This is a genomic window from Litchfieldella rifensis (genome assembly GCF_042646605.1).
GTDB classification, from domain to species: Bacteria; Pseudomonadota; Gammaproteobacteria; order Pseudomonadales; family Halomonadaceae; genus Litchfieldella; species Litchfieldella rifensis.
The window spans coordinates 112,311-227,653 of sequence record NZ_JBHRUG010000017.1 but is presented as its reverse complement, the minus strand read 5'-3'; the positions used below and the strand labels follow the sequence as shown (position 1 = coordinate 227,653).

General features: G+C 61.8%; 93 protein-coding genes and 6 tRNA genes (2 of these 99 cut by a window edge). 46 read left to right on the top strand and 53 right to left on the bottom strand.

Features of this window, described 5'->3' with window-relative positions; genetic code table 11:
• Positions 1–21, bottom strand: the 5' portion of a protein-coding gene (gene pmbA / locus ACFOEV_RS08120) for a metalloprotease PmbA (RefSeq protein WP_386772682.1). The gene continues 1,320 nt to the left of window position 1, outside the view; 21 of the gene's 1,341 nt are visible here — the first part of the coding sequence; the start codon lies at positions 19–21; the stop codon falls past the left edge of the window.
• A 96-nt stretch (positions 22–117) separates the two neighbouring features.
• Here pmbA and yjgA point away from each other — a divergent pair, with 96 nt between their 5' ends.
• Positions 118–639, top strand: a complete 522-nt coding sequence (gene yjgA, locus ACFOEV_RS08115) for a ribosome biogenesis factor YjgA (protein ID WP_386772680.1) — start codon at positions 118–120, stop codon at positions 637–639.
• A 119-nt stretch (positions 640–758) separates the two neighbouring features.
• Here yjgA and tldD read toward each other — a convergent pair whose 3' ends face one another.
• The 7 genes from tldD to ACFOEV_RS08080 all read right to left on the bottom strand — a co-directional run bounded on the left by tldD (position 759) and on the right by ACFOEV_RS08080 (position 10,708).
• Entirely contained in the window at positions 759–2,228 is a 1,470-nt protein-coding gene (gene tldD / locus ACFOEV_RS08110) for a metalloprotease TldD (RefSeq protein WP_386772677.1), read from the bottom strand.
• Entirely contained in the window at positions 2,225–6,124 is a 3,900-nt protein-coding gene (locus ACFOEV_RS08105; RefSeq protein WP_386772675.1) for a YhdP family phospholipid transporter, read from the bottom strand. Before ACFOEV_RS08105 ends, tldD begins: the two co-directional genes overlap by 4 nt.
• A 4-nt stretch (positions 6,125–6,128) precedes the next feature.
• Positions 6,129–7,592, bottom strand: a complete 1,464-nt coding sequence (gene rng / locus ACFOEV_RS08100; protein WP_386772673.1) for a ribonuclease G — start codon at positions 7,590–7,592, stop codon at positions 6,129–6,131.
• A 32-nt stretch (positions 7,593–7,624) separates the two neighbouring features.
• The gene (locus ACFOEV_RS08095) at positions 7,625–8,206 is read right to left on the bottom strand and encodes a Maf family protein (protein WP_386772671.1); all 582 of its coding nucleotides are present in this window, start codon (positions 8,204–8,206) and stop codon (positions 7,625–7,627) included.
• A gap of 34 nt (positions 8,207–8,240) precedes the next feature.
• On the bottom strand, positions 8,241–8,735 hold the full coding sequence (gene mreD / locus ACFOEV_RS08090) for a rod shape-determining protein MreD (protein ID WP_386772669.1): 495 nt from the start codon (positions 8,733–8,735) through the stop codon (positions 8,241–8,243).
• The gene (gene mreC / locus ACFOEV_RS08085) at positions 8,735–9,595 is read right to left on the bottom strand and encodes a rod shape-determining protein MreC (RefSeq protein ID WP_386772667.1); all 861 of its coding nucleotides are present in this window, start codon (positions 9,593–9,595) and stop codon (positions 8,735–8,737) included. Before mreC ends, mreD begins: the two co-directional genes overlap by 1 nt.
• 75 nt (positions 9,596–9,670) lie before the next feature.
• On the bottom strand, positions 9,671–10,708 hold the full coding sequence (locus ACFOEV_RS08080) for a rod shape-determining protein (protein ID WP_386772665.1): 1,038 nt from the start codon (positions 10,706–10,708) through the stop codon (positions 9,671–9,673).
• Between the two features lie 190 nt (positions 10,709–10,898).
• Between ACFOEV_RS08080 and gatC the strand changes: the two genes are divergently transcribed.
• From gatC to ACFOEV_RS08060, 4 genes are all read left to right on the top strand, one after another.
• Positions 10,899–11,186 (top strand): Asp-tRNA(Asn)/Glu-tRNA(Gln) amidotransferase subunit GatC, encoded by a 288-nt coding sequence (gatC, locus tag ACFOEV_RS08075; protein ID WP_386772663.1) that lies wholly within the window; start codon positions 10,899–10,901, stop codon positions 11,184–11,186.
• A gap of 86 nt (positions 11,187–11,272) precedes the next feature.
• The gene (gene gatA / locus ACFOEV_RS08070) at positions 11,273–12,748 is read left to right on the top strand and encodes an Asp-tRNA(Asn)/Glu-tRNA(Gln) amidotransferase subunit GatA (protein WP_386772661.1); all 1,476 of its coding nucleotides are present in this window, start codon (positions 11,273–11,275) and stop codon (positions 12,746–12,748) included.
• Positions 12,748–14,199 carry an Asp-tRNA(Asn)/Glu-tRNA(Gln) amidotransferase subunit GatB gene (gatB, locus tag ACFOEV_RS08065; protein WP_386773066.1) on the top strand — a complete coding sequence of 484 codons (1,452 nt, stop codon included), beginning with the start codon at positions 12,748–12,750 and terminating at the stop codon, positions 14,197–14,199. Before gatA ends, gatB begins: the two co-directional genes overlap by 1 nt.
• A gap of 69 nt (positions 14,200–14,268) precedes the next feature.
• Positions 14,269–14,820, top strand: a complete 552-nt coding sequence (locus ACFOEV_RS08060) for a cupin domain-containing protein (protein ID WP_386772659.1) — start codon at positions 14,269–14,271, stop codon at positions 14,818–14,820.
• 72 nt (positions 14,821–14,892) lie between these two features.
• Here ACFOEV_RS08060 and ACFOEV_RS08055 read toward each other — a convergent pair whose 3' ends face one another.
• From ACFOEV_RS08055 to ACFOEV_RS08045, 3 genes are read right to left on the bottom strand one after another with little or no spacing between them, the layout of a single operon-like run.
• Complete coding sequence (locus ACFOEV_RS08055) at positions 14,893–16,404, bottom strand: aldehyde dehydrogenase (protein ID WP_386772657.1); 1,512 nt, start codon at positions 16,402–16,404, stop codon at positions 14,893–14,895.
• Complete coding sequence (locus tag ACFOEV_RS08050) at positions 16,401–17,780, bottom strand: aspartate aminotransferase family protein (protein WP_386772655.1); 1,380 nt, start codon at positions 17,778–17,780, stop codon at positions 16,401–16,403. The genes ACFOEV_RS08055 and ACFOEV_RS08050 overlap by 4 nt, the downstream gene beginning before the upstream one ends.
• A 29-nt stretch (positions 17,781–17,809) precedes the next feature.
• On the bottom strand, positions 17,810–18,592 hold the full coding sequence (locus ACFOEV_RS08045) for a gamma-glutamyl-gamma-aminobutyrate hydrolase family protein (protein WP_386772653.1): 783 nt from the start codon (positions 18,590–18,592) through the stop codon (positions 17,810–17,812).
• Between the two features lie 258 nt (positions 18,593–18,850).
• Between ACFOEV_RS08045 and ACFOEV_RS08040 the strand changes: the two genes are divergently transcribed.
• The 3 genes from ACFOEV_RS08040 (at position 18,851) to ACFOEV_RS08030 (ending at position 24,636) form a co-directional block, all read left to right on the top strand.
• Positions 18,851–20,227 (top strand): glutamine synthetase family protein, encoded by a 1,377-nt coding sequence (locus ACFOEV_RS08040; protein WP_386772651.1) that lies wholly within the window; start codon positions 18,851–18,853, stop codon positions 20,225–20,227.
• 171 nt (positions 20,228–20,398) lie between these two features.
• Positions 20,399–21,883, top strand: a complete 1,485-nt coding sequence (locus tag ACFOEV_RS08035; protein ID WP_386772650.1) for a Na+/H+ antiporter NhaC family protein — start codon at positions 20,399–20,401, stop codon at positions 21,881–21,883.
• Between the two features lie 185 nt (positions 21,884–22,068).
• Positions 22,069–24,636 (top strand): GcvT family protein, encoded by a 2,568-nt coding sequence (locus ACFOEV_RS08030; protein ID WP_386772648.1) that lies wholly within the window; start codon positions 22,069–22,071, stop codon positions 24,634–24,636.
• 42 nt (positions 24,637–24,678) lie between these two features.
• Here the strand turns inward: ACFOEV_RS08030 and ACFOEV_RS08025 are convergent, their stop codons facing one another.
• The 13 genes from ACFOEV_RS08025 to hemA form a co-directional block, all read right to left on the bottom strand.
• Positions 24,679–25,245, bottom strand: coding sequence for a glycine zipper 2TM domain-containing protein (locus ACFOEV_RS08025; protein WP_386772646.1), 567 nt, complete (start codon positions 25,243–25,245; stop codon positions 24,679–24,681).
• Between the two features lie 270 nt (positions 25,246–25,515).
• Positions 25,516–26,808 (bottom strand): NAD(P)/FAD-dependent oxidoreductase, encoded by a 1,293-nt coding sequence (locus tag ACFOEV_RS08020; protein ID WP_386772644.1) that lies wholly within the window; start codon positions 26,806–26,808, stop codon positions 25,516–25,518.
• A 153-nt stretch (positions 26,809–26,961) separates the two neighbouring features.
• Positions 26,962–28,329, bottom strand: coding sequence for a glutamine synthetase family protein (locus ACFOEV_RS08015; RefSeq protein WP_386772642.1), 1,368 nt, complete (start codon positions 28,327–28,329; stop codon positions 26,962–26,964).
• Between the two features lie 85 nt (positions 28,330–28,414).
• Positions 28,415–29,479 (bottom strand): ABC transporter substrate-binding protein, encoded by a 1,065-nt coding sequence (locus tag ACFOEV_RS08010; protein ID WP_386772640.1) that lies wholly within the window; start codon positions 29,477–29,479, stop codon positions 28,415–28,417.
• 42 nt (positions 29,480–29,521) lie between these two features.
• Positions 29,522–30,319, bottom strand: a complete 798-nt coding sequence (locus ACFOEV_RS08005; RefSeq protein WP_386772638.1) for an ABC transporter permease — start codon at positions 30,317–30,319, stop codon at positions 29,522–29,524.
• Complete coding sequence (locus tag ACFOEV_RS08000; RefSeq protein ID WP_386772636.1) at positions 30,316–31,239, bottom strand: ABC transporter permease; 924 nt, start codon at positions 31,237–31,239, stop codon at positions 30,316–30,318. The genes ACFOEV_RS08005 and ACFOEV_RS08000 overlap by 4 nt, the downstream gene beginning before the upstream one ends.
• 10 nt (positions 31,240–31,249) lie before the next feature.
• Positions 31,250–32,380, bottom strand: coding sequence for an ABC transporter ATP-binding protein (locus ACFOEV_RS07995; protein ID WP_386772634.1), 1,131 nt, complete (start codon positions 32,378–32,380; stop codon positions 31,250–31,252).
• 45 nt (positions 32,381–32,425) lie between these two features.
• Positions 32,426–33,718, bottom strand: coding sequence for an NAD(P)/FAD-dependent oxidoreductase (locus ACFOEV_RS07990; RefSeq protein WP_386772632.1), 1,293 nt, complete (start codon positions 33,716–33,718; stop codon positions 32,426–32,428).
• Positions 33,719–34,250: 532 nt separating this feature from the next.
• Positions 34,251–35,006, bottom strand: coding sequence for a HesA/MoeB/ThiF family protein (locus ACFOEV_RS07985; protein ID WP_386773064.1), 756 nt, complete (start codon positions 35,004–35,006; stop codon positions 34,251–34,253).
• A gap of 21 nt (positions 35,007–35,027) precedes the next feature.
• Positions 35,028–35,528: an Lrp/AsnC ligand binding domain-containing protein gene (locus ACFOEV_RS07980; protein ID WP_386772630.1), complete on the bottom strand. Its 501-nt coding sequence runs from the start codon at positions 35,526–35,528 to the stop codon at positions 35,028–35,030.
• Between the two features lie 198 nt (positions 35,529–35,726).
• A complete protein-coding gene (prmC, locus tag ACFOEV_RS07975; RefSeq protein ID WP_386772628.1) occupies positions 35,727–36,569 on the bottom strand; it encodes a peptide chain release factor N(5)-glutamine methyltransferase in 843 nt (280 codons plus the stop codon).
• Positions 36,569–37,654 carry a peptide chain release factor 1 gene (prfA, locus tag ACFOEV_RS07970; RefSeq protein WP_386772626.1) on the bottom strand — a complete coding sequence of 362 codons (1,086 nt, stop codon included), beginning with the start codon at positions 37,652–37,654 and terminating at the stop codon, positions 36,569–36,571. Before prfA ends, prmC begins: the two co-directional genes overlap by 1 nt.
• A gap of 27 nt (positions 37,655–37,681) precedes the next feature.
• On the bottom strand, positions 37,682–38,953 hold the full coding sequence (gene hemA, locus ACFOEV_RS07965) for a glutamyl-tRNA reductase (RefSeq protein ID WP_386772624.1): 1,272 nt from the start codon (positions 38,951–38,953) through the stop codon (positions 37,682–37,684).
• 167 nt (positions 38,954–39,120) lie between these two features.
• Here hemA and ACFOEV_RS07960 point away from each other — a divergent pair, with 167 nt between their 5' ends.
• The 9 genes from ACFOEV_RS07960 (at position 39,121) to ACFOEV_RS07920 (ending at position 46,381) form a co-directional block, all read left to right on the top strand.
• The gene (locus ACFOEV_RS07960) at positions 39,121–40,854 is read left to right on the top strand and encodes a tetratricopeptide repeat protein (protein WP_386772622.1); all 1,734 of its coding nucleotides are present in this window, start codon (positions 39,121–39,123) and stop codon (positions 40,852–40,854) included.
• A gap of 27 nt (positions 40,855–40,881) precedes the next feature.
• Positions 40,882–41,481, top strand: a complete 600-nt coding sequence (gene lolB / locus ACFOEV_RS07955) for a lipoprotein insertase outer membrane protein LolB (RefSeq protein WP_386772620.1) — start codon at positions 40,882–40,884, stop codon at positions 41,479–41,481.
• 1 nt (position 41,482) lies between these two features.
• On the top strand, positions 41,483–42,370 hold the full coding sequence (ispE, locus tag ACFOEV_RS07950) for a 4-(cytidine 5'-diphospho)-2-C-methyl-D-erythritol kinase (RefSeq protein ID WP_386772618.1): 888 nt from the start codon (positions 41,483–41,485) through the stop codon (positions 42,368–42,370).
• Between the two features lie 53 nt (positions 42,371–42,423).
• Positions 42,424–42,498 (top strand) — tRNA-Gln (locus tag ACFOEV_RS07945).
• Between the two features lie 67 nt (positions 42,499–42,565).
• Positions 42,566–43,507, top strand: coding sequence for a ribose-phosphate pyrophosphokinase (locus ACFOEV_RS07940; protein ID WP_386772616.1), 942 nt, complete (start codon positions 42,566–42,568; stop codon positions 43,505–43,507).
• A gap of 112 nt (positions 43,508–43,619) precedes the next feature.
• Complete coding sequence (locus ACFOEV_RS07935; RefSeq protein ID WP_386772614.1) at positions 43,620–44,330, top strand: 50S ribosomal protein L25/general stress protein Ctc; 711 nt, start codon at positions 43,620–43,622, stop codon at positions 44,328–44,330.
• A gap of 38 nt (positions 44,331–44,368) precedes the next feature.
• Positions 44,369–44,959 carry an aminoacyl-tRNA hydrolase gene (pth, locus tag ACFOEV_RS07930; protein ID WP_386772612.1) on the top strand — a complete coding sequence of 197 codons (591 nt, stop codon included), beginning with the start codon at positions 44,369–44,371 and terminating at the stop codon, positions 44,957–44,959.
• Between the two features lie 187 nt (positions 44,960–45,146).
• Positions 45,147–46,238 carry a redox-regulated ATPase YchF gene (ychF, locus tag ACFOEV_RS07925; RefSeq protein ID WP_386772610.1) on the top strand — a complete coding sequence of 364 codons (1,092 nt, stop codon included), beginning with the start codon at positions 45,147–45,149 and terminating at the stop codon, positions 46,236–46,238.
• A 66-nt stretch (positions 46,239–46,304) separates the two neighbouring features.
• Positions 46,305–46,381, top strand: a tRNA-Met gene (locus ACFOEV_RS07920).
• Between the two features lie 146 nt (positions 46,382–46,527).
• Here ACFOEV_RS07920 and ACFOEV_RS07915 read toward each other — a convergent pair.
• Positions 46,528–47,826, bottom strand: coding sequence for a M18 family aminopeptidase (locus ACFOEV_RS07915; RefSeq protein ID WP_386772608.1), 1,299 nt, complete (start codon positions 47,824–47,826; stop codon positions 46,528–46,530).
• Between the two features lie 128 nt (positions 47,827–47,954).
• On the opposite strand from ACFOEV_RS07915, the gene ACFOEV_RS07910 reads away from it, so the two are divergent.
• The 14 genes from ACFOEV_RS07910 to ACFOEV_RS07845 all read left to right on the top strand — a co-directional run bounded on the left by ACFOEV_RS07910 (position 47,955) and on the right by ACFOEV_RS07845 (position 64,413).
• On the top strand, positions 47,955–50,009 hold the full coding sequence (locus tag ACFOEV_RS07910) for a carboxy terminal-processing peptidase (RefSeq protein ID WP_386772606.1): 2,055 nt from the start codon (positions 47,955–47,957) through the stop codon (positions 50,007–50,009).
• Positions 50,010–50,255: 246 nt separating this feature from the next.
• Entirely contained in the window at positions 50,256–51,974 is a 1,719-nt protein-coding gene (gene ligB, locus ACFOEV_RS07905) for an NAD-dependent DNA ligase LigB (protein ID WP_386772604.1), read from the top strand.
• 234 nt (positions 51,975–52,208) lie between these two features.
• Entirely contained in the window at positions 52,209–52,859 is a 651-nt protein-coding gene (locus ACFOEV_RS07900; RefSeq protein WP_386772601.1) for a cytochrome c3 family protein, read from the top strand.
• Complete coding sequence (locus ACFOEV_RS07895) at positions 52,847–55,963, top strand: TAT-variant-translocated molybdopterin oxidoreductase (RefSeq protein WP_386772599.1); 3,117 nt, start codon at positions 52,847–52,849, stop codon at positions 55,961–55,963. The genes ACFOEV_RS07900 and ACFOEV_RS07895 overlap by 13 nt, the downstream gene beginning before the upstream one ends.
• Complete coding sequence (gene nrfD / locus ACFOEV_RS07890; protein ID WP_386772596.1) at positions 55,960–57,354, top strand: NrfD/PsrC family molybdoenzyme membrane anchor subunit; 1,395 nt, start codon at positions 55,960–55,962, stop codon at positions 57,352–57,354. The genes ACFOEV_RS07895 and nrfD overlap by 4 nt, the downstream gene beginning before the upstream one ends.
• Positions 57,347–57,901, top strand: coding sequence for a DUF3341 domain-containing protein (locus ACFOEV_RS07885; protein ID WP_386772594.1), 555 nt, complete (start codon positions 57,347–57,349; stop codon positions 57,899–57,901). The genes nrfD and ACFOEV_RS07885 overlap by 8 nt, the downstream gene beginning before the upstream one ends.
• Complete coding sequence (locus ACFOEV_RS07880) at positions 57,898–58,482, top strand: c-type cytochrome (RefSeq protein ID WP_386772593.1); 585 nt, start codon at positions 57,898–57,900, stop codon at positions 58,480–58,482. The genes ACFOEV_RS07885 and ACFOEV_RS07880 overlap by 4 nt, the downstream gene beginning before the upstream one ends.
• Positions 58,479–59,594: a hypothetical protein gene (locus ACFOEV_RS07875; protein WP_386772591.1), complete on the top strand. Its 1,116-nt coding sequence runs from the start codon at positions 58,479–58,481 to the stop codon at positions 59,592–59,594. The genes ACFOEV_RS07880 and ACFOEV_RS07875 overlap by 4 nt, the downstream gene beginning before the upstream one ends.
• On the top strand, positions 59,581–60,057 hold the full coding sequence (locus ACFOEV_RS07870) for a hypothetical protein (RefSeq protein WP_386772589.1): 477 nt from the start codon (positions 59,581–59,583) through the stop codon (positions 60,055–60,057). The genes ACFOEV_RS07875 and ACFOEV_RS07870 overlap by 14 nt, the downstream gene beginning before the upstream one ends.
• Positions 60,054–60,866 (top strand): SCO family protein, encoded by an 813-nt coding sequence (locus ACFOEV_RS07865; protein WP_386772587.1) that lies wholly within the window; start codon positions 60,054–60,056, stop codon positions 60,864–60,866. The genes ACFOEV_RS07870 and ACFOEV_RS07865 overlap by 4 nt, the downstream gene beginning before the upstream one ends.
• Positions 60,863–61,876, top strand: a complete 1,014-nt coding sequence (gene coxB / locus ACFOEV_RS07860; RefSeq protein WP_386772585.1) for a cytochrome c oxidase subunit II — start codon at positions 60,863–60,865, stop codon at positions 61,874–61,876. The genes ACFOEV_RS07865 and coxB overlap by 4 nt, the downstream gene beginning before the upstream one ends.
• Entirely contained in the window at positions 61,873–63,516 is a 1,644-nt protein-coding gene (ctaD, locus tag ACFOEV_RS07855; RefSeq protein ID WP_386772583.1) for a cytochrome c oxidase subunit I, read from the top strand. The genes coxB and ctaD overlap by 4 nt, the downstream gene beginning before the upstream one ends.
• Entirely contained in the window at positions 63,479–64,153 is a 675-nt protein-coding gene (locus ACFOEV_RS07850; RefSeq protein ID WP_386772581.1) for a cytochrome c oxidase subunit 3, read from the top strand. Before ctaD ends, ACFOEV_RS07850 begins: the two co-directional genes overlap by 38 nt.
• On the top strand, positions 64,150–64,413 hold the full coding sequence (locus ACFOEV_RS07845) for a hypothetical protein (RefSeq protein ID WP_386772579.1): 264 nt from the start codon (positions 64,150–64,152) through the stop codon (positions 64,411–64,413). The genes ACFOEV_RS07850 and ACFOEV_RS07845 overlap by 4 nt, the downstream gene beginning before the upstream one ends.
• Before the next feature lie 10 nt (positions 64,414–64,423).
• On the opposite strand, the gene ACFOEV_RS07840 is transcribed toward ACFOEV_RS07845, so the two are convergent.
• The 10 genes from ACFOEV_RS07840 to ACFOEV_RS07795 all read right to left on the bottom strand — a co-directional run bounded on the left by ACFOEV_RS07840 (position 64,424) and on the right by ACFOEV_RS07795 (position 78,383).
• Positions 64,424–67,636, bottom strand: a complete 3,213-nt coding sequence (locus ACFOEV_RS07840) for an EAL domain-containing protein (RefSeq protein ID WP_386772578.1) — start codon at positions 67,634–67,636, stop codon at positions 64,424–64,426.
• A 96-nt stretch (positions 67,637–67,732) separates the two neighbouring features.
• Entirely contained in the window at positions 67,733–69,985 is a 2,253-nt protein-coding gene (locus tag ACFOEV_RS07835; protein WP_386772577.1) for an ATPase, T2SS/T4P/T4SS family, read from the bottom strand.
• Between the two features lie 12 nt (positions 69,986–69,997).
• Positions 69,998–71,125: a sensor histidine kinase gene (locus ACFOEV_RS07830; RefSeq protein WP_386772576.1), complete on the bottom strand. Its 1,128-nt coding sequence runs from the start codon at positions 71,123–71,125 to the stop codon at positions 69,998–70,000.
• Positions 71,118–71,786, bottom strand: coding sequence for a GTP-binding protein (locus tag ACFOEV_RS07825; protein ID WP_386772575.1), 669 nt, complete (start codon positions 71,784–71,786; stop codon positions 71,118–71,120). Before ACFOEV_RS07825 ends, ACFOEV_RS07830 begins: the two co-directional genes overlap by 8 nt.
• Positions 71,787–71,915: 129 nt before the next feature.
• Entirely contained in the window at positions 71,916–73,253 is a 1,338-nt protein-coding gene (locus tag ACFOEV_RS07820) for an HD domain-containing phosphohydrolase (protein ID WP_386772574.1), read from the bottom strand.
• Positions 73,250–74,542 carry an ATP-binding protein gene (locus ACFOEV_RS07815; protein WP_386772573.1) on the bottom strand — a complete coding sequence of 431 codons (1,293 nt, stop codon included), beginning with the start codon at positions 74,540–74,542 and terminating at the stop codon, positions 73,250–73,252. Before ACFOEV_RS07815 ends, ACFOEV_RS07820 begins: the two co-directional genes overlap by 4 nt.
• A 187-nt stretch (positions 74,543–74,729) precedes the next feature.
• On the bottom strand, positions 74,730–75,434 hold the full coding sequence (gene rpe, locus ACFOEV_RS07810; RefSeq protein ID WP_386772572.1) for a ribulose-phosphate 3-epimerase: 705 nt from the start codon (positions 75,432–75,434) through the stop codon (positions 74,730–74,732).
• Positions 75,435–75,463: 29 nt separating this feature from the next.
• Positions 75,464–76,408: a CbbX protein gene (gene cbbX, locus ACFOEV_RS07805; RefSeq protein ID WP_386772571.1), complete on the bottom strand. Its 945-nt coding sequence runs from the start codon at positions 76,406–76,408 to the stop codon at positions 75,464–75,466.
• A 54-nt stretch (positions 76,409–76,462) separates the two neighbouring features.
• The gene (locus ACFOEV_RS07800; RefSeq protein ID WP_386772570.1) at positions 76,463–76,879 is read right to left on the bottom strand and encodes a ribulose bisphosphate carboxylase small subunit; all 417 of its coding nucleotides are present in this window, start codon (positions 76,877–76,879) and stop codon (positions 76,463–76,465) included.
• A gap of 52 nt (positions 76,880–76,931) precedes the next feature.
• A complete protein-coding gene (locus ACFOEV_RS07795) occupies positions 76,932–78,383 on the bottom strand; it encodes a form I ribulose bisphosphate carboxylase large subunit (protein WP_386772569.1) in 1,452 nt (483 codons plus the stop codon).
• Positions 78,384–78,585: 202 nt separating this feature from the next.
• On the opposite strand from ACFOEV_RS07795, the gene ACFOEV_RS07790 reads away from it, so the two are divergent.
• The gene (locus ACFOEV_RS07790) at positions 78,586–79,497 is read left to right on the top strand and encodes a LysR family transcriptional regulator (protein ID WP_386772568.1); all 912 of its coding nucleotides are present in this window, start codon (positions 78,586–78,588) and stop codon (positions 79,495–79,497) included.
• A gap of 105 nt (positions 79,498–79,602) precedes the next feature.
• Here ACFOEV_RS07790 and ACFOEV_RS07785 read toward each other — a convergent pair whose 3' ends face one another.
• From ACFOEV_RS07785 to ACFOEV_RS07760, 6 genes are all read right to left on the bottom strand, one after another.
• Complete coding sequence (locus ACFOEV_RS07785; protein WP_386772567.1) at positions 79,603–80,514, bottom strand: phosphoribulokinase; 912 nt, start codon at positions 80,512–80,514, stop codon at positions 79,603–79,605.
• A 69-nt stretch (positions 80,515–80,583) separates the two neighbouring features.
• The gene (locus ACFOEV_RS07780; protein ID WP_386772566.1) at positions 80,584–81,621 is read right to left on the bottom strand and encodes a class I fructose-bisphosphate aldolase; all 1,038 of its coding nucleotides are present in this window, start codon (positions 81,619–81,621) and stop codon (positions 80,584–80,586) included.
• An 82-nt stretch (positions 81,622–81,703) separates the two neighbouring features.
• Positions 81,704–83,764, bottom strand: a complete 2,061-nt coding sequence (gene tkt / locus ACFOEV_RS07775) for a transketolase (protein WP_386772565.1) — start codon at positions 83,762–83,764, stop codon at positions 81,704–81,706.
• Complete coding sequence (glpX, locus tag ACFOEV_RS07770; protein WP_386772564.1) at positions 83,761–84,750, bottom strand: class II fructose-bisphosphatase; 990 nt, start codon at positions 84,748–84,750, stop codon at positions 83,761–83,763. Before glpX ends, tkt begins: the two co-directional genes overlap by 4 nt.
• A gap of 214 nt (positions 84,751–84,964) precedes the next feature.
• Positions 84,965–85,651, bottom strand: a complete 687-nt coding sequence (locus tag ACFOEV_RS07765; protein ID WP_386772563.1) for an RES family NAD+ phosphorylase — start codon at positions 85,649–85,651, stop codon at positions 84,965–84,967.
• 2 nt (positions 85,652–85,653) lie between these two features.
• Positions 85,654–86,055: an antitoxin Xre-like helix-turn-helix domain-containing protein gene (locus ACFOEV_RS07760; protein WP_386772562.1), complete on the bottom strand. Its 402-nt coding sequence runs from the start codon at positions 86,053–86,055 to the stop codon at positions 85,654–85,656.
• Between the two features lie 287 nt (positions 86,056–86,342).
• Here ACFOEV_RS07760 and ACFOEV_RS07755 point away from each other — a divergent pair, with 287 nt between their 5' ends.
• The 3 genes from ACFOEV_RS07755 to ACFOEV_RS07745 all read left to right on the top strand — a co-directional run bounded on the left by ACFOEV_RS07755 (position 86,343) and on the right by ACFOEV_RS07745 (position 88,236).
• Positions 86,343–86,558, top strand: coding sequence for a hypothetical protein (locus ACFOEV_RS07755; protein WP_386772561.1), 216 nt, complete (start codon positions 86,343–86,345; stop codon positions 86,556–86,558).
• Between the two features lie 470 nt (positions 86,559–87,028).
• Positions 87,029–87,406 (top strand): DnaJ family domain-containing protein, encoded by a 378-nt coding sequence (locus ACFOEV_RS07750; protein WP_386772560.1) that lies wholly within the window; start codon positions 87,029–87,031, stop codon positions 87,404–87,406.
• 389 nt (positions 87,407–87,795) lie between these two features.
• Complete coding sequence (locus ACFOEV_RS07745; RefSeq protein ID WP_386772559.1) at positions 87,796–88,236, top strand: YybH family protein; 441 nt, start codon at positions 87,796–87,798, stop codon at positions 88,234–88,236.
• A 126-nt stretch (positions 88,237–88,362) separates the two neighbouring features.
• Here the strand turns inward: ACFOEV_RS07745 and ACFOEV_RS07740 are convergent, their stop codons facing one another.
• The 3 genes from ACFOEV_RS07740 to dmeF all read right to left on the bottom strand — a co-directional run bounded on the left by ACFOEV_RS07740 (position 88,363) and on the right by dmeF (position 93,039).
• Positions 88,363–89,595 carry a DUF4236 domain-containing protein gene (locus tag ACFOEV_RS07740; protein ID WP_386772558.1) on the bottom strand — a complete coding sequence of 411 codons (1,233 nt, stop codon included), beginning with the start codon at positions 89,593–89,595 and terminating at the stop codon, positions 88,363–88,365.
• 295 nt (positions 89,596–89,890) lie between these two features.
• A complete protein-coding gene (locus tag ACFOEV_RS07735; protein WP_386773062.1) occupies positions 89,891–91,555 on the bottom strand; it encodes a S10 family peptidase in 1,665 nt (554 codons plus the stop codon).
• Positions 91,556–92,097: 542 nt separating this feature from the next.
• Positions 92,098–93,039 carry a CDF family Co(II)/Ni(II) efflux transporter DmeF gene (gene dmeF, locus ACFOEV_RS07730; RefSeq protein WP_386772557.1) on the bottom strand — a complete coding sequence of 314 codons (942 nt, stop codon included), beginning with the start codon at positions 93,037–93,039 and terminating at the stop codon, positions 92,098–92,100.
• 310 nt (positions 93,040–93,349) lie between these two features.
• Between dmeF and ACFOEV_RS07725 the strand changes: the two genes are divergently transcribed.
• From ACFOEV_RS07725 to ACFOEV_RS07705, 5 genes are all read left to right on the top strand, one after another.
• The gene (locus tag ACFOEV_RS07725) at positions 93,350–94,726 is read left to right on the top strand and encodes a dihydrolipoyl dehydrogenase family protein (protein ID WP_386772556.1); all 1,377 of its coding nucleotides are present in this window, start codon (positions 93,350–93,352) and stop codon (positions 94,724–94,726) included.
• A 162-nt stretch (positions 94,727–94,888) separates the two neighbouring features.
• Positions 94,889–95,023: a hypothetical protein gene (locus ACFOEV_RS07720; RefSeq protein ID WP_386772555.1), complete on the top strand. Its 135-nt coding sequence runs from the start codon at positions 94,889–94,891 to the stop codon at positions 95,021–95,023.
• A complete protein-coding gene (locus ACFOEV_RS07715; protein WP_386772554.1) occupies positions 95,014–95,787 on the top strand; it encodes a hypothetical protein in 774 nt (257 codons plus the stop codon). The genes ACFOEV_RS07720 and ACFOEV_RS07715 overlap by 10 nt, the downstream gene beginning before the upstream one ends.
• On the top strand, positions 95,784–97,739 hold the full coding sequence (locus ACFOEV_RS07710) for an MFS transporter (RefSeq protein WP_386772553.1): 1,956 nt from the start codon (positions 95,784–95,786) through the stop codon (positions 97,737–97,739). The genes ACFOEV_RS07715 and ACFOEV_RS07710 overlap by 4 nt, the downstream gene beginning before the upstream one ends.
• Entirely contained in the window at positions 97,736–98,731 is a 996-nt protein-coding gene (locus tag ACFOEV_RS07705; protein ID WP_386772552.1) for an ABC transporter substrate-binding protein, read from the top strand. Before ACFOEV_RS07710 ends, ACFOEV_RS07705 begins: the two co-directional genes overlap by 4 nt.
• Before the next feature lie 195 nt (positions 98,732–98,926).
• Here the strand turns inward: ACFOEV_RS07705 and ACFOEV_RS07700 are convergent.
• From ACFOEV_RS07700 to choX, 5 genes are all read right to left on the bottom strand, one after another.
• Positions 98,927–99,002 (bottom strand) — tRNA-Asn (locus tag ACFOEV_RS07700).
• A 34-nt stretch (positions 99,003–99,036) separates the two neighbouring features.
• A tRNA-Asn gene (locus ACFOEV_RS07695) sits at positions 99,037–99,112 on the bottom strand.
• A gap of 41 nt (positions 99,113–99,153) precedes the next feature.
• Positions 99,154–99,229: transfer RNA gene (locus ACFOEV_RS07690), tRNA-Asn, on the bottom strand.
• Positions 99,230–99,396: 167 nt separating this feature from the next.
• Positions 99,397–99,473, bottom strand: a tRNA-Met gene (locus ACFOEV_RS07685).
• A gap of 98 nt (positions 99,474–99,571) precedes the next feature.
• Positions 99,572–100,531: a choline ABC transporter substrate-binding protein gene (gene choX, locus ACFOEV_RS07680; protein ID WP_386772551.1), complete on the bottom strand. Its 960-nt coding sequence runs from the start codon at positions 100,529–100,531 to the stop codon at positions 99,572–99,574.
• A 249-nt stretch (positions 100,532–100,780) separates the two neighbouring features.
• Between choX and betI the strand changes: the two genes are divergently transcribed.
• From betI to ACFOEV_RS07655, 5 genes are all read left to right on the top strand, one after another.
• Positions 100,781–101,404, top strand: a complete 624-nt coding sequence (gene betI / locus ACFOEV_RS07675; RefSeq protein WP_386772550.1) for a transcriptional regulator BetI — start codon at positions 100,781–100,783, stop codon at positions 101,402–101,404.
• Between the two features lie 50 nt (positions 101,405–101,454).
• Positions 101,455–102,924 (top strand): betaine-aldehyde dehydrogenase, encoded by a 1,470-nt coding sequence (gene betB, locus ACFOEV_RS07670; RefSeq protein WP_386772549.1) that lies wholly within the window; start codon positions 101,455–101,457, stop codon positions 102,922–102,924.
• 12 nt (positions 102,925–102,936) lie between these two features.
• Positions 102,937–104,643 carry a choline dehydrogenase gene (gene betA, locus ACFOEV_RS07665; RefSeq protein ID WP_386772548.1) on the top strand — a complete coding sequence of 569 codons (1,707 nt, stop codon included), beginning with the start codon at positions 102,937–102,939 and terminating at the stop codon, positions 104,641–104,643.
• A 161-nt stretch (positions 104,644–104,804) separates the two neighbouring features.
• Positions 104,805–105,704, top strand: a complete 900-nt coding sequence (locus ACFOEV_RS07660; RefSeq protein ID WP_386772547.1) for a DMT family transporter — start codon at positions 104,805–104,807, stop codon at positions 105,702–105,704.
• A 130-nt stretch (positions 105,705–105,834) separates the two neighbouring features.
• Complete coding sequence (locus ACFOEV_RS07655) at positions 105,835–108,282, top strand: acyl-CoA dehydrogenase (RefSeq protein ID WP_386772546.1); 2,448 nt, start codon at positions 105,835–105,837, stop codon at positions 108,280–108,282.
• A 196-nt stretch (positions 108,283–108,478) separates the two neighbouring features.
• On the opposite strand, the gene ACFOEV_RS07650 is transcribed toward ACFOEV_RS07655, so the two are convergent.
• The 4 genes from ACFOEV_RS07650 to ACFOEV_RS07635 form a co-directional block, all read right to left on the bottom strand.
• The gene (locus tag ACFOEV_RS07650) at positions 108,479–110,389 is read right to left on the bottom strand and encodes an SLC13 family permease (RefSeq protein ID WP_386772545.1); all 1,911 of its coding nucleotides are present in this window, start codon (positions 110,387–110,389) and stop codon (positions 108,479–108,481) included.
• A 131-nt stretch (positions 110,390–110,520) separates the two neighbouring features.
• The gene (locus tag ACFOEV_RS07645) at positions 110,521–111,330 is read right to left on the bottom strand and encodes an enoyl-CoA hydratase-related protein (RefSeq protein ID WP_386772544.1); all 810 of its coding nucleotides are present in this window, start codon (positions 111,328–111,330) and stop codon (positions 110,521–110,523) included.
• Complete coding sequence (locus ACFOEV_RS07640; protein WP_386772543.1) at positions 111,327–113,513, bottom strand: acetate--CoA ligase family protein; 2,187 nt, start codon at positions 113,511–113,513, stop codon at positions 111,327–111,329. The genes ACFOEV_RS07645 and ACFOEV_RS07640 overlap by 4 nt, the downstream gene beginning before the upstream one ends.
• Before the next feature lie 3 nt (positions 113,514–113,516).
• Positions 113,517–114,311: an enoyl-CoA hydratase/isomerase family protein gene (locus tag ACFOEV_RS07635; RefSeq protein WP_386772542.1), complete on the bottom strand. Its 795-nt coding sequence runs from the start codon at positions 114,309–114,311 to the stop codon at positions 113,517–113,519.
• 243 nt (positions 114,312–114,554) lie between these two features.
• Between ACFOEV_RS07635 and ACFOEV_RS07630 the strand changes: the two genes are divergently transcribed.
• A protein-coding gene (locus ACFOEV_RS07630; protein ID WP_386772541.1) for a MurR/RpiR family transcriptional regulator crosses the window boundary here: on the top strand, positions 114,555–115,343 show its 5' portion. 114 nt of this gene lie beyond the right edge of the window; the window shows 789 of its 903 coding nt (coding positions 1–789); its start codon is at positions 114,555–114,557; its stop codon lies off the right edge, out of view.

Below are 115,343 nucleotides of genomic sequence, written 5' to 3'. Positions count from 1 at the left end.
GGCATCGAACGCCTGTGTCATGGTTGTCTCCTTGCCAGGATAATCTGTCTGTTGTCTGATCGAGGCCGGGCAGGCTGGTATACTCGCCTCACATTCCCCAGCTCATATGGTAATGGCATGTCTTTCGACACCCCCGCCGACGATACATCCGCCTCGCACGAAGACCGGCCGAGCAAGTCCCAGCGCAAGCGAGAAATGCAAGCCCTGCAGGACCTGGGCGAAAAGATCATCGCCCTCTCGGAGGCCGAACGCGCCAGGCTACCACTATCCGACGACATGCGCTTCGCCGTCGAGGAGACTGGCCGCATCCGCTCTCACGAAGGTCGCCGGCGGCATATGCAGTACGTCGGTAAACTGATGCGTCGCGAAGACACCGAGGCCATTCAAGCAGCCTTCGAGGCATTCGAGCAGGAAAAGCTCCGCCGCGACCATGCCTTCCATCGCCTGGAAAAATGGCGCGAGCGCCTGATCGATGAAGGTGACGAGGCACTCGAGGCCTTTATTGCCGAATTCCCCGACGTCGATCGCCAGACTCTGCGCCAACTGATCCGTAACGCCAAGAGCGAACGCAAGCGCGGCAAACCGCCGGCCAACGCGCGCAAACTGTTCAGGCTGATCCGCGACACTGCCGGCCTGTAAGCTCGAAGCTCGAAGCTCGAAGCTCGAAGCTCGAAGCTCGAAGCTCGAAGCTCGAAGCTCGAAGCTCGAAGCCAGAGTTTCTCTTCCAGCTTCCGGCTTCAAGCTTACCGCTCATCCAGTCAGGATTGCGTGCCGCCAACGGTCAATTCATCCAGTTTCAGCGTCGGCTGGCCCACCCCCACGGGCACACCCTGGCCTTCCTTGCCACAGACGCCGATGCCGGTATCCAGTTCCAGGTCGTGGCCGATCATCGATACCTGTCCCATGGCCGCAGGGCCGTTGCCGATCAGGGTCGCTCCCTTGACCGGTGAGGTAATGCGCCCGTCCTCGATCAGGTAGGCTTCGCTGGCCGAAAACACGAACTTACCCGAGGTGATGTCCACCTGGCCGCCCCCGAAACTCACTGCATACAGGCCGCGTTTCACGCTCCTGATGATGTCGGCCGGATCATCCTGGCCGGCGAGCATGTAGGTATTGGTCATGCGCGGCATCGGCATATGGGCATAGGATTCACGCCGGGCATTGCCAGTGGGGGCCATGCCCATCAGCCGCGCATTGAGCTTGTCCTGCATATAGCCGGTGAGGATACCGTCCTCGATCAATGGCGTATAGGCGCCCGGTGTACCTTCATCGTCGATGGTCATGGAGCCGCGGCGATCCGCCAGGGTGGCGTCGTCGACCACCGTGACACCCGGCGCGGCAACCCGCTGCCCCATGCGCCCGGCGAAGGCCGAACTGCCCTTGCGATTGAAGTCGCCTTCCAGGCCATGGCCTACCGCCTCATGCAGCAGGATCCCTGGCCAACCGGCCCCCAGCACCACCGGCATCTGACCGGCCGGCGCATCGCGGGCTTCCAGATTGACCAGGGCCTGGCGCACCGCTTCACGGGCGTAGCGTTCCGCCACTCCCTCGTCGCGCAGACGAGACATGGCATAGCGACCACCGCCGCCGGCACTGCCGCGTTCACGGCGACCACCGCGTATGGCGATCACACTGACATTCAAGCGCACCAAGGGACGAAGGTCCGCCGCCAGGGTGCCATCGCTGGCCCGCACCAATACCACTTCGTACTCACCGGTCAGCGAGGCGCTGACCTGGCTGACCGCCGGATCCTGGGCCCGCGCCACGCGATCGGCCTCCTTGAGCATGGCGATCTTGTCCTCGGCCGAGAGACCGGACAATGGATCGCGCCCCGCGTAGCGTTCATGGGCCTGGCTCACGACACAGGGTGCTACCGCCAGCCGGTCACCACTGCGGGCGATCCCCGCTGCGGTGCGCCCGGTGTCGGCCAGGGCCTCCGCGGTAATCTGGTTGGAATAGGCGAAGCCGGTCTTCTCACCGGCCATGGCGCGCACCCCGACACCGCCATCGATGCTGTAGCTGGCGTCCTTGACTTCGCCATCCTCCAGTACCCAGCTCTCGTGCCAGCTGCGCTGGAAATACAGATCGGCGAAATCCACCCCACGGCCCAATGCCTGACCGAGGCCGTCATCGAGCGCCGCCAGGTTCAGTCCGCCGGGCGCGAGCAGCGTGGCCACGGCGGTGTCGAGGACGGTATCAACGGCAATATCAGCAGTCTGTTGGTTCATTCGGCACCTTCCAGAGAAATCTGCGGCGAGGTCCAGGGACCCCGCACGCGGTAGTGAATTCGTGTGGCTCGGTCGATCACGCCACCGAACAGGCGATGCGCGATCCATAGAGCCCCCCCGACCACCGGTGCCCCGGCGACCACTGCCGCCAATGGCAGATTCTGGCTCAATGGTACCGTGACCGCGAGATGTTGATCGAGTTCACGGCGAACCAGATCGACATCGCCATCGAGAGAGAAGGATGTGGCCGGGCCCTGGATCTCTACGGGTCCTCGGGTTTCCAGAACCCCACCATACAGCGTAGCGGCACCGGTGACACGATCGAAGGCCGTTCCCTGACGCGTCACGTCGGAGAAGTCCAGCCGCAAGCGCCGTAACAGGTTGTCGACGTTGAGCAGGCCGATCAGCTTGGCCGAGGGTGAATCGAGGTAACGGAAACGCCCATTGCGCAGTTCGATATCCAGGCTGCCCCGGGAACGATGCAGGGCAAATTGCCAGGGGGCGCCGGGCCAGGCCAACTGCGAATCGATGGCGGTGGATTCGTTGCGAATCGATATCGGCTGTGCAAGGCGTTCCAGGGCCGTCCCCAGATCGCGACCATCGAGGGACAACCGCGAGCGGGTCAGGCTGGCCTCGGGACCGGATGCTTCCCACACCAACTCTCCGCGCGCCGAGACCTCGCCAAGGGTCAATCCCAGTGGCGCCACGACCAGTTGCTCGGGCGAGGCCCGCCATCTCGCGGTGAGAGGCCCGAAACGTTGCCCGTGTCGCTCCAGATCGGCGACCCGGAGACGCCCGGCCGGCAGCCCGGCCAGCCACGCGGGGAAGGCTGCCGGTGGCGGTGCCACGTCGATCTCTTCGAGCAGGCTTGCGGCGGCTGCTTTTGGCTCTGGCAGCAAGGCATCGAGATTCAGTCGCGACAACGTGATATCGATCGGCCCGGTACCAACCGATCCGACGAACCCGGAACTGTCGGCACTCGCACTTCCGGGGCCCGGCCCGGCAAGTTCGGGGCGATATTCGGCACGGCCTTCCAGCAGGCTACCGGCCAGATCCAGTTGCCAGCCGCCTGGTGAGCCGCCCTGCGGATAGGCACTGGCAAACAGCGACCCCACGCAGTGCTGGCGTACATACAGGCAGTCGGTGGCCAGCCGCATCGCCTGCAAGGCCCGCGGCGTCTGCTGACCGGCGACATCGAAGTCTCCCAGGCCGATGGCGGACAGCGCCGACGCCCAACGCTGCGGCTCCAGGCGTGGCGAACGCCAACTCACTTCCCAACCACTGCTGTCCGGCCATTGCGGTGCTGCCGGCCACTGTTCCAGCCATACCTGGCCCTGACCGGTCTGCCCCCACGCCCGCCAGCGCAACCGCATGCGCTCGGCCAGGGTCGCCTCCACCCTGCCGGCATCGAGATCGGCATCGAGCGACAGCGGCGTGCGCTCCTGGAACGCCTTGCCGAAAGGAGATGGCAGGTTGATCGCCAGGCCGTCAAGATCGCTGTCGAGACGCAGCCGATGAGCGCCCTGGTCCAGGGCCAAACGCGCCGAATAAGGGAAATACCCCGTCAGCACAGGATCCAGGCCATCCAGGTTCGCCCATTCGAGCACCCCCCTGGCCAGCGCCCGCCCCTCGAACGTCACCTGCTGCTCCCCGGTATCGAAGCGAGCCAGCATCGGGCCTTCGAAGACTCGCGCCCCCAGCATACCGGTCAGTTCGCCCTGTGCGTCGCGGTGGCGATAACCGAGTTCACCGTTGATGTCGTTCAGGGTCAGGTCCAAGGGGGCGAAACGGAGCGAGGGCACATCGACGTCGGTATCGAGATCGAGGGTCATGGTGTCGGGCGCGGCCAGCGGCAATGACAGCGCCAGACTGCCGGCCAGCTCGCCGCGACTCTCCCAGTCATCCGCCTGCAGGTCGATGAACGGCAATGCCTGCAGGTAGGACAGCAGGTCCTGGGTGGTACCGCCCACCTCACCCTGCACGTCGAGCACTTCATCGACCAGGCTGACGTGCCCCTCCCGTGCCCACAGCCCCCGGCTCTCGGCCTGGTCGACCCGGGCCTCCAGATCCAGATCGTCGAGCGTCAGGCGCCCCGCCACATTGTCGAGCGCCGGCCAGTCGGGGGCGAACGGCAAGTGGCCCTGTTCGACCTCGAGTGCCAGATCGAGCGAGATGTCCTCGGGCTGCACGTCCTTAGACAGCGGTAGACGCAGACTCAGGCGACCTTCGGGAACCCGTCCCGCCACTCCCTGGGCCAGCCAGGCGTTGAGTTCGTCACCCAAGGCGCCGACCGGCAACCAGTCGACCAGCGGCGTCTCGAGAGCATTCACGTCCTGAAAGGCCAGGTCGAGCCCCAACTCACCAGGTCGGCCAGCGCCGGTTTCGAGGTCGAAACTGCCCTGTACCTTCGCCCCTCGCCAATTGGCTTCCAATGCCTTTCCCTCGACCCTGGCGCGTTTGTCCTCGTAGGCCCAGGTCACCTCGCCCCGGGCGGACGCCAGGTCCATGGGCCCCGTGAACAGCTTGGGAAAATGCAGTCGCGGGTCGTCGATGCCGACGAACTCCACGCGACCCTCCAGATCCTCGGCTTCGACCCAGGCATCCAGGGGGCCACCGCCGGGAGCGCTCTCCCAGGGGGAAACCTCGACTGCCTGCAAGGCCGCTCGCGATTGCCAGCGCCCGCCCCGATGTTCCAGGGAGAATCCCGCTACCTGGCCACTCGGTTGCAGGGCGTCCAGTAGCCGTGCGAATCGCTCGGGCAGCGGCAGGCGGTCCCGCCAAGCCGCCAACGCCGCCAGATCGAAGGCACTGCTCTTGAGCCGCCAGCCCTCGCCATCGCCCTCGAGCTGCCAGTGGCGCGGCAAGGCCGGACCCGCGCCGCCCTCCGCCAACGGCTCGGCGTCGGCGGGATCGAGCCCCGGCTCGTCGCCCAGCAGGCTCAACCAGGCCTGCCATCCCTCGTCTCCGCGCAGCCATTGGCCACGAGCGCGAATGTCCTCGAGCGCGAGTCTCGTTTCATCGTGACTCATGGCCAGCTCGGGAATGTTCAGGTCGAGTCGGGCATCGGCCAGCGCCCCCTGCTGCCAGCGCCCCCACAGCACCGCTTCTCCGCTGGCGTGATCGAGGCGTACCGGATCGTTGCGGCTGAGCACCTCGGCCAGGCGCACCAGGCTGGCAACATCCATGCGCGCTTGCAGGGCGGCATTGAAATCACTGAGTCCCCGGCGCCCCGGCAGAATCTCCAGGACCGCTTCCAGCGAGACGTCTTCATACCCTTCGACGAACACCTGGCCTTCCAAGTGGGCTCGCCGGCGATCCCCGGTCATCAGCAAGGTCGGCGCCTCGAGCGCCACCCGTCGATCCCGACCATGCAGGACCAGGCGCAGATCCTCGACCTCGACCCGCTGACGGAGCAACATGCCGACCCAGTAGTCGAGCCGCTCGAGATTGAATTCGACATCCGGCTGGAGTTCGGGGGGCAGCTCGGCGGGATAGGGCCAGTGCCAGGTGCGCTCGGGCGTCTGATAGAGGTGGATGGTCACCCCCTCGACATGGGCATCGGTGACTACCGGCACACCGTCGCGCAGCGACGCCACGCTGTCCAGGCGCAACCTGGCACCCTCGACTTCGAGCAACGGCTCCCTGCCCGCGGCACGCGAGGTGACGGCCAGATCCCCGAGGACCAGAGCCGGATCCGCGCCATACCAATGGCCATCGAGTTCCATCATGCTGACATCGGCATTGAAGCGCTCGGAGAGCAAGGCCTCCAGACGCGGACGCACCTCGTCGACCTGGCTGACTGCCAGACGCAAGGCCAGAATCAACATGGCCAACAGGGCCAGACCGACGGCCAACAACGTCATGGCCCAGCGCAGCAGAAGGCGATACGGGCTCATCGGCTCACATCAATACGATGTCGTACTGTTCCTGGGAGTAGTGCGCCTCGACCTGAAAACGGATGGTCTTGCCGATGAAGATCTCCAGATCGGCTACCGCCGCCGATTCTTCATCGAGCAAGCGATCGACCACCGCCTGAGAGGCCAGCACCATGTAGGTTTCCGCGCTGTAGGCTCGTTCCTCGCGCAGGATCTCGCGGAAGATCTCGTAACACACCGTTTCCGGTGTCTTCAGGGTCCCGCGCCCGCTGCAGGTTGGACAAGGCTCGCACAACGTCTGTTCAAGGCTTTCACGCGTTCGCTTGCGGGTCAGCTGCACCAACCCCAGCTCGGTGACGCCGGTGCACTTGGTCTTGGCGTGGTCGCGCTCCAGTGCCTTGTCCAGCACCCGCAGCACCTGACGCTGGTGTTCCGGGTCTTCCATGTCGATGAAATCGATGATGATGATGCCACCCAGGTTGCGTAGCCGCAGTTGCCTGGCGATGGCGGTAGCCGCCTCGAGGTTGGTCTTGAAGATGGTTTCCTCGAGATTGCGATGGCCCACATAGCCGCCGGTATTGACGTCGATGGTGGTCATCGCCTCGGTCGGGTCGATCACCAGATAGCCACCGGACTTGAGCTGCACCTTGCGGCCCAGCGCTTTCTGGATCTCGTCCTCGACACTGTAGAGATCGAAGATCGGCCGCTCGCCCGGATAATATTCGATGCGCGACTCGGTCCCGGGCATGAACTCGCGAGCGAAATCGACCAGCCTGAGGAAATTCTCGCGGGAATCGATGCGCACCTTCTCGATCTCGTCGCGCATGACGTCACGCAGGGTGCGGATGAACAGTGGCAGGTCGTCGTAGATCACAGTGGCGGCCGGCGCGGTGACCTTGCGCTCGCTGACCTTGCGCCACAGGCGCAGCAGAAAATGCATGTCGGCGAAGAGCTCGTCCTTGCTCACCCCTTCGGCGGCGGTACGAATGATGAAGCCCCCGGTGACCTCCAGCTCCTGCTCGGCCTGACAGACCTCGACCAGCTCACGCAGGCGCTCGCGTTCGTTCTCGTCCTCGATGCGCTGAGAAACGCCGTTGTGCGGTGACTCGGGCATATAGACCAGAAAACGCGACGGGACCGAGAGGTGGGTGGTCAGGCGCGCCCCCTTGGAACCGATAGGGTCCTTGGTGGCCTGCACCACCAGCGACTGTCCTTCGCTGAGCAGTTGGCTGATCGACACCTGCTCGTCGACCGGGGTATTGGGCGCCATGACCTCATGCGCGTGAATGAAGGCGGCCCGATCGAGGCCGATATCGATGAAGGCGGCCTGCATCCCTGGCAACACCCTCACGACCTTGCCCTTGTAGATGTTGCCGACGATGCCCCGCCGCCGGCTGCGCTCGATAAAGGCTTCCTGGAGGACGCCGTTTTCGACCACCGCCACGCGGGTTTCCATCGGCGTCAGGTTGATCAGTACTTCACCGCTCATGCGGGATTCCTTATTGAAAATTCATGCCGGCATTATGACATACCCATCCATAGCGGCACGCCCTGGCGTTGCAGCAGCGCGGCCGTTTCGAACAGCGGTAACCCCACCACCGCCGAATGGCTACCCTCGATCCGGGATACGAACACCGCCGCCAATCCCTGGATCGCATAGCCACCGGCCTTGTCCACCGGTTCTCCGGTCCTCCAGTAGGCGTCGATCTCGTCGGCGGTGATCTCGCGCATGCTGACACGGGTTGCGACACAGGACTCGAGCACGCCGACCGGCCCACTGACCGCCACGGCGGTCAGCACCTCATGGGTCGAACCCGAGAGTGCACCCAGCATCTCGGCGGCATGGGCCCGATCGCGTGGCTTGCCGAGAATCCGCCCGGCATGCACCACCGCCGTGTCCGAGCCCAGCACCGGCAGTGACGACAGGCATACTCCGGCCATGGCCTTGTCCCGCGCCAGGCGTGTCACGTACTGAGCGGGTGTCTCTCCGCCTCGGGCGGTTTCGTCGACATCCACGGGGCGTACCTCGACCTCGACACCGATCGACGCCAGCAACTCGCGACGTCGTGGCGAGGCGGAAGCCAGACACAACGTAGCGGTCATGGTGCCTCCCGATAGCACAAGAACTGGCGGCTTTTCATGTCACGGCCAGGCGCCGGCGCAAGGCCTGCAGCATGGTGAACAGCCACGGCCAGAGTGCCGCGCCTATCAACGACGGCAGCAGGAAAGCCAGATGAATGGAAAAGGGGCCGAATATCGTGCGCAGCCACTGTTCGACCAGTTGCACGATACCCAGCAAGACGAAGATCAGCACCGCCTGCTGCACCAGGGAGTAGGCGCGCAGACGCTGGTATACTAGAGCGCACAGGAAGGCCAGCAGCGACAAGGTCAATGCATTCTGCCCCAGCGGTGACCCCTCGATCAGATCCAGCAGCAGCCCCAGCGTGAAACCGTGCATGACCCCGACCCGCTGTGGTGCAGCCACACACCAGTAGAGCAGCATCAGTCCCAGCCAGTCGGGACGCCACATCAGCCACACATCGGCCAGCGGCATCACTTGCAGGCACAAGGCCAGCAACAGGCTCGACCAGATCAGCAGCATGCCTTGAAAGCCGGGGCTCTTGTTGGCCATCAGGGCTCCCCCCTCACGTTCGGCGGCTCATGAACCGTGAACGTCTCGTCCCACAACTGCTGCGTATCGGCCTGCTCCAGTGGCGGGGGCGGAAACAGCAGCAGGAAGTGGCGCGAGCGCTCCAACTGGGCCACCGGCTCTGCGGTCACTCGGGCGAAGGGTTCGCCGGGGTCATGCTCGACCCCGACTATCCTGGCCACTGGATAGCCAACCGGGAAGCGCCCCGCGAGCCCGGAGGAGGTCAGCAGGTCGCCTTCGCGGATATCGGCGGTATCCGGGACATGCATCACCGCCAGGGCGTTATAACGCCCGGTCCCCTGGACAACGAAGCGCAGTCCATTGCGGTTGACCTGCACCGGCATCGCATGACTGGCATCGGCAAGCATCAAGACTCGACTGGAGTATGCCGACACGGCAGTGACCTGCCCCACCAGCCCCGAAGCATCCATCACCGGCTGGCCGATATACACGCCATTGCGACGCCCGCGATCGACCACCATCTGGTGCGTGAAGGGATCGGAATCCAGTGACAACAGTTCGGCGGTGATATAGGGCACATCGTCCTGCCGGGCGGCATCCAGCAGTTCACGCAGGCGTACGTTTTCGGCGGTGAGGCTGGCCATGCGCTGCACCCGATGCGACAGGGTCAGCAACTGTTCGCGCAAGCGGCGGTTCTCTTCTACCAGTTCACGTTGCTCGGAGAGTGCCAGCGAGGCCCATGTCAGGAGGTCGCTGGGCACGCTGACCACCCACTGGATGGGGGCCACCACCGTGGAAAGCTGGGCCCGCAAATCTTCCATGCGTGAAAATCGATCCTCGGCGAACATCAAGGCAAACGCCGCTATCGCACACAACAGCATGCGATAGCCGGGCACCGATCCGTGCGAGAACAGCGGTTTGATAGGCGTTCCCCCCGAAAACAATCAAGCGAAGAGTCAGTCGCTGGATAGCAGTTCGAAGGTATGCTGGTCGATCATCTCGAGCGCCTTGCCACCGCCACGTGCCACGCAGGTCAGCGGATCCTCGGCAACGATCACCGGCAGGCCGGTTTCCTCGGCGATCAGCTTGTCGAGATCGCGCAACAGGGCTCCCCCGCCGGTCAGCACCAGGCCACGCTCGGCGATATCGGAAGCCAGTTCCGGTGGCGACTGTTCGAGGGCGCTCTTCACCGCCGCGACGATGGAAGCCAGGGTTTCCTGCAAGGCGTCGAGAATCTCGTGGGAGCTGAGCGTGAAACTGCGCGGAATCCCCTCGGCCAGATTGCGTCCACGCACATCGATCTCGCGCAGTTCGCCTCCCGGGTAGGCGCAGCCGATCTCTTCCTTGATCCGCTCGGCGGTCGCCTCACCGATCAGGCTACCGTAGTGACGGCGCACATAGGCGGTGATGGCTTCGTCGAAGCGATCGCCACCGACACGGATCGACTCGGAATAGACCACTCCGTTGAGCGAGATGATGGCGATCTCGCTGGTGCCGCCACCGATATCGACGACCATCGAGCCTTGGGCCTCCTCCACCGGCAAGCCGGCACCAATGGCCGCGGCCATCGGCTCTTCGATGAGAAAGACTTCCCTGGCTCCGGCACCTTCGGCAGACTCCTTGATGGCGCGACGCTCGACCTGGGTCGACATGCAGGGCACACAGACCAGCACACGAGGGCTCGGGGTCAGGAAGGTGCTCTGATGCACTTTGCGGATAAAGTGCTGGAGCATTTGCTCGGTCACGGTGAAGTCGGCAATCACGCCGTCCTTCATCGGGCGAATGGCCGTGATGTTGCCTGGGGTACGGCCCAGCATGCGCTTGGCGTCGACCCCCACGGCAGCCACGCTGCGCATGTTGCCTGACTGGCGAATCGCCACGACCGAAGGCTCGTCGAGGACGATGCCACGACCGCGAACATAAATCAGTGTATTGGCCGTGCCCAGGTCGATCGACAAATCGCTGGAGAACAGCCCCCTCAAACGTTTAAACATGGAAGTCTTTCACCTGTCCAGACCGGAACCCTATGCGGATGCAAACGGTATCATCGCCGGTGGTAAGCGGCAAGCAAGAGTGCCTGCCAGATGCCTCGAGATGTGGTACCTTTTTCGGTTATTCATGGGATCGTGGCTACCCGCCACCCTCTGGCCCATGACTCGCACAACGCTTGAGGAACTCACTGCCATGGCGCTTGAACACACACACGTGCAGCGGGCGGCGCACCTCGCCCGGCTTGCCCTGGACAACGACGAAGCCGCGCGCTATGTCGACGACCTGGGGCGCATTCTGCAAATGGTCGACCAGCTTCAGGGCGTCGATACCGAGGGGGTGGCTCCGTTGGCCCATCCCCTGGATACCACCCAGCGCTTGCGCGCCGACGAAGTCACCGAGACCGACCAGCGCGACCGCTTCCAGCGTTGCGCACCGGCCGTCGAAAACGGTCTCTACCTGGTACCGCGCGTCGTGGAATGACCGGACAAACAGCGGAATGAGCCATCGCCCCCAGCTGTCTTCCGACAGGACTGCGCTACAAGCCTTGACCCGGAGCCGACCTCCACATGCATGACAAGACCTTGACGGAACTCGCCGCCGCACTCGCCGCCGGCGAGTTCTCCAGTCGCGAACTGACCCAGAGCCTGCTAGGGCGTATCGATACCCTCGACGGCCAGCTCAACAGCTTCATCACGGTGACGGCGGAGTCGGCACTGGCAGCCGCCGATGCCGCCGACCGGGCCCGCGCCCGGGGCGATGTCGGTCCCCTGAGCGGCCTGCCGCTGGCGTTGAAGGATATCTTCTGCACCCGGGACGTGAAGACTAGTTGCGGCTCGAAGATGCTCGACAACTTCGTCTCGCCCTATGACGCCACCGTGGTCGAGAAGCTCAAGGCCGCGGGCACCGTGAGTCTGGGCAAGACAAACATGGACGAGTTCGCCATGGGCTCTTCCAACGAGAACAGCTTCTATGGACCGGTGAAAAACCCCTGGGACCTGTCCGCGGTGCCTGGCGGCAGCTCGGGCGGGAGCGCCGCCGCGGTTGCCGCGGGCCTGGTGCCGGCGGCACTAGGCACCGACACCGGCGGCTCGATCCGTCAGCCGGCGGCCTTCTGCGGTATTACCGGCCTCAAGCCGACCTACGGCAGGGTGTCTCGTTACGGCATCGTCGCCTACGCCTCGAGCCTCGATCAGGCCGGGCCGATGGCCCGCTCAGCCGAGGATTGCGCCCTGTTGCTGAGTGCCATCGCCGGCCACGACCTGCGTGATTCGACCAGCGTGGCACGCGGCGTGCCCGACTACCAGAGCGAGCTCGGCACCTCGCTGTCGGGGCTCAAGATTGGCCTGCCCAAGGAGTATTTCGGCGAGGGCCTCGATCCTGCCGTCGACATCGCGGTGCGCGAAGCGGTCAAGGTCTACGAATCGCTGGGCGCGTCGGTTCGCGAGGTCAGCCTGCCGCACACCCACCACGCCATTCCGGCCTATTATGTGATCGCCCCGGCCGAGGCATCGTCGAACCTGTCGCGATACGACGGCGTGCGCTTCGGTCACCGCTGCGCCACCCCCGCGGACCTGATCGATCTCTATGAGCGCTCCCGCGCCGAGGGCTTCGGCGAGGAGGTCAAGCGGCGTATCATGATTGGCACCCACACCCTGTCGGAAGGCTTCTTCGACGCCTACTACAAGAAGGCCCAGCAGGTACGGCGTCTGATCCGCCAGGACTTCCTCGACGTCTTCGAGGACGTCGACGTGCTGATGGGCCCGGCCTCGCCGACGCCGGCCTTCGACCTGGGCGCCAAGAAGGACCCGGTATCGATGTATCTGCAGGATATCTACACCATTGCCATCAATCTGGCGGGCATTCCCGGTATCAGCGTACCGGTCGGTTTCTCCACTTCACGCCCCACCGAAGGCCGCCCGATCGGCCTACAGATCCTGGGGCCGCATTTCGCCGAGCCGCAGCTCCTCAATGTCGCCCACCAGTTCCAGCAGGTCACCGACTGGCACCGTCAGACGCCAGCCTTCGGCAAGGAGAGTGCATGATGCAATGGGAAACCGTGATCGGCCTGGAAGTCCATGTCCAGCTCGCCACCCGCTCGAAGATCTTCTCCGGCGCCTCCACGGCGTTCGGCGCCGAGCCCAACTCCCAGGCCTGCGCCGTGGACCTGGGATTTCCCGGCGTGCTGCCGGTGCTGAATGAGGCCGCAGTGGCCATGGCGGTGAAGTTCGGCCTGGCCATCAACGCCGAGATTCCCGAGGTCTCGGTGTTCGATCGCAAGAACTACTTCTACCCCGACCTGCCCAAGGGCTATCAGACCAGTCAGATGTATCACCCCATCGTGGGCCCGGGGGAAGTCGAGATCACTCTCGAGGATGGCAGCACCAAGCGCATCCGCGTGCATCATGCTCACCTCGAGGAAGACGCCGGCAAGTCACTGCACGAAGACTTCCACGGCATGACCGGCATCGACCTGAACCGTGCCGGCACACCGCTGCTGGAGATCGTCTCCGAGCCCGACATGCGCAGCGCCAAGGAAGCCGCCGCCTATCTCAAGGCCATCCATGCCCTCGTCACCTACCTGGGCATCTCGGATGGCAACATGGCCGAGGGCTCGATGCGCTGTGACGTCAACGTCTCGGTGCGCCCCCAGGGCCAACCGGAATTCGGCACCCGCGCCGAGATCAAGAACGTCAACTCCTTCCGTTTCGTCGAGCGTGCGATCGCCTTCGAGATCGAGCGCCAGATCGAGTTGATCGAGGACGGCGGCCAGGTGGTGCAGGAAACGCGCCTGTTCGATCCCGAGCTCGACGAGACCCGCAGCATGCGGATCAAGGAGCAAGCCAACGACTACCGTTACTTCCCCTGCCCCGACCTGCTGCCGGTGGTCCTCGATCAGGCCTATGTCGATCACCTGAGAAACTCGCTGCCGGAACTCCCTGCGGAGAAGCGCGCCCGTTTCCAGGACCAGTTGGGCCTGTCCGCCTACGACGCCGGCGTACTGTCGTCGAGCCGTGCCATGGCCGAATACTTCGAGTCGGTCAAGGACACCTGCAGCGACGCCAAGCAGGCCGCCAACTGGGTCCAGGGTGAGCTGTCCGGCGCCTTGAATCGCGAAAACCTCGGCATCGACCAGAGCCCGATATCGGCGACCCAGCTCGGCGAACTGATCGCACGCGTGATCGACGACACCATCAGCGGCAAGGCCGCCAAACAGGTCTTCCAGGCACTGTGGAACGGCGAGGGTGAGAGTGCCGACGCCATCATCGAGGCCAAGGGCCTGAAGCAGGTCACCGACACTGCGGCCATCGAAGCGATGGTCGACCAGGTGATCGCCGACAGCCCGGTCCAGGTCGCCCAGTACCGCGATGCCGAGCCGGAAAAGCGCGGCAAGATGATCGGCTATTTCGTCGGCCAGGTAATGAAGGCGTCGCGCGGCACCGCCAATCCCCAGCAGGTCAATGCCCTGCTCAAGACCAAACTGGATCAGCAATGATGTCGACCATGGTCACAAGCGGTACCGACGGCTCGCCGTCGGTACCGGCCAACCAGCAAGGACACCGCCATGTCGGATGATGTGGGTGGGCGACTGCGCGCCCTGCGTACCCTGCGCGGCATTTCCCAGCGCGAGCTGGCCAAGCGCTGCGGCGTGACCCATTCCAGCCTGTCGCTGATCGAGCAGGGCAAGGTCAGCCCTTCGGTCAGCTCGTTGAAGAAGATCCTCGACGCCATCCCCATCAGTGTCGGTGACTTCTTCACCATGGACCTGCAAAGCCGCAACCAGGTGTTCTATGCCGCTGACGAACTGGCCGATATAGGCAGCGGTGACGTCATCTATAAGCTGGTGGGCGCCAACCGGGCGTCACGGGCGTTGTCGTTCATGATCGAGACCTACCCCGCCGGCAGCGATACCGGCCGCGAAATGATCGCCCATCAGGGTGAGGAAGCGGGGGTCATTCTGGAAGGCGAAATCGAGATCACTATCGGCGCCGAAAGTCGCGTGCTGGGCCCCGGCGAGGCCTACTACTTCGATACCAACGTCCCGCACCGCTTCCGCAACCCCGGCAGGACCGCCTGCCGCCTGGTCAGTTGCTGCACCCCGGCGAAGACCTTCTGACAGCTTTGCCACCGCGCGTCCCGGCCAGCAGGGCCGGGACGCTTTTCTCCCGGGGTTATCCAGGCCGGGCCTTCAGGGCGACAACGACATCCACACCGTCTTGAGTTCGGAGTACTCGGCCAATGAGTGCATCGACTTGTCGCGACCGTTGCCCGACTGCTTGACGCCACCGAAGGGCACCGTCATGTCGCCACCGGCCCAGTTGTTGACGTAGACTTGGCCGGACTCCAGCCGCCGCGCCACGCGCATGATGCGGTCGATGTCCTGGCTCCATAGCCCGGCCGCCAGGCCGTACTGGCTGTCGTTGGCCATGGCGACGGCCTCATCCTCGCTGTTGAAGCCGAACACCGACAGCACCGGCCCGAAGATCTCCTCGCGGCCAATGGTCATCTGCGGGGTCACGCCATCGAATATGGTGGGTGCGATGAACAGCCCCCCTTCTTCGCCGTTGACCGCCTCGCCGCCGGCACGCAGGTGCGCCCCCTCTTCCACCCCCTGACGGATGTAATCGAGAATCCGCTGGTACTGGGTCTGGTCGACGATGGCCCCCATGAAGCTATCGGGATCGAGCGGATCGCCGGGCTGCATGTCCTCGGCGGCCTTGAGCACCCGTTCGATGAAGTCCTCGCGGATCGCGTTTTCCACCAACAACCGCGAGCCGGCGATGCACACCTCACCCTGGTTGTGAAAGATCGCCGCGGCGGCGTTCTCGGCCACGGCATCGAGGTCCTTGCAGTCGGCGAAGATGATGTTCGGGCTCTTGCCACCGCACTCCAGGTAGACCCGCTTGAGGTTCGACTGCCCGGCGTACTGCATCAACTGCTTGCCGACCTGGGTCGAGCCGGTGAAGGACAGACAATTGACGTCCATCGACAGCGCCAGCGCCTTGCCCACGGTATGGCCGAAGCCGGGCAACACCTGAAACACACCGCGCGGGAGTCCGGCCTCCTTGGCCAGTTGTGCCAGACGCAAGGCGGACAGCGGCGACTTCTCCGATGGCTTGAGGATCACGCTGTTGCCGGCGGCCAACGCCGGGGCGATCTTCCAGGCAGTCATCATCAGCGGGAAATTCCACGGCACGATCGATACCACCACACCCAGCGGCTCGCGCAATACCAGGCCCAGACTCTCCTCGCCAGTGGGCGCCACCTCGCCATAGACCTTGTCGATCGACTCGGCATTGTAGCGGAGGCAGGCGATGGCGCCGGCCATGTCGCCCAGCGAACTGGTGACCGGCTTGCCCATGTCGAGGGTATCGAGCAGCGCCAGCTCGTGCTTATGGCTTTCCATTAGATCGGCCAGCCGCAGCAGCAGCTTCTTGCGTTGCGACGGTGCGATACGCGCCCAGTCGCCGCGGCGGAAGGCGTCCCTGGCGTGACGCACGGCGACTTCGGCATCGGCGGCCTCGCAGCTCGCCACCTGTGCCAGCACCTTGCCGGTGGCCGGATTGACGGTTTCGAAGGTGCCGCCACTCACGGCATCGACGAAGGCATCGTTGATGAAGGCGCGCGTCTCGAAGGACTGCGATTCGGCCATGGCACGCCAGTCGGCATGGCTTCGGGGAAGGGAATGCTGCGCAGTCATGCGGGTTCCTCCTGTTGCTGAATTTCGGCCAGACGCGTGGCGGTCTCATCGAGGGCTCGCCGGGCCAGCGCGACCAACTCGTCGATCTGTTCGCGGGTGATCACCAGCGGCGGGGCGATGATCATGGTGTCGCCTACCGAGCGCATCACCAGGCCACTGGCGAAGCACAGATCGCGGCACAGGTTGCCGGCAGCCAAGCGCTTGTCGAAGCGTCTCCCGCTGGCTTTGTCGGCGACCAGTTCCAGCGCCCCCATCAACCCGAGCGAGCGTGCCTCGCCAACGAGGGGATGCTCGGTGAGTTCGCCCCAACGCTCGGCCAGGTAGGGCCCCAGGTCGTCGCGTACCCGTTCGACCACGCCTTCGGCCTGCATGATCTCGAGATTCTTCAGGGCCACGGCGGCACAGGCCGGATGGCCGGAGTAGGTGAAGCCATGAAAGAACTCGCCGCCCTCCTCGATCAGGGTTTCGGCCACCCGATCGCCGAGGAGCACCCCGCCAATCGGCAGATAGCCCGATGACAGCCCCTTGGCGATGGGCATCAGGTCCGGTTCGAGGTCGTAGTACTGACTGCCGAACCACTCACCGAGTCGCCCGAAGCCGCAGATCACCTCATCGACCACCAGCAGCATGTCATATTTTGCCAGTACCTCCTTGACCGCCGGCCAATAGCTCGCCGGTGGCATGATGGCGCCGCCGGCCCCCTGCACCGGCTCGGCAATGAACGCCGCCACGTTGTCCTCGCCGAGTTCGAGGATACGCGCCTCGATGGCCGCGGCGCAGGCCCGACCAAACGCTTTCGGCGACTGGTCACGCCCCTCGCCGAACCAGTAGGGCTGTCGTACATGGCTGATGCCGGGCACCAATGGGCCGCCCTGAGCATGCATGGGGGCCATGCCGCCCAGGCTCATGCCGGCCACGGTAGACCCGTGGTAGGCGTTCTCGCGCGAAATGATCCACTGCTTCTCGGGCTTGCCCTTGAGCGCCCAGTAGCGACGCACCATGCGCAGCACGGTATCGTTGGCCTCGGAGCCCGAGCCGGTGAAGAACACGTGATTGACATGCTCGGGAGCCAACTGACAAAGCTTCTCGGCCAGTCTCACGGCCGGGGGGTGGGTGGTCTTGAAGAAGTTGTTGTAATAAGGCAACTCGCGAAGCTGCCGTGTCGCGGCGGCCACCAACTCCTCGCGACCGTAGCCGAGATTGACGCACCACAGCCCGGCCATTCCGTCGAGGATGCCATTGCCCTCACTGTCATGAATATAGACGCCCTCGGCACGGGTAATGATACGGCTACCCTCCTCGCCAAGCGCCTTGAAATCGGTGAAGGGATGCAGATGATGGGCGCGATCCAGCGCCTGAAGGTCATGCAGGTTCATGGCAGAACTCCGGCAGGAAAAAGGTGGGCTCAGGCACTGGCGGGCGCGGCGTATGCCGGGGCACGGGCGGTAAGATAGTCACGACAGGCCCGGGAAAACCCCTGGAACAGGGCGTCATATAACGGGTGCTCGCGCGGCTGCCACTCGGGATGCCACTGCACGGCCAGGGCAAACCCCGCGGCATCGGCCACGGAAATCGCCTCGACCAGCCCATCCGGTGCCACCGCTTCAACGACGAGCCCCGGCCCCAACTGCTCGATGCCCTGTTGGTGCAGGGAGTTGACGCGCGAATACCGTTCAGCATGCAACCGCGACAGCACGCCGCCCGGCAGAATCTCCAACTCATGGCTTGGTGCGTACCGGGCCTGCTTGTCACCCGGCGGCTCGCGATGATCGAGCATGCCGGGTACGGCTTGCACGGCCTGGTACAGGCTGCCACCGAATGCCACGTTCAGCTCCTGGAAGCCCCGGCAGACCCCCAACAGCGGCAAGGCCAGGTCCAGGGCCGCGGGAATCCAGGCGAAGGCCGCCGCATCACGGTGGCGGTCATCGCGTGTATTCTCGGGGGCACGTTCGGCACCGTAGCGCTCGGGAGAGACATTGGTATAGCTGCCGGTAAGCAGCAGGCCGTCGAGACGCGACAACACGGCCGAGCAGGCCCCCGTCTCGACATCCTCCCAGACCGGCAGCATGACCGGCTCGAGGCCATAGTCACGCAGGGCACTCAAGTACTTGTCGGTGACCATGTGCGCCGAATGCCCCTCCACCTCACGGCGACAGGCGATCACTCCCACCAGGGGTCGGGTCTGCATGACGGACTCCTTGAAACGACCGAGATCAATGTTGTTAGGGTTTACTCAACATACATCCGTTGATTTAACTTGCCAAGCCAGGACTTTCCCATACAGCGAAAAAATAAGTCAAATAATTGATTTTAAATGGATAAAATCCGAAACTCCGAACATGACGATGGATGACTTACAGCGCAAAAGCGTAAAAGATTTGACAACAACATCTGTCGATTGAAAGATAACAGTCATCGTCAACGATCATGACCCATAGGTGACACCATGTCGTCCTCAGCCGCCGACGAAGCGCGTACCTTTCTCGAGCAATATCCCGACATCCACAGCATCGACCTGTTGATCAGCGACCTCAACGGCGTGCTGCGCGGCAAGCGCATCCCGCGCAGCAACCTGGAGAAGGCCTACCGCGACGGGATCAACCTGCCGGCCTCGCTGTTCGCCCTGGACATCAACGGCAACACCATCGAGGAAACCGGCCTGGGGCTGACCACCGGGGATGGCGACCGCGTCTGTCACCCGATCCCCGGGACCCTGATGCCGAGCCCCTGGCTGCGCCAGGGTCGTCAGGCACAGTTGCTGATGACCATGGTCGAGGAAGATGGCTCGCCTTTTTTCGCCGACCCGCGCCAGGTGCTGTCCCGGGTGCTGCAGCGCTTTCGCGAAGCCGGGCTGAGGCCGGTGGTCGCGGTGGAGCTGGAATTCTATCTCCTCGACCGTCACCGAGACGCCTTGGGCATGGTACAGCCACCCTGCTCTCCGTTGAGCGGCGAGCGGGCGTCCCAGAGCCAGCTCTATTCGATCAACGAGCTCGACGAATATGCCGACTTTCTCGAGGACATCCACAGCGCGGCCCTGACCCAGGGACTGCCGCTGGATACCGCGCTCAAGGAGTGCGCGCCCGGGCAGTTCGAAATCAACCTGGTCCATTGCGACGATGCCTTGGCAGCCTGTGACAGTGCGGTGCTGCTCAAGCGGCTGATCAAGGGCGTGGCACTGGCTCACGGCTTCGAAGCGACCTTCATGGCCAAGCCCTATGGCAACGAGGCCGGCAACGGCACCCACGTCCACATCAGCGTACTCGATGCCCGGGGGCACAACATCTTCGCCGCCGCCAACGAAGCGCCACTCGGCTCGCCCGCCCTGCAGCAGGCCGTTGCCGGACTGCTGGAGTTGATGCCGGCCTCGATGGCATTGTTTGCCCCCAATCTCAATTCGTTCCGGCGTTTCCAGCCCGGCCTCTATGTCCCGATGGCACCGACCTGGGGCTTCGACAATCGCACCGTCGCCCTGCGCATCCCTTCCGGCGCCAATGACGCGCGACGCATCGAACACCGCGTCGCCGGCGCCGACGCCAATCCCTATCTGTTGCTCGCCGGCTTGCTGGCCGCCATCGACCACGGCCTGACGCACCGCCTGACGCCACCGCCAGCGATGAGCGGGAACGCTTACCAGCAATGCAAGCCCAGCCTGACCAATAGCTGGCAGCAGGCACTGGATCTGCTGGCGTCCTGCGAAGTGCTGACCGAGGCCCTGGGCCAGGACTTCCTGCGCGTGTTCGTGGCCAATCGTCGTGCCGAACGCGCCCAGGCCATGCAGGCGGTGAGCAAGCTGGAATACGACTGGTATCTGCGCCACGTATAGCCTTAGGCAACACCCGACCCGCTGAGACAACCGGCCGCTCTACTGGCAGGCCGGAGGCTTGCCGCCATTCGACGTTCAACAAAAACAAGGGTGAGACTCGATGACAACCACAATCCCCGCTACCGTCTTGCCATCTCCCGACGCTCGCGCACCGCTGGCGGGAGGTGTGGCATGAACTCCACCTCGCATCCCTTCGCCCCCTCCCTGCCTGGCAAGCGCGGCTCGCGCCGCGCCGTGCTGCTGGGCGCCGCCATTCTCACCGTCGTGGTGGGTCTGACGCTTTATCACCAACCGGGTAGCGACTATGGCTGGATCAGCCTGATGCCCTCGGCGCTGGTTCTGATCGTGGCGATCGCCACCCACCGCACCCTCGAGGCCCTGGCTATCGGCGCGCTGGCCGGGCTGATCCTGCTGCAGCCCGACGACTATATCGGCGAACTGGCCGACATCTCCCTGACGGTCATGATGGATGAGACCATCGCCTGGCTGATCCTGGTCTGTGGACTGATGGGTGGCTTTATCGCCATGCTCGAGAAGTCCGGGTGCACCCTGAGCTTCAGCCACTTCATGACGCGCCTGGTGAAGACACGCCGGCAATCGCTGCTGAGCACCGCCCTGCTCGGCGTCTTGATCTTTATCGACGATTACCTCAATGCCCTGGCCACCTCGGCGGCCATGAAGCGCCTCACCGATCGCTTCGGCGTATCGCGCGAGAAACTGGCCTATATCGTCGACTCCACGGCGGCACCGATCTGTATCCTGGTGCCGCTATCCACCTGGGCGGTGTATTTCGCCGAACTGCTGGAGACCAACGGTGCCACCGAGGGGCCCGGCATGCAGCTATACCTCCAGTCGATTCCCTTCATGCTCTATGGCTGGGTCGCCATGACACTGGTGCTGCTGGTAGCGCTCGGCAAGATGCCCGACCTGGGACCGATGAAGACGGCCGAAGAACGCGCTCGTGCCGGCCAACCGATTCCCGACGGTGCCCCCGACCAGCCACTCGCCGACGACGATGTACCGCGCGGCGGCCCCTGGCTTGGCGTGTTCAATTTCCTGGCACCGATGGCGGTACTGATCGGCGCCAGCGCCTACTTCGAGATCGACCTGCTCAAGGGCGTGATCGTTGCCACCCTGTTTACCCTGGCACTCTACCTGATCCAGCGCCTGGCCAGCTTCAACGCACTGATGGACGCCATCATGGATGGCTTTCGCACCATGATGCTGCCACTGGCCATCGTCGCCGTGGGCTTCGTGCTGCGCGAGATCAACGACCAGCTGGGCATGACACAATTCATGATCGATGCCCTGTCGCCGTACCTCACGGTCGCCCTGCTGCCGGCCATCGTCTTCGTCACCATGGCCGTGGTCGTGTTCGCCACCGGCTCGTCCTGGGGCGTGTTCGTGATCTCGATCCCCATCGTGGTGCCCATCGCCCAGCACATGGGCGCACCGATGCCGCTGGTGGTAGGCGCGCTGCTCTCCGCCTCGAGCTTCGGCAGCCATGCCTGCTTCTTCTCCGACTCCTCGGTGCTCTCCTCCCAAGGCAGCGGCTGCCTGCCCATGCAGCACGGCCTCACCCAGTTCCCCTATGCCTTGATCGGTGCCCTGATCACCGCCACCGGCTTCGTGGGGCTGGGGTATGCCATGGCCTGAGCGGCGAGGAAGACCGGATACGCGCGCCCCGGCCGGATGGCCGGGGCGCGTGTATCCGCATCGATCCTCCCCCCTGTCGCAGTGACACAAGTCGGGGTCGTCATTGGACAGCAAACGGGCTTCGCGTGCATTACGTTGACAAGAGAATGACGGGGTAGCGGGCGGGTCACCACAGGAGAGCAGCCATGGCGACACTACCTAAGCACGCAAGCGCGGTAATCATCGGCCAGGGCGGCATCGTCGGCGCCTCGGTGGCTCATCACCTGATCGACCAGGGGTGGGACAACCTCGTGGGTCTCGACAAGTCCGCGATTCCCTCGGATATCGGCTCCACCTCTCATGCCTCCGACTTCTGCTACATGACGTCCCACGACAAGATGTCGTGCTACACCACCACTTACAGCCGGCATTTCTACGAACGGCTAGGCCACTATCGACGCATCGGCGGTATCGAGGTGGCACGGGTGGGCGACGATGAGCGTATGGAGGAGCTCAAGCGCAAGGTCGCCTCAGGCAAGGCGTTCGGTACCAATGTCCGGCTCATCGGCCCCGATGAGGTCGTCGAGCGTTTCCCGCTGGTGCAGCGGGAGTTGATCCAGGGCGCGATGTGGGATCCCGACGCCGGCCTGGTGGTGCCCCGCTCACAACAGGTCGCAGGGGAACTGGTCGAACAAGCGAAGGCCTCCGGGCGACTCAAGACCTTCGCCGACACACCGGCACTGGACATCGACATCCACGACGGCCGGGTCCGCGGTGTGGAAACGAGCAAGGGTTATATCGAAACCGCGGTGGTGATCGTGACCTCGGGGATCTGGGGCCCCATTCCAGCGGCCATGGGCGGCGCGTCCCTGCCACTGATGCCGGTGGAGCATCCCCTGTTGTTCTTTGGCCCCTTCGATGTCTTCGCCGGCACCGGTGAGGACATCGGCTATCCTTTGCTGCGTGACCAGGGAAACTCCGCGTACATGCGCGACACGGGCGACCCCACCACCACCGAAGGTGGACAACTCGAGTGGGGCTACTATGAGACCACCGCACCGCGCCTGGTGCCTCCTGCCGACATCCTCGAACGTGACCAGGCGCGCCTGTCGCCTTCCATGCGGGACCTGGAACTCGACCAGGTCATGCACCCCTTCACGCGTGCAGTGGAGCTCACCCCCATGCTCGGCGAGTTGGGTTGGGACGAGAAGCACTCGTTCAACGGCCTGCTGTCGGTTACCAACGACGGCGGCGCCCTGGTCGGCGAATCGCCGGAAACCCGCGGCCTGTGGTTCTGCGAAGCGGTCTGGGTCAAGGATGGCCCGGGAATGGGCAAGGTACTGGCCGACTGGATCACCAAGGGCAGCCCGGAACTCGACCCCTATGGCATCGACATCGCGCGCTTCTACCCGGTGCAGAAGACACCGCACTACGTGTATGGGCGCTGTTTCGAGATCGCCAAGAAAATCTACGACCCGCCCGTCCATCCCCGCGAGCCCTTCGAATCCGGCCGCAACCTGCGACGCGGCCCCTTCTGGTCAAGAGAGAAAGAGCTCGGCGGCTACTTCATGGAGGCGGCGGGTTGGGAGCGCGCCCACGGCTATGCGGCCAATGAGTCGCTGCTCGAGCGCTACGCCGAGCAGGTTCCCGAACGCCCCAACGAGTGGGACGCTCGCCACTTCTGGCGGGTCTCCAACGCCGAGCACCTCGCGCTGAGCGAAGACGTGGGTATGATCAACCTTTCCCACTTCGCCATCTTCGATGTTTCCGGACCGGATGCCGAGGCACTGCTGGAGTACCTCTCGGTAGCTCGCGTAGGTGGCGATCAACCGCTCGGCAAGGGCGTGTATACGCATTTCCTCGACGCCCTTGGCGGCGTGCATTCCGACCTGACCGTGGTTCGCCTCGCGACGGATACCTTCCGGGTGATCTGTGGGGGTGACACCGGTCATCGCGACTACGTATGGATAACCCGCATGGCCGAGGACAAGGGATTGATACGGGTACACATCGAAGACCGCACCGACACCCTGGCCACGTTGGGGCTGTGGGGGCCCAATGCCCGACGTACGCTTCAAGCGGTCGCCGACGATCCACAGGCACTGGACAACGAGCGCTTCCCCTTCGCCACGGCCCGCGAGATTCGCGTGCAGGGGCTACCGATCTGGGCCTTCCGCATCTCCTATGTGGGTGAACAGGGCTGGGAACTGTACACCCCGTTCAGCTACGGGCTCTCCCTGTGGGACCTCCTCTACGAGAAGGGTGTGACGCCGGTGGGCATCGAGACCTATGCCAACAGCCGCCGCCTGGAGAAAAGCCTGCGACTGCAGAACGTGGACCTGCTCACCGAGTACAACCTCTATGAGGCAGGGCTCGCCAGGCCCAAGGTCAAACCGGCAGACTTCCATGGCCGAGCCGCTTACCTGACGCAGCGCGAGCGTGAGCACCAGCCGGCCTATCTGTGTACCATGACCCTGCAGGAGAACCGGGACGCCCAAGGCGTGCCCCGCTATCCGGTGGGTTACGCCCCGATCCTCGACCCGGACAGTGGTGAGGTGCTGGTGGATGCTCTGGGGCGCCGCTCCTATGTGACCAGCACCGCTTACGGTCCCTCGGTGGGCAAAATCATCGCCCTGGGCTACCTGCCGGTCGAATATGCCCGGGAAGGCAGCACACTTCTCATGGAGTACTTCGGTGAGCACTATCCGCTGCGCGTCGAGGCCGTCGGGTATCGTGCCCTGTACGATCCCGACAACCAGCGTCCCAAGAGCTAGCTCGCCCCGACCGCCCCGCTGGAGCGGTCGGCCGGTTCGCTATCAGCCCTGGGTCGCGGTGGCATCCGCGCCATGCCACTGCGGCTCATCATCCTGCATCAAGACGCGGCTGCCCTGTGGGGCCTCGTCGAGACGCACGCTGTAGACCTGGCCCTCGTAGCGATATTCGACATCGTAGCCCAAGTGTTCCTCACGGGTGTCGACCACGGTATGGCACTGACGCTGCGTGGTGGTGGTCGTTTGCCCGGCCTCGATACGCTCCTGCACCTCGCGGCCAGCGAAGCCACCGCCCACGGCACCGGCCACGGTGGCAATCTTCTTGCCACTGCCACCACCGATCTGGTTGCCGAGCAGACCGCCGACGATGGCGCCCGCCGCCGTGCCCACGATACGATTGGGGTCACGGCTGGGGGCCCGTTGGCTGACCACCACGTCCTCACAGACTTCTCGCGGCGTCTCGACGCTGCGGGTGGCTGCGTCAACACTCAAGATGTCCGCATACACCGGCTCCGGCGGCTGGCTGAAAGTCTGCACCTGATAGGCGCCTACCGCCAGGCCACCCAAGCCCAGTACCGCCAGGGTACTGCCGATCATGATTGACTTGTTCATCGCTCGCCTCCTTGGTACATCACGACATCACTGACCTGGGCAGCGAGCCTGGCACGTCATGCAACATGCCGCTGCGCCCCGTTCGGGAAGCGTCGACTCCAGACGATGAGGGCGGGGTTGTGAATGCATGGTGCCTCCTGCACCAGCGCACTCACGATGAGAGTTGCATGAAGTATATACGCTGCAGCCCGGGCTCCAAGGCCGGGCCGAAGTTATTGAACAGTGTTTTCATATTTGCGAATCGGTGTCGCCGAATCAAGACGATGCCGTTCATACCCCCAGCGCATCGCGCACCCGGTAGTACCATGCTCCCACTGCCGAAAACGGCACACGCAACAGTCGCCCGCCGGGAAACGGCAGGTGCGGCAGGCCGGCAAAGGCATCGAAACGCTCGGCTCGCCCGCACATGATCTCGGCGATCAGGCGACCGGCCAGGTGGCTACAGGTCACGCCATGCCCGGAATAGCCCTGCGCATAATAGACATTCCGGTTGAGAACGCCGAACTGCGGCAGGCGGTTGAGCGTGAGCAGGAAGTTACCGCTCCACGCGTAGTCGATCCGCACCCCCTCGAGTTGGGGGAAGGTGGTTTCCAGCTTGGGACGGACCACACCCTCGATGTTCGCGGGATCCTGGCCACCATAGTTGACCCCCCCGCCATAGATGAGGCGGCGATCCGCGGAGAGCCGGAAGTAGTCGAGCAGGTAGTTGCAGTCTTCGACCGCCATATCGCCCGGCAGCAACGCTTTCGCCAACGACTCCTCCAGCGGTTCGGTGGTGACGATTTGGGTACCGCAAGGCATGGCCTTGCCCTCGAGCTGCGGGATCAGCTTGTGCATATAGGCATTGCCGGCCAGCACGACCCGATCGGCACATACCGCGCCTTGTCGCGTACGCAGCCTGACCGGCTCGCCATGGATGAGTTCGACCACCGGTGACTGCTCGTAGATGATCCCTCCCAGCGACTCGAAGGCCGCTGCCTCGCCGAGCACCAGGTTGAGCGGGTGCAGGTGGCCGCCGGAGTGATCGACCAGGGCTCCCACATAGCGATCCGAGCCGACCTCACGCCGATACTCCGGCCCCTCCAGCAGCTCCAGCTGGTCGTTGCCGTAACGCTCCCACAATGCCTTGTGCTCGACCAGGCTCTGCATCTGCCTGGCATTGCAGGCGGCAAAGAGGTTGCCATCCTTGAGATCGCAGGCGATATCGTAGCGAGCCACGCGTTCGCGGATGATGCGATTGCCTTCGAAGGCCATGTCACCCAGCGCCCGTGCCGTCTGCTCGCCGTATTTCGCTTCGATGACATCCATGTCGCGGCTGTAGCTGTTGACGATCTGGCCGCCATTGCGTCCCGAGGCGCCGAAACCGACTCGAGCGGCCTCCAGCACCACCACCTTGAGGCCCTTTTCGGCGAGATGCAGCGCCGAGGAAATGCCGGTGAAGCCGGCGCCCACGACGCAGACGTCGCAGACGACCTCACCGCTCAGCGACGGGCGCTGCGGGCTCGGGTTGGCCGAAGCCGCGTAGTAGGACGCCACGTGCCGAGTGGGTGAATTTGCGCTCATAAAGCCCTCATGAATGTTTATTTTATTCAACATATATTCAATGATTTTACGGCAAAAAAGGCAAATCATTCAACACAAAGGTGCATTATATTAACCAACAAAAAGGCGACCGTGGAACACGGTCGCCGTTCGGGCCGGACGCGCTGAGCGGCATCAGACCCGCAGCAGCAAGTGCTCACGCTCCCAGGAACTGATGACCTGGAAATAGGCCTTGTGCTCGGCGCGCTTGACCGCCAGGTAGCTATTGGTGAAACGCTCGCCCAGCAGGTCGGCCAGCGGCTTGCAATCGTGCAACCTGTTCAGGGCGGGGCCGATGTCATCGGGCAGTTTGTCGCCGCCGGACCACGCCGAACCGACCATCGGGGGGCGCGGCTCGATTTGACTGAGCATGCCCAGATAGCCACAGGCGAGCGACGCCGCCATCACCAGGTAGGGGTTGGCATCGGCGCCAGCGAGGCGATTCTCGACCCGGGTGCCTTCCGGTGACGATACCGGCACCCGCAGTCCCACGGTGCGGTTATCGAGCCCCCACTCCACATTGACCGGTGCCGACCCACTACTCTCACCACGCATGAGCCGCCGATACGAATTGACGTTGGGCGCGAAGAACAGCATCGCCGCAGGAAGGTACTGCTGCAGACCGCCCAGGAAATGGTGGAACAGACGGCTCGGCTGATCGTCGTCACCGGCGAACAGGTTACGCCCGCTCTCGATGTCCAGCAGGCTCTGATGAATATGCATGGAGCTGCCGGGCTCGTTGGCCATCGGCTTGGCCATGAACGTCGCGTACATGCCATGGCGCAGGGCGGTCTCGCGCAGGGTGCGCTTGAACATCACCACCTGGTCGGCCAGCATCAACGGATCGCCGTGCTGAAAGTTGACCTCCATCTGGCCGGCGCCCTCCTCGTGGATCAGGGTATCCAGATCGAGATCCATGGCCTCGCAATAGTCGTACATCTCCTCGAACAACGGGTCGAACTCGTTGACGGCATCGATCGAAAACGATTGACGGCTGCTTTCCTGCCGCCCGCTGCGCCCGATGGGCGGCTCCAGCGGGTAATCGGAATCGGTATTGGTCTTGACCAGGTAGAACTCCACTTCGGGCGCCACCACCGCCTGCCAACCACGTGCCTCATACAAATCAAGCACGCGCTTGAGAACGTGGCGCGGTGACAGCTCCACCGGCTCGCCGGTCAGGTAATAGCAGTCATGGATGATCTGTGCCGTGGGATCTTCCGCCCAGGGCACCGGGTAGACCGCCCGCGGATCCGGCACCAGCTCCATATCGCGCTCGGCAGGATTCCAGAAGCGAATGTCCTCGTCGTCCGGGTAGCCCCCCGTCACGGTCTGGATGAAGATCGAGTCGGGCAGTCGCGGCCGACCGCCATTGAGGTATTTGTTGGCGGGCATGATCTTGCCCTTGAGAATGCCGGTCAGATCCGAGACTAGGCATTCCACTTCGGTAATCCCGTGCGTCTTGAACCAGTCGTTCAGTGCCGGGTCGTCTTGACGATTGCTCATACAGATTTCCTTGGTAGGCGGCATGGCACGACACCGCGTATGGCGGCGCCGTGCCTCTACCCCCCGGCTTGCCGGGGGCAGGCGCTCAGCGGGCCTGCACTTCGGACCACAGCTGCTGGAAGGTTTGCAGTTGCTCGCCAGACAGGCTGGGGGTGAAGTGCAGACGTTCCATGTCCTCGTCACTGGGTTGTACCGGCGGCTCGGTCAGCACGGCGTCGAGGTGAGGCTCGGCCGCGGCATTGGGACTGGCATAATAGTTGTAGTTGGAGAGCTGAGCACCGACCTCGGCATCGAGGATGAAGTCGATGAACTTGTGCGCCATATCAGGGTTCGGCGCCTCGGACGGGATCAGCATGGCATCGACCCACATCTCGGCACCCTCATCGGGAATCATGTAGTCGAGGGTGGCAAAGGTTTGCGGATCTTCATCCTTGAAAAACAGGTAATCGCCGTTGTAGCTCAAGGCGACATGGGTCACGCCACGCGCGAGTTGCTGCAACGACGGAGTGCCATCCACGAAGCCGCTGAAGTTGTCGCGCCCCTTGGTGTCGATCAACAGCCTGGCCGCCTCGCGCCAGGCCTCCGTATCGGTACAATCGTAGCCATGCCCCAGATAGGCACAGGCCGCCCCGATGCTCACCTGCCCGTCGCCCATCAAGGCGAAGGGATGGCTTGGGTTGACCTCGGGATCGAACAGCAGTGACCAGCTCTTGGGCGCCTCGGGGAAGGTCTCGGCATTGTAGACGATGCCAGTGGTGCCCCACTGGTAGGGCGCGCTGTACTCGCTGCCGGGATCATAGCTCGGATTGCGGAACTGCTCCTTGACGTTATCGAGGTTGGAGAGCTTCGACTTGTCGAGCCGTTGGACCAGCCCTGTCTCTATCAAGCGTGGGATGTAGTAGTTGGAGGGCACGATGATGTCGTACTGGGAAACGCCCCCCGCATTGAGCTTGGCGAACATTTCCGGCAGCGAGTTGAAGTAGTTCTGTACCACCTCGACATTGTACTCCTCCTCGAAGGCGGTGATGATTTCCGGGTCCATGTACTCCGTCCAGTTGAACAGGTACAGCTTGTTCTCCTGGGCTTGGGCCGATCCCGCCAGCAGCAGACCGCCCAGGGTCACTGCCAGGCTCGTCTTGATTGTTTTCATGGTTCGCTCTCCTCCGTTCCCCTTCGGGATATGTCCGTCGGGCTAGTGTGGCCGACGACGACTGAACAGCAGACTCAGCGTGGCGGCAATGGCCACCGCACCGATGATCAGCGTGGCAATGGCGTTGATTTCCGGTGATACCCCCTTCCTGATAGCCCCCCAGATGTAGATCGGCAACGTCGTACTCTCGGGTCCTGCGGTGAAGAAGCTGATGACGAAATCGTCGATCGACAAAGTGAAGGAAAGGAAGAAGGCCGAGATCAACGCAGGCTTGATGGTTGGCAACAAGAAGTGCAGCGCCCGCTGCAGTGGCGAGGCATAGAGATCCTTGGCCGCCTCGAACAGCGTGGGGTCCAGACCCACGAAGCGTGAATAGACGATCAGCGCCACGAACGGAATCTGAAATGTCACATGGGCAATGATCATGGTCACGATCCCGGGCTGCAGCACACCGGTCAGACGGTGGACCTGCACGAAGAACGCCATCTCGGAGATGCCGAAGACGATATCCGGGAGCACGATAGGCAGATAGATCAGCACGATCAGCCATCCCAGCTTGCGATGACGGTGCCGATACATGCCATAGCCGATCAGGCAGCCGACCACCAGCGCGATCACCGAAGACGCGATGGCCAGGATCATGGTATTGGCGAAGGCCGAGAGGATCTCCTCGTTGCCGAGCAAGCGCCGATACCAGCGCAGCGAGACACCGGTAAAAGTGGCGGCACTGTTGGCGGCGTTGAAGGAAAAGACCACCACGACCAGGAGTGGCAAGTAGAGAAACACCAGAGTCAGCCACCAGAAGGCACTCAGGCCACGCTGTAGGGAGCGTTTTCTCATATCACCACCTCCTCACCGCCACCCAGCCGCTTGCCGATGCGCCGCATGGCAAACAAGCCAACGAACGTGGCGATCAGCATCAGGATGGCGCCGGCGGCGCCCAGCGGCCAGTTGGCACTACCGGCGAACTGGTTGGCGACCAGGTTGCCCAGCATCATGCCCTTACCGCCGCCCAACAGCTCGGGAATCACGTACATGCCGAAGGCTGGGATCGCCACCAGCACGATGCCGGCCAGCAGACCCGGCAATGTCTGAGGGAAAACCGCATGCCAGAAGGCCCTTGCCGGCGACGCGTACAGATCCTGGGCAGCCTGCACCTGAGCGGTATCGAGCTTCTCGAAGGCGGCATACAACGGCAGCACCATGAAGGGCAGGAAGTTGTAGACCAGCCCCAGGGTCACCGCAAAATTGGAGGGGTAGAGCCCCATATTGGGGGCGATCAGGCCCACTCCCTCCGCCAGGTCGGCCAGCGGGGTCCCCGGTGCGAGCAGGTTCATCCAGCCGAAGGTGCGGATCACCTGGTTGGTCCATGACGGCACCACCACCACCAGCAGCATGATCGGCCGCCACTTCTCGCGACAGGTGCTGATGTAGTAGGCGATGGGGTAGGCGATGATCACCACCAGCACCGTCGACACCAGTGTCTGCCACAGGGAACGCAACAGGGTGAAAAGGTTACCGGGGCTCCAACCGAGAAAACCGAAGCCGGCCAAACGCTTGAAGGACTCGAACGATAGCGGCATTTCGGGAAGGCCATAGGGCCCGGTGGTCATGAAGGCCACACTTATCAGATAGGCACTGGGCAGTACCAGGAAGACGATGATCCAGAGAGCTCCGGGCGCCACCGTGGACAGCAGGTGCCGGGACTCGCGGACCACCGCACGGCTGCGCGCACTGGGTATCCCATTGGTATAGGCCATGACAATCTCCTCACTCGCTCAGGGTGACGAGATCTTCCGGGGCGACGGCCACGGTCACGCGTTCACCTACGCTCGGCAAGTGCTTGCCGCGATTGTTGACGGTGGCCTGCAAGCTGGTGCTGCCGATCTCCAAGCGGTATTCGGCGTGACTGCCGCGGTAAAGGCATTCACTGACCGTGGCCAGCAAACGGTTTTCACCAGGCTGCTCGCCGGGCAACAGATCCAGGGTCTCGGGCCGAATCAGCAGCAGTTCTCCCTGTTCCGGTGATTCACATTGCAGCTCTCCCAGGAGCGTGGTAACTCTGGTGCCTGCCCGGGCCGTGACGGGATAGAGATTGTCGTGGCCCATGAAGCGCGCCACGAAGGCATTGACCGGGCGCTCATAGACGTCGCGAGGTGGCCCTACCTGCTGGATGATGCCGCTATCGAGGACCGCGATGCGATCCGACATCACCATGGCCTCCCGTTGATCATGGGTGACGAAGACGAAGGTCATACCCAAGCGTTTCTGGACTCGCAGCAGCTCGACCTGCAACTGACCGCGCAGCCCGGCATCCAGTGCCGACAGCGGTTCGTCCAGCAACAGGACATCGGGCTCGCAAACCAGCGCTCGGGCCAGGGCAATACGCTGGCGCTGACCGCCGGAGAGTTGGTCGACACGCCGCTCGACCAGGTCGCCGAGTTGAATGAACTCGGCGATCTGGGCGACCTTGGCATCGCGCTTGTCGGCCGGCATGCCGCGCATGCGCAAACCAAAGGACAGGTTGTCGCGCACCGACAGGTGCGGAAACAGCGCGTAGGACTGAAAGACGGTATTGACGCTGCGCTTGTGTGGCGGCGTGTCGGTGATGTCGTGTCCGCCGATCTTCAGACGCCCGGCATCGGGCTCTTCGAGACCGGCCAGAATACGCAGCAATGTGGTCTTGCCGCACCCGGATGGGCCGAGCAAGGTGAAGAACTCCCCGGCTTCGATGGTCAGGTCGACGCCATCCAGTGCAACCGTAGTCTTGCCGAAGCGCTTATGCAGGCCAAGCATCTCGATCGAGGACGCTGCACGTACCTCATGCCCGTGACTGTCGTTCGCAGGGGCCGTCGCCGGCTCTCGAATGCCCGCATCGGGCACCGTGGTGGAAGGGGTCATGGCTCCACTCTCCTGTTTTGTCGACCTTAGCGCCATGATTGGCACTTACAACCGATCGCGCAATTTATAGAATTGTGTCGCGAGCACCAGTAACGGCGTACGCAGTAACTTGCCCCCCGGAAAGGTGCGGTGAGGCATGGCGGCAAAGATGTCGAAGCGTTCGCTCTGCCCGGCAATCGTTTCGGCCAGCAGTTTGCCGGCCAGTCCGGCCAACGACATGCCGTGGCCGGAATAACCCTGGGCGTAATACAGATTAGGGGCGATGCGCCCGAAATCGGGGGCACGATTGAGAGTGATGGCGACATCGCCGCCCCAGCGGTAGTCGATCTTCACGCCCTTGAGCACCGGAAACAGCCGCGTCATCTTGGCATCCATGCGGGCCGGCAGGTTGCGCGGCTCATGGCCGTTGTAACTGACCTCGCCGCCATAGATCAGGCGACAATCCGCGGACAGCCGGTAGTAGTCGAGCACGAAGTTGGCATCGGCCAGGGCATCATTCTGAGGCAGGACACGAGCCACCCGTTCGGACGAGAGCGGCTCGGTAGCGATCATGTAGTTGGCGGCACGCATGATACGGCCGTTGAGCTCCGGTACCAGTCCGTGCAGGTAGGCATTGGTAGCCACCACCAGGAAGTCGGCGGTGACCCGCCCCCCCGCGGTCAGCGCCTGCACGGGTTGTCCCTGGCGTACCTCGATGGCCGTGCTGTGCTCACAGATCGTCACGCCGGCGCACTGTGCGGCGCGTGCCAGCCCCAGTGTGTAATTGAGCGGATGCAAGTGCCCACCCTCGGCTTCGAACAAGGCGCCAGGATAGGCGTCGGTCACCACGCGTTCACGCAATGCCTCGCCCTCCAGCCATTCCAAGGCCTGGTAATCGTAACGGCTGGCCATTCTGCTCTGGAAAGCCTGGAGTTCACGGACGTGGCGCGGCTTGACCGCTGCATGCAGATAACCCCAGGCCAGATCACAGGGAATACCATGGCGCTCGACCAGCGACGCGGTCAAGCGCACCGACTCGCGGCTCATCTCCCAGATCTCGCGTGCCCGCGTCGGTCCCAGCGCCTTCTCCACGTTGGCGATATCCGTGCCCAGTCCCGGCAGGATCTGGCCACCGCTGCGCCCGGAAGCGCCGTAGCCAATCTCGCCGGCCTCGAGCAACACCACCGAGTAGCCGCGCTCAGCCAGGTGCAGGGCCGCGGAACAGCCGGTGACACCTCCTCCGATCACACAGACATCGGCGCGGACCTCTCCTTGCAGCGAGGGACACTCGAACAGGCTTACCGCCATACTGTCGCGGTAGTAGGAAGCGGGGCGTTGAAGAGCAGAGGCAAGGGGCATGCGTGTCTTCCTTGCAATGGGCAGGGCCTGGAGACCCTACCGATTCTTGTTGTTGAATTCTTTCACCACAGTTGGTGACGAGAAGGCCATGACATCGACCTCTTTTATAGCAAGTCTGCCACCAGACCACCCAATCGTGTCAAGTATTCAATAACGATATTTTCAAACAAAAGCAAGCTAGGCGCTTATGAGGTCACTACTGATGGCGACACAAGGCCCAAGAAAGGCCTCCAACACACGGCGTGGGCAGCGATCGCGACGGGTGATGATCACGAAAGGCGTCAAATAATGACCATCATCGACGGGCAGTGCCCGGAGTCGACCGGCAGCGATCCAAGGAGGGTGAGGTGGCCGGGCGGATAACCGATATCGCTGCCGGTGAGAATCTAGAAATGCCGCCCCTACGGTCCAAGGCGGTTGACGCTTCCCTGAGCCTGGCATGCGGCTCGCGAGCAGCCTCGGACAATGGGTACCCGGGCACCACCGCCTCGCAGCCGGCCATGACGCCTCCTCGGCTTCGCCTGAAAAGTGCCTAGCGCTGACGGCAGACCGGACATGCCGGATCGCGGGGCACCCTGAAATGGCGCCATTCGCCGCGCAGTCCATCGAAGGTCGACAATCCCCGATGCACCTGGCCGGCTCCGCTCAGCAACTTGACCGCCTCGAGCGCCTGGAAGCTGCCGATCAGTCCCACCAGCGGCGCCACCACCCCGTTTTCGGCACAACGCAGCTCCTCATCGTCTCTCCCCGCCTCGCCCGGCGGATACAGGCAAGCGTAACAGGGGCTGTCCGGGGCGCGCGGATCGAAGACCGCCAGTTGCCCAGAGAAACGTATCGCCGCTCCGGAGACCAACGGCTTACCTGCTTCCTGGCAAGCCCGATTGATGGCATAGCGACTGGAGAAGCGATCGGTGCAGTCGACGACCAGGTCGCAGTTCGCCACCGCGGTGGCCAGGCGGTCGCCTTCCAGGTGGGTCGTCACGGCAGTGACCCTGCAGGTCGGATTGAGCGCCTGAGCCGCCGCACGAGCGGATTCGGCCTTGTTGCGTCCCAGGTCCGCCTGGGCATGGGCAATCTGGCGCTGCAAGTTGGACAGTTCGACCTCGTCGGCATCGGCCAGGGTCAGGCACCCCACTCCGGCAGCTGCCAGATACAGCGCTACCGGCGACCCCAGACCACCGGCCCCAACCACCAGTGCATGGCTGGCGAGCAGGCGCTCCTGGCCTTCGATGTCGATGGCATCCAGCATGATCTGGCGGCTGTAGCGCAACAGCGCTTCGTCATTCATCGCCACGCGATGGGCTCCTGCTTATTTGTCATCGAGCTGGTCGATATCGGGAATGTGCAAGGCAAACTCCTCCTTCACCTCCTCCATGACCACATAGCTCTTTGACTCCTTGACCCCGGGAAGCGTCAGCACCACATCGCCGAGCAATTGACGATAGGCGGACATCTCGGGAATCCGGCACTTGAGAATGTAATCGAATTGCCCTGACACCAGATGACACTCCTGGATCTGCGGCAACTTGCTGACGGCACGCCGAAATTCATCGAAGACGGCGGGCGACTGGGTTTCCAGACTGATCTCGACGAACACCAGCAGATTGGCCTTCAGGGCCTTGGGGTCGAGAACGGCCTTGTAGCCTCGGATGATACCGGCACGCTCGAGTCTTTTGACCCGCTCCAGGCAAGGCGTGGTGGACAAGCCCACCTGAGAGGCCAAATCAACGTAGGAAATGCGCGCGTTCTCCTGCAGACAACGCAGAATCTTCAGATCGATTCGGTCCAGCGAACGAGTCTTGGCTTTCATTGTAATGTGCAGTCCGAGCCACTAGCAGTTGGAGAAGCAATGCCGGCAATATCATCTGATAAATATAGAAAATATAGATATATATGCGCCAAAACGATAACTTCCCAGTCATAGATAGTCGAGTTGAGTTCCCTTGCCTTTAGTATTACCACATTGGTCCGGTTCGACTCCAGTCCCGCCTCCCCGGGCCTTCAACGCTCAAGCGGAGCCATGCCGACCCAGGCTGACCCGCTCTCGTCCCCCGAGATCCTCGAGTGTCGCCACGTCCGTATACCCCTGCATGCCCATGACCCGGCGCACGTCACCGCCCTGCGTCACCCCGTGTTCGAGCATTAACCACCCCCCCGGCGTCAGGTGCGCCCTGGCCTGGCGCACGAGGTCCTGCAGATCGGCCAGGCCGGCCTCGGCCGCCACCAGTGCCGAACGCGGCTCGAAGCGTACATCGCCCTGCCCCAGATGTGGGTCGTCATCGGCCAGGTAAGGCGGGTTGGACACGACCAGGTCGAAGCGCTCACCGGCGAGTTCACTGAACCAGTCGCTGACACGAAAGTGGGCATTGTCGATCATGAGGCGTGCTGCATTCTCGGCGGCCAACGCAACCGCGGCCAGCTCACGATCGACCCCCAGCACTCGCCAACCAGGGCGTTCGCTCGCGAAGGCCAACGCAATGGCGCCGGTGCCGGTGCCCAGGTCGAGCATGCGTCCCCGTTCTCCGGTCGCCCGGGCCAGCGCCGCCTCGACCAGGGTTTCGGTATCCGGCCGGGGGATCAGCGTCACCGGCGTGGTCACCAGCCGCAGTCCCCAGAATTCACGCTCGCCGATCAGGTAGGCGATCGGCTGACCCGCCGCCCGCGCCGCGATCAAGGCCTCGAAGCGTGCCCGGGCAAGGGGCTCGGCGTTGCGATCGCCCCAGGTATAGAGCCAACTTCTCTCGACGCCCAGCACGTGACATAGCAGCATCTCGGCATCGAGGCGAGCAGTGGGAGAACCAGCCTCGTCGAGTCGCCGTGCGGCCCTGCGCAGTAACGCTTCCAGATGCATCAGCTTGCCTGCAGCGCGGCCAGTTGCTCGGCCTGGTATTCGTGGATCAGGGGCTCGATCACTTCATCCAACTCACCGGTCATGACCTCGCCGAGCTTGTACAGGGTCAGGTTGATGCGGTGGTCGGTGAGACGCCCCTGGGGAAAGTTATAGGTACGGATGCGTTCGCTGCGATCGCCGGAGCCGACCAGCGAGCGACGGGCATCGGCCTGCTGCTGGCGCTGGCTATCCACGGCATTCTGTTTGAGGCGTGCGGCCAGCAGCGACATGGCCTTGGCACGGTTCTTGTGCTGACTGCGCTCTTCCTGGCATTCCACCACCACGCCGCTCGGCAAGTGAGTGAGGCGGATCGCCGAGTCAGTGGTGTTGACGTGCTGCCCACCGGCGCCACTGGAGCGGAAGGTATCCACCCGCAGGTCGTTGGGGTTGATGTCGACATCGCCCACATCCGCGACCTCGGGCATCACCGCCACGGTACAGGCCGAGGTATGGATGCGCCCTTGGGATTCAGTGGCCGGCACGCGTTGTACGCGATGCGCGCCGGACTCGAACTTGAGGCGCGCATAGACACCCTCGCCCTTGACCCGCGAAATGATTTCCTTGTAGCCCCCCTGCTCGCCATGGCTGGCACTGACCACCTCGACCTTCCAGCCCTGCTTCTCGGCGTAGCGGGAATACATGCGGAACAGATCACCGGCGAACAGCGCCGCTTCGTCGCCGCCGGTGCCGGCGCGCACCTCGAGAAAGACGTTACGACCATCGTCGGGGTCCTTGGGAACCAGCAAACGCTTGAGGTCTTCTTCCAGGACCTCCAGCCGTTCCCGCCCGGCAACCAGTTCCATCTCGGCAAGCTCGCGCATCTCGGCGTCACTATCGCCGGCGAGCTGCTCGGCAGCCTCGATATCGCCCTCTACCGCACGATACTCTTGCCAGGTGGCTACCAGGGCTTCGAGTTCGGCGTATTCACGAGAATAGTCGCGGAAGCTTGCCTGATCGGCGATCACCTCGGATTCGGAGAGCAAGGCAGAAAGCTCCTCGAAACGCTCGTGAAAGGAGTCCAGGCGCTGGCGCAGTGTCGCTTTCATGAAGAGTCCTGTTGATTGATTCCGCGTTCAAGGATCCTGGGACGGTGCCGTCGAATCGAGCAACAGCGTCTCGGCAGCGGTGATGATGTCATGGCGCTCGGCGCCGGAAGCTTCTCGTAGCCGCGTTGTGGGACCATGCATCAGCTTATTGGAGAGCTGGCGTGCCAGACGGGTGACGACCTTTTCCGGATCTTCGCCCTTGGCCAGCTGCGCCAGGGCCTGAGCTTCGGCCATTTCACGCAGGGCCTCGCCCTGCTCACGGTAGCGGCGGATCAGCTCGCCGGCCCCACGCACTCGGCGCTCGTGCTGCCAGTTCCCCACCCCATGCTCGATCAGCACCTCGGCCTGGTCGGCGGCCACCTGACGGTGGCGGCGGTTCTCCTCGATCACCTCATGCAAGTCATCGACGGTATACAGGAAAACATCGCTCAACTCGCCGACCTGGGGTTCGATATCGCGCGGCACGGCGATATCGACCATGAAGATCGGGCGATGACGGCGTTTCTTGATGGCCCGTTCGACCATGCCCTTGCCGAGGATCGGCAGCGGCGCGGCGGTCGAGGAGATCACGATATCGGCCCGCTCCAGGGCGTGCGGGATCTCGTGGAGAGTGATGGCCTGACCTACGAATTCACCTGCCAGGCGTTCGGCCCGTTCGCGGGTACGGTTGGCGACAATCAACTCGCGGATGCCGGCCTCGCGCAAATGACGCGCCACCAGTTCGATGGTCTCACCAGCCCCGATCAGCAGGGCCCGTTGGTGCGAGAAATCATCGAAGATCCGGCTGGCCATGCTGACCGCGGCATAAGCGACCGACACGGGATTCTCGCCGATCCCGGTTTCGGTGCGTACCCGCTTGGCCACGGCGAAGGTATGCTGAAAGAGGCGTTCGAGCTCGCCTCCCAGCCCCTGGTGCCGCCGGGCCATCTGATAGGCGTCCTTGAGTTGGCCCAGGATCTGCGGCTCGCCAAGCACCATCGAATCGAGCCCCACTGCTACCCGCATCAGATGACGGGCCGCATCGTTGTCCAGGTAATGGTAGGCACTCTGCGCCAGTTGCTCGGCACGCAGATCATGAAAACGCCCCAGCCACTCCAGAATGGCCTGCTCGCCCACCGGCGTCGTCACGCAATACAGCTCGGTGCGATTGCAGGTCGACAGCACCGCTGCCTCGCGCACCTCGGGCAGCGCCCGGAGCTCGGCCAGTGCCGCTTCGAGCTGCGTAGGTGTGAAGGCAACCTGCTCGCGCACCTCGACGGCGGCGGTCTTGTGATTGATTCCCAGGGCGAGAAGCGTCATGCAGTCAGAGTCTTGGCGTCAGGAGTATTCAAGCGAATCGTGCGGTCGTATGTCTTGTCGACATTCGATTCTACCACAGCCCCGGGTGAGGACGACGTCTCCAGTTGTCGTTGACCGCTCCCACCAAGCCGTTATGCTGAACGCTTGGCACAGTGAACGAGGCGAACATGCACCCACGCTTGATCCCGGCAGCTCTCACAGTACCGGTGGTAATCCTTCTGAGTGCCTGCCAGGGCATGCCGACCTCATCCAACGCCGAGCTCGACGATCCGTTGGCTCAGGCTCCGCCCGTGTCTCATGGCTTGGACGCCGCAGGCCTGTCGACACTGTTGACGGCTGAACTCGCTGGGCTCCGGGGCGATTATCAGCAGGCCAGCCGCGGTTATCTGGAAATGGCCGAGCGCTACCAGTCGCTGGCCTTGATCGAGCGTGCCACCTTGGCCGCGCGCTTTGCCAATGACCCCCAGTTGCTCGAACAAAGCGCGCATCGCTGGCAGACCCTGGCGCCGGATGCCGAGGCCCCCACTCGCCTGCTGGCCAGTCTAGCCTTGCAGCGTGGCGACTGGCTGGCCAGTCTAGAGCAGCGCTTGATGCTGACCGAGCGCGGCGCTCATGGTGAACTGGTGGACTTCGCGGAACAGGCGATCGACCAGGGTGCCGACGTGGCGCCGCTGTTGTCGCGACTGCGTCAGCACCTGGCCCGCGATGGCGCAGAGAGCCACCCCTATTATTATGACGCCATTCTCGCCACCGCTTTGTTCGAAGCAGCGGACGGCCAGCTCGCGCGCGCCGAATCCCGCCTGACCGACCTGGCCCGCAGCCATCCCGAGCTACCGGCACTCTGGCTGGCCCGCACGCGCATCGCCCTGGAGCGCGGGGACATCCCCGCCGCCCGTGACGCGGCCCGCCAGGGGCTTGAAGTTTCACCCGACGATGGGCGCTTCATCCTGCTGGTGGCGCAGACCGAACTCATGCTCGGCAATGTCGAGGCCGCCGAGGCCCAGAGCGACACCCTTCTCGAGCATCATGGCGACAACCATGACCTGCGCCTGGCACTGGCGCGCCTGTACCTGGACGAAGGCCACCCGGCGCCAGCCCGACGCCTGCTATTGCCCCTGGTCAGCGCCGATGACACGCCTCCCATGGCCTTTACCTTGCTCGGCACCATCGCCGAAGAGCAAGGGGAAGTCGATAACGCCCTCCTTTATTATCGCCAGGTGCCTCCCGGCGAGCATTTCCTCCCCTCACGCCTGCGCGCCGCGCAGATGCTGATCGATGACGACCGCTTGAGGGATGCCCGCCGGTTCCTGCGCATCGAACGCCTGCGTCACTCGGACCAGGCCAGCGCCTTGACCTCGCTCGAGGTGGAACTGCTCGACCAGGAGGGACACAGCGACGAAGCCGATGCGCTGCTGCAGCGTGAACTCGAGCGCAATCCCGACGACCTGGAACTGCGTTATGTGCGTGCCATGCGGTCGTTCGAGGCTGGCGATCTGGAGGGCATGGAGCGTGACCTGCGGTACATCATCGAGCGGGACCCGGAGCATGCCATGGCTCTCAACGCCCTGGGCTACACCCTGGCCGACATGACCGACCGTCATGATGAGGCCCAGGACCTGATCGAGCGCGCTCATCGCCTGGCCCCGAACAATGCCGCCATCCTCGACAGCCTGGGCTGGGTCTATCACAAGCAAGGCGACAACGAGCGCGCCCTGTCTTACCTGGAGCGCGCCTACCACATCATGCCCGATCAGGAGATTGCCGCCCATGTCGCCGAAGTGCTGTGGGAGCTGGGGCGTAAAGAGGAGGCTCGCGACCTGATCGCCGAAAGCCTCGAACGCCATGGCGAACGACCGGTCGTCGATGCCCTGCTCAAGCGCATTCCCGCCCTCGCCCCCTGATCCCTGAAACCACGACCGAGCCAACTCATGATGCGATTGTTCTTTGTGTTGCTTTGCCTCGCGCTGATTGCCGGCTGTGCCAGCCGTGCCCCGGGCCCCGACCAGCCGCGCGAACGCGGCGACTGGGACGCCCAGTCCGCTCGCCTGGAGGCGCTTGACACCTGGACCCTGGCCGGCAAGGTGGGCCTGCGCACACCGCAAGATTCCACCAGCGCCAACCTCGATTGGTCCCAACATCCCGGCTATTACCGCATGTTGATCAGCGGCCCCTTCGGCAGCGGTCGCAGCGTGCTCGAGGGGCGCGACGGTCGCGTCTCGCTGAACACCAGCGAAGGCCGCTTCGTCGCCGAGAGCCCCGAAGCCCTGATGCAAGAGCAGCTCGGTTGGTCATTGCCCATCTCGGCATTGGACTACTGGATCCGCGGGCTGCCCGCTCCCGGCGCCGACCATGAGGTGGAAGAGGATGCCTTGGGCTATCCCGCCCAGTTGCGTCAAGCCGGCTGGAATATCGCCTACCGCGACTGGGACTATGCCGGCGGCCTGTGGCTGCCGCGCCGCCTGGTCATGACCTACGACGAGATTCGCGCCACGCTGGTGGTCAACGACTGGCGCCCGGGAGAACGTTGACGTGCCGCGCGACATCCTGACCCTGCCGGCCCCGGCCAAGCTCAATCGCATGCTGCATATCACGGGGCGCCGGGCCGACGGGTACCACACGCTACAGACGCTGTTCCAGTTCCTCGATGTCGGCGACACCCTGCACTTCTCGGTGCGCGACGATGGCATCATCGGTCTGGCACCGGCGATAGCCGGCGTCCCTCACGAAGACAACCTGATCGTGCGCGCGGCGCAGGCATTACACGCCGAGACCGGCTGCCACCTGGGGGTCGATATTCAGCTCGACAAGTGCCTCCCCATGGGCGGCGGCCTGGGTGGCGGCAGCTCCAATGCGGCCACCACCCTGCTCGCACTCGATCGCTTGTGGGGGCTGAGGCTGAGCAGGGACCGACTCGCCGCTCTGGGTCTGCGACTGGGCGCCGATGTCCCGGTGTTCGTGCACGGTCACGCCGCCTGGGCTGAGGGTATCGGTGAGCGCCTGACCCCCGTCGAACTCGATACCCCTTGGTTCGTGGTCCTGCACCCCGGCGTCACGGTCGCCACCGCCAGCGTATTCAATGCGCTACAATTGACACGAGACACCCCCCCCATTAGTATGGCGCGCGCACTGCAGGGGGGGGCGCCTTGGCGCAACGACTGCCAGGTGACGGTATGCGAACGCTACCCAGAGGTCGCGAGGGCTATCGAGTGGTTGTCCGGGTTCGCACCGACCATGTTGACGGGTACTGGCGCCTGCCTGTTCGCGCGTTTGACGGATGAGCGCCAGGCCGATAGCATTTTGCAGCGTGTCGACCCCGGTTGGCATGCCTTCAAGGCGAAGGGCTGCAACCTTTCTCCCCTCCATGCGGCTCTGGGATGTCGCCTTCCGCCGGCCGCGGGCCAGGCCGAAGCGCCGTGACAGTTCTGTCGCCGCCCCTTTTGGGCTGCGACTCGGGACCGAAAGGCAAATGCTGGGGTATAGCCAAGTGGTAAGGCAGCGGTTTCTGGTACCGCCATTCGCAGGTTCGAATCCTGCTACCCCAGCCACGTCCCGACACTTGGTGAGCTGTCCCCATCCCTTACAGAGATCCCAACACTCCAAAGGTGGCTGCGCGTGTCTAAATTGATGGTTTTCGCCGGGAACGCCAATCCCGACCTCGCCCGTAAGATCGCCGAAGGGTTGGACAACCGGCTCGGCCATGCCACGGTCGGTCAGTTCAGCGATGGGGAAATCGCGGTCGAGATCAACGAGAACGTGCGCGGCAAGGACGTCTTCATTCTGCAGTCCACCTGTGCGCCGACCAACGACAATCTGATGGAACTGATTCTGATGGTCGATGCCTTGCGCCGGGCATCCGCTGCACGAATCACCGCCGTGGTACCCTATTTCGGCTATGCCCGTCAGGACCGCCGCGTACGCTCGGCCCGTGTACCGATTTCCGCCAAGGTCGTGGCCGACATGATGGTCAAGGCGGGCGTCGACCGGGTCATGACCATGGACCTGCATGCCGACCAGATTCAGGGATTCTTCGACGTGCCGGTGGATAACGTCTACGGCTCACCGATCCTGCTCGACGATATCGAGCGCCAGAACTACGACGACCTGGTGGTGGTTTCCCCGGACGTCGGGGGCGTAGTGCGGGCCCGGGCCATCGCCAAGCAGCTCAACGCCGACCTGGCGATCATCGACAAACGCCGCCCACAGGCCAACCAGGCCCAAGTGATGCACATCATCGGCGAGATCGAAGGACGCACCTGCGTGGTGGTCGACGACATGGTCGATACCGCCGGCACCCTGTGCAAGGCCGCCGAAGCTCTCAAGGATCATGGTGCCCGTCGCGTGGTGGCCTATGCGACCCACCCTATTCTGTCGGGGCCGGCGGTCGACAACATCTGCGGGTCGGTGCTCGATGAGCTGGTGGTCGCCGATACCATTCCGCTGTCCGAACCGGCACGCCGCAGCGGGAAGATTCGCCAACTGTCCGTGGCCGGGCTGATCGCCGAAGCGATCCGCCGGGTCAGTAACGAAGAATCCGTCAGCGCGATGTTCCACTAAGGTCCGACCAGAAGGACATCGCGCCTGGATACGCAGCCCACAAGGGCCCCGGAAACGCTATCGCCTGGTCGCGGGCGATAGCGATTTCCTTTATTAACCAATGAGGTTACCAATGTCCGATTACCAACTTACCGCCAACGTTCGCAAGGAGCTGGGGAAAGGTGCGAGCCGCCGCCTGCGCCGCGCGAACCAGCAGGTCGCTGCCATCATCTACGGTGGCGAGAAGGCCCCGCAGCCGATCACCATCGACAAGGCCGCCTTCTACAAGGCTATCGAGGACGAAGCCTTCTTCTCGTCGATCATCAACATCGATGTCGATGGCAGCAACGAACAGGTCATCATTCGTGATCTGCAACGCCACCCCTACAAGGCGCTGGTGACCCACGCCGACTTCATGCGGATTGACGCCACCCACGAAATGACCCTGCACGTACCGCTCCACGTCGTGGGCGAAGAACGCTGCAAAGGCATCAAGGAACAGGGCGGCGTATTGCACGTACTGGCCAACGATATCGAAGTCAGCTGCTTGCCCAAGGACCTTCCCGAGTACCTGGAAATCGACATCACCGACCTGGAGCTCGGCGGAACCCTGCACCTATCCGACCTCAAGCTACCGGAAGGCGTCACTTCCGTGGCGCTGTCACACGGCGAGGAGTATGACACCGGTATCGTGAACATTACGCATCCGACTCGCGGCATCGCGGAAGAGGGTGAGGAAGAAGTCGAGGCGGAAGCCAAGCCTGAAGCCGCACCCGAGAGCGAGGCCAAGGAGCAGGAAGACCAGGAAGCCGACCAGGGCGAAGGCGAAGACAAGGCCGAATAAGCCGGCCTTCTTCCCGTCACGACCACCAGGGCGTCAGCATGAGCCAAGTGAAAGCGATCATCGGCCTCGGCAATCCCGGGCCGGAATACGACGACACCCGGCACAATGCTGGCGCCTGGCTGGTGGCGGCCATTGCGCGCGACAGTCATACGCCACTGCGAGCCGAGCGCAAGTTCCTGGGCCATTACGCCAAGGTCCACTTCGCCGGCCAGGATCTGCATCTGCTGTTACCGCAGACCTATATGAACCGCAGCGGCGGGGCTGTCGCCGCGCTTTGCCAGTTCTTCAAACTCGCCCCTGACGAGTTGCTCGTCGCTCACGACGACCTGGATATCGTCCCGGGTACCGCCCGCTACAAGCAAGGCGGCGGTCATGGAGGTCACAACGGTCTGCGTGACGTCATCCGTGCCCTCGGCAACGACAACTCCTTCCATCGCCTGCGCATCGGCATTGGCCACCCCGGTGATGCCCGCCAGGTCACGAATTATGTACTCGGTCGTCCCGGCAAAGCCGAACGTGCTGCCATCGATACTGTCTTTGGCGAGATCGAAGCCACGCTGCCGGATGCCATCCGCGGCGACTGGGCCAGGGCCATGAACCGGTTGCACAGCTTTTCAGCCGAAGGCTGAAAAGCACAGCTATAAGCTTGAAGCCATAAGCTGGAAGAAAACCACCAAGTCGAGATGAATGGCCGTCCATAGAAGGCGATGATTCGGTTTTTGGGGTTTCTTACAGCTTCAAGCTTACGGCTTACCACTCTTTTCCGTAAAATACCGGCCAATCGCCAATTTCGAATTCGCTTTCCAGGAACATATCATGGGTTTCAACTGCGGTATCGTCGGGCTGCCCAATGTCGGCAAGTCCACGCTGTTCAATGCACTGACCAAGTCGGGCATCGACGCCGAGAACTTCCCCTTCTGTACCATCGAGCCCAATGTCGGCATCGTGCCGATGCCCGACCCGCGCCTCGACAAGCTCGCCGCGATCGTCAAGCCGCAGAAGGTACTGCCCACCACCATGGAGTTCGTGGACATCGCCGGTCTCGTCGCCGGCGCCTCCAAGGGCGAAGGGCTGGGCAACAAGTTCCTGGCGAATATCCGTGAAACCGACGCCATCGCCCACGTGGTACGCTGCTTCGACAATGACAACGTCATCCATGTGGCCAATCAGGTCGATCCCCGGGTCGATATCGAAACCATCAACATGGAGCTGGCCCTGGCCGACCTGGATACCGTCGAGCGCGCTATCCAGCGGCTGGTACGGGTCGCCAAGGGCGGTGACAAGGACGCCATCGCCACCAAGGCGATCCTCGAGCGCATCCAGCCCCACCTGGCGGAGGGCTTGCCACTGCGCAGCTTCGGTCTCGAGGAGGATGACAAGCGCCAACTGAAGAGCTTTGGCTTCCTGACCCTCAAGCCGACCATGTACATCGCCAACGTCAACGAGGACGGCTTCGACGACAACCCCTATCTCGAGGTGGTCGATGCCATCGCCGCCGAGGAAGGCGCCGTGGTCGTCCCGGTCTGCAACCAGATCGAGGCCGAGATCGCCGAACTCGACGACGAGGAGCGCTCGATGTTCCTGGAGGAAATGGGCATGGAGGAGCCGGGCCTCGATCGTGTGATCCGTGCCGGTTATGCCCTGCTCGGCCTGCAGACCTACTTTACCGCCGGGGTCAAGGAAGTACGTGCCTGGACCGTCAAGATCGGTGCCACCGCACCGGAAGCCGCCGGAGTGATCCACACCGACTTCCAGAAGGGCTTCATCCGCGCCGAGGTGATCGGCTACGACGATTTCATCGCTCGCGGTGGCGAGCAGGGCGCCAAGGACGCCGGCAAGTGGCGCCTGGAAGGCAAGGACTATATCGTCAAGGACGGCGACGTGATCCATTTCCGGTTCAACGTCTAGGCGCCTCCAGGACGAAATTGAGTTGACCTTTCATGCCCTTATGGGTAAGATTCGCCCCCGTTGGACGGCTACGTAGCTCAGTTGGTTAGAGCACATCACTCATAATGATGGGGTCCCCTGTTCGAGTCAGGGCGTAGCCACCAGAGATTGCCGAACCCCGCAGGCCTACCTGCGGGGTTTTGTGTTTTGGCGGCGGGCTGCGGGCTGCGAGCTGCGGGCCGTAGGGTTCGCCACCCAAGAGGCAACATGCAACACATTGCTCGAGGCTCGTAGCCCGCCACGCGTAACGTTAGAGCAATTCCGCCCGGTTGAGGAAGGCTGTCAGCGCTCGCGTCAGATACGCAATATCACGACTGCCGACGGTCTCGCGAATCGAGTGCATCCCCCATTGGGCAACTCCCACGTCCAGCGTCGGCACCCCGAGTTCAGTGGCGGTGATCGGCCCGATGGTACTGCCGCATCCCATGTCGGCACGGGTGACGAAGGTCTGCACCGGCACCCCCACCTCGTGGCACAGGTCACGGAACAACGCCGAAGTGGCGCTATTGGTGGCATAACGCTGGTTGGCATTGACCTTGATTACCGGGCCCCCGTTGATCGCCGGGCCATGGCCGGCATCGTGCTTGTCGATGAAGTTCGGGTGGAGGGCATGCGCGTTGTCGCAAGAGATCAGCCGTGACGACTGGATCAGGCGAATGAAGCCTTCTTCGCCCGTCTCGCCGAGTTGCGCATTGACGCGTCTGAGCACATCACCGAGAAAAGGCCCTTGAGCACCACAGGCACTAGCACTGCCGACCTCCTCATGGTCGTTGGCCACCAGCACTGCGGCTTGGCGCCCATCACTGGCGAGCAGTGCCTCAAGGCCGATAAAACACGATAGCAAGTTATCCAGTCGCGCGCTGGCGATCAATTCGCCCTCGACGCCGACCCGCGCCGGCGGCTGAGTATCGTAAAGAGCCAGCTCGAAATCCAGGATGGCGGCGTTCTCGATATTGTGCTGTTCATAAAGCCATCGCTTCAGGAGTCGCTCCAGGTCGCCCGGGTCGCCTCCCTGCAACAACACCGGCGCCATCTGTGTCTGCGGATTGATGGCTCGTCCGTTGTTGGCTTCGCGATCGAGGTGAATGGCAAGGCTCGGCACGAAGGCTACCGGGCGCTCGACATTGAGCAACACCCCCTGCAGGCGCCCATCCTCACGCCGCAGATGAACCCGCCCCGCCAGGCCCAGATCGCGATCGAACCAGGGAGCCAACAAGGCACCGCCATAGACTTCCACCCCGAGCTGCAACCAACCACCGCTTACCTGAGCGGCATTGGGCTTGAGGCGCAATCCGGGGCTGTCGCTGTGCGCACCCAGCATGCGCAGGGCGTGGAGCCGGTCGGTGGGTAATTGCAGCGCCACCAGCGACGAGTCATTGCGGGTCACGTAAACTCGCTGTCCCGGCGAGAGTTGCCAGGGCTGTGTCTCGTCCAGGCGCCGATATCCCGCCTGCTCAAGCCGTTTGCACATGTTGGCCACGGCATGCCAAGGCGTGGGAGAGCAGTGCAAAAAGGTCAGCAATCGTTCCAAAGTCGGGTCGTGGGGCATGACGTTCCTCATCAAAGGGTCTGTGTCAGGCGACACAGGCTGCTACAATGCCAGCTCGGCAGGCGCAACTCACTCGCCGACCGATAGTCTAGGGAAGAAGTGTACATGAAACCGGGAGTGCTTCATTGATGAGCCTGATTGCCGTCATCCGGCGTGTGAGTGCCATCGCGTTAATCGCATCCATCAGCGTCGTGGCCCTTGCCCAACCGCAACCTTCTGACGCTCACCGTCAGGCTGCAGTCGAGGTCGCCGAATCCCTGCGCTATGGACATTATTCGGATGTCAGTCTCGACGACGACTGGTCACGCAGGGCTTTCGAACGCTATCTGGAGGTAATGGATTCCCAGCGGGCCTATCTCCTGCGCCGAGACGTGGACAGTTTCCGCGATCTGGAAACCACCCTGGACGACGCCCTCGACAATGGCGAACTGGAGCGTGTCTTCGCGCTTTATCAACGCTACCACGAGCGTCTCGAGTCGCGTCTCGAGTGGATTCTCGACAAGGTCAATAATGGTCTGGACTATCGTTTCGATACCGACGAACGCATCGAGGTCGATCGCGAAGGTGCTCCCTGGGCCAATAACGAGAGCGAGCTGGATGAGTTATGGGACAAGCGGTTGAAGAATGCCGCCCTGACCATGTCGATCAGCGGCCAGGACGATAGCGAGGTCAGGGACAACCTGCGCCAGCGTTACGAGGGACAACTCTCCCGGGTACGTCAGGCCAATGGTGAGGATGTTTTCGGGCTGTTCATGGCAGCGGTCACCGGCACGATCGACCCGCATACCGAATACCTGTCGCCACGTCAGGGCGAATCCTTCGACATCCAGATGCGTCTGTCGCTGGAAGGCATCGGCGCCCTGTTGCAGACCGAAGGGGAATACGTCAAGGTTTCCAGCCTGGTTCCCGGTGGCCCCGCCGACAAGGCCGGGGTTCTCGAGCCTGCCGACCGCATCATCGCCGTGGGACAAGAAGACGGTGGAATGGTCAACGTGGTCGGTATGCGCCTCGACGAGGTAGTCGACCTGATTCGTGGTCCCAAGGGGTCGGTGGTACGTCTGGAAGTGGTCCCCGCCCAGGCCATCGACATGACCCGCTCTCGCATCGTCGAAATCACCCGAGACACCGTCAACCTGGAAGATCAGGCCGCCAGTAGCGAAGTCATCGAGATCGAACGAGAAGACGGCACGCATCGCATCGGCGTCATCAAGATTCCAACCTTTTATGTTGATTTCGACGCCTGGCAGGCCGGCGAGGAAGAGTATCGCAGCACCACGCGTGATGTGGCCCGAGAGATCGAGAAGCTCAAGCGAGAAGACATCGAAGGCATCGTCCTGGACCTGCGCAACAATGGCGGCGGTGCCCTCCAGGAAGCCAACTCCTTGATTGGGCTGTTCATCGATCGCGGCCCCACCGTGCAAGTGCGCGATGCCCGCGGCCGCATCAGCCTGTATGGCGATACCGAGAGTGGTACGCTCTATGATGGTCCTCTCGGTGTGCTGATCAACCGCCTGTCGGCATCGGCCTCGGAGATCTTCGCCGGTGCCATTCAGGACTATGGACGCGGCCTGGTCGTCGGCAACCAGACCTTCGGCAAGGGTACCGTACAGACGCTCAATGACCTGAGCCATGGCCAGATCAAGCTGACCCGCGCCAAGTTCTATCGTATTTCCGGGGAAAGCACCCAGCACCGCGGCGTCGAACCCGACATCGTCTTCCCCTCCCTGATAGATCCCGAGATGATCGGCGAGAGCAGCCTGGACAATGCCCTGCCTTGGGACACCGTGCGCGCCGTCCAGTATCGTCACTACGGAGAACCTTGGCGCTATATCGAGTCGCTCACCGCGCAACACCGAGAGCGTATCACCGATCATCCCAACTTCGTCTACCTGGAGCGTCAGGCAGAGCTCGCACGCCAACTGCGGGAGCAGCACACCACCATCAGCCTGAACCGGGAACAACGCAAGCGCGAGATGGAGGCCCAGGAAGCCGAACAGCTATCGCTGGAGAACCAACGACGGCGTGCACTGGGACTGGAACCTCTGGAAGACTGGGCCGACGCTCGTGACGACGACGGAGAGGAAAGCGAGGAACCCGAAGAAAACGAGCCAGCGGAACGAGCCCAAGTCATCGAAAGTGCCGAGATCCTTCTCGATTATGCACAAGTGAGTCGTCGCAGCTGACGCTCGTCACCCGATCTGTCGGTTCAACGCCCCGCATTTTGCGGGGCGTTGCCGTTGATGGTGGATACCCATGGCGTCACGTTTGGCCGGCACGATACGCGGGGGCATGGCAACCCTGAAGAGCGCCCCATTCAGCACTTGCTGCGCTTGCTGACGGCGGCCAACCCATGAATCCTGTCCTATGCTGGATATCACATCATCGCGAGCCTCAGGGAACGAGGCATTCACCACCGCCAGGGAGGCACCATGCGTCGCGCCCCACTCCAGGATTGTCATCCCCTTGCATTGCTGTTGCTGCTGCTCGGCAGCCTGGCCCCATTAGCCGCGCAGTCGAGTGAGTGCCCGAAGTGGACATCGGCACAGGCCCACCAGACACTCGATGCGCTACAAACACGAATCGCGCGGTGGGACGATGCCTATTACCGGCGCGGCGAGCGCCTGGTGGAAGACAGTGTCTACGATCAAGCACGCCGGACGCTGACCACCTGGCAAGCCTGCTTCGATTCGCCGGCAGCCCCCACCGTCCCCATGGACGACAGCGGTCGGGTTTCACACCCCATCGCACAGACCGGGCTGGCCAAGCTCGACGGTCATCAAGCACTGGCCACCTGGATGCATCGTCGTCGCCACGACGCGCTGTGGGTGCAGCCCAAGGTCGATGGCGTCGCGGTGACGCTGGTCTACACGGAGCGGCGCCTCACGGCTGCCATCAGCCGTGGCGACGGCCTCAGCGGCCAGGATTGGCTCCCCCATGCCCAGCGCATTGCCGCCATCCCCCGACAATTGCCCGCCAGCGCTCCCGCGCGCGTCATCCTGCAAGGCGAGCTCTATCATCGACGCCGCGCGCACATCCAGGCCGAGCTTGGCAGCGATGGTGCGCGCAGCGCAATCGTCGGTCTGATGTCGCGCCACGAGTTGGATATTGATGGCGCAAGCCAGATCGGCCTGTTCGTGTGGGACTGGCCGAATGGTCCGGACCCCATGCAGGAACGGCTGGCCATGCTCGGGGCCTGGGGCTTTGCCGACAGCGCCTATTACAGCCAGCCGGTGGTCGACGTGGACGAGGTTGGGCATTGGCGCCAACGGTGGTATCGCAGCGAGTTGCCCTTCGCCACCGATGGCGTGGTGATTCGCCAGAATACACGCCCCGACGCCGCCGACTGGCGGCCCCGGCCACCCGAGTGGGCGGTGGCCTGGAAGCATCCGGCGCGGCGCAGCCTAGCCGTGGTGCGAGACGTTGACTTTCGTATCGGGCGCACCGGCAACATCACCCCGGTGTTGCAGCTTTATCCCACCCAACTCGATGACCGTACCATCCGCCACGTCAGCCTCGGATCGCTCGCGCAATGGCGCGACTGGGAGGTGCGTCCCGGCGACCAAGTGATGATTCGCCTGGCGGGCCTGACGATTCCCCAACTCGACGAGGTGCTGACTCGCACCGCCCCCCGGCCGGCCCTGAGCGTGCCTGACCCCGAACGCTACCACCCCTTGAGTTGCCTGCGTCTCAGCGGCGACTGTGAAGAGCAGTTCCTCGCCCGCTTGACCTGGTTGTCCAGTCACCATGGTCTGGACATGCCCGGTATCGGCGAAGGCACCTGGCAGCGCCTGATCGACGCTGGACTGGTCGAGGAACTCCTCGACTGGCAGACGCTCACCCCGGCGCAGCTCGAAGTCCTGCCGGAAGTCGGCGAGACACGCGCGGCAAACTGGCATGACAGCTTTCAAGCCACTCACGAACAGCCACTCGGCAGTTGGCTGGCAGCGTTGGGTATGCCACCGGTCGCCGAGTCCGTCTTGCACGATCCCGACGGGCGCATCAACCTTGCGGCGCTACAGGCGCGGGAGCGACATGACTGGCAGCGCTACCCCGGAATCGGCGCCACGACCGCCGACCGGCTCGTGGCCTTCTTCACCCATCCAGAAATCGAGGCGCTGATAGCGAAGGCGCAAGGCCCACTTCCATAAGGCAAGAACACACCTTACCCGACGATGAGCTGGACGCTTTCTCGGCATCATCGGGCGATGGTAGGCATGCCTCACCTTGCGACGGTAGGGGACACCTACTTATCTCTTTATGAATTAAACTTATTCCTGATCGTTCTTTAGCAGAATCGGAGCCATCTTTCCTATAGTGAGGAACACGCCGCGTTTAGACGCCGTTGCGATAGGAACAGGAAAACACACCCAAAGGGAATCAGGATGGCGCCTTTGTTTCGCCCCCGAGCGAACGCGCTGGCCTTCGTCATCTTGGTGGGGATCCTGGCATTGCTCGTGGCGATTTCCGTTTTCGCCTATGTCGTTTACCGCTCTCCCTATCAGACGGACGCCGGTTACGCTCCTGAACAACCCGTGCCCTTCAGCCATCACACGCATGCCGGTGGCCTGGGCCTAGACTGCCAGTATTGCCACACTGGCGTCGAGACATCCGACTTCGCCGGCATTCCGCCTACCCGCACCTGCATGACCTGCCACTCCCAGGAGTGGACCAATGCCGAGATGCTCGCCCCGGTGCGCGACAGCCTGGCTCGTCAAGAGCCCCTCGCCTGGAACCGCGTGCATAACCTGCCCGACTTCACCTATTTCAGCCACCGCGCCCACGTCAACAACGGCGTGGGTTGCGAGTCATGCCATGGCCGGGTCGACGAAATGCGCATGACCGTTCAGCGCAAGCCCCTGACCATGGAGTGGTGTCTGGAATGCCATCGGGATCCAGGCCCCCACCTGCGCCCCGAGAATGAGATCACCACCATGGGATATTCCGCCGAGGAGGACACCCCCGGCCATGAGTGGATTTCCCATTACGGCATCCACCCCGATCGCCTGATGGAGTGTTCCACATGTCATCGCTGAACCGCGAACAGTGGCAACGTTTGCGTGGACAGCTCGCCGGACAGAGCGGCCCCGCCTATTGGCGCAGCCTCGAAGAACTGGCCGGTGACGAGGCATTCACGCGGCTGCTGGCAGACGAATTTCCCGGACACGATAGCGTCTGGGCGGCGCCCATCGATCGTCGTCGAGTCCTCAAGCTGATGGCCGCCAGTCTCGCGCTGGGCGGCCTGACCGCCTGTGACAGCCAGCCTCCCGAGCGGCTGGTGCCCTACGTCGATATGCCCGAAGGACTCGTCCCCGGTCAGCCACGCTATTACGCCACGACCCACCCGATCGATGGCTATGCGCATGGCGTGCTTGCTCAGAGCCGTGAGGGACGCCCAGTCAAGCTCGAAGGCAATCCCGATCATCCGGCCACACGAGGCGCCTGCGATATCTTTTCTCAAGCGTCGGTGCTGTCATTATACGACCCCGACCGCGCGTCATCGGTCATGGAGCGTGGCCATATCACGGGATACAACCAATTCCTGGCCGCCCTTCGGGAACAGCGAGGCCGGTGGGATGCAAGCCGCGGCGCGGGGTTGGCGTTTCTCACCGGCCCCATTACCTCACCCAGCCAAGCCGAGCGTCTGCGCAACCTGCTGACACGCTGGCCAGAAGCACGCTGGTACCGCCACACACCGGTCGACCGCAGCGCCGTCTACACGGCCAGCCGCTGGCTGTTCGGTGCCCCACGGGAACCGATCTACCGTTTCGACCAGGCACGCGTCGTCGTATCGCTGGACGCCAACTTCCTGCAGGAACAACCGGGATTCCTGCGCTACGCACGGGATTTCTCGCAATATCGCCGGCCCAGGGACAACGATGAACTCCTGCGGCTGTACATGCTCGAGTCGACCCCCAGCATCACCGGCAGCATGGCGGAACACCGTCTGCTCCTGCGTCATACGCGTATCATCGATGCGGCTCGCCAGTTGGCCAACGCCTTCGCGCTCGACGTGCCGCCACCTGAAATGCCAGTCATCCCCGACGACTGGCTCGCGGCACTGGTCGCGGATCTGCGCCACCTGGCACCGGCCGCGCTGGTCATACCCGGCGATCAGCAACCGCCCGAAGTGCATGCCCTGGCCCACGCCATCAATGCGCAGCTGGGCGCCTTCGGCACCACCTTGGAGATCATCGATCCCGTGGAGGCAAGCCATGGCGCCCGGCCACTCGATGCCCTGAGCGAGGCGATGCATGCCGATGAGATACAAAGCCTGGTGATGCTCGACACCAACCCGGTCTACAGCGCCCCGGTCGATCTCAAGTTCGCACAAGCGTTGCAGAAAGTCGCCTGGCGCTGCCACTGGGGCGATACCTTCAACGAGACGGCACGCCTCTGCCATTGGCATGTCCCGGCGACTCACCCACTGGAGACCTGGGGTGATGCCCGCGCCTTCGATGGCACTCTTAGCCTTCTGCAACCGTTGATTCTCCCCATGCACGACGGCAAGACCGCCCTGCAGTTTCTGGCCGCCCTTCAGGATGCTATCGATCACGACGCCCGCGACCTGCTGATCAACGACTGGCAAGCCCGCCACTGGAACCGCGACTTCGAGACTTTCTGGCGCACCAGCCTGCGCGACGGCCTGGTCAGCAACAGTGCCTTCACACCGTACTTGGCGAAACTCGTCGATGGTTGGCACGAACGACTACCGGCGCCGACCACGCATACCGGCGGTCTCATGTTACAGCTGCGCCCCGACCCCTCGCTATGGGATGGCCGCTATGCCAACAACGCCTGGTTGCAGGAATTGCCCAGGCCGCTGACCAAACTGACCTGGGACAGCGCCCTGCTGATCGCTCCCGTACTGGCGGAGCGCCGCAATCTGGCAACCGGCGACATGGTCCGGGTGAACATGCGCGAGCATTCTCTCGAGGTTCCCGTCTATGTACTTCCCGGCATGCCGGCGGATGCCGTCACCCTGACCCTGGGCGGAGGCCGTCATCACGCCGGCAGTATCGCCGACGGGGTGGGTGCCAATGCCCATGCCCTCCAGCCGAGCGACTCGCCCTGGGCGGTCTCCGTCATTCTGGAGAAGACCGACGCCCATCGCCGGCTGGCCACGACACAGAACCACCATGCCATCGAGGGTCGTGACCTGATCCGGGTCGCCACCCTGGACACCTACCGCAGCGACCCGCATTTCGCCCAGCGCGAAGAGCCGCACGGCTCGCTGTATCCCGAGCCCTGGCCCGCCGAGCGCAAGTCTCGACACGCCTGGGGCATGAGTATCGATCTGTCGGCCTGCATCGGCTGCAATGCATGCGTCACCGCCTGCCAGGCCGAAAACAACATCCCGGTGGTCGGTGCCGACGAAGTGAAGAAGGGCCGGGAGATGCACTGGATTCGCATCGATCGCTACTTTCAGGGGCCACTCGATGGGCCGGAGATGGTCTTCCAGCCAGTCACCTGCATGCACTGCGAGAACGCCCCGTGCGAATACGTCTGCCCTGTCGGCGCCACGCAGCATTCGGCCGATGGGCTCAACGAGATGATCTACAACCGCTGCATCGGCACCCGCTATTGCTCGCAGAACTGCCCTTACAAGGTGCGACGCTTCAATTGGTTCCACTACACCGGCGAAACGGCAACCTACCAGGTTCCTGCGGCCGCCCATAACCCCGATGTCACGGTCCGCTCGCGAGGAGTGATGGAAAAGTGCACGTACTGCGTGCAACGCATCAACCGCAAACAGCGGGATGCCGAGACCGAGGAGCGAGAGCTGGCCGATGGCGAGTTACAGACAGCGTGTCAGCAAGCCTGCCCGACCCAGGCCATCGTGTTCGGCGATCTCAACGACTCCGCCAGCGAGGTCAGCCGGCTCAAGGCGCATCCACTCGACTACGGCATGCTCGCTCACCTCAATGTTCGACCACGCACGACCTATCTGGCCGCCGTACGCGCCCCCAACCCCAGGGTGAAGAACTCCAGCGCCACCAGCTCGGGCAGCACGAGCGAAGTCGGCACTTACACGCCCAAGCGTAACGCCCCCGAGTCGCTCGACCAGGCAGAAGCCAGTGGCAACGCCAGCGACAGTCGCGAGAACAACCGCGTATTCTTTCGCGAGGAGCCGTCATGAAGCCACATGAGCCCGATGCCCTGATCCCGGCCGACCTGACCCACGCCACTCTCACGCAGCGGATCAGCGCGTTGGTACTCGAGCAACGCTCGCCGCTGGGCTGGTGGATCGCCGTGCTGGTGTGTGCCGGCCTGACGCTGGTATTCGTGCTCTCGCTATCGGTGCTGTTCTCGGTGGGTATCGGCATCTTCGGCATCAATATCCCGGTCGCCTGGGGCATGCCGATTCTCAATACCATCTGGTGGATCGGTATCGCCCATGCCGGCACGCTGATCTCGGCGGTGCTGCTGCTCACCCGCCAGCCGTGGCGCGCCGCCATCAACCGCTTCGCCGAGGCCATGGCGATGTTCGCCATCATCTGTGCCGGGCTGTATCCGATCATTCACCTGGGTCGACCGGAGTTCTTCTATTACCTCTTGCCCTATCCCGATACCATGGATCTCTGGCCGCAATGGCGCAGCCCGCTGGTCTGGGACTTCTTCGCCATCGCCACCTACCTGATCTTCACCGCCAGCTTCCTGTACATGAGCCTGCTGCCGGACCTGGCATCCCTGCGCGACCGCGCCCGCGGTCGGCGCGCCTATTTCTACGGCGTGCTGGCGCTGGGCTGGCGCGGCTCGGCCACCCATTGGGCGCGTTACGAGAGGGCCACCACGATTCTTGCTGCGCTGGCCACGCCGATCGTGGTCACGGTGACCGGTATTATCTCGCTGGATCTGGCGGTATCGATCGTACCTGGCTATCACTTCACGATTTTCCCGCCCTACTTCGTCGCCGGCGCCCTGTTCTCCGGCTTCTCCACCGTAGCCTTGCTGGCCGTGGCACTCCGCAGCCTGTTCAAGCTGCACGATCTGGTGACGCTTACGCACCTCGATTACCTGGGACGCATGATGCTGCTGTTCGCGCTGATCGTGAGCTATGCCTACATTCAGGAAATCTTCGTCGCTTTCTATAGCGGCGAGGACTACTACCGCACCGTCCACTTCGATCGCTGGACCGGCCCCTACGCACCGGCCTGGTGGAGCATGATCGTCTGCAACGTGGTGCTGACGCAGTTACTGTGGTTCCGGCGCATACGCCGTTCGCCCGCCATCATGCTGTGCCTGGCACTGACCAGTAACCTCGGGATGTGGCTGGAACGCTTCCAGATCGTCTTTACCTCGACGCATGCCGATTACATGCCCTCGAACTGGGATACCATCTGGCCCACCGCCTGGGACTGGGCAACCTATTTCGGTTCGCTGGGACTGTTCGGCCTGCTGCTGCTGATCTTCGTCAAGCTGATGCCGCTGATTTCGATACACGACATGCGCACCTTGATCGCCACCCACCAGACACCACGGGAAAATGGCAGCGAGCAGGCGCCTCGGGAGGCCAGCGATCATGAGTGAGACTGCCACTCAAGGCGGCGCGCACTACGGCCTGCTGGGACGTTTCGATGACGCCGAGACACTGGTCGCCGCAATACGGGCGCTGCGTGACGAAGGCCATGCGGAACTCGAAGCCTTCAGTCCCTACCCCATCGAGGAACTGAGCCAGGCACTCGGCTTTCGTTCGCGCTGGCTGACGGTAGGCTCACTGGCGGCGGCACTGCTCGCCGCCACGGCAGGCTATGGGATGATGTGGTATAGCTCAGCGATCGACTACCCGTTCGTGGTCGGCGGCAAGCCCCTGCATGGTTGGCCACCCTTCGCGCTGATCGCCTTCGTGCTAGCGATCCTTGCCGCGGCGTTGACCGCCGTCCTGGGCATGCTGTTCGGCAATCGCCTGCCCCGCCCCTATCACCCGGCCTTCAATGCCGACATGTTCGAACGCGCTTCCGGCGACGCCTACTTCCTGCTGGTGAACGTGGAGGCGCTTTCCCGTGACGATACCGAGACGCTGCGTTCACGCTTGACGACGCTGGGCGCCAACGAGGTACAGGAGGTGCCGCCATGAGGCGCCGTTATGGCGATCGGCTCGCCACACTGGCGGCATTGGCGGGCTTGCTGCTTGTCGGCTGCGACCAGCCGGCCATGGAGCGCCAACCCAAGTACGAGACCTTCGAGGTCGCGCCCGGCTGGCCCAGTAACCGATCCGCCCGCGAGCCGGTTCCCGGCACCGTCGCCCGCGATGAGAATCTCGACCCCCTGGCCGACACCTTGCCCATGGCGCTCGATGCGGCGCTGCTCGACCGCGGCCAGCAGCGTTTCGATATCTTCTGCTCGCCATGCCACGACCGCACCGGGCACGGTAACGGCATGGTCGTGCAGCGGGGCTTCCCGCCGCCACCGACCCTGCACAGCGAGCGGCTGCGCCGCGCCCCGCTACGTTACTTCGTCGATGTCATTACCGATGGCTACGGCGTGATGTATTCCTATCGCGACCGTGTGCCGGTCAAGGACCGCTGGGCGATCGCCGCCTATATTCAGGCACTGCAGCTTTCGCAACATGCCTCCGTTGATGACCTGACCCCGGCCCAGCGAGCCGAACTGGAAAATGCCGCCACCGAGGGCACCCGTCAGGAGGACAGCCGATGAAACGCCTTCTGACCAACATGCCGCTGACCACCTCGGCCATCGCGCAGCATTTCCGGCAACAATCCACATTGGTGCGCGTGCTCTTGATAACACTGGCGCTCAGCCTGTTGGGGGCCATCCTGGCCTGGCATACCCTGCTCCAGGCGTGGCTGGTGGCCTGGGTGCTGCTCGCGGTTCTGCCGCTTGGTGCCATCGCGCTGCTGATGGTGCACGGGCTTACCGGCGGGGCCTGGGGCTACGAGAGCCTGCACCTGTGGCGCAATGTGGCGGCCACCATGCCCCTGTTCGCCCTAACCCTGCTGCCCCTGCTGCTTGGCCTGGATGTGCTGTTCCCGTGGACGGCGCCCATCGAGGAACTCCCCGAGGTGGTGCGCAACAAGCAGGCCTATCTCAACAAGCCGTTCTTTATCGCGCGCACCCTGTTCTACCTGGCGGCATGGACCGTCCTGGCCTGGTGGCTGACTCGCCCCACGCCGGCCCGGCGCTGGCACGCACTCGGGCTGATCGTCTGGGCCCTGACCCTGACATTCTTCTGCTATGACTGGCTGATGTCGCTGGAGCCGACGTTCTACTCGGATATCTATGGTCTCGAGGTCATGGCGATCAGCGTGGCCTCGGTCATGGCGTTCGGCTTGCTCGTCGGTGCCGCGCGGTTGCGTTCTGCGGTGCGACTCGATCTGGCCAATCTGTGGTTGTCGATATTGCTGGCCTGGGCCTTCTTCGCCTTTTCGCAATTGATCATTATCTGGTCGGCCAACATGCCGCATGAAATCGGCTGGTATCTGCACCGCCGCGAAGAGAGCTGGCTACTGATAGGACGGATCGGTGTGCTGCTGTTTCTGGTGATTCCCTTCGCCATGCTACTGCCCACCGCCGCCAAGTATCGCTCGGGGTGGTTGCAGGCCACCGCGGCGATCTGCCTCACCGGTCATGTGCTGCATGTGCACTGGTTGGTCTGGCCCTCTTTCACGACTTCGGGCTGGGCCTTCCTGCTGGGCCCGCTCGCCATCGTCACCCTGGCCGCCGCCGGTCTCTGGTGGATCGGCCCCGACCGGCGACGCGAGCTGATCGCTTTCCACCCGGCCGAGGAGGAGCGTCATGGCAGAACATGATCGCAACGACGTGCCTGGCTACGAGCCTCGGGACGCCCCTGCCCGCCTGCCGTTCTGGGTCATCGTGTTCATGGTGGTGTTCGTGCCGCTTGGCCTGCTGATCGTCTGGGCATTGATGTCGACGCTCTGGCCCATGGCCGCCGAACCCGAAAGCCTCTTCGAAGAACCACGCCGCGGGATACAGGGCCCGCGCCTGCAGGAAAACCTCGCGCGCGATTACGCTGCCTTCCGTCGGGATATCGAGCGCCATCTGCACACTGTGGGCTGGGCGAACCGCGACGCCGGCATCGTTCACCTGCCGATCGAGCAGGCCAAGCAATTGCTGCTCGAGCGGGGACTGTCCGGGCCCGAGGCGTCCAGCCAGGGCGAATCATCAGCACAGGGTCAGGGTTCGGCCGACTCACAGAATGCCTCCCAATCACAGCAACAGGAGTCCACCGCGGAGCCGGAGGAGCCACCATGAGATTCCGCTTCAGCGTGCCACTACCTCGCCTTTCACTCGCCATCGTGTGGCTGTCCATCGGCGCCGTGTCGCTAGCGGCCTCGGCTTCGCCACCGACGAGCGATTCCGAGATACTCGACCGGGTCGATTATGAGCAGCGCATCGGCAATCAATTGCCCCGCGAGCTGCAATTCCGCAATGCCCAGGGTGAGCTGATCAGCATCGACTCCCTCACCACGGACAAGCCATTGGTATTGGCCCTGGCCTGGTACAACTGCCCACAACTGTGTCCGATGCTGCTCGACCGTATCGCCGATACGGCTGCGGACCTGCCCTTCGACAGCGACGAGTACCGCATCGCTGTCGTCAGCATCGCACCCGAAGAGGGCCCGGAAGACGCTCAGCGCATACACGCCGAACTGCGCAATCGTCACGGCGCTGCGACCCGTGACTGGCAGCTGCTGACCGGCAAGAAACCCGCCATCGCTGCGTTGGCCGATGCCGCTGGCTTTCGCTACGCTCACGATCCCGAGACCGGCGATTATGCCCACCCCGCCGGAGTGGTCATCGCCGCGCCCGGCGGACAGATCACTCACTATCTACTGGGCATGCGCCCGGAGACACCGGACCTGCGCCTGGCGCTGGTGGAGGCTAGCCAAGGCAAGCTGGGTTCCCCGCTGCAGAAAATCCTGGTGCGCTGCTATCGCTTCGATCCGGAAACCGGGCAGTACAACCTGGCCGTCATGAACCTGCTGCGCTTCGCCGGGGGCGGCTCGGTGCTGGCACTGGCGGGCGCGATCGTGTGGCTGCGGCGGAAGGAGCACGCATGAGCGAACAACGGGAATATCTCCCCGATATCGAACAGGGCCTACGCTTTTTCCCCGAACAGGCATCACGTTTTGCCGGAGACCTGGACACCTTTTACATCGTCCTGGTGGTGATCTGCGGTCTGCTGACGCTGCTGGTGTTCGTGCTGATCTGCTATTTCGGCTACCGATACCGCGTCGCCAGTCACACGGATCGCCACAACCCTCCCAGCAGCCGCACCAGCCAACGCATCGAACTCGGCGTACTGGCCGTGATGTTCGTGGTGTTCATGGGGGTGTTCGTCTGGGCGAGCGGCTTGTATCTGGGCCAGTATCGCGGCCCGCAATCGGCCATGACCATCAACGTGGTCGGCAAGCAGTGGATGTGGAAGGTCCAGCACCCCACTGGGGCTCGCGAGATCAACACCCTGCATGTCCCGGTGGGAGAACCCATCACCCTGCGGGTCACCTCGGAAGACGTGATTCACAGCTTCTATATTCCCGACTTCCGTCTCAAGCGCGACGTGCTTCCCGGCGCCTATCGCGAGGTCTGGTTCGAAGCGACCAAGGCCGGCGAATATCGGCTCTTCTGCGCCGAATATTGCGGCAGCTATCATTCGCGCATGCGCGGCAAGATCGTGGCCCTGGCGCCGGCCGACTACCAACGCTGGCTGAGTCGCCAGGGCGAGCAGGAAGCCCCGGCAGTGGCGGGAGCCCGGCTGTTCGAGAGCTACGGCTGTAGCGGCTGTCACCTGGGCAAATCGAATGTCAGGGCGCCGAGCCTGGCAGGGATCTTCGGACGCCCGGTGCCGCTGGCCGGAGGTGGTACGGTCATGGCCGATGAAGCCTATTTGCGCGATTCGATCCTCCAGCCCCAGAAACATATCGTCGCCGGCTTCAATCCCATCATGCCAAGCTTCTCGGGCCAGATCTCGGAGGACGAACTCCTGCAGATCATCGCCTATATCAAGTCGCTGGAGCCTGAAGACGAGGCGCTGAATCCAGCCGACACGACCGAGGGAGAGGAGTCATGAGCGCTGTGTCAGGCCATCAAGGGCCCATCGACGACCTGTGGCCGCGCGAGCATTACCTGAGCAGCGGCTTCCGCCTGCGTGACTGGCTGCTGACCAGCGACCATAAGCGCATCGCCTGGTTGTACCTGGTGTCCATCACGGCCTTCTTCTTTCTCGGGGGTCTGGCCGCCCTGCTGATCCGCCTGGAATTGATGACGCCGCGCGGCGACCTGCTCAATGCCGATACCTACAACCAGGTGTTCTCGTTACATGGAATCGTGATGATATGGTTCTTCCTGATTCCCTCGATTCCCGCCACCCTGGGCAATTTTCTACTGCCGCTGATGGTCGGCGCCCGTGACGTGGCATTCCCCCGCATCAACCTGCTTTCCTGGTACGTCTATACCCTGGGTGGGATCTTCACGCTATTCGCCGTGATTTCCGGCGGAGTCGATACCGGTTGGACCTTCTATACGCCCTATTCGACGATGTTCACCAACACCGCGGTAATCGCGGCAGCCACCGGCGTCTTCATCGTCGGTTTCTCGTCGATCCTCACCGGCATCAACTTCATCGTCACGATTCACAAGATGCGTGCACCAGGGCTGACATGGATGCGGCTCCCGCTATTCGTCTGGGCCAACTATGCCACCAGCCTGATCATGGTGCTGGCGACACCGGTGCTATCGAGCACATTGCTGCTGATTGCCCTGGAACGCGTCCTCCGTATCGGGATCTTCGATCCGGCACTTGGTGGCGACCCCGTCCTCTTTCAGCATCTGTTCTGGTTCTATTCGCATCCAGCGGTCTATATCATGATCCTGCCCGGCATGGGCGTGGTGTCGGAAATCATTACCTGCTTCTCGCGCAACCCCGTCTTCGGCTACAAGGGCATGACCATCTCGATCATGGCCATTGCCGTGTTCGGTTTCATCGTCTGGGGACATCACATGTTCGTCGCCGGACAGAGCCTTTACGCCGGGGTCATGTTCTCGTTCTTCACTTTCCTGGTCGCCATCCCCTCTGCCATCAAGACATTCAACTGGACGGCGACGCTCTACAAGGGACGCATCAGCTTCACCGCCCCCATGCTCTACGGCCTATCGTTCATCGGCCTGTTCACCATTGGCGGGCTGACCGGTGTCATCCTGGCCTCGCTAGCCATCGACGTGCACGTTCACGACACCTACTTCGTGGTGGCGCATTTCCACTACATCATGGTCGGCGGGATGGTGACCGCCTATCTGGGAGGCCTGCATTTCTGGTGGCCCAAGATGACCGGGAAGCGCTATTCCGAGTTATGGGCCAAGGTCGCCGCACTGGCCTTGTTCATCGGCTTCAACCTGACATTCTTCCCCCAGTTCCTGCTGGGCTACCTGGGCATGCCACGCCGCTACCACGAATACCCGGCGGACTTCCAGATCCTCAACGCCATGTCATCGCTCGGTGCCGGCGTGCTTGCCATCGGCTATCTGTTGCCGTTGGTCTACCTGACCTGGTCGCTGTTCAAGGGCAGGCCGGCAGGAGGCAACCCCTGGAATGCCAAGGGACTGGAGTGGCTGACCACCTCTCCCCCGCTCGAACATAACTTCGCACGAATTCCGCGTGTGACGGAGCCAGCTTATGCCTATGACCGGACCGAGGGACAAGCCGCTGAGTGAGTTGGGCCCTGTCGCCGAGCAGTTCGAGGAGATAGAGCAACAGCGCGCCTCCAACCTGCTGGGCATGTGGCTATTCCTGGCCACCGAGCTGTTGCTGTTCGGTGGTATCTTTGCCAGTTTCGTGGTCTACCGTTTCCTCTACCCGCAGGGTTTCATCGAGGCCTCGAATCTGCTCAGCCTACCCACGGGCGTTTTCAATACCGCGGTACTGCTTACCAGTGGCTTGACCATGGTATTGACCGAGCACAGCCTCAACGCTGGACGGCGGCGTGCCGCGCTGCTGTTCCTGCTTTCCACGCTGGCACTCGGCGCGGTATTTCTCGGCATCAAGGCAATGGAGTGGCACCATGAATACCAGGAAGGCCTGATGCCGGTCTTCAACCTCGCCTTCGATCACACCGGAGAGCATGCACGGCAAGTCCGCCTGTTCTTCAATTTCTACTTCTCCCTGACAGGACTCCATGTCTTCCACATGCTGATTGGCGTGGGCCTGCTGGGAATCATTGTCGTCTTCATCCTGCGCTGGCGCGACCCACCGCGCATCGCACGCCAGGTACAGATCACCGCACTCTACTGGGCGTTCGTGGATGTGCTGTGGGTCATTATCTTCACACTACTCTACGTGTTGCGCATATGAACGAATTTCGCCCTTATCTACTCACTTGGGTGGTATTGCTGGCATTGCTGGGTATCGTGGTGATCGGCGCAGAACTGCTCACCGGCCTGCTGGCCCTGGCCGTGGTGCTGGGTGGCGCCTTATGCATGATCGGCGCGATCATCATCATGTTCATGGGCCTCAGGACCGCCGACGCCTTGATGAAGGTCTACGCCACGGGTGGGGTATTATGGCTGGGATTCCTGATCGTGCTGACAATGGCCGATTACGTGACCCGCTAGTCCAGCGTTCCTACGGCAACACTCCCTTGTCCTTGGCCATGCCGAGATGTTGAAAGGCCTGCTTGATATCCAGGCGAAGTTGCTCGTCGTCCCAAGGCTTGGTGAGAAACTTGTAGATGGCTCCCTGGTTGATAGCCTCGGTTACCGATTGAAGGTCCGTATAGCCGGACAGCACGATACGGATAGTATCGGGATAGAGGTCCTTGACCCGGCTGAAGAATGCCGTGCCGTTCATCTCCGGCATGCGCTGATCGGAGAGGATGACCTGTACCTCATGCTTGGCCAATAACTCAAAGGCATCATGAGCACGGCTAGCGGTCAGGATCTGATAACCTTCCCGGCGCAACACACGCGTCAGAGCGCGAAGAATATTCTCCTCATCATCCAGCAGCAGCAACGTCGGCACGGACTCCTCATCGTCACACCGTGACGACCTGGCACTCGGTATCTCCCTGCGCTGTTGGAGATAATCCCTGAGCTGCTCCAAGGCCAAGGGCCTGCTGAAGTAGTAACCCTGGTAGGCATCGCATTGGCTCTTTCTGAGAAATGCGAACTGCGGCTCGGTTTCGACCCCTTCGGCAACGACCTCCAGATTCAGATGATGCACCATGGAAATGATGCCTTGGGTAATTGCTGCATCATGCTGATCACTGATAATTTCCTTGATGAAGGTACGGTCGATCTTGATCTTGTCGATGGGAAGTCGTTTCAGGTAGCTGAGACTGGAAAAGCCTGTCCCGAAGTCGTCGATAGCGAGACGCACGCCTATCTTCTTCAGCTCATGCAGCGTCTGTACGGCGCGCTCGGCATTGCCGAGAAGAATGGTTTCCGTAAGTTCCAGCTCCAGGAATCTGGCTTCGAGCTGGGTTCTGTCGAGGACTTCGCGGACAAGATCAACGAAGTGGCCCCGCTGAAATTGCAAGGGGGAAATATTGACCGCGACCGGGGTGTTAACCAAACCTTGATCTTGAAGCGATTTGATTTGCCGACAGGCAGTTTCCATTACCCAGCGATTGAGAGCAAAAATCTGCCCGGTATCTTCTGCTATCGAAATGATTCGACTGGGTGAAATAAAGCCCATCTCGCAATGGTGCCAGCGCAGCAATGCTTCCATCCCTACTACCTTCTGCCCACCGGCATCGACCTGGGGCTGGAAATAAAGTTCGAACCCTCCCGACTCAATAGCCTTTTGAAGCTCATTACGCAGCGTCACCCGTTCACTGACTTTCTGGTTCAGGTCCTTGGTATATCGCTGGTAATTATTCCGCCCTCGTTTCTTGGCCTCATACATTGCCAGATCAGCTTGTTGCACTAGACCCGAGGGATTTTTTTCTTCGCCATCGCTTACGGCAATACCGGCGCTGGCCGTGATACGAAGCTCGGCTTCGTCAATTTGATAAGGGAGAGCAATATTCGTGAGTAGTCGCTCGACTATTTGCGATACGTCCTCTTCACGGATCAAATCAGGTAGCAGAATGACGAATTCATCTCCCCCCAGACGGGCCGCAGTATCCCCGGGACGAACCTGCTGATTGAGTCGACGGGCGACTTCAACGAGCATCTGATCCCCGACCGCATGTCCCATGGAATCATTGATGGGCTTGAAACCATCGAGGTCCAACAGGATGATCGCTAGATATCGTTGATAACGCTTCGCAAATTGGCAGCCTTGCACTAAACGATCTTCGAGTAGGGAGCGATTCGGGAGACCTGTCAGAACATCGTGGCTAACATGGAAGGCCAGCTCCGACTCGAAACGTTTCTTCTCGGATATATCATTCAGAATGCTAATGTAATGAGAAACAACATTGTCCTCATTGCGCACAGGAGTAATATAGAGCTCATTCCAAAATGGTGAGCCATCCTTGCGGAAATTGCGCAAGACCGTATGAATTTCCCGCTGCTCCCGCAACCCTTGACGGATCTTCTCGACACCAGGCTGATGGTGATCGCCGGACTGGAGGAAGCGGCAGTTCATTCCGACAACCTCGCCTGCCTCGTAACCGGTTATGCGTTCAAACGCCGGGTTGACATAGATGAGTGGTATATCGGGACTCATGGCATCGGCAATCGCGACACCGTTATAGCTGGATTCGATGCTTCTCTTCAGGAGAAGCAGTTGCTTCTCCGCCGCTTTTCGTTGACGAATGTCACGTAGTGAGAAAAGGTACATGATCTCCCCATCCCATTCGGTCTGGGAGCGTTGAACCTCAACAACGACATGACCTTCATCCTCAATGAAAACAGTCCACTCAAAAAGATTTTTTTCATCGAGTACGGGAAGATCGAAACGCCTCTCCATCAATAGTGCCAGTGTGGAACGAAACAGTGATGTGGCCGCGGGGTTGGCATAGCGAACCCAACCCTCTATATCGATCACCAATAGTGCATCGCGATCGTCGCTTAACAACTGATGGAAAGCCCTCTCCTGACGCTGGGCCTCGTTGCCGGCCCGGATCCTTTCGGTAATGTCATTCGCGAGGATCAAGCGTGCCGGTTGTTCGTTGAAAACGTAGTCATGGGCGGTAATATCCGCATCGATCTCCTTCCCATCTTTGCACTTAAGAACCCATACCCCTACCTTGGGCGTTGCAGCGACATCATCTATTTCCTGATAATGTGCATGAAAACGCTGCTGTTCTGTGGGGGTAAGAAGATCCGGAACGCTCATCTTCATGATTTCATCGCAGGAATAACCAAGCAAATGCAAGGCCGCCCGATTCACTGCTAGAATGGCCAATGTCTCGCGGTGATGTATATACATTGGTTCTGGATTGGCTTCGAATAGCAGGCGGTAGCGCTTTTCACTCTCGGCGAGCATCTCGATGGAGTGAGAGCGCTCAATCGCGTAGCGTATACTGCGTGCCAACAGTGAGCTGGTAATCTGCTCCTTGACCAGATAATCTGCAGCGCCAAGCTCGATGGCGCGGATGTCGAGCTCATCGTGATCCTGACCGGTAAGCAAAATCATTGGCGTACGTATGTCACTGTGCGACGCGTAGCGGACCAGATCCAGCCCGGATTCGACCCCGAGCCGACAGTCCAACAACACCAGGTCATGCTTTTGGCTGGCAATGGCTGCCATGCCCTCTTCATAGGTACCGACCCAGTCAAGCTGGCAAGATAAATGATTGGCCTCGTGAAGCAGATCGCGCGTGATCAGAAAATCGTCTTCGCTGTCCTCGATCAACAGAATACGCAGCAACCGGTCCTTTATGCTCATCTCTTCTCCGCTTTTTCTGGAAGTACGACGATTGCCAGCCAAGAACGCCTCAATCCTGTCACCCCATCAATCAAATCATTAAAACTTAACAGCTCTTCACAGCCCGCTCCCGAGCGCCTGCGGGCCAAGCAGTCGTAAAACCTCCTCGACGCTGACCAGTCCTTGTCGCACCTTGTCGTGCGCATCATCCAACAGTGAGGACATGCCCCGTTCCCTGGCCAGCCGTTGTAACTGCCAGGGGCTGACACCCTCGACGATGGCATCACGCAAGGAGTCATCAACAAGCAGAACTTCATGGAGTCCTATTCGCCCCTTGTATCCTTGATAACAGTGGCGGCAACCGCGCCCGCGATAGAAGCGAAGAGTGGGTTCAAGAAAACTCTCACCAAGACACTCCAGTTGCTCGGCAGACGGTGAGGTCTCTTCCCGACAATTCGGACAAAGCTTTTTGGCAAGACGCTGGTTCACAACGGCTTCCAACGAGGAAGCCAGTTCATAGGCGGTGACCCCCAACGCCACCAAGTGAGCAATGGCGGCACCGGTAGAATGCACGGGCAGGGAGGAAAGGACCTGACGCCCGGTAAGCGCGGCCTGGAAGGCCGCCGGGGCGACTTCTGCCCCGTGGAGCGACTCAAGCAGGATCACATCCGGGCCCTGGTCCACCGCGGCCGCCAGGAGACTGGCCAGGCTCGAGCCGTGGCGCCTCTCTATTACTACCTGACCGATTAAGTCGTTATGGAACGCCACCGGCTCTCCAAGTGCGACATAGTGCTTCCCCGCCGATGCCTCGGATTGAAGGAGAGCATGTAGCATCGTGGTCTTGCCGCTGTCGGCCGGCCCTACCGCCAATATGACACCTTGGGGCTGTCTGCTGCCATGCAGCAAACGCTGAAGGTTGTGCGACGACAAACCCAGCTCCTTCAAAGGCTTGGCGACGGTCTGATGTTCGGAAACCCGCATGGCCACCTGCTCACCATATGTAGTGGGCAGTGTGGCGATACGCAAGTCGACGAGACACAGCGGAGTCTTCACCGTGAGGTGCCCCACTTGAGAGTGTCGGCGTTCGCTGAGGTCGAGCTCGGCCATCACCTTGATACGCGATACCACTGCCATCAGTGACCCCGAGGGGAACTGAATCTTGTCCTCTAACAGACCATCGATACGATAACGCACCATCACGTGCTTGATGCGCGGATGAATATGAATCTCACTGGCTCCAAGGTGCAACGCTTCGAGGATGATCGCATTGACCAGACGCACGGCTGGCGGATCCACTGAACTGCCCAGTAACTGCTCCAGGCTTTCGGTATTCTCACTTTCGTCGAGGATAATCTCGATGTCTTCATAGGGATCGTCATCTTCGGCGGTCGCCCTCATGTCATCAAATGAATGCCGCGGTGTGCCGAAGGCTTCCGCTAACTTGGCTTGCATTGCCTCGACATGGCAGAGTAGAGGGCGGATGCAAAGGCCTGACATGGACTCCAATGCTTCGACCAGGCCGACGTCCAAAGGGTCGGTCATGGCCAGGTCAAGGCGCTCCCCCACGACTCGCAACGGCAGTACCCACTGTCGCTCGCATGCCACCCGGGGAATGATGGACAACAATGTTGGCTCGAACCGGCTTTCACGCAGGTCGACTTCATCGCACATCCGCTCATCGCGTAATAGGGAGTAGATAAGTTCCGGATTGACCCAGTCATGTTGCACCAGATGATGCATGACAGGTGTCTTATGGGCCTGCATCTCCTTGTGCAGTAGCTGAACCTGGCGGGCGCTGAGATGCCCTTTCTTGTGAAGCAACATGGCCAACTGGCCACGCTTGCTGACATCGAGGTTATTCAGAGGTGCCAGATCGGTGGTTTGATAGCCACTCTCCTTTGCCAGGATACGGCTGTGGCGCCTTAGCTCGTACTGTTCCAACGCCAGGGCAACGCTCAAGCGCAGATCATCGTCATCCCAGGGCTTGAGGTTGAAGCGATAAACCGCACCATCCCGCATCGAGCCCATTACCGCTTCGGTATTGGCATAGCCGGTAAGCATGATACGTAACGTTTCCGGCCATCGCTCACGAACACGACGCAGTAGTTCACTGCCATTCATGCCCGGCATCATAAAGTCGCTGACGACCAACTCAGCTGGTTTGCTTTCCAGCAACATCAGCGCCTCTTCAGCACTTTTAGCGAATAACAACTGATAGTTTTCACGCTGAAACACCCGACGCAATGCTGCCAGAACGCCAGGATCATCATCCACCAGTAGCAACCGATAAGGCCTTGTCGGCGCAGCAGGTAAGGCGCTCTTCTCATCGGCAGCGTCACCGACAAATAAGGAGGTATAGTGCTTAGCCAAGCCAACGACTCCTCAGCCCACCTGAAAGCGCAAGGTCACACGAGTGCCTTGCCCCGGCTGGCTTTTCAAGAGAACCTCTCCGTGATGGGCAGCGAGGATATCCCTCGTCACACTCAGTCCCAGACCGGTTCCTGCACCGACGTTTCGCGTGGTGAAGAAGGGTTCGAAAACACGCGCCAAGACCTTCTCGGACATACCGCAACCGTCATCCTCGATATCGATTTCCAGTACGCCTTCGTGTAAACGACTCTCTACCTGAATGCTACCACCCTCATCGAGAGCCTTGGCAGCATTATCGAGAACATTGTAAAAAGCTTGAGATAGTCTTGCCGGATAACCTGCAAGTTTTGGCAATTCGTCCAGGTTGAGCTCGATGGACAAAGTCTGGTGATGTTCTGCCTGGAGAAGATGGCAGGCAGTCGTGAGAAGGGCATTCAAATCACAGGCGGAAAACTCGGCCTGATCGATATTGGAAAATGTTCTGAGGTCCGCCACGATGTTAGAGATGCGTTGCGCACCGCTCCTGGACTCTCCGAGTAGAGCACGAAAATCCTCGAATAGCCCTGCCGAGTCACCATCGACAAGCTGACTGACTTCGAACTCGTCGAGGTAATCGCCAGCAACGCGTAGATTGCTACCGATAAAGCCAATGGGCGTATTGATCTCATGGGCGATCCCTGCCGCCAATTGGCCTACCGCTCGCAATCGGGCACTCTCGTAGAGCTGTTGCTGGGTCTGTTCGATCACCTTGACCTGCTCTTCGACCTGTTGTTGCAACTGTTCGGATAGCTTCTTGTATCGCGCTTCCGACGCCTGTAAGGCGGTGTTCTGCTGCTGCAACTCGATGTAGCTTGCTTCAGTGACATCAAGGTGCAAATTAGCTGCCAGACGGTATTTGCCAGCATAGAACAGGAGTAATTCAAATAACTGTGCTGCAGCCCGACGCTGGTTCACAGGAAGCTCCGTCTTCAACCAAGCAAGAGTGTCCAGATTGAACTCCAACGGATAGACCGCCTCGCTGGCCTCTTCGACCAGTTCCACGGGCGTCCCGCCCAGCGTGCCAAGCAAATGCAGCAAGCGCGCCTTATGCCTTGGTGTCAAGAGATCGTCCAGGCCGAGGTCGTCATCTAAATTACTCATCATTCCCCCGTTCGAGGGCACTGAGCTGGTCAACAAATTTCCGCGGATCAATGACGTGTTCAGCCGCCAAGGAAAACTCCTCATTCACGACTGGATAAAGACGCTCCAGCAGTTGGCGAAAACTCTCCACAACGCCGCGCCCATTGACAGCGCTCGCCAGGGTCAATGGTGCCCAAGGGGTACCGGCCCATCGCTTATGGAGTGAGACTTCGTCAATGACATCCTCCCGATCGCGCTTGTTGAACTGCACGGACAGAGGCAATTGCTCGATATCCAGTCCCACCTTCGTCAGATTGTTCGCCAGGTTGTCGAACGAGATGGCATTATTGTCCTGCTGACCGAGTTGAGAGTCGGCGACAAAAATCACGCCATCGACACGCGACAGTACGGCCTTACGGGTGCTATCGTGCTGCACTTGGCCAGGTACGGTGTAGAGTTTCAGCCGCAAGTCCAAGCCTGCTTCACTGCGTAGGCCGATGGGCAACATGTCGAAGAACAGGGTGCGGTCGTCTCGCGTTTCCAGCACCATGAGTTCACCTTTTCGCTGCGGTCTGAGCAGTGTATGCAATTGCATCAGATTGGTCGTCTTGCCGCTGAGTGCGGGGCCATAATAAACGATTTTCAGAACCAGCTTGTTCCCGACTTCCTTATAACTAGCCATGCTCGTCAGCCCCTTCAAACTGCCTGGGCGAAATCGATTCTGCCGTTTCTCCTTCCCTGAGCTCTTGACTTCTCGACAGAAGAAGATTTTTTTATCAAAATAACCAACGGCTTCATCGAGTCTAGCCTCTTATTGTGTAGATTTGGCTTTAGGTTTACGTACATACAAGGTGTAGTTTGTCTCTTCCGATGCTTCGAAATTGATCAACTTGGTAATCAGCCACGCGTCCAATTCTTTCCCTTCATTGAGTAGCAGCGTGCCATTCTCGGCATACAGGTCTCGCACCAGGGTCATACCCGGCTCCAACCGTCGCGTATCCAATCTCAGAACAGTGTCATCGGTTAGCGTGGTATCGAGCTCCAGTTCCGTGCACAGGCGAACGAAGCGCTCACACAGTTGTGGATCGTAGAGCCTTCCCGCATATTTCTGGAGCAGCAGCAGGGCCTCGTCACGCTCCAGTTTCCGCTCCAGCACCATCCCTTGCTGAAGTTCGACAAAGTCCACAGCCAGTCTCAGCAGACGGGCGCCAAGCGGTATCTGGTTCTCTCTCAGCCGATCCGGAAATCCACCGCCGTCCCAACGCTCCTGATGGTGACGTATCAGTTTGGCCGCTTCCCGCAGAGGCTCCAGCGTCATCAACAATCCCTCACCCAACGCCGGGTAACGGCGATACAGCTCGAGCTCGTCTTTGTAAAGCAAGTCCGATGGCTTGTTGAACAGGTTATCGTCCCAAGTCAGCTTGCCGAGATTGTAGAGCGCGGCAGCCATGGACAGATCGCGGCCGAGAGCCTCATTCAATTGGTAGTGCTGCGCATAGGCCTTGACCAACTCGACCACCCGACTATTGGTCTGGCGATGGCGTGGCAAACGTTGGTTAAGCAGCGACGAGAACACTTCGGTGGCGGTAACATAGCTGCGCTTCAACTCGGCATAGGCGAGATCTAGCATATCGGCGATTTGTTGGATCTCTGCCGTTCGTGCTGTTACCCGGTTTTCGAGATCGGCATTCAGTTCTTGCAATTGCTGATTCTGCGATAAAGTGAGTCGCTCTAGTCGTTGGCGTTCTCGCTCAGCGAATTGATAAGTGAGTGCTTGACGAATAATTAGACGAAGTTCATCGTCATCCCATGGCTTGCTGATATAACGATAAATATGACCTTCGTTGATGGCACGTACGGTCGTGCTGATATCGGCATAGCCGGTAAGCAAGATCCGCAGGCAGTCCGGCCAATGCTGCTGAATATTGGCTAGTAGCGTGGCGCCATCCATGCCCGGCATACGGGCGTCGGATATCACCAAGTCGACATCTTGAGCTTCCATCAAGCTCAGCGCTTGCTCCCCACTACTCGCCATCAGCAGTGCATAGGGCTCGTTTCTGAGCACCCTCCGCAGGCGATTGAGCATGTTCTCTTCGTCATCCACCAATAATAGTGTTGCGGTGGTTGTCGCCGGGCATTGCTCACTCATGTTCTCGTCTCATTCTCTGTCATGGAATCCAGCATGGCTGGCTGTTTTATCGGCAACCACACACAAAAGCGCGTGCCTTTCCCGATCTCACTGAACACCTTGATCCGACCATGATGCTTCTGCACGATGTTGTACGAAAGTGCCAGACCAAGCCCAGTCCCTTTGCCAACTGGCTTCGTCGTAAAAAAAGGCTCATAAATACGATTGAGAAGGTCCGGTTCTATCCCCGTTCCGGTATCCTCCACCTCGAACCAAGCCCATTCATCATCGCTCCCCGTTCGCAGGGTAATGAGGCCAAATTCTTCGATAGAATGAGCAGAATTTACCAATAAATTCATAACCACTTGGTTGATTTGTGAAAGAATGCACTCTACCTCCGGTAGTTCATCGTATTCCTTGACAACATCAGCTTTGTACTTGAGTTCACTCTGGACCACATTGAGCGTGGTATCGATGCCACGATGAAGATCGGCCAAGCGAAACTTTTCTTCATCGATATGCGAAAAATCCTTGAGTGCAGTGATGATTTTCTTCACACGCTCGAGGCCATCACCGGATTCACTGATTAGTGATTCTATATCACTGCGGATATACTCATATTCCAGGGTGCGTTTGAGCTGTTGCAGCCCTTCGATATCCGTCACCTCATCCGCGGCATCGATGATACGTAGAAGGTCCTGTACATAGTCGGTTAATGTTTTCAGGTTGGAAGAGACATAGCCTATGGGGTTATTGATCTCATGGGCGACCCCGGCGGCCAGCTGGCCAATCGCCGCTAATTTCTCGGACTGAACGAGCTGGTTGTTGGCCTTTTCCAATTTTTCAATCAGCTGATCTTGATCGATCTTCGTGCCGCCTTCGGTATCGGACCAAACCTCCCGTGGCGAGTCGAGGTCGAGCTGACTGGAAGCATTATCAAGCACGAGAGCAAAGTGCAGAATGTGGTCCGCATGGAAGACAGGAAGCAGGTGCCAGTCCAGTGGTCGCACACACTCCTCTCCCGGGAGGCTCAGGGGCACCTGCACCGGAGCGTGGGCATCGCTTCCCGTCACAGGGGTATGTCTGCCTTCCTCATGGGCCTGCCCGACTCTCTGATGCAGGCGCGTCGCATCCGTACCGGGAAAGATCTCGGCCAGAGGCTGTCCGTGGGCCTGTGCCAAAGGCTTGTTACAGCACCGTTCAATCAAGTCGTTCCAGTACTCTATACGCAACTCCTGGTCGAGCAGGATCAGACCGAGACCGATACGGTCGGCCAATAGGGTCAATAAAGAAGACTGCGAGCTATCCAAGAAGACCTCCCGGGAGGGTGCAGCAAGTGATGTGGACGGCAGCGCCTGTCTGCTCCCTGTTCTGCCTGCGAAAGAAGTGACACAAGGCGGCGAAGGTAGCCGATGCGTACGGCGAACCTCGGGTGGTGTGTACTCACAGCCGTAGCGATTGACTGCCCTGGCACCCATGCGTCAGCTACTGTATGAGCTATCGGCCAGAACAGTTGATCCTTGAGGGAAGTAGTTCGGCGCGCATGGCATCGATGACGTGGCGGTAGTCTTGCGCGCCGAAAATCGCCGAGCCCGCCACGAACGTATCCGCTCCCGCCATTGCCGCGGCCCGGATGTTGTCGGCCTTGATACCACCGTCCACCTCGAGCCGAATGTGTCGGCCGGATTCGTCGATCATGGCCCTGGCGGTTCGCAGCTTGTCCAACGCCACGGGCAGGAACCGCTGGCCGCCGAATCCCGGATTGACGGACATGATCAATACCAGATCCACTTGGTCCATGACGTGCCGCAGATAGTCCAGCGTTGTGGCGGGGTTGAATACCAGTCCGGCACTGCAACCGCAGTCGTGGATCATCTGCAGCGTGCGGTGCGGGTGACGGCTCGTCTCAGGGTGAAAGGAAATACAGCTTGCCCCGGCCTCCGCGAACTGTGGTACTAGCGCATCGACAGGCTCCACCATCAGGTGCACGTCCAGCGGGGCGCACACGCCGTAATCCTTCAGGGCCCGGCAAAGCGCGGGCCCGAAGGTCAGGTTCGGGACGTAATGGTTGTCCATGACGTCGAAATGAATGATATCCGCCCCCGCGTCCAGCACCTTGTCCACGTCCTCGCCCAGCCGCGCAAGATCGGCGGACAGAATGGAGGGAGCGATGAGATGGCCGGATCCAGGTAGTGTGCGCATGGGATCTCGCTCTCGACACGCCAGGAAGTTCAGGATCCGACCTGGCCTGTGGTTTTGTCGTCCGATTCGGACTTCTTGCCGAAGACGGTACTGGCCAGCACTTCCTGGGCGTCGATGGCGGTCAGGTCCTCGGCGCTCAACGAACCGCCCTGCTCCACCAACCGCATCGCCTGGCGCAGCCGGAACCGGTCCAGCGCGTTGCGTACCGAACGGGCATTGGAAAAATGCGGCTGCTGCATCCGCCGTTGCAGATAATCCGCAAACGCCTTTCTGGCGGCATCGGTAAAATGGTAGCCCTGCTCCTCCAGTAACAGATCGCCGACCGTCAGCAGTTCCTCGGCGCTATAGTCCGGAAACTCGATGTGGTGGGCAATGCGGGAGTGCAGGCCGGGATTGGACTGGAAGAAGCGGTCCATGCGGTCCTTGTAGCCGGCGACGATGACCACCAGGTCGTCGCGATCGTTCTCCATCGCCTGGAGCAGGATTTCGATGGCTTCCTGCCCGTAGTCCCGCTCGTTCTCCGGGCGGTACAGATAGTAGGCCTCATCGATGAACAGCACGCCGCCCATGGCGCGTTTGATCACCTCCTTGGTCTTGGGCGCGGTGTGGCCGATGTACTGCCCCACCAGATCGTCGCGGGTCACGGAGATCACATGGCTGGAGCGCACGTAGCCCAGTTCGTGCAGGATCTCCGCCATGCGCAGCGCCATGGTGGTCTTGCCCGTTCCCGGATTGCCGGTAAAGGACATGTGCAGGGTCGGCGGCTCGGTCGTCAGGTCGAGTTCGCGGCGGGCTCGATCCACCATCAACAGGGCAGCGATCTGGCCGATCCGCGCCTTTACCGGGGCAAGCCCGACCAGTTCCCTGTTCACCTTGTCCAGGGCCTGCCGAACACCGTCGCTTTCCAGCGTAATGCGACGCTCATCCTTTGCCGCTATACCCTTCTCTTCAACATAGGATTGTGCCGTACTCATTGCGCTTCCCCTGGGATCCGGTGATGCCCCGTAGGCACGAGGCATAGCACTCGCTCAATAGCGTTCGCCTTCGGGCCGATCGACCGCGTAGGACGTCATGGTGTATCGCAACGACCGACCCTGGGCTTCTTGACGCTCGAGCCGGAAGCCTGGCTCGTGGTCAGGCCGGTTGACGATGAACGACATCCTGGGCGTCTCCCAGCCCTTGCTGGAATCGAACGCCATTACCCGGATGTAATGGTTGGGGAATGCCTGACGGCATTCCGTGACCTCCTTCATCACACCCGCCGGGTCGCGCAAATCGAACATGGGATGTCCGTACATTTCCCAGTAGGTATTACGGGGATGGGGATCATCCGTGTACTCGACACTAACCGCCCAACCGTGGTTCAGGGCCCACTTGACCTGAACCTTGATCTGCTCGTCCGTCAACGGGGGCAGGAACGAAAACTGACCTTGGGTAATATGCATGACCGGTTCTCCAGCGATTCAATGGCAGGTCTCTCGCCGCCATGTCCTGGCCTTAGGCCGAGACACTCTCCTGCACGACGAAGTCGGGGGTGTCCGTAGACGCGTAGTCGAAGGTGATGTCCTTCCAGACCTCCAGGGCCTGCCGCAGCGGCGTGCACCACTTGGCGGCCTGGTTCAGGATCGCCGGCCCTTCGTGCCAGATATCGCGGCCCTCGTTGCGAGCCAGCACCATGGCCTCCAGGGCGACACGGTTGGCCTGGGCGCCGGCGGCGATGCCTTGGGGATGGCCGATGGTGCCGCCACCGAACTGGAGGACGGTGTCATCGCCCAGATAGGTCAGCAATTGGTGCATCTGGCCGGCGTGGATCCCACCGGAGGCCACAGGCATGATCTTGTTCAGGGACGCCCAGTCCTGATCGAAGAACAGGCCGGTTTCCAGGTTCTTGGGTGTATAGGTTTCCCGACACGTATCGTAGATGCCCCGGATCATGTGAGGGTCACCTTCCAGCTTGCCCACCACGGTGCCGGCATGGATATGGTCCACGCCCGCCATGCGCATCCACTTGGCGATCACGCGGAAGGCCACGCCATGGCTCTTCTGCCGGGTATAGGTGCCGTGTCCCGCCCGATGCAGATGCAGAATCATGTCGTTCTTGCGCGCCCAATTGGCCATCGACTGGATGGCCGTGTAGCCGATGACCAGATCGATCATGACAATCACCGACCCCAGCTCCTTGGCGAATTCGGCGCGTTCGTACATCTCCTCCATGGTGCCGGCCGTGACATTCAGGTAATGCCCCTTCACCTCGCCGGTGGCCGCCGAGGCACGGTTCACCGCCTCCATGCAGTAGAGGAAACGATCACGCCAGTGCATGAAACTCTGGGAGTTGATGTTCTCGTCGTCCTTCACGAAGTCCAGTCCGCCGCGCAGGGCTTCATAGACCACGCGACCGTAGTTGCGGCCGGACAGGCCGAGCTTGGGCTTGGTGGTGGCACCGAGCAACGGGCGGCCGAACTTGTCCAGCCGTTCGCGCTCCACCACGATGCCGGTGGGCGGGCCGGAGAAGGTTTTCAGGTAGGCCACCGGCATGCGCATGTCTTCGAGACGCAATGCCTTCACCGCCTTGAAGCCGAAGACATTGCCGATGATCGAGGCCGTGAGGTTGGCAATGGAGCCCGGCTCGAACAGCTCCAGGTCATAGGCGATATAGGCGAAGAACTGCTCCGGATTGCCGGGCACCGGATCGACCCGGAACGCCTTGGCGCGATAGAGCTCGCAGTTGGTCAGGCGGTCCGTCCACACCACCGTCCAGGTAGCGGTGGATGACTCGCCGGCCACGGCCGCGGCCGCCTCCTCCGGGTCCACTCCGGACTGGGGAGTGATCCTGAAGACGGCGATAACATCCGTATCCTTTACTCCATAGTCGGGCTCCCAGTACCCCATCTGCTTGTAGGGAATGACGCCGGGGGTGTATCTCGTTTTCAGATCTGCTTGCCGTGTCATATGTCTCGCCCCTCATTTCCGTCGCGCATGTTTTCGAAGTGCGAAGCCGATAGCGACCTCCTGCAGGCCAGTATATGAAGGGGCATGAATAATGAAAATTAAATGATTTTTATCATTTCCATATATTTATGTTTATACTTGCAGAATACAGCAGGATGTTCCTTTCACGTCTACTTTCAGGCGTCATCACGGAGCAGAAGTCATGCACGTAACCTTCCGGCAACTCGCCATCTTCAATGCGGTAGCGGAGAAGCTCAGCTTTACCGAGGCCGCCAATACACTGCACCTGACCCAACCTGCCGTCTCCGTGCAGATCAAGCGCCTGGAGGATTCGGTTGGCTTGCCCCTGTTCGAACAACTGGGCAAGAAAATCTATCTCACCAGTGCCGGCGAGGAGCTTCTGCACTACAGCCGCAACATCTTCCAGGAACTGGACGAGGCCGGGGAGATGTTCGCCCAGATGCAGGATATCTCCCGGGGTACCCTGAGCGTGTCGGTGGCCACCACCGCCAGTAGCTTCGCCACACGGATGATCTCCGCATTCCTGAAACAGTATCCGGCGGCCACCATCCGACTGGATGTCACCAATCGCGGCACGTTGATCAGACAACTGGAAAGCAATGAAAAGGATATCGTCATCATGGGCAAGCCTCCCGAACACATGGATCTGGTCGGGGAAGCGTTCATGAAGAATCCGCTGGTGGTCATTGCCCCGCCGGACCATCCATTGGCCGGGAAAGCGAACATCAGCATCAATACCCTGCAGAACGAGCCCTTCGTGGTCCGGGAACCGGCGTCCGGCACCCGGGCCGCCCTGGAAAAGCTGTTCGCCTGGTGCCACATCTCGCCGGCCATTCAAGTGGAGATCGCCGACAACGAGGCCATCAAGGAAGCCGTGGCGGCCGGACTGGGCCTAAGCGTGGTCTCCCGCCATACGCTGGAACTGGACCTGCAAGCCAGGCGCCTGGTGATCCTGGATGTGGAACATTTCCCCATCGCGCGCAACTGGTACCTGGCGTACCGGCGTGGCAAACGCCTTTCTCCCATTGCCCTGGCTTTCAAGGCGCTGGTGTTCGAGCAGGCCCCGAAGATGGCCGAAGCCTTGTCATCCTGACACTACAGCCGACAGCTGTCTGGAACCTACGTGCACACGCAAAAACATCCCACCCACTATCGGAGAAGGGTGCCCGATGGTGGATGGGTTGTCGAAGAACACACCTCAATCGCTCAACACTTCCGCTTGCAGTTCCACCCGGCGATATTCCCGAGCCCGCAGCACCAGCTTCTCGATCAATGGCTGCAGGATGATCTCCAGGGCCAACCCCATCTTGCTGCCGGGTATCACGAGGCTGTTGCGCCGCGACATGAAGGAGCTGGGAATCATCGCCAATAGATACGGGAAATCCACATGGAACTTCTTCGGGTTGCGAAAGCGGACGACCACGAGGCTCTCATCCAAGGTCGGGATCTCCCGGGCAATGAACGGATTGGAGGTGTCCACGGTCGGCACGCGTTGGAAATTGATATCCGTATAGGTGAATTGGGGGGCGATGTAATTGATATAGTCCGGCAGGCGGCGCAGGATTGTCTCAGTCACATTCTCCCGAGCCTGGCCTCTTTCCGAGGTATCGCGGTGGATCTTCTGAATCCATTCCAGGTTGATGATCGGGGTAACCCCAACAAGAAGATCCACGTGCTGCCCCACGTTTACGGTGTCGGTCTTCACGGCACCATGCAGGCCCTCGTAGAAGAGCAGATCCGTGCCCGGCTCGAAGGCTTCCCACTCGGTGAATGTCCCCGGCGGGCTGCCATAGAGCAACGACTCTTCCTGGTTATGGATATAATGGCGGAAACGCCCGGAGCCTCTTTCCCCGTATTCGCGGAATAGGTGTTCCAGCTCCTCGAACAGATTGGCTTCCATGCCGAAGTGGCTCAGGTTTCTTCCCTCCGCCTGACTCTCGGCCACCATCTTCTTCATCTCGGCGCGGTTATAGCGATGAAAGCTGTCGCCCTCGACAAATGCTGCCTTGAACTGGTCGCGCCTCAGGATACGCTGGAGTATCGACTTCACCGTCGTCGTACCCGCCCCGGACGAACCGGTGACAGCCACGATGGGATACATGGCAGACATAATCCGACCTCTCTTGTTCTCGTTCGACCCGCCGACACCGGCGGGTAGGTAGGGTCTTGTAGGGCCGTATTACGCAGCCTCGGTTTCCAGGGACTGCCGGTACTCCCCACGGGCAGCCAGGGCATTCATCTGCGCGCGAAACGCGAATGCCTGCTGTGCCTCGGCCGCGCACTGCTGATTTGCGCCCCATATCTCCAATGCCGGCTGTTGTAGAGCGCGTGCATAGGAGAATGTCATCGGCCAGGGTGCGCGACCGGCAGCCACCTGTTGCATGGCATTGAGATGTTGCGTGGACTCCACATTTCCCTGACCGCCGGAAAGAAACACCACCCCGCCGAGTGCGGCAGGGACGCAGCGCAGCAGGGTGGCCACGGTGCGCTTGGCGACCTCTTGAACGCCGGCCCGCTTCGTCGCCCGCAACCCGGAGATGACCATGGAGGTCTTGAGGATGGCTCCCTCCAGCAACACCCGATGGACCTGCAGTTCCCGGAACACGATGCGCAGGTTGTGCTCGGTCACCGACTCGCAACGATCGATGTCGTGAGACCCATCGATCAGCACCTCCGGCTCAATGATCGGCACGATGCCGGCTTCCTGACATAGCGCGGCATAACGCGCCATGGCATGAGCGTTCGCTTCGCAACAGAGCTGGCTAGGCAGTCCGTCGCCGATGGCGATCACCGCCCGCCACTTGGCAAAACGGGCCCCCATGGCGTGATACTCGGCAAGCCGCTCGCGCAGGCCATCGAGTCCTTCGGTGACCTTTTCTCCGGGCGCATTGGCGAGATCCTTGGCGCCGGTATCGACCTTGATGCCCGGAACCTGGCCACGGGCTCTCAGGAAGTTCGGAAAGGGAACGCCATCACTGGTGGCTTGACGGATCGTCTCGTCGTAGAGAATGGCGCCGCTGATGTGGTCCTCGGATCCCGGCGCCGTCATCAGCAATTCCCGATACTGTCGCCGCGTCTCCGGGGTGGACCGCACCCCTGCGGCTTCGAAGCGTGCGGTACAGGTGGCGTTACTCTCGTCCAGCGCCACAATCCCTTTTCCACGGGTCGTTAGTGTGCGGACTGTTTCCGTGAGTGCCTTGGCGTGCTTATGCATCATGGCTGAACCCTCCTCATCCATCGCTTGGAAACCGGTTGCCTGGATCGGATCGGCGCGCACGTCGTTACGCGCCGTCCCCCGCTCAAGCCAGGCTTTCGTAGGCGGCGACGATCCGCTCGACGGTAAAGCCGTACTTGCGCAGTAGCTTCGTGCCCGGGGCGGAGGCACCGAAGCCGTGGATACCGACCGCACGTCCCTGCTCACCCAAGTAACGCTCCCAGCCCTGGGGCTCGGCGGCCTCGACCACGAGGCGGCGCTTCACCGTTGCCGGCAGTACCGCTTCGCGATATGTGGATTCCTGTGCGTCGAACAGCTCCCACGAGGGCATCGAGACGACCCGCACCCGACACCCCGCCTCCGCCAGACGGGCCTGGGCTTCCAGACAAAGTCCTACCTCGGAGCCACTCGCGATCAGAATGCCGTCAGGTTCTCCCCCCTCGGCCTCGGACAGCACGTAGGCGCCGCGGGCGGCACCGTCGATGGTGTCGCTGGAATGCACAAGGGGCATGGTTTTCTGGCGGGTGAGAATCAACGCCACGGGGTTGGATCGGCTCTCCAGGGCGAGTCGCCAGCCTACTGCCGTCTCCACGGCATCGGCCGGGCGATAGACGGTGAGATTGGGGATCGCGCGCAGGCTACCCAGCTGCTCGATGGGCTGGTGTGTGGGGCCGTCCTCCCCCAAGGCGATGCTGTCGTGCGTGAGCACATAGATGACGGGCCGTTCCATCAAGGCGGACATGCGCATGCCGTTGCGCATGTAATCGGAGAAGATCAGGAAGGTGCCGCCGAACGGGCGATAACCGCCGTGCAGGCTTACCCCGTTCATCACGCCGGCCATGCCGAATTCCCGCACGCCATAGTGCACGTAGCGGCCTCGCCCGTTACCGCGCTCCGGCTGGGTGCCGAGGACACACATGTCCGGCCAGCCGGTATTGTTCGAGCCGGTCAGATCGGCAGAGCCGCCAAAGAGCTCCGGCAACCATGCGGCCACAGCCTCCAGAACGCGGCCCGAGTGCTTGCGGGTGGCATCCGGCTTGCTCTCTTTGGCCAGCGTCTCGGTCAGTGTCCGGATGCCCGTGGTAAAGGCCTCCGGCAGATTCCCGCTGAGCCGACGCTGCAGTTCCCGTGCAGCATCGGGGAAAGCGCTCCGGTAAGCGGCGAAGCGCTGATGCCATTCACGCTCTGCCTGCACGCCCCGCAGACGGGCATCCCAGGCCGAACGCACCTTCGCAGGGATTTCGAAAGGAGGATGTGGCCATTGCAAGGCCTGGCGAGTGGCCTCCACCTCCTCATCACCCAATGCTGCGCCGTGCACGCCGGCACTATCCCCTTTTCCAGGAGAACCGTAGCCGATCACGGTGCGACAGCAGATGAGTGACGGCCGCGTGGTTTCCGCGGCGGCCTCGCGAATGGCCATGGCGATAGCGGTCGGATCATGACCGTCCACGCCAGCTACCACGTGCCAGCCATAAGACGCGAAACGCATGGGGGTATCATCACGGAACCAGCCGGAAACATTGCCGTCGATGGAGATGCCATTGTCGTCATAGAAGACCGTCAACTTGCCGAGCCCCAGCACGCCCGCCAGTGAGCAGGCCTCGTGCGAGATCCCCTCCATCAGGCAGCCATCGCCGACGAAAGCGTAGGTACGGTGATCCACAATCTCATGACCGGGTCGATTGAACTCAGCGACGAGTTCCCGCTCCGCCAAAGCCATACCCACAGCATTGGCAAGCCCTTGCCCCAATGGACCGGTGGTGGTTTCCACGCCCGGCGTGTGACCATACTCTGGGTGTCCCGGCGTCTTCGAACCGGACTGCCGGAAGCGCTTGAGCTCCTCCAGGGGCAGGTCGTAGCCGCTCAGATGCAACAAGCCATAGAGCAGCATGGAACCATGCCCGTTCGAGAGCACGAACCGGTCCCGGTCCGGCCATTGCGGATTGCCCGGGTTATGTTTCAGAAAATCGCACCACAATACTTCGGCGATATCCGCCATGCCCATGGGCATGCCGGGATGGCCGGAATTCGCTGCCTCCACCGCATCGATGGCCAGGAAGCGAAGCGCATTGGCCCGTAGCCGGCGAGTCTCATGGTCCGTCACGTCGAGGCGGCCGGACTGTTTCTCCTGGAGCATCTCGTTCATGCGCCCTCCCGCAGCAGCCGCTGATTCTGGATCCTGCTGATGCGATGATTGACGCCTTGAATGAGCAGGGTCTCCGTCCAGGCACGTCCGTCCATGACCCGCACACCCGCTAGCGTGTCGTCACCGGTGATGCCGGTACAGGCAAAGACCAGGTCATCGCTTGACACCAGCTCGTTCATGGTCAGGATCTGCCCCTGCCGCATCCCGCAGTCCCTGACCCGGGCTTCTTCCACCTCGCTCTGAGGGGCAAGTGCGCCCCACATGCCGGCACCGAGAGCACGCGCCACACAGGCGGCAATCACCCCCTCCGGCGTACCGCCGATCCCCATCAGGGCGTCGACACCCTCGCCCATTGCCGCCTTCAGTCCACCGAGCACGTCACCGTCCAGTGCCATTCGCACGCTGGCACCGGCTGCCTTGATCTCACGAACCAGGGTCTCGTGGCGCGGGCGCTCGAGGACGAAAATGCGCAATTCATCGATGGGTTTTCCCAGAGCCCGGCTTAAATCCCGGATTCTCTCGGCGACGGGAGCGGTCGGATCCACTGAGTGACGAGCGGCAGGAGGGACAATGAACTTGTCCATGTAGAAGGCCGGGCCCGGGCAGAACATGGCCCCGGCAGGTGCCGCGGCAAACACGGCCACCGCGCCCGCCATGCCCTTGGCCAGGTAGTTGGTGCCGTCCACGGGATCGACGGCGATATCCACCGCCACCCCTCCCTGACCCAGCGCTTCCCCGTTGTAGAGCATGGGGGCATTATCCTTCTCCCCCTCGCCGATCACCACGGTGCCGCTGAAAGGAAGGGAGCCAAACGTCTTGCGCATGGCGGTTACCGCAGCGTTGTCGCCACACTCCTTGTCTCCCCGGCCGATCCATTCATATGCCGCAATGGCCGCCGCTTCCGTCACCCCGGCAAACCCCAGACCCAGAGGCGCCAGCGAGCTTCCACTCGGCATTGAGGCAATATTCTTTTTGGCCAATGGCATGTCACCACTCCCATCATTGCATGATGAGATAAGGGTGGCTTCACTTCATTCATTTCGTAAAATAAATTATTTTTCTAACAATCATTTACTTTTAGTTATGCAAAACAGAGCAACCTGGCACAGCATGCCGCGGCACCTATGGTTGGATCGAGAAAGCGACGATCGAACCCTGGGGCACGGAAGTATGACGACAACATTGGCATCTAGCCGGTGATCAACCACCTTCCCAGCGTTCGGTAATTTCCAGGACATGGGTAATGGCCTGCGCCTTGCCATCCCAGAGATAGCGAAGATGAGGCCCCTGCACCGGAATACTCAGCGCGGGAGGACGAAAGACGGCTGCGCACTCCTGTCCCGGCGCCCTGACGCTGTGATAGAGGAGGCCCCATGAGCCTTCCGCTCTGAGACGCGAGGCAAAGGCCTGGCCTCGGGAGTAGGTGGCCGGAGCAGGATCATGCAACTCGGGATGGCCCTCGCGCACGTCGTGCAATGCCTTGGTGATGGTGTTGATGTAGGACCGCATGGTGATTTCGACGGTGGCTTCACGGGTCGCTGCCAGGAACTCGGCCATGTGGTAGCGGGTTTCGGCAATGGCTGCATCCATGGTACTGGTACAGTAGTAGATGCCATAGGTCCCGTCGGTGAAGCGTGACGGACGACCGACATGAGTAAATGCCGCCATGATGGGACTGGATCCGGGGCCCGAGACCCGATCACCCGGCGGGATCCGGGCTAGCCGCCCAGCCTCCTCGAGCAACCTGTCGTTTGTCATCGCTTCGATCGCGAAGGCGAACTCCAGGTCTTCCGGATCCAGGGTGTCCTCGAACACATCGATCGGGGGATAGGCGCTGTTGATGATGCGATAGGCATTCTGCCATTCCGGGGTACGCGTTTCCGCCACGCTCACCCCCTGACGCCGTCTAGGTAGCGACGGATATCCGCCAGATCGATGACTCGACCGTTCAGCATGTAGTCAAGTGCAGACTGGCCATTGAACGGGGGCGCGGCATTCGCCTTGTGCACCCACTCGGAGGCTTTCCCAGGGCTATTGCTGAAGATGATCCGCAGCGCCTTATGGATGCCCATGAGGTAGGAGATACGCTCAAGGGTGTCGTGTGGCAGCCGGACCCGGGGCAGCTTCTTGTACTTGTGGTACGTGGTATTGCCGATACCTCCCAGCAGGACACGCTGCTGAGCCGGCGTGCAGCCCCACAGCTCCATGACATTGAAGAAGAATTTCAGTGCCACTCGACCGGCCTCGGGGCTGGTCGTATCAGGGCGTTCAAGCAGTTCTTCAGCATTCATGGTTGTTCCTCCCGCCGGAGACAAATTCACATATGAACTATAGCACCCACAAAATCCTCATGCGAATTAAGTGACAAGGGAAATACTAACAGGAAGCCGCCAGTTGCAGTGGCGGCGCGCGCCGTTGGCCACACTGGCTTTCGCTCAGGCTAGTGCGCCAGAGCTAGACTCATGGCAGGAGGCATTCGAGGAACACGGCCATGGGAAGGTGCCTGGCTGACGAGGCGTAAGAGGGGGAATGCCGTGCGCTACCCCAGCGACAGCCTCCCCGCCGATGAGGGGTGCAGATGAGAATCAAGAAAGCCCGACAGCTAACAGCAGGCGAGGTCGCCGCCATTCACGAAGGAGCGATTCTCGACTATCCCTACGTGGAGACGGAGGACGATGCGTTCTTTGAGGTAACAGAGGAGCAGGCACGTGCCGCGAGTCAGGCCATTGCCCATAGAGAGCGCGTGTGGGTGCGCGGCCATGACGTCATCACCGTACGCAACAAGCCGGGATGAATCAGCTAAGCCACCGCCCTCCCTGGCAGTGGCAGCCGGCTTTCCCTAGCAGTGCTGACATGCGCGTCCTGCGCAGCCATCAATATTAGCAAAATCACAAATACGTCTCCACAAGAGATTTCCTGTCGCGATTGTGGGAAATCGCTTACCCCCGCACCGCATAAACGGGCACCGAGAGGAGCATTGGACTCGTTGCGGGTCTGCGAGGCGATCATCAGCTGGCGGTGGGCGGCAAAGTCACTTGCGTCCGGGGCCGTCAGGCAGACCAGGGAGTGATCGCGTCCGACCACCGATACCTGCTCCTCCAGCCGGGAATCCTGCCCCTGCTGGCGAAACGGGATACCCAGATCGGCGGTACCCTCCTCCACCCAGCCGAGGGAGTCCAGTCGCAACACTATTGAAGATGTTATGCTCAGCGACAGAGGCCGTGTGAACTGCTATCCGTATATTGGGGGAAATACTGCATGTCCTTGGTCGATCAGCTGGCGGAAGCCCATATCCAAAACGCCCTTGAAAACGGCGAACTTGATCGCTTGCCGGGTAGTGGCAAGCCGTTGCAGTTGGATGACGACAGCATGGTTCCTGCAGAGCTTCGGGCCGGTTACCGGCTGTTGAAAAATGCCGGCTATTTGCCGCCAGAGATGGAGCTGGTGCGCGAAATCCGCGAGGTGGAAAGTCTGATCGCCCGTCTGGACCAGGACGAGGAGCGGGAACAGGCCTGCGCTCGTCTCAATTTGCTGCGTGCCCGTTTGCAGGCACAGGGGCATGCCCCGAGCCTGTTGCTGGAGCGGGGCGAATATCGAGCCAAACTGATCAAGCGGTTGGATAAGGAGGGCCCTGATCGATGAACACAGCGACTTGTCAGGAATTTTTGAAGGGGTTCTCCACCAACGCCAGCGGCTCAAAGCCAACCAGCAGTTGGCAGAGTGGAATTGAATATTCACTTCTTCATTCCTCACCCCATACACTTTTTGTGAATGTTAAAAACCAGCCTCACACTTATTCTTTTCATTTTTGATATCATAATAGATTATCCATCCCATACATTACTTACACCGGAGTTGAATTCCCCTAAACTCGTTCCATTCAAAAGAGGTGCGCACACTAGTTCGTGTGTATAGTTACTATTATTACTCCCTACCGCACTACACTGCCGCTGTGGGATCTCGCCACGGCTGACGTTGCGTCGGCAGCCGGCTTGGCCAGGGCTACTGCGGCAAAGCCCGAGGAGGAAGCCATGACACCGTTACGCATCGCGACACTTGCCGTCTGCATCGCACTCCTGATGCCGATCACAGTCCAGGCCGGATCGCTCGAGGAGGACGTCAGCGCCGCCTACGCCAAATGGGATGCCACGTTCAACGAGACCGATGCCGAGAGCCTTGCATCCTTGTATACCGAAGACACGCTATTCCTGCCGGCGAGTCACGACATCATCAAGGGACCCTCGGGGGTCGAGGAGTTCTTCGCCGGTCTGTTCGCGAACGGCGTGACCGGGCACAAGCTCGAGCTGATCGAGGCCATCAACGATGGCGAGCTGGTCGTGTCGACCGCAAAATGGTCCGCGGAGGGAAAGGATGATGCGGGAGCACCGGCGGCCTTCAGCGGCATAGCGACGCACGTCTTCAAGAAACAGGACGACGGCAGTCTGCGGCTGAAGGTGCATACCTTCAACTAGACGCGTCTGCTGGGCGTCTTCCCGGGGCGTGGAGGCAAGAGGCGTCGCGTGGCCGATGTCACCGTGGCAGCCGACCTGGTACGTGACGATGACAGGCGTGTCTTTGGTGATGCCGGCACCCCACCGTCAACCCAACCCGAACGGCTCGATATCGCGGAAGATGCCTGTCTTGGTCATGTCGCGACGTAGGGTGAATGCATCGAGTGCGTGAGCCGGACCGACCTGCTCCAGTTGGTCGACGTGAATCCGCTCCCATTCTTTTCGGGCGACCTTGATGGTGTAGAGATACTGGTCGCGGCTGTCACCTGTGGCAGGATCGGTGACTTGGCGATAGCCGGAGACCACTGCCCGCTCCACTTTGGGTAGACGGGCGAAGACGGTCCCAAGTACAAAGAAAACCGCTCCGTGCACATAGTCGTTATAGAGCTTGCGCTGACGGGTGGCGCTGAGCTTTCTGGGAGTCAGCTTGAGACGCTTGACGGGCATCGTCCATTGCCGGTCGGGCATCTCGTCTTCGCCAGGTAGATCGATATCCACGGCGATGGTACGAGCGTCATCCCCAAAGTCGAAATCGACGACTGTCTCTCGTGGCCAAGAAATCTCCTCGAGCCGCTCGGCCAGGGTCTGTTCCATGGCCTCCAAATTGTCCAGGACAGCATGGGTCTCGCGCTGCTCCCGGGCAAACTCCCGGCTATCGTGCTCGGCCTTGTCCCACTCCCAGGCGCGGTAGGCCTTTTCATGGACCTCCTCACGCCGGAGATTCTCCTCTTCGATACGACGGCGAGCCGCTGGCCATAGCTGCTGCCACCTGGTCGGCTGCTGCAGTATCGGAAATGCTGGTGGTGGCTCCGGGAAATGGCATGGCTGATAACCCATGTGGCGACCCGGCGGTGGTGTCTGAACATGCAACAGCGCCAGGCTTTCGAGATCGGCATTGAGCCGCTCACAGTGGGTAGACAACTGCTCACGGATCCCATCGCCAGCATGACGGCGCAGCAGTCTGGCGTCATGGGCGCCCATCGGCGTCCCATCGCCATGCCGATAGCTGATGTCCCCTGACTTATTGATCTCGAGCCGTAACGGCAGACTGCCTCCTTCCTTCAACAAGGCCTCCAGGGCACGCACCGGGCGGCGTTCACTCTCTGAGACACCAGCGGGGCTCTCCTGCTTACCACGCTTATCGTGCTCCGCACCGTCAGCCAACTCGGTACCGAGAATTCTTGCGTGGTCATGGACGCCGCTTGATCCGACGTTCGGGCTAGCACCGCGGGGTCCAACCGAGAGCCTCAGCTCGCTCTTGCTGGCGTTGAGACGTATACCGGGTGCCAGGCGGATACGGCGCTGGAAGCGAAAGCCCACGGTGATCTCCCTGTCGGACGCTGCTGGAAAGCCTACAGCTTACTGCCTCACGGGTATAATGGAATACCCTCTCCTGGTCGAAGAATCCAGCATACTGTTCCAAAGCGAGATGCAATTTTTCGTCAGGACATCGGTTACTGCCACACCCAGAGCTTCATCCGTAACATCAGGTCACAACAGGTGTTGGACGTCATAAGGCATCAAGTCTCTTCTTATCGTTCCACAACCATTCTTTGATCTGCGCCTTATAATCCACTGATGCCTGATATATTTATCGCAGCGTGCGCAATGCTAGCTAGCGATCGCCTATCGCCTCCTCCAAAAATTCAACAACATCATTCCGCATCTCTGCTAAAGCATCGGGATTGAGATAAATCATGTGGCCGGATGGATAGTACCTAATGCTGATATTCTGTCGCAGCACTGGTTCGAGACTCAAGTGTGAAAGATCGTATTCCGTACCGAGAAATGGTGTTGCAAGGTCATAATAACCGTTCAAAGATATAACTTTGAAGTGCGGGTTTTTTCGTATCACTTCGGACAGATCAACAGTAGCCTTAGGAGACTGATGCCGGTTGTGACTCCAATCCCATTCACCCACCTCGCCCTGATGAAGAACTCTATAATCAAGATCGCTGTCATACTCTAGCATACGTACTAGATAGTCCCGAAGTAACGCATGATAAGCACCTTTGACCGCCGTTTCTGAGGGATCCATTCCTGCCCTCCCACCAGCAGCATCTTCGTCCATACCCGTGTACCGAGCATCGAAACGTCCAATCGTCAAACGTTGATCACGAAGCAACTCCTTGCGAAAACGCCATTCGGGAACACGAAGATTGGATTGTAGAAGATAGGCGGCAGAAAGGCCGATAAAATGGCTCATCTGCTGTGCAACCTCGTTGGCCTTTGCTTCACTGATGAGATCCCCTTCAGCCAAGGCTTGGACATAGGTGTCACCAGAAAACTCTCTCGCCTGCTGTATAAAATCTTCCAAATTTTCTGGTTTGTTCACGACCTTATCGTGATACCATGCCGCTGCCGCATAAGTTGGCAGCATGTTGACGTAATATCGATCCCTATCGAGTACTGTATAGTCGAGAATCGGTGATAACAGGATGGCGCCGTTAACCGCCACTCCTCTAGACTCCAGCAAATTGGCAACTACTGCGGAGCGCGTGGCACCATACGATTCACCTAACAGGAATTTCGGCGCATTCCAGCGTTTGTTGAGTGTCACATAACGTATGATAGCTCTGGAAAAGGCCTCTGCGTCCTGATCGACCCCTGTAAATTCATCCATCCCCGTGCCATCAAGGGGTCGAGAATAGCCGGTACCTACGGCATCGATGAACACCATGTCGGTCTTGTCAATCAAAGTCTCCGAATTGGTCTCTAATTCATAGGGAGGTGAGCCCAGTGATTTCGGTTCATCGGTTTTGGCACGCACAGGACCAAACGATCCCATATGAAGCCATAGGCTCGCCGAGCCTGGGCCTCCATTGTAGAAAAAGGTCACCGGTCGGGGCTGATCATCTTCATGCGCCACCGTATAGGCAACGTAGAACACACTGGCGGTGGGCATGCCCTTATCATCGCGAATTGTCAGTGTCCCGGCAGTCGCCTCATAAACAATCGTTTCACCACGCACTTCGAGGGAATGGCTTGTCGTTTTGGCAACTTCGGTAATAGGTGGGCGAGCATACGCAGCATCCATCTGTTGAGAACGTGAGGATTGGGAATTTTCGGCATCGCGGTCAATATCTTTAGCAGTGGTTCTACCACTATCGTTACCCTTTCCCTGGTCATGTGGTGTCTCGATTTCTTGTGACTCCGGAATCTTGGTGTCAGGCAAAACCTCCTGTGCCAGAACCGGACCATAAGCTAGCAGAAAAGCAACTCCCCACGGCATAATCCACTTGGAAAAACCAGGTTTTTGCAACTGACTATGACGACGCATATTTTCCACTAGCCTCTTGCCCTATGGATTTTAGTTACTGGATTCAAATAACAAATGCAGCACCCACAGTTTTCAGGGTTCCGGGGTACTCGCCAAAGAACATCCGAGCTGGCGTTCTGTCTCCAAGCTTTTTCTGAAAAGTCGTCGAGCGATGATCAGACAAGGCAAAAATCAGCGAGAAGACGGAGTTTATGGGGTGTAAATGAGTATTTTGAGCTGATTTTTAACGCCGTATGATCGAGCGCAGGCAGTTTTCAGACAAAGCGCAGGCTCCCGGGTGGCTCAGCTGACTCACAGTATATGCTCTTCATACGTACCTAGCCCCACCGCACCACCCCGCATCGCGGAAGCGTTCGCGGATATCCAGAGAAATGAGATACATGACACCTAATATGGTAAAGCGCCAATAGCCTGAGCGAGACGGCGGACCCGATGCCGGGAATCGTTTGGAGCAAACGGCGATCCCGCCTCAGGTCGGGGTGCTGGTCGGTATGGCAATCCCCATCGGCGGTGCCGCCGTCAATAGGATCGTCTTTCGAATACTAGGCGGCCGAGACGTGGCCGATATCGGTGCAAGGCTCGACCTCTATCGTGGTGTGAACCAGCTCGGGGAGTCTGGCTTCCAGCTTGCTTCGATACACGTGGGGCGGCTGGGGCTGGTCCGACACCAGGGCGATGATCCCCGCGTAGATCCCGGGCCCGATCGACCAGATATGCAGATCACTGATCCGATCACTGGTGCCACCTTCAAGGAGGTCGCGAACCTCAGGAGCCAGCGCTCTAGCCTGCCGGTCGAGCAACACCTGGCTGCTATCGCGCAGCAAGCCCCAGGACCAACGGGTCACCAGCACGGCACCGACGAGGCCCATGGCCGGATCCATCCATTGCCAACCGAGATACTTGGCCGCCAGCAACGCGACGATCGCCAGGAACGAGGTCAAGGCGTCCGCCAGGACATGGAAATAGGCCGCCCGACGGTTGTGGTCGGAATGTTGATGACCGGAATGCTCAGCGTAATGATGATGGTCCCCGCCTCCGAGAATCCAGGCTGACACACCGTTGACGGCGAGACCGATGACGGCCACGGCAATGGCCTTGTCGAATACGATATCCACGGGATTGACGAATCGGGCCACACTCTCGATGCCCATGTAGAGGGCGAATCCGGCCAGCAGCACCGCCCCGGCAAAACCACCCAGCGCATTGACCTTGCCAGTGCCGAAGCTGAAGCGGTCATCCCGTGCGTGGCGACGAGCGTAGGCATAGGCGAAGGCAGCAATGCCGAGCGCCGTTGCATGCGAGCCCATGTGCAGCCCATCGGCCAGCAACGCAATCGAACCGTAAAGCAGGCCGGCCGCGATTTCGACGACCATGGTCACCAAGGTGAGGACCACGACGAGCCGGGTGCGTCTCTCTCCGACACGGACCCGATCCTGTTCGAAGGTATGGCCGTGCTGCCAGGCGCTCAGGTTGTGATGGTGCATGACAGTCGTCCTCCTTGGTTGGCTAACGCATCCATTCATCGATGATAGACAAGGCCCACAATGGGACGCGACTACAACACGCCAATCTTCAGTGCATCATTTCACGTTATTGTGACCGGCTCCTGAAGCCATCTTTCGCCCCCTGTGACGGGCATAGAGTGAACTACACTCGCAAAAGCAGAACCTGATCGCCGACCTCGACAAGGCCGGCCGAACCACATCGAGCGCGGCACAGGGTGGCGGATCTCGTTTTGGCGTCCGATGCCCCAGCCCCGTACTCGCGCCGCGCAGTGACGCGTGGAGGAACACCATGGCTGCGATTGAGCGCTACGACGTGATCTGCATCGGCGGCGGCTCCGGCCTGACTGCCGCCTATTACGCTCGGCAGGACGGCAAGTCAGTCGCGCTGGTCGATGACCGTCCCGACCAGCTCGGCGGTACCTGCGTGAACCGCGGCTGCATCCCGACGAAGGGCCTGATTCAGGCTGCCGAAGTGATGCAGACGATCCGGTACGCCGGGGACTTTGGTATCCACCTGGATCAGTCGTCGGTTCGCGTCGACTTCCAGGCCGTTCTCGGAACGGTCCGCCGGCGGCGCGAGGACGACGCCGCCGCCGTGCGCCGCTGGGTGGAAGGCGCCTTCGCCCCCTTCTATGGCCAGGGGCGTTTTGTGGACGACAAACTGATCGAGATGGAGGATGGGAGCCAGCTGACCGCAGAGCGGATCTTCATCGCTGCGGGCGCACGACCCGCGATCCCGCCGCTCCCCGGGTTGGCGGAGAGCGGGTTCCTCACCAACGAGTCCGTCATCTTCGACCTCACCGAGCAGCCCGAGCACCTGATCATCCTCGGCGGCGGCTACATCGGCTGCGAGTTTGCCCATTTTTTCTCCGCCCTGGGCACCCGCGTAACACTGATCGACCATTCCGAATGCCTGCTGGCCGAAGACGACGACGTGCGGGCACTGTTCACGCAGGAGCTTGGCAAGCGGGTAGAGCTCCTGCTGCAAGCCGAGGCACGCCAGGCGCTGGTGCGCGATGGGCAGTGCGGCCTGGTCGTCACCACCGACGACGGCGAGCGTACCGTGCTCGGCGATCAGATCCTGTTGGCCACCGGTCGGCGTCCCAACACCGATGGACTCGCGCTGGAGCAGACGGGGGTCGAGCTTGACGACCGCGGCTTCGTGATGGTCGACGACGGGCTTCGGACCACGCACCCCGACATCTATGCCTATGGCGACGTCATCGGACAGGGAATGTTCAAGCACACCTCGAGCTACGAAGGTGAGCTTGCCTACCACAACGCGCACGGTGCCTCCCTTACCGTCGACTACACCGCCAACCCGCACGCCGTGTTCAGCAACCCGCAGATCGGCTCGGTCGGGCTAACCGAGCGCGCCTGTCGCGACCAGGGCCTCGATTACACCGTGGCCCGGAAGAATTACGCCGATTTTGCGAAGGGCAAGATCGTCGGTTCACCACCGGGCTTTGCGAAACTGCTGGTCGAGAAGGGCAGCGATCGAATCCTGGGCTTCCATCTGGTCGGGCCCCAGGCAGCCGATCTCATTCACGAGGTGGTGGTCGCCATGAACACCCCGGGGGCCAAGGCGGAGCGGGTGCGTGACAGCATCCACATCCACCCGACGCTCGCCGAGCTGGTCAAGCAGGTGTTCGACGCCTCGGCGTAGGAGCCGGTCCGGGAGCGGATCGACTGGCAAAAGCTACCTATCGCTCGGTCATGAGGACTCATCGTTGATTCCCTGTGACTCAGGCCCTTTAGCGGCAACTCCAGAGGAGGTCTAGCCTAAGGTTAGTGCGTACAAAAACAGCAAAGAACGCAGGGAGGCCTCATGGAGCTGGGTGAAAAGCTCTCAGGCACCACCCGTCATGGCGAAGAGCAACTTGCAGCGGCGCGCCGCGCGGACAATCGAGTCATGTCCACCTTTTTCTTCAGCTGGACGGGCCAGCTCGAGAATTGGGCCTGATCTGGCGTGTCGTCGCCGCGCTCTGCGTCGTCAATTTCTTGGCGCTCGCGGTGTTCGTGGTCATCGCCACGCTGCAATTCGATGCCATCCTGTCCGGCCTCGTGCGCGATCGGGTCTCGGTGCTGGTGGACGGCATCAAGCCGCCGTTCGAATCGGTGGCCGAACTCGGTCTGCCGGTCGCGACGGTGCGCAACGCCCAGGCCGTTCTGGAGGAAGTCCGGCAGAGTGACAGCGCCATTATCGCGGTCCAGGTGTACGGGCCGGACGGGGCAATCGTGCACAGCACCGGCGGCGGCGCGCCGACCGGGAGCATTACGCTGGCCGATCCGGCGCGGCCGGGCGAGAGCCTGCATGTCGAGACCGGGTCCAGCTTCGTCCTGAGCAGCGCCTTCTCCACCGCGACGGGCACGCCGGCCGGCGGGGTCGTGGTCGAATATTCCAGGGCGCTGTCCAGAACCCAGGTGCGGGCCATGGCGGCGAGCCTCGGCGTCGCGGCCTTGGCTATCCTGCTGGCGACGGGACTGGCCACGGCGCTGCTGACGCGGTTGGCGCTGCGCGAGCACGTGGGCATCGTCGAGGCCCTTCTGGAGACCTATGACCGGTTCGAGCGGCGGTTCTGGCGGCGGGGTACCCCCTATGTCGTGCAGGTCGCGCCGGTCCGCGGGCTCGGCCTCAGCAGCGCGGAGTTCGACGATCTGTTGCGCCGGTCGGAAGTGGCCTACGAGGCGGCAATCGGGGCCTCCAGCGACGCGCCGTCACAATGAGCCGGTCGGTCCAGCCGGGTCGGCTGTCGGCGCGCCGGGTCATCCTCTGGGCCGGATTGCTGCTGGGCCTGTCGCTGGTGTTGATGGCGTGGACGGCAACACGGCTGTTCGAGGCCGACCTGAAACCCGAGTTCGAGAGCCGGTCCCAGTTGATCGGCGCCATCGTGCGCGAGGATCTCGAATCCGCCCTCGATCTCGGGCTGGAGCTCGGCGCCATCGCCGGCACCGAGGCCTATCTCGACCAGGTCATCGCCCAGTTCGAAGAGGTCGAGCGCATCACGCTCCTCGATCGCGCGGGCACGGAAGTCGCCGTCGCCACGCGCAACACCGAGGCCGGTCCCGAGCCGCTGATCCGGCCCGACCTGTCGGCGGACTCGGTCACGCACATGATCCTGCGACGCAACACGATCATCGGCGAGCTGCGCATCGACCTCAATCCGCACGTCGCCGAAACCCATCTCACCGACGTGTTTCTCGATATCGGCGTGATCGGGCTGATCGCCGTGCTGTTGTCCTTCGAGCTGGTGATCTGGGTGACCGCAGGCGCCGTCGGCAAGCCGCTCGACCGGGTCGACACGCTGCTGCGCCAGCAGGTGGCAGGCCAGTTCACCCATGTGATCCCGCCGCGTGACGCCGGCAGTCTGGCGCGGATCGCGTGGCGGCTGTCGGACCGCGCCCAGGACGTCGCCGCCCGACAGACCGCCGCCGTGAAGCGACTCGGCCAGGCCTATTTCGTCGATGTCCGCATGCCGGCCTTCCTGTTCTCGCTCGGGACCGAGATCTCCACCGCCTTCATGCCAATCTATGCCCGCGAGGCCGGCGGCGCCGAATGGCTGGCGGGGGATCTGGCCGCGACCGCACCGCTGGTCACCTATTTGCTCGCGCTCGCGATCATCGCCCCGTTCGGCGGCACGCTCACAGACCGGATCGCCCCGCGCGACCTGTTCCTCACCTGCGTGCCGCTGACCGCCGCGGCCATGGTCGGCGTCGGCCTCAGCGGTGGCGTCCTCGGCATCGCCTTCTGGCATGGGGTCATGGCGCTGATCTACGGCGTCGCGACCGTGGCCTGCCTCGAGTACGCAATCCGCACGGCACCCGAGGACGCGGATGCGCAGGCGGTCGGCAGCTTCCTGTTCGTGCTGATCGCCGGCGCGTTCTGCGGCTCGGCCCTGGGCGGCGTCCTGGCCGACCGGATGGGCCCGGCCCCGACCTTCTTCGTCGGCGCCGGGCTCGTCTTCCTGTCCGGATTGCTCGGGGCGGGAACTCTCGTCCGCGACGTGGGCAAGCGGACCACCGCGTCGGAGCAGGTCTCGCAGGAGGGACATGGCTGGGCTGTCTTCGCCAATCTCCGCGTCCCCACGCTGATCCTCGGCGTGGCGGTGCCGGTCAATGTCGGGATGTCCGTCTTCGTCTGGTATCTGGTGCCGGTGATCCTCGACGATTCCGGCACGCGGATGGCCAATATCGGCCGCGTGGTGATGCTGTATTTCCTGGCGCGGATGCTGGGAGGCCCGGTCGCGTCGCGCCTCGCCGACGGCCGGATCGGCCGGATGCCGCTGCTGTTCGCGGGGATGGCGCTTGCCGCAGTGGCATTCCTGTCGCTGTCGTTCTGGTCCGGGATCTATGCAATGGCGCTGTCCGTCGTGATCCTCGGCATCGGCAACGCGATCTGTGACGCGCCGCAATATGCCGAGGCGATCAAGCTGGCCGAGACCAGCGACGTGCACGGCGCACGCAACCGGGTTCTCGGAACGCTGCGACTCGTGGAGCGGTTGGCCGCGATCGCGGGGCTTCTGGCCTGTGCCATGGTGGTGGAAACCGTGGGCTACGACCAGGCCGTGGCCAGTCTTGGCTGGCTGATGCTCGCGGGTCTTGTCGTGCTGGCGGCGGGACGGCTGGTGCCCACGCGCCGCGCCGGCGAGGCCCTGAAATCCAAAGGGGATATTTCATGAACACACTGCTAAGAGCTTTGCCGGTCGCACTGCTTTGCCTGGTGGCAGGACCGGCCCTCGCCGCCGAGAAAATCGTCTATGCGGTGTTCTGGGATGGCTGCACCGACGGCTGCGAAGCCTTCGTCGAGACCATCGAGGGCGCCGGAATCGGCGCCGAGGTCCTGATCCGCGACGCCCGCCAGGACAGGGCAGCGCTCCCCGGTTTCGTCGAGGAGGCCCGGGCGCTCGACGCCGATCTGGTCCTGACCTTCGGCACCAGCGTGACGCTGGGCATGGCGGGGCGAATTTCCGATACCGGGAACCAGCAATACGTCACGGACCGGCCGCTGGTCTTCATGTATGTAGCCGATCCCTTCGGCACCGGCATCGCCGAAAGTTTCGAGCGAAGCGGCCGGAGTAACGTCACCGGCACATTCAACCGGGTTCCCGAGGCGGTGAACATTCGCGTGATCCGCACGATCCAGCCCGAGTTCGATCATCTCGGCATCCTGTTTCACAGCAACGAGAGGAACTCGCTGATCAAGGTCGAGGAAATGCGCCGATTGTCGCAGGAGATGGACTTCGAGCTCACCGCGCTCGAGATCGACCCGGGAAATGACGAGGCGCCCGATCCCGCGCTGATCCCGGGCGGCGTCGCGGCGCTGGCCGAGGCCGGGGTCGATTTCATCTATGTCGGGTCGAGCACGGTGCTGCGGGCGCAGCGAGCGGCCTTCACGGCCGCGGCGATCGAGCATGGCCTGCCGATCCTGAGCCCTTATGAAGAGGTCGTGCGTGACGGCCAGGGCCTCGTGTCGATCGCCGCCCGTGCCCGGGACGTGGGACACACCGCAGGCGAACAGGCGCTGCGGATCCTCCGCGATGGCGCGACACCCGGCGATCTGCCGATCGCGCGCGTCACCGAGTTTGCTTATGTCGTGAATTCCGAAGCGGCCAAGAAGCTCGGCATCGCTCCACCCGTCTCCTTCCTGCAAGTCGCGGAAATCGTCAGATGAGGCCCTTGTCCGGTAGGTAGCTGGCCTCCCAAGTCCGATGCTCTGTGCCAGGTGCGTCACACCCAGCGAAGCTCATCGGCTCCGTTGAGGGGAGACGAGTGCACAGACGGCATCAGAGCTTACGCGATCATCAGTCCACAGAGGGACATTGGGGCGGGTAGAGGACTGACCGGGTAATGAGTGCCTGATCGGATCTGGCTCCCCGAACAGGACTCGAACCTGTGACCCAGCAATTAACAGTCACTTGTTCTACCCACTGAGCTATTGGGGAACGACCGGCATACGCGGAAAGGCAGGCGGTAGGTTGGCTCCTCGAGCAGGACTCGAACCTGCGACCCAGTGATTAACAGTCACTTGCTCTACCAACTGAGCTATCGAGGAATCTCATCAAAATCAGCTACCTACCTGTGTTCCGTGGGTGTTGGCTCCCCGAGCAGGACTCGAACCTGCGACCCAGTGATTAACAGTCACTTGCTCTACCAACTGAGCTATCGGGGAACGACCCGGAACACGCGACGTAGTATACGGATCATATTACGAAGGTCAAGCGGACATTCGGCTTCATGAACGCAAGTCCATGCGCAGCGAGGAAAAAAGCCGCGACACGGCACGGCAAAATGAAACGCCCGCCTGGCTGAGCCAGACGGGCGTTTCGCTATTCAGCTTGGTGGCTACGCCCTGATTCGAACAGGGGACCCCATCATTATGAGTGATGTGCTCTAACCAGCTGAGCTACGTAGCCGGCTGACGGCCATTCTCACCGGTGGCCCGGGGATCGCCGACAACGGGGGCGCATTATGCACGCGGGCCTGCCCCTTGGCAAGCCCGTCGCGCCACACGTCAGTCTTCGATATTCAGTGCCGCCCTAGCCGCCGCAAGGCCGTCCTCACCATCCACGCTAGATACGCCGTCGAGCCACTCAGCAAGCACCTCGGGATTGTCCTGCAGATAGGCGCGCGCGGCATCACGCGGGCCCTCGCCTTCCTCCATGATCGCCCTCATCAACCGACTTTCCATTTCCAGCGTGAATTCCAGATTCTCGAGCAGCACCCCGACATTGGCACACTCTTCGACATAACCGGCACGCGTATTGGTATAGACGATTGCCCTGCCCCGGTCGGGGCCGAAGTAGTCATCGGCGCCTTCCAGATAGGCGATGTCGAAATTGATGTTCATCGGATGAGGCTGCCATCCCAGGAATACCATCCACTCCCCGCGCTCGACCTTGGAGCGCAGTTCAGCCAGCATGCCGGCCTCGCTGGAATCGATCAGCCGCCAGTCACCAAGCCCAAAGGCGTCATCATCGATCATGTCCTGAATGATCATGTTGCCGTCATTGCCGGCCTCGATGCCATACAAGCGCTCCTCGAATCGTTCGGCATGCTCGGACAGATCGGCCACCGAGGTCACCCCCGCATCATGGACATATTGCGGTACCGCCAGCGTATACTTGGCACCGTGCAGGTTAGCAGCCACCCGGTCGACATCGCCCTGCTCGATATAGGGATCGCTGATCGACGCCATCGATGGCATCCAGTTGCCGAGAAAGACATCGAAATCGTTATAGCGCAGACCGGAATAGACGAGCGGGACCGAGACGGTTTCGACGCGAGTGTCATAGCCGAGGGCCTCGAGAACCTCACGAGTGAGCGCCGTCGTGGCCGTGATATCGGTCCAGTCCACCTTGGCAAACCGCACCGTCTGGCAGCTCACCGCTTCCTGCGCCAGCAGCGAAGTCGCGTTCAAGATCAATGCGACCGCACTCAGAATCGATAGGGAGTTCTTCAATGGCTTGCTCATCGCTTCCTTTCTCCTGCTGGCCTATCCCTTGTGACACGCCATTACACTCGGTGTCCCCCTCCTTGTTAAGCTCGGTTCATAGCGAATCCAACATACCATATCACGACACGATCTTTTTTATTGATTGAACGTTCAATAAAAAAGATGCATACTAACCACAGTAAGATGCAGTGGCCTCCGGCCAGGTTCTGCCATCGAAACGATGAGGAACAGAGCCCCGTGAGTGCGACTCGGAAAGGAGACAAACCGGTGCCAAAGCTCGGAATGGAACCCATTCGCCGCCGCCAGTTGATCCAGGCCACCATGGAGGCGATCGACGAAGCCGGCCTGGCCGATACCACCATAGTGCGCATCGCCCGGCGTGCCGGTGTCTCCGCCGGCATCATCAGCCACTACTTCGGCGGCAAGGACGGGTTGCTGGAAGCCACCATGCGCCAGATCCTCAGTGATCTTGGAGAGGCCGTGGCACGCCGACGTCAAGCGTTACCGAGCGATTCTCCGCGCGACCATCTGCGTGCCATTATCGACGGCAACTTCGATCGCAGCCAGGTCAGCCAGTCGGTAATGAAAACCTGGCTGGCCTTCTGGGCCAGCAGCATGCACAAGCGTGATCTTCAGCGTCTTCAGCATGTCAATGACAGAAGGCTGTACTCCAATCTGTGCCATCAATTTCGGCATTGCCTACCCAAGGAAGAGGCACGGCAAGCCGCTCGTGGCCTGGCCGCGATGATCGACGGCTTGTGGCTACGCGGCGCCATGGCACCGGAAGGGCTGGATGTCGATCGCGCTCGCGGGCTCGCCTACGACTATCTCGACGCGCAACTAGCTCGACGAACAACGACTCGACACACCACTGTCACAACAAATGACTGACCCGCGCTAACACATGCGCGGCCGGTTTCGATCTCCCACAGGAGGACCCCATGGCGACAATCGAACTCCAGCAACTCTATATCGGTGGGCGTCGAGTAGACGCCACCTCCGGAGAAACGTTCCAAGTCATCAACCCCACCGATGGCACACTCCTGGCGGAGGTCCAGCAGGCCTCGCAGGCCGACGTCGATACGGCCGTGGCCTCGGCCCGCGAAGGCCAGAAGACGTGGGCCGCCATGACCGGCCTGGAACGTGCGCGCATTCTCAACCGCGCCGTGAGCCTGCTGCGGGAGCGCAACGACGAACTGGCCGAACTGGAAACTCTCAACACCGGCAAGCCGATCAGCGAGACCGCCGCGGTGGATATCGTCACCGGTGCCGATGCCCTCGAATACTTCGCCGGCCTGGCACCCGCCATCGAAGGCACACAGATCCCGCTGCGCGAGTCCTCGTTCGTCTATACACGCCGCGAACCCTTGGGCGTGGTCGGCTCCATCGGCGCCTGGAACTATCCCATCCAGATCGCCTGCTGGAAATCGGCGCCGGCACTGGCCGCCGGCAATGCCGTGGTCTTCAAGCCCAGTGAGGTCACCCCGCTGACCACCATGAAACTGGCCGAGATCTTCACCGAGGCCGGCCTGCCGGATGGTGTCTTCAACGTGGTACACGGCGATGGCCGTGTCGGACAGATGCTCACTGCCCATGAGGGACTCGACAAGATCTCCTTCACCGGGGAAGTCGGCACCGGCAAGAAGGTGATGTCGGCGGCTGCCGGCTCGACGCTCAAGGACGTGACCATGGAACTGGGCGGCAAGTCGCCGCTGATCGTGTTCGACGACGCCGACCTGGAGCGTGCCGCCGATGCGGCGATGATGGCCAACTTCTACTCCAGTGGCCAGGTGTGTACCAACGGCACGCGGGTGTTCGTGCACCGTTCGATCAAGGACGCGTTCGAAGCCAGGATCAAGGAGCGCGTGGCGCGCATCAAGGCCGGTAACCCCTTGGACCCGGAAGTCAATTTCGGTCCCTTGGTCAGCTTCGAGCACCAGCAAAAAGTGCTGTCGTATATCGCGTTGGGCAAACAGGAAGGCGCCCGCGTCCTGGCCGGTGGCGAACCGATGGTCGACGACGACTTCTCCGCCGGTGCCTGGGCCGCCCCCACGGTATTCACCGATTGCACCGACGAGATGCGAATCGTGCGGGAGGAGATCTTCGGTCCGGTGATGGCGCTGCTGACCTTCGACGACGAGGACGAGGTCATCGCCCGCGCCAACGATACACCGTATGGCCTGGCCGCCGGGGTCTTCACCGAAAGCCTGAACCGTGCGCATCGCACCATCCATCGCCTGGAGGCCGGCATCTGCTGGGTCAACACCTGGGGCGAGTCACCCGCCGAAATGCCGGTGGGGGGCTACAAGCAGTCCGGCGTGGGTCGCGAGAACGGCATCTCGACGCTCGACCATTACACCCAGATCAAGTCCATCCAGGTGGAAATGGGGCCGTTCGAGTCGGTGTTCTGAGGAGGCTTGTCAATGACACGTGTGCATGAATTCGATTACATCATCATCGGTGCCGGCTCGGCCGGCAACGTCCTGGCCACTCGCCTGACCGAGGACGCCGACGTCAGTGTGCTGCTGCTGGAAGCCGGCGGTCCGGACCACCGCTTCGATTTCCGTACTCAGATGCCGGCGGCACTCGCCTACCCGTTGCAGGGCAAGCGCTACAACTGGGCCTTCGAGACCGACCCGGAACCCCACATGGACAACCGCCGCATGGAGTGTGGCCGCGGCAAGGGGCTCGGCGGTTCTTCGCTGATCAACGGCATGTGCTATATCCGCGGCAATGCGCTCGACTATGACAACTGGGCCAAGGCACCGGGCCTCGAGGACTGGACCTATGCCGATTGCCTCCCCTATTTCAGAAAGGCCGAAACGCGCGATATCGGCCCCAACGATTATCACGGTGGTGACGGCCCGGTCAGCGTGACCACGCCCAAGGCCGGCAATAACCCGCTCTACCACGCCTTTATCGAGGCTGGCGAGCAGGCCGGTTACCCGCGGACCGAAGACGTCAACGGCTACCAGCAGGAAGGGTTTGGCCCCATGGATCGCTTCGTCACCCCCAACGGGCGGCGTGCGTCTACGGCGCGTGGCTATCTGGACCAGGCCAAGGGACGGCCCAACCTGACGATCGTCACCCACGCCACCACCGATCGCATCCTGTTCGAAGACAAGCGTGCCGTGGGGGTGAGCTACCTACACAAGCGCCAACCGGTGGAAGCCCGTGCCCGCCGCGAAGTGCTGCTGTGCGGCGGTGCCATCGCCTCGCCACAGATCCTGCTGCGCTCGGGCGTCGGCAATCCCGACCACCTCGTGGAATTGGGCATCCCCGTGGTCCACGACCTCAAGGGTGTCGGCGAGAATCTCCAGGATCACCTGGAAATGTACATCCAGTACGAATGCAAGCAGCCGATCTCGCTGTATCCAGCCCTGAAGTGGGTCAACCAGCCGAAGATCGGCGCCGAGTGGCTGTTTCTCGGCACCGGCGTCGGTGCCAGCAACCAGTTCGAGGCTGCCGGCTTCATCCGTACCCGCGACGAGGAGGAGTGGCCCAACCTGCAGTACCACTTCCTGCCGATCGCCATCAGCTACAACGGCAAGAGTGCCGTGCAGGCCCATGGTTTCCAGGCCCACGTGGGTTCGATGCGCTCCGAGAGCCGGGGGCGCGTTCGCCTGACCTCCCGCGACCCGCGCCAGGCGCCGAGCATCCTGTTCAACTACATGTCCAGGGACAAGGACTGGCAGGAATTCCGCGACGCCATCCGCCTGACCCGCGAGATCATGCAACAGCCCGTCATGGACCCTTACCGCGGGCGCGAGATATCACCGGGCCCTGACGTGCAGTCCGACTCGGAGCTGGACGCCTTCGTGCGCGCTCACGCCGAAACCGCCTATCACCCCTGCGGCAGTTGCAAGATGGGTGACGACGAGATGGCGGTCGTCGATGGTGCAGGCCGTGTGCATGGCCTTCACGGCCTGCGCGTGGTGGATGCCTCGCTGTTTCCGGTGATCCCCACCGGCAACCTCAATGCACCGACCATCATGCTGGCCGAGAAAATGGCCGACAAGATTCGCGGCCGCGCCCCTCTGCCACGCTCGCAGGCACCCTACTACGTGGCCAACGGGGCTCCCGCCCGCAGCGCGCCCAAGGTCAGGGCAGACACCCTCGATCTCGCCTGAGAATGCCCACTTCACCCCGCCCCTGGCGGGGTGCTTTTTCTCCCACTCTCTACGCCCACAGGCAATGACTTCAGCTCCCAACTCGACTGCCGAAAATGGCCAGCAACACATTGGCGGTTCAAAGTACTCTTGAGGGCACCCAATCAGGAAAGGGGCATTCCATGCCGCTGGATTCCACGCTTCGCCTGTTGCTGCTCTCTGCGCTGTGGGGCGCGAGTTTTCTGTTCATGCGCATCGTCGCGCCGGAGCTAGGTGCCTTCTCCACTGCGTTTCTCCGGGTATTGCTGGGCGCCCTGGGTTTGATCGTGATTCTTGCGACCATCGGGGTACGTTGGAATTTTCAAGGCAAGGGGTTGACCGCGCTGCTGATCGGCATGGTCAATTCCGGCATCCCTTTCGCCATGTTCTGCATCGCAGCGCAGTATTTGCCCGCGGGTTATTCCGCCATGTTCAATGCCACCACGCCGCTGCTGGGTGTGATGATTGGCGCCGGTTTCTTTCATGAAGCGATGACGCGGGATCGGTTGATTGGCGTGTCGCTGGGACTGATCGGCGTTACGGTACTGGTACAGACCGGACCGGTAGCCATGGATCACCAGTTGCTGATTGGCGCCCTGGCCTGCTTGATTGCTGCCGGTTGCTATGGGCTCGCCGGCTTTCTGGTGCGGCGCTGGGTCACCCAGCGAGGAGGACTGGACACACGCCTTCTGGCGGTGGGCTCACAGATAGGGGCGACACTGCTGCTAGCACCACTGATGCTGCTCGAAGCGGGATCCAGGCCAACGCTGGCAGCATGGTGGAATGCCGATATCTGGTGGGCCATGCTGGCCTTGGGGCTAGCCTGCACCTCGCTGGCCTACCTGCTGTATTTCCGCTTGTTGCAGGATCTTGGGCCGGTGAAGCCCCTGACGGTCACCATGCTGGTACCGCCCTTCGGCGTACTATGGGGTGCCCTGTTTCTTGGCGAACGGGTAACGTCGGCCCATGTAAGCGGCGGGCTACTGATCGCATTGGCACTATGGATCATCCTGTTCAAGGCTCCCCAGCCACACTTGCGTTGATCTGCCCAGCCCCTTTGCTGAAGCGATGCGAAACCGCCTCTGGCCACTATCAGTCAAATGGTCTAGGCTTGAATAATTCAAACGCTCGTTAGAATATCGCGACATCCTGACTTGCAGACGGAGGTCTCGCATGATCCAGCTCGCTCTCGTTGGCCTGGCCGTGGTCGGCTTGCTTACCGTAATGCACCGCGAGGCCGGTGCGCTGGCTGCGCTTGGTGTACTGGCCGTGCTCGGTATCGTCGGCGTGCTGTTTGGCGCCCCTTTGCTCGGCCTCGTGCTATTGATCGGGGCCGCCGTGACCGCCGCCTGTGGCTTGCCGGCGCTGCGTCGCCGCTGGTTGTCGCCGAAGATCTTCGCGACGTTTCAGAAGGTAGCGCCAAAGGTCTCTGACACCGAACAGGTGGCCTTGGAGGCCGGTAGCGTCGCCTGGGATGGCGAGCTGTTCACCGGCAAACCGGCCTGGGACAAGCTGCTCGCCTATCGCGATGACGGCCTGACCGAGGAGGAGCGCGCCTTCGTCGACCAGCAATGCGCGGTGGCCGCCGGCATGTGCAACGCCTGGGAAATCACCCGCGAGCGCGCCGATCTGCCGGCGGAACTGTGGGCATACCTGAAGCGGGAAGGCTTCTTCGGCATGATCATTCCCAAGCAATACGGCGGGCTGGGTTTCTCGGCCAAGGCACAGTCGGCGGTGCTGCAGAAGCTCGCCATCAACGAGACGTTGATGGTCACCGTGGGGGTACCCAACTCCCTGGGGCCGGGCGAACTGCTGCTCAAGTACGGCACCCAGCAGCAGAAGGACCATTATCTGCCACGGCTCGCCGACGGTCGCGAGATACCCTGTTTCGGTCTCACCGGGCCGCGCGCCGGCAGCGACGCCACCTCGCTGCCCGACACCGGCGTGGTCTGCAAGCAGATGGTCGACGGGGAGGAAGTCCTCGGTCTGCGCCTGAACTTCGAGAAGCGCTGGATCACTCTGGCTCCCATCGCCACCGTAGTTGGCCTGGCCTTCCGCATGTTCGACCCGGACCATCTGCTGGGCGACGAGGAAGACCTGGGCATTACCTGTGCGCTGATTCCACGCGATACCGAAGGCATGGAGATCGGTCGCCGCCATCATCCGATCGGCAGCCCGTTCATGAACGGGCCGATCAAGGGCAAGGACGTCTTCGTGCCGCTGGACACCATCATCGGCGGCCCGGAAATGGCCGGTCAGGGCTGGCGCATGCTGGTCGAGTGCCTGTCGGTGGGGCGCTGTATCACCCTGCCCTCCGGCGCCACCGGTACCGCCCGCTATGCGCTGGGCTGGACCGGCGGTTTCGCACGCATCCGCCGCCAGTTCAACCTGCCGGTAGCGGAGATGGAAGGCATTCAGGAACCGCTGGCACGCATGGCTGGTTTGACCTACATCGCCCAGGCCGCGGTGCTGCAGACCGCCAACATGATCGACCATGGCGAGAAACCTGCGGTCCCCTCGGCGATCCTCAAGAGCCAGCTCACCGAATTCCAGCGCCAGGTGCTGGCCGATGCCATGGATATCCACGGCGGCAAGGCCGTGACCCTGGGCCCGCGCAACTATATCGGCATCGGCTACAGCGCCAACCCGGTGGCAATCACCGTCGAAGGCGCCAACATCATGACCCGCAACCTGATGATCTTCGGTCAAGGCGCGATCCGCTGCCATCCCTATGTACTGGAAGAACTGGCCGCCAAGGACGCCAACGATCTCGAGGCATTCGACAAAGCCTTCTTCGCCCATGCCGGCCTGATCTTCGGCAATGCCGCTCGCGCCTTTACCCAAGGACTGGGACTCGGCAAGGCCGCCACCCCCTTCGATGAGGTCGCCGCCCCCTATGCTCAGGATGTCGCACGGCTCTCGGCCGGCTTCGGCCTGTGTGCGGATGCCGCCATGGCCAGTCTCGGCTCCACACTCAAGTTGCGCGAGATGCTGTCGGCACGACTCGGCGACGTGCTCTCCAACCTCTACCTGACCTCGATGGTGCTCAAGCAGTGGCATGAGTCCGACAAGGTCGAGGGCGAAGCGACGCTGCTGCACTACAGCTGTCAGACGCTGCTGTATCGCGCCGAGCAGGCATTGGTGGAACTGTTCGACAATCTACCCAACCGGGTGCTGGGCAACGGCCTCTCGGCCATCGTCATGCCGTTGGGACGCCGCTGGCACAAGCCCCATGACGAGCTGACCCGCGAGATCGCCCAGAACGTGTCTCACCACACCCGGCTGCGCAGCAAACTGATCCACAACACCTGGGACCGCCAGGACGGGCAACGAGACAACCCACTAGCACGCTACAATGCCCTGCTCAGGGACTACCCCAGGGCAGAACCGATCTACCGCAAGGTCAATAAGGCCTATGCCAAGGGCGAGCTCCGGGTCGACGCCCTGCACCCGGAGCAGCGTATCGAGGCGGCGCTGGAAGCCGGCATCCTCAACGAGGAAGAAGCGCGCTTCATGCGCGAGTTCGAGGCCGAGGTGCTGGAGATGCTCACTGTCGACGACTTCGCCTTCGACGCCTTCGCACTGGAGCAGGATAAGGTGGTGTGGCACAACGCCGCTTAGGAAAGGCTGAAAAACTGTTGCGCTCGGCATCTCGAGTGCCGGCGGTGCGCGGAATCCTCATTTACTAAAGTAAACTCCGGTTCCTGTGCTCCGGCGGCACTCGACCTGCCTTCGCTCACGACGTTTTTCAGTTCTTTCCTGAGAACGGTTTGAAAACTTTCCAAATTTGCGCGATCCGGCCGCAAGCCGGCATTCCCTACAACGGCCAGACCAGCAGAATCATCGGTATGGCCGTCACCAGCACCACCAACGACAGCGGCAAGCCGAGCTTCCAGTAGTCGCCGAAACGATAGCCGGCAGGCCCCATCACCAAGGTGTTGGACTGATGGCCGATGGGTGTCAGGAAAGCACACGAAGCACTGATTGCCACGACCATCAGAAATGGATCCAGCGAGAGATCGAAGCCTCTGGCCAGGCTGGCGGCGATGGGCGCCATCAATAATGCCGCAGCGGCATTATTGACCACATTGGAAAGCAGCATCGAAATCACGAACAGCCCCACCAGGATCGCCACCGGTGGCCACTGGCCGCCAAGTCCCAACAGCGTCTCGGCGACCAACGCCGCCCCACCGCTGGTTTCCAAGGCCTGGCCTACCGGAATCATCGCCCCCAGCAGCACGATGACCGGCCCGTCGATGGCCTGATAACCATCGCGCAGTGCCAATACGCCGACCAGTAGCGATATCACCGCCGCCGTCGACAGAGCCACGGCGGCCGGCAACAGATCCAGCAGCATGGCGAGAATCGCCAGGAGGAAGATCGCCACCGACAGCAGCAGCATCCGCGGTTGACCCAGGGTCAGGTTGCGGCTGGCCAGCGGCAGGCAACCCAACGTTGGCAGACTCTCGTTGAGATCGCTCTCTCCCCCTTGAAGCAGCAACACGTCGCCAGCACGAAATCGTACATCGCGCAGGCGTTGCTTGAGACGCGCCCCATCGCGCGCCACCGCCACCAGGTGCAGACCATGCTGGTTGAGCAGTCGTAACTGCTGCACGGTGCGGTTGATCATCATCGAATCGTTGCGTACCACCGCCTCGACCAGTTGCAACCCTTCGGTATCCACCCGGCGTTTTTCCGCTTTCTTGTCTGCGCGCACTCGACGTTCGCCATCGTCCTTCTTATCGCCGGCATTCGACTCGGATGTCGATTCGAGGCCCTCCGCCGTCTCCCGTTGCGGCGAGGCTTCATCCGCCTCTTCAGCGGCATCCGCGTCTGCAGTGTCGTGGCTGCCGATTTTCAGCCCAGCCTTGTTCTCGAGCAACTTCAATTCGTCGGTATCGGCCTCCACCAGCAGGATGTCGCCTTCCCGCAGGCTACCCAGGAAGGCATGACCGGGCGTACGCTTGTCGTCACGCACCACCGCCAATACCGGTATGGTCTCCTCAAGGGCTTCGTGCAGCTCGCGCAGCGTCCACCCCTGAGCCTTGGAATCCTTTATCACCCGCAGCTCGCTCAGGTAGTTGGCGGTGTCGAAGAGTTCGTCCGCCGAGGCCTGCCCCTTGCGCCGCGGCGTCAGGCGCCAACCCAGCAGCACGAGAAACAGCAAGCCGACCACGGCGACGGTTACCCCAACCGGGGTGAAGGAGAACATGCCGAAGTTGTCGCCGGTCTGAGCGCCTCGGTAACTGGCGATGATGATATTGGGCGGCGTGCCGATCAGCGTCATCAAGCCGCCCAGCAGCGAGCCGAAGGCCAGCGGCATCAAAAGCAGCGACGGCGGGCTATCGTGTTCGCGGGCCATGCGAATTGCCACCGGCAGCATCAAGGCCAGCGCTCCGACGTTGTTCATCACCGCCGATAACACCAGCACGGTGCCGGTCAGTACCAGCAATTGCAGCAGCAGGTGGTCACCGACCTTCAAGGCCTGTTCGGCGATGACATCGACCACTCCCGAGCGCTCGAACCCCTTGCTCAACACCAACACCGCCGCCACCGTTATCACTGCGGGATGTCCGAAGCCTTGGAAAGCCTCGTGGGCCGGCACCAGCCCCAGCATCACACTCGCCAGCAGGGCCATCAGCGCCACCAGATCGTAACGGAAGCGCCCCCACACGAAAGCCATCAGGGTCAGTCCCAATACGATGAACACCAGCGTCGCATCGGTCATCGGCGCCCACCTCCTTGTGATCGTCAGGAGACGTCAGCACACCAGCATGCCGGGCAAAAATCCAGGACTTCCTTAATCGGGACAGCAACGCCCCGCCCGTTTTGGCCGCGGCGCAAGAGTGACGATGCGAATCAGCGCCCCTTGTTCATCTGCGCCAGCATGCGCTCGACTGCCTCGAGATGCTCAGGCTCGTTGTGGCACATGCCCTGGAAGCAAGCGCACAGATCGAGAAAATCCTTGAGCCCCATGCGTTGCCCCATCTTCATCAGGCGCTTGGTCAGGCGCGTCGCCTTGGGCGGCTGCGCGGCAATGCGAGTGGCCAGCTCGTGGACTCGTGGCATGAGCTCCTCATGCTCGACCACCTCGAGCACGATACCCAGCCGCTTGGCCTCCTCGGCGTCGATCACGCGACCGGTCAGCGTCATCTCGAAGGCCTGCTGGTAGCCGATCAGGCGCTGCAGGAACCAGGCCCCGCCGTCACCCGGGATGATCCCCAGGTTGAGGAAGGTTTCCCCGAACTTGGCCCGGCTCGAAGCGATGCGGATATCGGCCATGTTGGCCAGGTCGAATCCGGCACCGATCGCCGGGCCGTTGACGGCGGCGATGACCGGCACCTCCACCGCCTGCATGGACAGCGGAATCTGCTGGATACCCTGACGATAGCGTTCGGCCACTTCGGCCACGTCGCCGGCGAAGTCACCACCGCGCTCGGCCATGTCCTTGACATTGCCGCCGGCGGAAAAGGCCGAGCCACCCCCGGTGATCACCAGCACCGAAACGCCATCACAGCGATTGACCCAGTTGGCGACGGTGACCAGGTCGTCGATCAGGTGGGTGCCGGTCAGGGCATTGCGCACCTCGTGGCGCTCGAGGGTCAGCGTCGCCACGCGCTTTTCGACCTCGAGTCGTGCATCGCTCAGTTCGGGAACGATCAAGCTCATGAGTCGGCCTCCTCGATGACAGGGTTTTCGGTCACGATGACGCGCGCATCGACCACCGCATACCCGTCGTCATAGGCAATCACCGGGTTGAGATCCAGCTCCTTGAGGTCGGGGTAGGCCTCCACGAGGCTCGAGACCTTGAGTAGCAGATCCACCAGCGCTTCCTGGTCGACGGCGGCCTCGCCGCGCACACCCCCGAGGATCTTCCTCGCCTTGATCTGCTCGACCATGGAACGAGCGTCATGCCGCGACAGCGGAATGGCACGGAACGCCACGTCCTCCAGTACCTCGACGAAGATACCGCCCAGGCCGAACATCAGCACCGGCCCGAAGATCGGGTCCCGGCTGACGCCGATGATCACTTCCACCCCCTTGCGGGCCATGGGGCTGACCAGCACGCCTTCGATCTCGGCAGCGGGATCGTAAGTCTGGCACGATGCCATGATCGCGGCGTGGGCCGCGCGCAATGCCACCTCACCCTGAAGATTGAGCCTGACGCCACCGGCATCGGACTTGTGCAGGATGTCCTTGGATACCACCTTCATGGCCACAGGCCGCTCGCCGAATTCACTGGCAACGGCAGCCAGATCCTCGGCCCCTCGCGCCAGCCGCTCGATCGGCACGTCGACCCCATGGGTGCGCAGCAGTGTCTTGGCCTCCGGTTCCAGCAGATCGCGGCCCTCGTCGCGGGCACGGGCGAACACTGCCTGCATCTCGGGGGCCGGGGTCAGCGCCGACGGCACGTCATGGTCGGCGCAGGTGCTCAGGTAGTGCCCGCGCTCGCCCAACGCCGCCAGCACTCGCACCGCGTGCTCGATGGAGTAGTACACCGGCAAGCCGGCCTCGTGCAGACGACGTAGTGCCGGCGGCTTGATCGGCGTGTAGAGGCTATAGATCACCAGCGGCTTGTCGGTCTTGCGCGCCAGTTCGATCATCGATTCGGCGCCGCGCATCTCGTCACCGAGCAGTTCCTCGGCGAAACGGATGCTGTAACCGCCGAACATGCCGACCAGGAACACGCTGTCGACGCCTTCGTCCTCGGCCAGGATCGCCATGCAGTCGGCCAGCAGCGAGGGCTTGGTGTCGGTACTGCCAGCGACGTCGACGGGATTGGCCAGCGATGCCTGCGGAAACAGGATCTCGCCGAGCCGGCTACGCGTAGTGTCGCTGAGTTCGGCCAGCTCCAGCCCCGCTTCGGCCAGGCGGTCGGAGGCGATGGTGGCCTGACCGCCACCATCGGCGAGTACCGCCACCCGCTTGCCACGCGCCTGCTGCAACAGCCCCAGACCCTCGGCTACCGGCAGGATCTCGTCGGAATACTGCACCACGCTGACGCCGGCCTGGCGCAATAGGTCCACGGTCATGGCATAGCTTCCCGCCAGCGCCCCGGTATGCGAGCTGGCGGCCTTCTGGCCCTGCTCGGTGGCGCCGGACTTGTAGACTACCACCGGCTTGAGCGCCGTGGTCTCACGCGCCACGTCCAGAAAGGCCCGTCCATCGCGGAAACCTTCCACGTACAGTGTGGCGACCCGGGTGTGCACGTCTTCGCCCAGGTAGCGCAGGTAGTCCTCGAAACCGATATCGGTCTGGTTCCCCGGCCCGACATAGGTGCTGAAGCCCACCTGGCCATTGTGCTGGGCCTCGAGCGCCAGCGACAGCAGCATGTTGCCGGACTGCGAGACGATTCCAATGTCGCCGGGCTTGACGTTATCCAGCGCCAGCAGGTTGACCTTCTGGTGCAAGTTGAAGATGCCCGAAGTATTGGGCCCGACGATTCTCACCCCGGCGTCACGGGCCGCGGCCAGCAGTTCCTGCTCCAGCCTGGCGCCTTCGGTACCGGTCTCGCCAAAGCCACTGGCCAGGATCACCGCCCCCTTGACCCCATTGGCCCCGCATTGACGCAACAACTCGGGCACGCTCGGCGCCGGCGTGCAGATCAGCGCCAGGTCCGCCGGCCCCGGCAAGTCGGCAAGCGAGGCATAGGCCTTGATGCCGAGAATCTGGTCGGCCTTGGGGTTGATGGGGTAGATGGTGCCTGGGTAGCCATCCTTGACCAGCCCGACCATGGCCTTGTAGCCACGCTTGGTAGGGTCCAGCGAGGCGCCGACCACGGCGATGGAATCGGGAGCGAGAAAGTCGTGCAGCGCACTGCGAGGGGCGAGATGTCCCTTGATCGGATTCATGTGTCAGTGTCCCTTGAAGACCGGCGTGCGTTTCTCGGCGAAAGCATCGACGCCTTCCTGCCAGTCCTGGGTCGTCGAGCAGGTGAACACGGCGTCCAGCTCCTGCTGCAATTGGGCATCGAAGTCGGTACTGCTCCCCAGGTTGACCAGCCGCTTCAGCATGGCGATCGATACCGGTGCCTGCTTGGCCAGTTCGCCGGCCAGGCGATGGGCCTCGGCGATCAGGGAATCGGCCTTCCCGCTATCGGTGGCCAAGCCGATGCGCACCGCCTCTGCACCATCGATGCGTCGGCCGGTATAGAGCAGTTGCCGCGCCATATTGAGCCCCACCAGTTGCGGCAGGATCTTCGAGACGCCGCCACCGATGCAGGTGCCAATGCTGGTTTCGGGAAAACCGATCCGGGCATCGTCGGCCATCAGCAGGAAGTCGCAAGCCACTGCCATCTCGGCACCCGCACCCAGGGCATAGCCGTTGACCGCCGCGATCACCGGCTTCTTGAGCCGATAGATCGCCTCGCAAACATCGTTGCCCAACTGCAGGTATTGACGGCGCTGATACAAACTGCGCGTAGCACCACCATGCTCCTTCATGTCGGCACCCACGCAGAAAGCGCGACCTTCGCCGGTCAGCACCACGGCGCGCACCTCGGGATCGCTGTCGGCGGCGGTCAGCGCCACGAGCAACTCGCGGTAAAGGGGCTCCACCACGGCGTTCAAGCGATGGGGACGGTTGAAACGAATCTCGACGACCGGACCATGTGTCTCGACCAGCAGGGTTTCGTTGGACGAAGGATTCATGCTGCTCCTTGGCGGTTCACGCCTGGATGGAAAGTCCGACGGGGGGACACATTAGTTTCCTTGAGAAACCAACAGCGAAACGAATGTGTTGTCGGTTATCCTAGAGAAGCATTCGAACGCATGTCAATACGATCGTGTCAAAATATTTATCAATTTGATTCATATGTTTCATAAAAAGTGCGAATCATCGCGTACAATGCCAACTCCATCCGCTTTAGGACGCTGTCTATCGAGGGCAATGACATGCAACACCAACACTTGCCGGAAGGCACCTCCGGCAGCCTGGATGCCGTCAACCAGGCACTTGCCGAGTGCTACCCCGATCTCAGTCGGCAGCTCAAGCTGGCGGCGCGCTATGTGCTGGACCATCCCATGGAGATCGCCTTTCAGTCGATTCGCAAGTCGGCGGCCGCCGCCGATGTCACACCCTCGACCCTGATGCGCCTGGCCAAGCGGCTGGGCTTCGATAGCTACGAGCAGTTTCGTGAGGTCTTTCAGTCGGCGGTACAGGCCGGCCCCATCGAGCTCTCAGGTCGCGCCAGCAACCTCAAGGCGCTGGCCAGAGCCACCGACGACCAGGTGTTCCTGGATGTCGGCGATGCCGCCTACGACAACATCGGGCGACTGTTCACCGCCGACATGCAGCCGCGCGTCAGGGATGCTGCACAGCGCCTGCTCGAGGCCGGCAAGGTCGCCGTGATTGGTTTCCGCGACACCTTCGCCTGCGCCTATCACTTCGCCTACGTGGGGCGCATCGCCATGCCCAACATCCAACTGATTCGTGGCCAGGAAGGCGGACTACTGACCGAGCTTGCGCCCTTCGGTGAAGGCGACGTGGTGGTAGCCTTCGGCTTCGATCCCTACTGTGCGGAAACCGTGCGTGCCCTGGAGATCGCCCGCGCCAACGGCGCCAACGCCATAGTCATCACCGATACCCTGCGCTCGCCCCTGGTGCCGGGGGCGGCGGTGACCTTCAATATCGCCACCGCCACCCCTCACTTTTTCCCGTCGATTCTCTCGGCGATCACCCTG

What these genes read in the sequence shown, in the direction of transcription:
- yjgA (WP_386772680.1), top strand. Translation starts at nt 118, where the DNA reads ATGTCTTTCGACACCCCCGCCGACGATACATCCGCCTCGCACGAAGAC.
- tldD (WP_386772677.1), bottom strand. Translation starts at nt 2,228, where the DNA reads ATGAACCAACAGACTGCTGATATTGCCGTTGATACCGTCCTCGACACC.
- ACFOEV_RS08105 (WP_386772675.1), bottom strand. Translation starts at nt 6,124, where the DNA reads ATGAGCCCGTATCGCCTTCTGCTGCGCTGGGCCATGACGTTGTTGGCC.
- rng (WP_386772673.1), bottom strand. Translation starts at nt 7,592, where the DNA reads ATGAGCGGTGAAGTACTGATCAACCTGACGCCGATGGAAACCCGCGTG.
- ACFOEV_RS08095 (WP_386772671.1), bottom strand. Translation starts at nt 8,206, where the DNA reads ATGACCGCTACGTTGTGTCTGGCTTCCGCCTCGCCACGACGTCGCGAG.
- mreD (WP_386772669.1), bottom strand. Translation starts at nt 8,735, where the DNA reads ATGGCCAACAAGAGCCCCGGCTTTCAAGGCATGCTGCTGATCTGGTCG.
- mreC (WP_386772667.1), bottom strand. Translation starts at nt 9,595, where the DNA reads ATGCTGTTGTGTGCGATAGCGGCGTTTGCCTTGATGTTCGCCGAGGAT.
- ACFOEV_RS08080 (WP_386772665.1), bottom strand. Translation starts at nt 10,708, where the DNA reads ATGTTTAAACGTTTGAGGGGGCTGTTCTCCAGCGATTTGTCGATCGAC.
- gatC (WP_386772663.1), top strand. Translation starts at nt 10,899, where the DNA reads ATGGCGCTTGAACACACACACGTGCAGCGGGCGGCGCACCTCGCCCGG.
- gatA (WP_386772661.1), top strand. Translation starts at nt 11,273, where the DNA reads ATGCATGACAAGACCTTGACGGAACTCGCCGCCGCACTCGCCGCCGGC.
- gatB (WP_386773066.1), top strand. Translation starts at nt 12,748, where the DNA reads ATGCAATGGGAAACCGTGATCGGCCTGGAAGTCCATGTCCAGCTCGCC.
- ACFOEV_RS08060 (WP_386772659.1), top strand. Translation starts at nt 14,269, where the DNA reads ATGTCGGATGATGTGGGTGGGCGACTGCGCGCCCTGCGTACCCTGCGC.
- ACFOEV_RS08055 (WP_386772657.1), bottom strand. Translation starts at nt 16,404, where the DNA reads ATGACTGCGCAGCATTCCCTTCCCCGAAGCCATGCCGACTGGCGTGCC.
- ACFOEV_RS08050 (WP_386772655.1), bottom strand. Translation starts at nt 17,780, where the DNA reads ATGAACCTGCATGACCTTCAGGCGCTGGATCGCGCCCATCATCTGCAT.
- ACFOEV_RS08045 (WP_386772653.1), bottom strand. Translation starts at nt 18,592, where the DNA reads ATGCAGACCCGACCCCTGGTGGGAGTGATCGCCTGTCGCCGTGAGGTG.
- ACFOEV_RS08040 (WP_386772651.1), top strand. Translation starts at nt 18,851, where the DNA reads ATGTCGTCCTCAGCCGCCGACGAAGCGCGTACCTTTCTCGAGCAATAT.
- ACFOEV_RS08035 (WP_386772650.1), top strand. Translation starts at nt 20,399, where the DNA reads ATGAACTCCACCTCGCATCCCTTCGCCCCCTCCCTGCCTGGCAAGCGC.
- ACFOEV_RS08030 (WP_386772648.1), top strand. Translation starts at nt 22,069, where the DNA reads ATGGCGACACTACCTAAGCACGCAAGCGCGGTAATCATCGGCCAGGGC.
- ACFOEV_RS08025 (WP_386772646.1), bottom strand. Translation starts at nt 25,245, where the DNA reads ATGAACAAGTCAATCATGATCGGCAGTACCCTGGCGGTACTGGGCTTG.
- ACFOEV_RS08020 (WP_386772644.1), bottom strand. Translation starts at nt 26,808, where the DNA reads ATGAGCGCAAATTCACCCACTCGGCACGTGGCGTCCTACTACGCGGCT.
- ACFOEV_RS08015 (WP_386772642.1), bottom strand. Translation starts at nt 28,329, where the DNA reads ATGAGCAATCGTCAAGACGACCCGGCACTGAACGACTGGTTCAAGACG.
- ACFOEV_RS08010 (WP_386772640.1), bottom strand. Translation starts at nt 29,479, where the DNA reads ATGAAAACAATCAAGACGAGCCTGGCAGTGACCCTGGGCGGTCTGCTG.
- ACFOEV_RS08005 (WP_386772638.1), bottom strand. Translation starts at nt 30,319, where the DNA reads ATGAGAAAACGCTCCCTACAGCGTGGCCTGAGTGCCTTCTGGTGGCTG.
- ACFOEV_RS08000 (WP_386772636.1), bottom strand. Translation starts at nt 31,239, where the DNA reads ATGGCCTATACCAATGGGATACCCAGTGCGCGCAGCCGTGCGGTGGTC.
- ACFOEV_RS07995 (WP_386772634.1), bottom strand. Translation starts at nt 32,380, where the DNA reads ATGACCCCTTCCACCACGGTGCCCGATGCGGGCATTCGAGAGCCGGCG.
- ACFOEV_RS07990 (WP_386772632.1), bottom strand. Translation starts at nt 33,718, where the DNA reads ATGCCCCTTGCCTCTGCTCTTCAACGCCCCGCTTCCTACTACCGCGAC.
- ACFOEV_RS07985 (WP_386773064.1), bottom strand. Translation starts at nt 35,006, where the DNA reads ATGAATGACGAAGCGCTGTTGCGCTACAGCCGCCAGATCATGCTGGAT.
- ACFOEV_RS07980 (WP_386772630.1), bottom strand. Translation starts at nt 35,528, where the DNA reads ATGAAAGCCAAGACTCGTTCGCTGGACCGAATCGATCTGAAGATTCTG.
- prmC (WP_386772628.1), bottom strand. Translation starts at nt 36,569, where the DNA reads ATGCATCTGGAAGCGTTACTGCGCAGGGCCGCACGGCGACTCGACGAG.
- prfA (WP_386772626.1), bottom strand. Translation starts at nt 37,654, where the DNA reads ATGAAAGCGACACTGCGCCAGCGCCTGGACTCCTTTCACGAGCGTTTC.
- hemA (WP_386772624.1), bottom strand. Translation starts at nt 38,953, where the DNA reads ATGACGCTTCTCGCCCTGGGAATCAATCACAAGACCGCCGCCGTCGAG.
- ACFOEV_RS07960 (WP_386772622.1), top strand. Translation starts at nt 39,121, where the DNA reads ATGCACCCACGCTTGATCCCGGCAGCTCTCACAGTACCGGTGGTAATC.
- lolB (WP_386772620.1), top strand. Translation starts at nt 40,882, where the DNA reads ATGATGCGATTGTTCTTTGTGTTGCTTTGCCTCGCGCTGATTGCCGGC.
- ACFOEV_RS07935 (WP_386772614.1), top strand. Translation starts at nt 43,620, where the DNA reads ATGTCCGATTACCAACTTACCGCCAACGTTCGCAAGGAGCTGGGGAAA.
- pth (WP_386772612.1), top strand. Translation starts at nt 44,369, where the DNA reads ATGAGCCAAGTGAAAGCGATCATCGGCCTCGGCAATCCCGGGCCGGAA.
- ychF (WP_386772610.1), top strand. Translation starts at nt 45,147, where the DNA reads ATGGGTTTCAACTGCGGTATCGTCGGGCTGCCCAATGTCGGCAAGTCC.
- ACFOEV_RS07915 (WP_386772608.1), bottom strand. Translation starts at nt 47,826, where the DNA reads ATGCCCCACGACCCGACTTTGGAACGATTGCTGACCTTTTTGCACTGC.
- ACFOEV_RS07910 (WP_386772606.1), top strand. Translation starts at nt 47,955, where the DNA reads ATGAGCCTGATTGCCGTCATCCGGCGTGTGAGTGCCATCGCGTTAATC.
- ligB (WP_386772604.1), top strand. Translation starts at nt 50,256, where the DNA reads ATGCGTCGCGCCCCACTCCAGGATTGTCATCCCCTTGCATTGCTGTTG.
- ACFOEV_RS07900 (WP_386772601.1), top strand. Translation starts at nt 52,209, where the DNA reads ATGGCGCCTTTGTTTCGCCCCCGAGCGAACGCGCTGGCCTTCGTCATC.
- ACFOEV_RS07895 (WP_386772599.1), top strand. Translation starts at nt 52,847, where the DNA reads ATGTCATCGCTGAACCGCGAACAGTGGCAACGTTTGCGTGGACAGCTC.
- nrfD (WP_386772596.1), top strand. Translation starts at nt 55,960, where the DNA reads ATGAAGCCACATGAGCCCGATGCCCTGATCCCGGCCGACCTGACCCAC.
- ACFOEV_RS07885 (WP_386772594.1), top strand. Translation starts at nt 57,347, where the DNA reads ATGAGTGAGACTGCCACTCAAGGCGGCGCGCACTACGGCCTGCTGGGA.
- ACFOEV_RS07880 (WP_386772593.1), top strand. Translation starts at nt 57,898, where the DNA reads ATGAGGCGCCGTTATGGCGATCGGCTCGCCACACTGGCGGCATTGGCG.
- ACFOEV_RS07875 (WP_386772591.1), top strand. Translation starts at nt 58,479, where the DNA reads ATGAAACGCCTTCTGACCAACATGCCGCTGACCACCTCGGCCATCGCG.
- ACFOEV_RS07870 (WP_386772589.1), top strand. Translation starts at nt 59,581, where the DNA reads ATGGCAGAACATGATCGCAACGACGTGCCTGGCTACGAGCCTCGGGAC.
- ACFOEV_RS07865 (WP_386772587.1), top strand. Translation starts at nt 60,054, where the DNA reads ATGAGATTCCGCTTCAGCGTGCCACTACCTCGCCTTTCACTCGCCATC.
- coxB (WP_386772585.1), top strand. Translation starts at nt 60,863, where the DNA reads ATGAGCGAACAACGGGAATATCTCCCCGATATCGAACAGGGCCTACGC.
- ctaD (WP_386772583.1), top strand. Translation starts at nt 61,873, where the DNA reads ATGAGCGCTGTGTCAGGCCATCAAGGGCCCATCGACGACCTGTGGCCG.
- ACFOEV_RS07850 (WP_386772581.1), top strand. Translation starts at nt 63,479, where the DNA reads ATGCCTATGACCGGACCGAGGGACAAGCCGCTGAGTGAGTTGGGCCCT.
- ACFOEV_RS07845 (WP_386772579.1), top strand. Translation starts at nt 64,150, where the DNA reads ATGAACGAATTTCGCCCTTATCTACTCACTTGGGTGGTATTGCTGGCA.
- ACFOEV_RS07840 (WP_386772578.1), bottom strand. Translation starts at nt 67,636, where the DNA reads ATGAGCATAAAGGACCGGTTGCTGCGTATTCTGTTGATCGAGGACAGC.
- ACFOEV_RS07830 (WP_386772576.1), bottom strand. Translation starts at nt 71,125, where the DNA reads ATGAGTAATTTAGATGACGACCTCGGCCTGGACGATCTCTTGACACCA.
- ACFOEV_RS07825 (WP_386772575.1), bottom strand. Translation starts at nt 71,786, where the DNA reads ATGGCTAGTTATAAGGAAGTCGGGAACAAGCTGGTTCTGAAAATCGTT.
- ACFOEV_RS07820 (WP_386772574.1), bottom strand. Translation starts at nt 73,253, where the DNA reads ATGAGTGAGCAATGCCCGGCGACAACCACCGCAACACTATTATTGGTG.
- rpe (WP_386772572.1), bottom strand. Translation starts at nt 75,434, where the DNA reads ATGCGCACACTACCTGGATCCGGCCATCTCATCGCTCCCTCCATTCTG.
- cbbX (WP_386772571.1), bottom strand. Translation starts at nt 76,408, where the DNA reads ATGAGTACGGCACAATCCTATGTTGAAGAGAAGGGTATAGCGGCAAAG.
- ACFOEV_RS07800 (WP_386772570.1), bottom strand. Translation starts at nt 76,879, where the DNA reads ATGCATATTACCCAAGGTCAGTTTTCGTTCCTGCCCCCGTTGACGGAC.
- ACFOEV_RS07795 (WP_386772569.1), bottom strand. Translation starts at nt 78,383, where the DNA reads ATGACACGGCAAGCAGATCTGAAAACGAGATACACCCCCGGCGTCATT.
- ACFOEV_RS07790 (WP_386772568.1), top strand. Translation starts at nt 78,586, where the DNA reads ATGCACGTAACCTTCCGGCAACTCGCCATCTTCAATGCGGTAGCGGAG.
- ACFOEV_RS07785 (WP_386772567.1), bottom strand. Translation starts at nt 80,514, where the DNA reads ATGTCTGCCATGTATCCCATCGTGGCTGTCACCGGTTCGTCCGGGGCG.
- ACFOEV_RS07780 (WP_386772566.1), bottom strand. Translation starts at nt 81,621, where the DNA reads ATGATGCATAAGCACGCCAAGGCACTCACGGAAACAGTCCGCACACTA.
- tkt (WP_386772565.1), bottom strand. Translation starts at nt 83,764, where the DNA reads ATGAACGAGATGCTCCAGGAGAAACAGTCCGGCCGCCTCGACGTGACG.
- glpX (WP_386772564.1), bottom strand. Translation starts at nt 84,750, where the DNA reads ATGCCATTGGCCAAAAAGAATATTGCCTCAATGCCGAGTGGAAGCTCG.
- ACFOEV_RS07760 (WP_386772562.1), bottom strand. Translation starts at nt 86,055, where the DNA reads ATGAATGCTGAAGAACTGCTTGAACGCCCTGATACGACCAGCCCCGAG.
- ACFOEV_RS07755 (WP_386772561.1), top strand. Translation starts at nt 86,343, where the DNA reads ATGAGAATCAAGAAAGCCCGACAGCTAACAGCAGGCGAGGTCGCCGCC.
- ACFOEV_RS07745 (WP_386772559.1), top strand. Translation starts at nt 87,796, where the DNA reads ATGACACCGTTACGCATCGCGACACTTGCCGTCTGCATCGCACTCCTG.
- ACFOEV_RS07735 (WP_386773062.1), bottom strand. Translation starts at nt 91,555, where the DNA reads ATGCGTCGTCATAGTCAGTTGCAAAAACCTGGTTTTTCCAAGTGGATT.
- dmeF (WP_386772557.1), bottom strand. Translation starts at nt 93,039, where the DNA reads ATGCACCATCACAACCTGAGCGCCTGGCAGCACGGCCATACCTTCGAA.
- ACFOEV_RS07725 (WP_386772556.1), top strand. Translation starts at nt 93,350, where the DNA reads ATGGCTGCGATTGAGCGCTACGACGTGATCTGCATCGGCGGCGGCTCC.
- ACFOEV_RS07720 (WP_386772555.1), top strand. Translation starts at nt 94,889, where the DNA reads ATGGAGCTGGGTGAAAAGCTCTCAGGCACCACCCGTCATGGCGAAGAG.
- ACFOEV_RS07710 (WP_386772553.1), top strand. Translation starts at nt 95,784, where the DNA reads ATGAGCCGGTCGGTCCAGCCGGGTCGGCTGTCGGCGCGCCGGGTCATC.
- ACFOEV_RS07705 (WP_386772552.1), top strand. Translation starts at nt 97,736, where the DNA reads ATGAACACACTGCTAAGAGCTTTGCCGGTCGCACTGCTTTGCCTGGTG.
- choX (WP_386772551.1), bottom strand. Translation starts at nt 100,531, where the DNA reads ATGAGCAAGCCATTGAAGAACTCCCTATCGATTCTGAGTGCGGTCGCA.
- betB (WP_386772549.1), top strand. Translation starts at nt 101,455, where the DNA reads ATGGCGACAATCGAACTCCAGCAACTCTATATCGGTGGGCGTCGAGTA.
- betA (WP_386772548.1), top strand. Translation starts at nt 102,937, where the DNA reads ATGACACGTGTGCATGAATTCGATTACATCATCATCGGTGCCGGCTCG.
- ACFOEV_RS07660 (WP_386772547.1), top strand. Translation starts at nt 104,805, where the DNA reads ATGCCGCTGGATTCCACGCTTCGCCTGTTGCTGCTCTCTGCGCTGTGG.
- ACFOEV_RS07655 (WP_386772546.1), top strand. Translation starts at nt 105,835, where the DNA reads ATGATCCAGCTCGCTCTCGTTGGCCTGGCCGTGGTCGGCTTGCTTACC.
- ACFOEV_RS07650 (WP_386772545.1), bottom strand. Translation starts at nt 110,389, where the DNA reads ATGACCGATGCGACGCTGGTGTTCATCGTATTGGGACTGACCCTGATG.
- ACFOEV_RS07645 (WP_386772544.1), bottom strand. Translation starts at nt 111,330, where the DNA reads ATGAGCTTGATCGTTCCCGAACTGAGCGATGCACGACTCGAGGTCGAA.
- ACFOEV_RS07640 (WP_386772543.1), bottom strand. Translation starts at nt 113,513, where the DNA reads ATGAATCCGATCAAGGGACATCTCGCCCCTCGCAGTGCGCTGCACGAC.
- ACFOEV_RS07635 (WP_386772542.1), bottom strand. Translation starts at nt 114,311, where the DNA reads ATGAATCCTTCGTCCAACGAAACCCTGCTGGTCGAGACACATGGTCCG.